This is a genomic window from Isoptericola sp. S6320L (genome assembly GCF_023015685.1).
Lineage (GTDB): Bacteria > Actinomycetota > Actinomycetes > Actinomycetales > Cellulomonadaceae > Isoptericola > Isoptericola halotolerans_A.
The window spans coordinates 1-115,343 of record NZ_JALKAT010000003.1; the positions used below are offsets into that span (position 1 = coordinate 1).

Annotated in this window: 97 protein-coding genes and 2 tRNA genes (1 of these 99 running past the window's edge); 57 read left to right on the forward strand and 42 right to left on the reverse strand. The window is 71.7% G+C overall.

The annotated features are described in order from the left end of the window. Positions 1-57: 57 nt before the first annotated feature. The 4 genes from MWU57_RS02750 to MWU57_RS02765 all read right to left on the reverse strand — a co-directional run bounded on the left by MWU57_RS02750 (position 58) and on the right by MWU57_RS02765 (position 5,343). The gene (locus tag MWU57_RS02750; RefSeq protein ID WP_246907135.1) at positions 58-1,398 is read right to left on the reverse strand and encodes an ABC transporter substrate-binding protein; all 1,341 of its coding nucleotides are present in this window, start codon (positions 1,396-1,398) and stop codon (positions 58-60) included. Positions 1,399-1,463: 65 nt separating this feature from the next. Further along, entirely contained in the window at positions 1,464-2,366 is a 903-nt protein-coding gene (locus MWU57_RS02755; RefSeq protein ID WP_243400747.1) for a carbohydrate ABC transporter permease, read from the reverse strand. After that, positions 2,363-3,298, reverse strand: a complete 936-nt coding sequence (locus tag MWU57_RS02760; protein WP_246907136.1) for a carbohydrate ABC transporter permease — start codon at positions 3,296-3,298, stop codon at positions 2,363-2,365. The genes MWU57_RS02755 and MWU57_RS02760 overlap by 4 nt, the downstream gene beginning before the upstream one ends. Next, positions 3,295-5,343, reverse strand: coding sequence for a beta-galactosidase (locus tag MWU57_RS02765; protein WP_246907137.1), 2,049 nt, complete (start codon positions 5,341-5,343; stop codon positions 3,295-3,297). Before MWU57_RS02765 ends, MWU57_RS02760 begins: the two co-directional genes overlap by 4 nt. 122 nt (positions 5,344-5,465) lie before the next feature. On the opposite strand from MWU57_RS02765, the gene MWU57_RS02770 reads away from it, so the two are divergent. The 11 genes from MWU57_RS02770 (at position 5,466) to MWU57_RS02820 (ending at position 20,633) form a co-directional block, all read left to right on the forward strand. After that, entirely contained in the window at positions 5,466-6,476 is a 1,011-nt protein-coding gene (locus tag MWU57_RS02770) for a LacI family DNA-binding transcriptional regulator (protein WP_106265984.1), read from the forward strand. A gap of 160 nt (positions 6,477-6,636) precedes the next feature. Then, positions 6,637-7,956 carry an ABC transporter substrate-binding protein gene (locus MWU57_RS02775; protein WP_106265890.1) on the forward strand — a complete coding sequence of 440 codons (1,320 nt, stop codon included), beginning with the start codon at positions 6,637-6,639 and terminating at the stop codon, positions 7,954-7,956. 64 nt (positions 7,957-8,020) lie between these two features. Next, positions 8,021-8,896, forward strand: coding sequence for a carbohydrate ABC transporter permease (locus MWU57_RS02780; protein ID WP_246907138.1), 876 nt, complete (start codon positions 8,021-8,023; stop codon positions 8,894-8,896). After that, the gene (locus tag MWU57_RS02785; RefSeq protein WP_246907139.1) at positions 8,893-9,780 is read left to right on the forward strand and encodes a carbohydrate ABC transporter permease; all 888 of its coding nucleotides are present in this window, start codon (positions 8,893-8,895) and stop codon (positions 9,778-9,780) included. Before MWU57_RS02780 ends, MWU57_RS02785 begins: the two co-directional genes overlap by 4 nt. Then, entirely contained in the window at positions 9,777-10,502 is a 726-nt protein-coding gene (locus MWU57_RS02790; RefSeq protein ID WP_106265884.1) for a GntR family transcriptional regulator, read from the forward strand. The genes MWU57_RS02785 and MWU57_RS02790 overlap by 4 nt, the downstream gene beginning before the upstream one ends. Next, positions 10,499-11,497, forward strand: coding sequence for an ROK family protein (locus MWU57_RS02795; RefSeq protein WP_246907140.1), 999 nt, complete (start codon positions 10,499-10,501; stop codon positions 11,495-11,497). The genes MWU57_RS02790 and MWU57_RS02795 overlap by 4 nt, the downstream gene beginning before the upstream one ends. Then, positions 11,485-12,981, forward strand: coding sequence for a DUF4127 family protein (locus MWU57_RS02800; protein WP_246907141.1), 1,497 nt, complete (start codon positions 11,485-11,487; stop codon positions 12,979-12,981). The genes MWU57_RS02795 and MWU57_RS02800 overlap by 13 nt, the downstream gene beginning before the upstream one ends. Beyond that, positions 12,978-14,732 (forward strand): FAD-dependent oxidoreductase, encoded by a 1,755-nt coding sequence (locus MWU57_RS02805; RefSeq protein ID WP_246907143.1) that lies wholly within the window; start codon positions 12,978-12,980, stop codon positions 14,730-14,732. Before MWU57_RS02800 ends, MWU57_RS02805 begins: the two co-directional genes overlap by 4 nt. Continuing rightward, on the forward strand, positions 14,729-15,466 hold the full coding sequence (locus tag MWU57_RS02810) for an N-acetylmannosamine-6-phosphate 2-epimerase (RefSeq protein WP_246907144.1): 738 nt from the start codon (positions 14,729-14,731) through the stop codon (positions 15,464-15,466). Before MWU57_RS02805 ends, MWU57_RS02810 begins: the two co-directional genes overlap by 4 nt. Continuing rightward, positions 15,463-18,102, forward strand: a complete 2,640-nt coding sequence (locus tag MWU57_RS02815; protein ID WP_246907145.1) for a glycosyl hydrolase-related protein — start codon at positions 15,463-15,465, stop codon at positions 18,100-18,102. Before MWU57_RS02810 ends, MWU57_RS02815 begins: the two co-directional genes overlap by 4 nt. A gap of 86 nt (positions 18,103-18,188) precedes the next feature. Further along, positions 18,189-20,633: a glycoside hydrolase family 10 protein gene (locus MWU57_RS02820; protein ID WP_246907146.1), complete on the forward strand. Its 2,445-nt coding sequence runs from the start codon at positions 18,189-18,191 to the stop codon at positions 20,631-20,633. A gap of 89 nt (positions 20,634-20,722) precedes the next feature. Here MWU57_RS02820 and MWU57_RS02825 read toward each other — a convergent pair whose 3' ends face one another. Next, positions 20,723-21,358 (reverse strand): NAD(P)-dependent oxidoreductase, encoded by a 636-nt coding sequence (locus tag MWU57_RS02825; RefSeq protein WP_246907147.1) that lies wholly within the window; start codon positions 21,356-21,358, stop codon positions 20,723-20,725. Further along, on the reverse strand, positions 21,355-22,212 hold the full coding sequence (locus MWU57_RS02830; RefSeq protein WP_246907148.1) for an NmrA family NAD(P)-binding protein: 858 nt from the start codon (positions 22,210-22,212) through the stop codon (positions 21,355-21,357). Before MWU57_RS02830 ends, MWU57_RS02825 begins: the two co-directional genes overlap by 4 nt. A 38-nt stretch (positions 22,213-22,250) precedes the next feature. On the opposite strand from MWU57_RS02830, the gene MWU57_RS02835 reads away from it, so the two are divergent. From MWU57_RS02835 to MWU57_RS02855, 5 genes are all read left to right on the forward strand, one after another. Then, positions 22,251-22,718 carry a MarR family winged helix-turn-helix transcriptional regulator gene (locus MWU57_RS02835; protein ID WP_246907149.1) on the forward strand — a complete coding sequence of 156 codons (468 nt, stop codon included), beginning with the start codon at positions 22,251-22,253 and terminating at the stop codon, positions 22,716-22,718. A gap of 57 nt (positions 22,719-22,775) precedes the next feature. After that, a complete protein-coding gene (locus MWU57_RS02840; RefSeq protein ID WP_246907150.1) occupies positions 22,776-23,288 on the forward strand; it encodes a toxin-antitoxin system HicB family antitoxin in 513 nt (170 codons plus the stop codon). A 71-nt stretch (positions 23,289-23,359) separates the two neighbouring features. Beyond that, on the forward strand, positions 23,360-24,202 hold the full coding sequence (locus MWU57_RS02845; RefSeq protein ID WP_246907152.1) for a DUF4097 family beta strand repeat-containing protein: 843 nt from the start codon (positions 23,360-23,362) through the stop codon (positions 24,200-24,202). Between the two features lie 27 nt (positions 24,203-24,229). Next, positions 24,230-25,012 carry an ABC transporter ATP-binding protein gene (locus tag MWU57_RS02850; protein ID WP_246907153.1) on the forward strand — a complete coding sequence of 261 codons (783 nt, stop codon included), beginning with the start codon at positions 24,230-24,232 and terminating at the stop codon, positions 25,010-25,012. Beyond that, positions 25,012-25,776 carry an ABC transporter permease gene (locus MWU57_RS02855; protein ID WP_246907154.1) on the forward strand — a complete coding sequence of 255 codons (765 nt, stop codon included), beginning with the start codon at positions 25,012-25,014 and terminating at the stop codon, positions 25,774-25,776. The genes MWU57_RS02850 and MWU57_RS02855 overlap by 1 nt, the downstream gene beginning before the upstream one ends. Before the next feature lie 77 nt (positions 25,777-25,853). Here MWU57_RS02855 and MWU57_RS02860 read toward each other — a convergent pair whose 3' ends face one another. Continuing rightward, the gene (locus MWU57_RS02860) at positions 25,854-26,534 is read right to left on the reverse strand and encodes a FadR/GntR family transcriptional regulator (RefSeq protein WP_246907157.1); all 681 of its coding nucleotides are present in this window, start codon (positions 26,532-26,534) and stop codon (positions 25,854-25,856) included. A 217-nt stretch (positions 26,535-26,751) separates the two neighbouring features. Here MWU57_RS02860 and MWU57_RS18310 point away from each other — a divergent pair, with 217 nt between their 5' ends. The 7 genes from MWU57_RS18310 to MWU57_RS18315 all read left to right on the forward strand — a co-directional run bounded on the left by MWU57_RS18310 (position 26,752) and on the right by MWU57_RS18315 (position 33,118). Further along, complete coding sequence (locus MWU57_RS18310) at positions 26,752-27,096, forward strand: hypothetical protein (RefSeq protein WP_246907158.1); 345 nt, start codon at positions 26,752-26,754, stop codon at positions 27,094-27,096. After that, positions 27,015-27,704, forward strand: coding sequence for an ABC transporter substrate-binding protein (locus MWU57_RS02870; RefSeq protein ID WP_246907159.1), 690 nt, complete (start codon positions 27,015-27,017; stop codon positions 27,702-27,704). Before MWU57_RS18310 ends, MWU57_RS02870 begins: the two co-directional genes overlap by 82 nt. Beyond that, entirely contained in the window at positions 27,704-28,642 is a 939-nt protein-coding gene (locus tag MWU57_RS02875) for an ABC transporter permease (RefSeq protein WP_246907160.1), read from the forward strand. Before MWU57_RS02870 ends, MWU57_RS02875 begins: the two co-directional genes overlap by 1 nt. Before the next feature lie 17 nt (positions 28,643-28,659). Then, complete coding sequence (locus tag MWU57_RS02880) at positions 28,660-29,478, forward strand: ABC transporter ATP-binding protein (protein WP_246907161.1); 819 nt, start codon at positions 28,660-28,662, stop codon at positions 29,476-29,478. After that, positions 29,475-30,611 carry an acetamidase/formamidase family protein gene (locus MWU57_RS02885; protein WP_246907162.1) on the forward strand — a complete coding sequence of 379 codons (1,137 nt, stop codon included), beginning with the start codon at positions 29,475-29,477 and terminating at the stop codon, positions 30,609-30,611. Before MWU57_RS02880 ends, MWU57_RS02885 begins: the two co-directional genes overlap by 4 nt. Then, complete coding sequence (locus tag MWU57_RS02890) at positions 30,608-31,621, forward strand: bile acid:sodium symporter family protein (protein WP_246907164.1); 1,014 nt, start codon at positions 30,608-30,610, stop codon at positions 31,619-31,621. Before MWU57_RS02885 ends, MWU57_RS02890 begins: the two co-directional genes overlap by 4 nt. Before the next feature lie 87 nt (positions 31,622-31,708). Beyond that, positions 31,709-33,118 (forward strand): polysaccharide deacetylase family protein, encoded by a 1,410-nt coding sequence (locus MWU57_RS18315; protein ID WP_246907166.1) that lies wholly within the window; start codon positions 31,709-31,711, stop codon positions 33,116-33,118. A gap of 10 nt (positions 33,119-33,128) precedes the next feature. On the opposite strand, the gene MWU57_RS02900 is transcribed toward MWU57_RS18315, so the two are convergent. Together MWU57_RS02900 and MWU57_RS02905 are read right to left on the reverse strand one after the other, a co-directional pair. After that, on the reverse strand, positions 33,129-33,974 hold the full coding sequence (locus MWU57_RS02900) for a cation-transporting ATPase (RefSeq protein ID WP_246907168.1): 846 nt from the start codon (positions 33,972-33,974) through the stop codon (positions 33,129-33,131). A gap of 162 nt (positions 33,975-34,136) precedes the next feature. Then, positions 34,137-35,312: an AI-2E family transporter gene (locus MWU57_RS02905; RefSeq protein ID WP_246907169.1), complete on the reverse strand. Its 1,176-nt coding sequence runs from the start codon at positions 35,310-35,312 to the stop codon at positions 34,137-34,139. 253 nt (positions 35,313-35,565) lie between these two features. Here MWU57_RS02905 and MWU57_RS02910 point away from each other — a divergent pair, with 253 nt between their 5' ends. The 3 genes from MWU57_RS02910 to MWU57_RS02920 are packed head-to-tail and all read left to right on the forward strand — an operon-like array spanning position 35,566 to position 37,847. Continuing rightward, entirely contained in the window at positions 35,566-36,867 is a 1,302-nt protein-coding gene (locus MWU57_RS02910; protein WP_246907170.1) for a sensor histidine kinase, read from the forward strand. Continuing rightward, positions 36,864-37,517: a response regulator transcription factor gene (locus MWU57_RS02915; protein ID WP_246907171.1), complete on the forward strand. Its 654-nt coding sequence runs from the start codon at positions 36,864-36,866 to the stop codon at positions 37,515-37,517. Before MWU57_RS02910 ends, MWU57_RS02915 begins: the two co-directional genes overlap by 4 nt. 9 nt (positions 37,518-37,526) lie before the next feature. Beyond that, positions 37,527-37,847, forward strand: a complete 321-nt coding sequence (locus MWU57_RS02920; RefSeq protein ID WP_246907172.1) for a cupin domain-containing protein — start codon at positions 37,527-37,529, stop codon at positions 37,845-37,847. A gap of 47 nt (positions 37,848-37,894) precedes the next feature. Here MWU57_RS02920 and MWU57_RS02925 read toward each other — a convergent pair whose 3' ends face one another. Together MWU57_RS02925 and MWU57_RS02930 are read right to left on the reverse strand one after the other, a co-directional pair. Then, entirely contained in the window at positions 37,895-38,641 is a 747-nt protein-coding gene (locus tag MWU57_RS02925) for a DUF4184 family protein (RefSeq protein WP_246907174.1), read from the reverse strand. Positions 38,642-38,667: 26 nt separating this feature from the next. Next, on the reverse strand, positions 38,668-39,810 hold the full coding sequence (locus MWU57_RS02930; protein WP_246907176.1) for an epoxide hydrolase family protein: 1,143 nt from the start codon (positions 39,808-39,810) through the stop codon (positions 38,668-38,670). Positions 39,811-39,873: 63 nt separating this feature from the next. Between MWU57_RS02930 and MWU57_RS02935 the strand changes: the two genes are divergently transcribed. After that, on the forward strand, positions 39,874-40,860 hold the full coding sequence (locus tag MWU57_RS02935; RefSeq protein WP_246907178.1) for a YafY family protein: 987 nt from the start codon (positions 39,874-39,876) through the stop codon (positions 40,858-40,860). Positions 40,861-40,874: 14 nt separating this feature from the next. Here the strand turns inward: MWU57_RS02935 and MWU57_RS02940 are convergent, their stop codons facing one another. Further along, positions 40,875-42,227, reverse strand: coding sequence for a cellulase-like family protein (locus MWU57_RS02940; RefSeq protein WP_246907179.1), 1,353 nt, complete (start codon positions 42,225-42,227; stop codon positions 40,875-40,877). Next, complete coding sequence (locus MWU57_RS02945) at positions 42,224-48,016, reverse strand: DUF5107 domain-containing protein (protein ID WP_246907180.1); 5,793 nt, start codon at positions 48,014-48,016, stop codon at positions 42,224-42,226. The genes MWU57_RS02940 and MWU57_RS02945 overlap by 4 nt, the downstream gene beginning before the upstream one ends. Positions 48,017-48,071: 55 nt before the next feature. Between MWU57_RS02945 and MWU57_RS02950 the strand changes: the two genes are divergently transcribed. Both MWU57_RS02950 and MWU57_RS02955 read left to right on the forward strand, forming a co-directional pair. Then, entirely contained in the window at positions 48,072-48,962 is an 891-nt protein-coding gene (locus MWU57_RS02950; RefSeq protein WP_246907181.1) for an AraC family transcriptional regulator, read from the forward strand. Positions 48,963-49,040: 78 nt separating this feature from the next. Next, positions 49,041-49,988 carry a GlxA family transcriptional regulator gene (locus tag MWU57_RS02955; protein WP_246907182.1) on the forward strand — a complete coding sequence of 316 codons (948 nt, stop codon included), beginning with the start codon at positions 49,041-49,043 and terminating at the stop codon, positions 49,986-49,988. 41 nt (positions 49,989-50,029) lie between these two features. Here MWU57_RS02955 and MWU57_RS02960 read toward each other — a convergent pair whose 3' ends face one another. Continuing rightward, positions 50,030-50,323 (reverse strand): DUF1330 domain-containing protein, encoded by a 294-nt coding sequence (locus MWU57_RS02960; RefSeq protein WP_106265838.1) that lies wholly within the window; start codon positions 50,321-50,323, stop codon positions 50,030-50,032. A 54-nt stretch (positions 50,324-50,377) separates the two neighbouring features. Beyond that, on the reverse strand, positions 50,378-51,385 hold the full coding sequence (locus tag MWU57_RS02965; RefSeq protein WP_246907183.1) for a zinc-dependent alcohol dehydrogenase family protein: 1,008 nt from the start codon (positions 51,383-51,385) through the stop codon (positions 50,378-50,380). 255 nt (positions 51,386-51,640) lie between these two features. Between MWU57_RS02965 and MWU57_RS02970 the strand changes: the two genes are divergently transcribed. Then, the gene (locus tag MWU57_RS02970) at positions 51,641-52,684 is read left to right on the forward strand and encodes a S66 peptidase family protein (RefSeq protein ID WP_246907184.1); all 1,044 of its coding nucleotides are present in this window, start codon (positions 51,641-51,643) and stop codon (positions 52,682-52,684) included. Between the two features lie 115 nt (positions 52,685-52,799). On the opposite strand, the gene MWU57_RS02975 is transcribed toward MWU57_RS02970, so the two are convergent. The 4 genes from MWU57_RS02975 to MWU57_RS02990 all read right to left on the reverse strand — a co-directional run bounded on the left by MWU57_RS02975 (position 52,800) and on the right by MWU57_RS02990 (position 56,767). Then, positions 52,800-53,447 carry an HAD-IA family hydrolase gene (locus tag MWU57_RS02975; RefSeq protein ID WP_246907185.1) on the reverse strand — a complete coding sequence of 216 codons (648 nt, stop codon included), beginning with the start codon at positions 53,445-53,447 and terminating at the stop codon, positions 52,800-52,802. A gap of 106 nt (positions 53,448-53,553) precedes the next feature. Further along, the gene (locus MWU57_RS02980; RefSeq protein WP_246907186.1) at positions 53,554-54,078 is read right to left on the reverse strand and encodes a hypothetical protein; all 525 of its coding nucleotides are present in this window, start codon (positions 54,076-54,078) and stop codon (positions 53,554-53,556) included. A gap of 208 nt (positions 54,079-54,286) precedes the next feature. Further along, on the reverse strand, positions 54,287-55,120 hold the full coding sequence (locus MWU57_RS02985; protein WP_246907187.1) for a hypothetical protein: 834 nt from the start codon (positions 55,118-55,120) through the stop codon (positions 54,287-54,289). A 249-nt stretch (positions 55,121-55,369) separates the two neighbouring features. Next, complete coding sequence (locus tag MWU57_RS02990; protein ID WP_246907188.1) at positions 55,370-56,767, reverse strand: HNH endonuclease; 1,398 nt, start codon at positions 56,765-56,767, stop codon at positions 55,370-55,372. Positions 56,768-56,993: 226 nt separating this feature from the next. Between MWU57_RS02990 and MWU57_RS02995 the strand changes: the two genes are divergently transcribed. Further along, positions 56,994-57,908, forward strand: coding sequence for a hypothetical protein (locus MWU57_RS02995; RefSeq protein WP_246907189.1), 915 nt, complete (start codon positions 56,994-56,996; stop codon positions 57,906-57,908). Positions 57,909-58,056: 148 nt separating this feature from the next. Here MWU57_RS02995 and MWU57_RS03000 read toward each other — a convergent pair whose 3' ends face one another. Next, positions 58,057-58,995, reverse strand: a complete 939-nt coding sequence (locus MWU57_RS03000) for a hypothetical protein (protein ID WP_246907190.1) — start codon at positions 58,993-58,995, stop codon at positions 58,057-58,059. An 85-nt stretch (positions 58,996-59,080) separates the two neighbouring features. Next, on the reverse strand, positions 59,081-60,172 hold the full coding sequence (locus tag MWU57_RS03005) for a DUF5677 domain-containing protein (RefSeq protein WP_246907191.1): 1,092 nt from the start codon (positions 60,170-60,172) through the stop codon (positions 59,081-59,083). A gap of 257 nt (positions 60,173-60,429) precedes the next feature. Between MWU57_RS03005 and MWU57_RS03010 the strand changes: the two genes are divergently transcribed. Beyond that, positions 60,430-61,242, forward strand: coding sequence for a GIY-YIG nuclease family protein (locus tag MWU57_RS03010; RefSeq protein WP_246907192.1), 813 nt, complete (start codon positions 60,430-60,432; stop codon positions 61,240-61,242). 122 nt (positions 61,243-61,364) lie between these two features. Here the strand turns inward: MWU57_RS03010 and MWU57_RS03015 are convergent, their stop codons facing one another. Next, entirely contained in the window at positions 61,365-63,149 is a 1,785-nt protein-coding gene (locus MWU57_RS03015; protein WP_246907193.1) for a hypothetical protein, read from the reverse strand. 371 nt (positions 63,150-63,520) lie between these two features. Between MWU57_RS03015 and MWU57_RS03020 the strand changes: the two genes are divergently transcribed. After that, positions 63,521-64,168, forward strand: coding sequence for a DUF6308 family protein (locus tag MWU57_RS03020; protein ID WP_246907194.1), 648 nt, complete (start codon positions 63,521-63,523; stop codon positions 64,166-64,168). Next, positions 64,168-64,782 carry an HNH endonuclease gene (locus tag MWU57_RS03025; protein ID WP_246907195.1) on the forward strand — a complete coding sequence of 205 codons (615 nt, stop codon included), beginning with the start codon at positions 64,168-64,170 and terminating at the stop codon, positions 64,780-64,782. The genes MWU57_RS03020 and MWU57_RS03025 overlap by 1 nt, the downstream gene beginning before the upstream one ends. A gap of 178 nt (positions 64,783-64,960) precedes the next feature. Here MWU57_RS03025 and MWU57_RS03030 read toward each other — a convergent pair whose 3' ends face one another. Together MWU57_RS03030 and dnaB are read right to left on the reverse strand one after the other, a co-directional pair. After that, the gene (locus MWU57_RS03030) at positions 64,961-65,491 is read right to left on the reverse strand and encodes a barstar family protein (RefSeq protein WP_246907196.1); all 531 of its coding nucleotides are present in this window, start codon (positions 65,489-65,491) and stop codon (positions 64,961-64,963) included. Positions 65,492-65,684: 193 nt separating this feature from the next. Next, positions 65,685-67,046, reverse strand: coding sequence for a replicative DNA helicase (gene dnaB, locus MWU57_RS03035; RefSeq protein ID WP_246907197.1), 1,362 nt, complete (start codon positions 67,044-67,046; stop codon positions 65,685-65,687). A 307-nt stretch (positions 67,047-67,353) separates the two neighbouring features. Here dnaB and MWU57_RS03040 point away from each other — a divergent pair, with 307 nt between their 5' ends. Next, complete coding sequence (locus tag MWU57_RS03040; protein WP_308221129.1) at positions 67,354-68,667, forward strand: MATE family efflux transporter; 1,314 nt, start codon at positions 67,354-67,356, stop codon at positions 68,665-68,667. 91 nt (positions 68,668-68,758) lie between these two features. Here the strand turns inward: MWU57_RS03040 and MWU57_RS03045 are convergent, their stop codons facing one another. The 6 genes from MWU57_RS03045 to MWU57_RS03070 form a co-directional block, all read right to left on the reverse strand. Further along, positions 68,759-69,706 (reverse strand): hypothetical protein, encoded by a 948-nt coding sequence (locus MWU57_RS03045; RefSeq protein ID WP_246907198.1) that lies wholly within the window; start codon positions 69,704-69,706, stop codon positions 68,759-68,761. Between the two features lie 202 nt (positions 69,707-69,908). Next, the gene (gene rplI, locus MWU57_RS03050) at positions 69,909-70,358 is read right to left on the reverse strand and encodes a 50S ribosomal protein L9 (protein WP_106265818.1); all 450 of its coding nucleotides are present in this window, start codon (positions 70,356-70,358) and stop codon (positions 69,909-69,911) included. An 18-nt stretch (positions 70,359-70,376) separates the two neighbouring features. After that, positions 70,377-70,613, reverse strand: a complete 237-nt coding sequence (gene rpsR / locus MWU57_RS03055; RefSeq protein WP_106265817.1) for a 30S ribosomal protein S18 — start codon at positions 70,611-70,613, stop codon at positions 70,377-70,379. Positions 70,614-70,691: 78 nt separating this feature from the next. Beyond that, on the reverse strand, positions 70,692-71,249 hold the full coding sequence (locus tag MWU57_RS03060; protein ID WP_106265815.1) for a single-stranded DNA-binding protein: 558 nt from the start codon (positions 71,247-71,249) through the stop codon (positions 70,692-70,694). A 116-nt stretch (positions 71,250-71,365) separates the two neighbouring features. Next, positions 71,366-71,656: a 30S ribosomal protein S6 gene (gene rpsF / locus MWU57_RS03065; RefSeq protein WP_106265813.1), complete on the reverse strand. Its 291-nt coding sequence runs from the start codon at positions 71,654-71,656 to the stop codon at positions 71,366-71,368. Positions 71,657-71,803: 147 nt separating this feature from the next. Continuing rightward, positions 71,804-74,338: a transglycosylase domain-containing protein gene (locus MWU57_RS03070; RefSeq protein ID WP_246907200.1), complete on the reverse strand. Its 2,535-nt coding sequence runs from the start codon at positions 74,336-74,338 to the stop codon at positions 71,804-71,806. A gap of 316 nt (positions 74,339-74,654) precedes the next feature. Between MWU57_RS03070 and MWU57_RS03075 the strand changes: the two genes are divergently transcribed. The 5 genes from MWU57_RS03075 to MWU57_RS03095 all read left to right on the forward strand — a co-directional run bounded on the left by MWU57_RS03075 (position 74,655) and on the right by MWU57_RS03095 (position 81,972). After that, a complete protein-coding gene (locus tag MWU57_RS03075) occupies positions 74,655-75,332 on the forward strand; it encodes a PadR family transcriptional regulator (RefSeq protein ID WP_106265970.1) in 678 nt (225 codons plus the stop codon). Continuing rightward, positions 75,329-76,420 carry an inositol-3-phosphate synthase gene (locus MWU57_RS03080; RefSeq protein WP_106265809.1) on the forward strand — a complete coding sequence of 364 codons (1,092 nt, stop codon included), beginning with the start codon at positions 75,329-75,331 and terminating at the stop codon, positions 76,418-76,420. Before MWU57_RS03075 ends, MWU57_RS03080 begins: the two co-directional genes overlap by 4 nt. Before the next feature lie 324 nt (positions 76,421-76,744). Next, entirely contained in the window at positions 76,745-78,079 is a 1,335-nt protein-coding gene (locus tag MWU57_RS03085) for an MFS transporter (protein WP_246907202.1), read from the forward strand. 119 nt (positions 78,080-78,198) lie between these two features. Beyond that, positions 78,199-80,322 carry a SpoIIE family protein phosphatase gene (locus MWU57_RS03090; protein ID WP_246907204.1) on the forward strand — a complete coding sequence of 708 codons (2,124 nt, stop codon included), beginning with the start codon at positions 78,199-78,201 and terminating at the stop codon, positions 80,320-80,322. A 177-nt stretch (positions 80,323-80,499) separates the two neighbouring features. Next, a complete protein-coding gene (locus MWU57_RS03095; RefSeq protein WP_246907206.1) occupies positions 80,500-81,972 on the forward strand; it encodes an MDR family MFS transporter in 1,473 nt (490 codons plus the stop codon). A 25-nt stretch (positions 81,973-81,997) separates the two neighbouring features. Here the strand turns inward: MWU57_RS03095 and MWU57_RS03100 are convergent, their stop codons facing one another. Together MWU57_RS03100 and MWU57_RS03105 are read right to left on the reverse strand one after the other, a co-directional pair. Continuing rightward, positions 81,998-83,194: an MFS transporter gene (locus MWU57_RS03100; RefSeq protein WP_246907207.1), complete on the reverse strand. Its 1,197-nt coding sequence runs from the start codon at positions 83,192-83,194 to the stop codon at positions 81,998-82,000. A gap of 67 nt (positions 83,195-83,261) precedes the next feature. Beyond that, on the reverse strand, positions 83,262-84,743 hold the full coding sequence (locus tag MWU57_RS03105; protein ID WP_308221130.1) for a CCA tRNA nucleotidyltransferase: 1,482 nt from the start codon (positions 84,741-84,743) through the stop codon (positions 83,262-83,264). Between the two features lie 156 nt (positions 84,744-84,899). Between MWU57_RS03105 and MWU57_RS03110 the strand changes: the two genes are divergently transcribed. The 6 genes from MWU57_RS03110 (at position 84,900) to trxA (ending at position 92,838) form a co-directional block, all read left to right on the forward strand. Then, positions 84,900-85,517 carry an NUDIX hydrolase gene (locus tag MWU57_RS03110; protein ID WP_106265801.1) on the forward strand — a complete coding sequence of 206 codons (618 nt, stop codon included), beginning with the start codon at positions 84,900-84,902 and terminating at the stop codon, positions 85,515-85,517. A 16-nt stretch (positions 85,518-85,533) separates the two neighbouring features. Beyond that, positions 85,534-87,657, forward strand: a complete 2,124-nt coding sequence (locus tag MWU57_RS03115; RefSeq protein WP_246907317.1) for a DUF6049 family protein — start codon at positions 85,534-85,536, stop codon at positions 87,655-87,657. Then, positions 87,654-89,387, forward strand: coding sequence for a murein biosynthesis integral membrane protein MurJ (gene murJ, locus MWU57_RS03120; RefSeq protein ID WP_246907208.1), 1,734 nt, complete (start codon positions 87,654-87,656; stop codon positions 89,385-89,387). Before MWU57_RS03115 ends, murJ begins: the two co-directional genes overlap by 4 nt. Before the next feature lie 106 nt (positions 89,388-89,493). After that, positions 89,494-91,383 carry a hypothetical protein gene (locus tag MWU57_RS03125; protein WP_246907209.1) on the forward strand — a complete coding sequence of 630 codons (1,890 nt, stop codon included), beginning with the start codon at positions 89,494-89,496 and terminating at the stop codon, positions 91,381-91,383. Positions 91,384-91,465: 82 nt separating this feature from the next. After that, the gene (gene trxB / locus MWU57_RS03130) at positions 91,466-92,485 is read left to right on the forward strand and encodes a thioredoxin-disulfide reductase (RefSeq protein WP_106265794.1); all 1,020 of its coding nucleotides are present in this window, start codon (positions 91,466-91,468) and stop codon (positions 92,483-92,485) included. A gap of 29 nt (positions 92,486-92,514) precedes the next feature. Further along, positions 92,515-92,838, forward strand: coding sequence for a thioredoxin (gene trxA, locus MWU57_RS03135; protein ID WP_106265792.1), 324 nt, complete (start codon positions 92,515-92,517; stop codon positions 92,836-92,838). A 286-nt stretch (positions 92,839-93,124) separates the two neighbouring features. Here the strand turns inward: trxA and MWU57_RS03140 are convergent, their stop codons facing one another. The 8 genes from MWU57_RS03140 to rpmH all read right to left on the reverse strand — a co-directional run bounded on the left by MWU57_RS03140 (position 93,125) and on the right by rpmH (position 98,948). After that, complete coding sequence (locus MWU57_RS03140) at positions 93,125-94,504, reverse strand: ParB/RepB/Spo0J family partition protein (protein ID WP_246907210.1); 1,380 nt, start codon at positions 94,502-94,504, stop codon at positions 93,125-93,127. Positions 94,505-94,613: 109 nt separating this feature from the next. Continuing rightward, positions 94,614-95,684 carry a ParA family protein gene (locus tag MWU57_RS03145; protein ID WP_246907212.1) on the reverse strand — a complete coding sequence of 357 codons (1,071 nt, stop codon included), beginning with the start codon at positions 95,682-95,684 and terminating at the stop codon, positions 94,614-94,616. Positions 95,685-95,901: 217 nt separating this feature from the next. Next, on the reverse strand, positions 95,902-96,540 hold the full coding sequence (gene rsmG, locus MWU57_RS03150; protein WP_246907214.1) for a 16S rRNA (guanine(527)-N(7))-methyltransferase RsmG: 639 nt from the start codon (positions 96,538-96,540) through the stop codon (positions 95,902-95,904). A gap of 87 nt (positions 96,541-96,627) precedes the next feature. Further along, entirely contained in the window at positions 96,628-97,161 is a 534-nt protein-coding gene (locus MWU57_RS03155) for a R3H domain-containing nucleic acid-binding protein (RefSeq protein ID WP_106265787.1), read from the reverse strand. Continuing rightward, a complete protein-coding gene (yidC, locus tag MWU57_RS03160) occupies positions 97,158-98,105 on the reverse strand; it encodes a membrane protein insertase YidC (RefSeq protein ID WP_106265785.1) in 948 nt (315 codons plus the stop codon). The genes MWU57_RS03155 and yidC overlap by 4 nt, the downstream gene beginning before the upstream one ends. Before the next feature lie 49 nt (positions 98,106-98,154). After that, positions 98,155-98,451 carry a membrane protein insertion efficiency factor YidD gene (gene yidD / locus MWU57_RS03165; RefSeq protein ID WP_106265783.1) on the reverse strand — a complete coding sequence of 99 codons (297 nt, stop codon included), beginning with the start codon at positions 98,449-98,451 and terminating at the stop codon, positions 98,155-98,157. Further along, a complete protein-coding gene (gene rnpA, locus MWU57_RS03170) occupies positions 98,451-98,807 on the reverse strand; it encodes a ribonuclease P protein component (RefSeq protein WP_246907216.1) in 357 nt (118 codons plus the stop codon). The genes yidD and rnpA overlap by 1 nt, the downstream gene beginning before the upstream one ends. A gap of 3 nt (positions 98,808-98,810) precedes the next feature. After that, positions 98,811-98,948, reverse strand: a complete 138-nt coding sequence (rpmH, locus tag MWU57_RS03175; RefSeq protein ID WP_106265963.1) for a 50S ribosomal protein L34 — start codon at positions 98,946-98,948, stop codon at positions 98,811-98,813. A gap of 315 nt (positions 98,949-99,263) precedes the next feature. Here rpmH and dnaA point away from each other — a divergent pair, with 315 nt between their 5' ends. The 11 genes from dnaA to MWU57_RS03230 all read left to right on the forward strand — a co-directional run bounded on the left by dnaA (position 99,264) and on the right by MWU57_RS03230 (position 111,656). Then, complete coding sequence (gene dnaA / locus MWU57_RS03180; RefSeq protein WP_106265780.1) at positions 99,264-100,700, forward strand: chromosomal replication initiator protein DnaA; 1,437 nt, start codon at positions 99,264-99,266, stop codon at positions 100,698-100,700. Between the two features lie 527 nt (positions 100,701-101,227). Further along, complete coding sequence (gene dnaN, locus MWU57_RS03185; protein WP_106265778.1) at positions 101,228-102,361, forward strand: DNA polymerase III subunit beta; 1,134 nt, start codon at positions 101,228-101,230, stop codon at positions 102,359-102,361. Positions 102,362-102,373: 12 nt separating this feature from the next. After that, complete coding sequence (gnd, locus tag MWU57_RS03190) at positions 102,374-103,273, forward strand: phosphogluconate dehydrogenase (NAD(+)-dependent, decarboxylating) (protein ID WP_106265776.1); 900 nt, start codon at positions 102,374-102,376, stop codon at positions 103,271-103,273. A gap of 19 nt (positions 103,274-103,292) precedes the next feature. Beyond that, a complete protein-coding gene (recF, locus tag MWU57_RS03195; protein WP_246907218.1) occupies positions 103,293-104,486 on the forward strand; it encodes a DNA replication/repair protein RecF in 1,194 nt (397 codons plus the stop codon). Between the two features lie 91 nt (positions 104,487-104,577). Beyond that, positions 104,578-105,075, forward strand: coding sequence for a DUF721 domain-containing protein (locus MWU57_RS03200; RefSeq protein ID WP_106265961.1), 498 nt, complete (start codon positions 104,578-104,580; stop codon positions 105,073-105,075). 317 nt (positions 105,076-105,392) lie between these two features. Next, complete coding sequence (gyrB, locus tag MWU57_RS03205) at positions 105,393-107,480, forward strand: DNA topoisomerase (ATP-hydrolyzing) subunit B (protein WP_246907219.1); 2,088 nt, start codon at positions 105,393-105,395, stop codon at positions 107,478-107,480. 149 nt (positions 107,481-107,629) lie between these two features. After that, positions 107,630-110,224 carry a DNA gyrase subunit A gene (gene gyrA / locus MWU57_RS03210; RefSeq protein WP_246907318.1) on the forward strand — a complete coding sequence of 865 codons (2,595 nt, stop codon included), beginning with the start codon at positions 107,630-107,632 and terminating at the stop codon, positions 110,222-110,224. After that, positions 110,224-111,240 carry a DUF3566 domain-containing protein gene (locus MWU57_RS03215; protein WP_246907220.1) on the forward strand — a complete coding sequence of 339 codons (1,017 nt, stop codon included), beginning with the start codon at positions 110,224-110,226 and terminating at the stop codon, positions 111,238-111,240. The genes gyrA and MWU57_RS03215 overlap by 1 nt, the downstream gene beginning before the upstream one ends. A 116-nt stretch (positions 111,241-111,356) precedes the next feature. Continuing rightward, positions 111,357-111,430: transfer RNA gene (locus MWU57_RS03220), tRNA-Ile, on the forward strand. Between the two features lie 26 nt (positions 111,431-111,456). Continuing rightward, positions 111,457-111,576: a DLW-39 family protein gene (locus tag MWU57_RS03225; RefSeq protein ID WP_219885641.1), complete on the forward strand. Its 120-nt coding sequence runs from the start codon at positions 111,457-111,459 to the stop codon at positions 111,574-111,576. A gap of 7 nt (positions 111,577-111,583) precedes the next feature. Beyond that, a tRNA-Ala gene (locus MWU57_RS03230) sits at positions 111,584-111,656 on the forward strand. Between the two features lie 58 nt (positions 111,657-111,714). Here the strand turns inward: MWU57_RS03230 and MWU57_RS03235 are convergent. Both MWU57_RS03235 and MWU57_RS03240 read right to left on the reverse strand, forming a co-directional pair. Continuing rightward, a complete protein-coding gene (locus MWU57_RS03235) occupies positions 111,715-114,330 on the reverse strand; it encodes a carbohydrate-binding protein (protein WP_246907221.1) in 2,616 nt (871 codons plus the stop codon). A 220-nt stretch (positions 114,331-114,550) separates the two neighbouring features. After that, positions 114,551-115,343, reverse strand: partial view of a hypothetical protein gene (locus tag MWU57_RS03240; protein WP_246907222.1) — the 3' portion only. It continues 89 nt past the right edge of the window; only the last 793 of its 882 coding nucleotides appear in the window; its start codon lies beyond the right edge, outside the window; its stop codon occupies positions 114,551-114,553.

Below are 115,343 nucleotides of genomic sequence, written 5' to 3' on the forward strand. Positions count from 1 at the left end.
CGTCGAGCACGAGGCTCGAGCCCGCGGCACGGAGGTGGTGGACGTCGCCCGACGACGTCACTCGGCCACCGGGATGGACTGCGACTCCAGGGTGCTGATCGTGGCCTCCTGACCGGCCTGCAGGGCGTCGAGCAGGGTGCCCGAACCGCTCAGCGCGGCACCGAAGCCGTCGGCCACGTCGTTGTACGTCTGGGCCATCGTCGGCCCCCAGGTGAAGCTCGGGTCGGTGGCGGCCGCGGCGTCGGCGAAGACGTCGAAGATGGCCTGGTCACCGTAGAACTCGAGACCCTCCTTGAGCGCCGGCAGCTCCAGGCCCGCGGTGGTCGCCGGGTAGAGGCCACCACCCTGGTTGAGCGCGGTGAGCGACTCCTCCGAGGTGTTCAGCCACAGCGCGAACTGCGCCGCCTCGTACGGGTGCTCGCTGCCCTGCAGCACCGCGACGCTCGACCCGCCCCAGTTGCCGGCCGCGTTCGCGCCCGGTTCCCACTGCGGCATCGGGGCCACGGCCCAGTCGCCCGCGGTGTCCGGGGCGCCCGAGGAGATCGAGTTGCTGCCCCACACGGCGCTGACCCAGGTCCACAGCTCACCGGTGTTGAGCTCGTTGTTCCACTCGTCGGAGAACCCGGCGGTGTCCTTCACCAGGCCGTCGTCGATGAGGCCCTGCCAGTAGTCGGCCACCTGGGTCGACTGCGGGCCGGTGAGGTCCACCGTCCACGCCTCGCCGTCGTTCTCGAACCAGCGGCCCTCGGCCTGCCAGACCAGCCCGGCGAACCAGTTGACGTCCGTGCGCGGGAAGTGCGTGATGTACGCGCCCTCGTCGCGGATGGCCGCCGCGGCCTCGGCGTACTCGTCCCAGGTGGTGGGCACGTCGATGCCCGCCTCCTCGAACAGGTCGGCGCGGTAGAACATCGCCATGGGGCCCGTGTCCTGCGGGATCGCGTAGACCGAGCCCTCCTCGCCGAACGTGACCTGCTGCCACGTCCAGTCCACGAACTGCTCGCCGGCCTCCATCACCCCGGCGCAGTCGGCGATGTTCACCAGCCCGTCCTGGACGCGGAAGTTCGGCAGGGTGTCGTACTCGATCTGGCCCAGGTCGGGTGCCTGGTCCGCCTCGAGCTGGTTGAAGAAGTCCTGGTAGGTGCCGGCGTTGCCCGCCGGTCCGGTGTTGTACGTGACCTGGATGTCCGGGTTGGCCTCGTTCCACAGCGCGATGGCGTCCTCCATCCCGGGGACCCAGCCGGTGTAGGTCAGCTCGACCGGACCCTCGGACGGCTCGCAGGCCGAGGCGTCGGCCGCGCCGTCGGACCCGCCGTCGTCGGTGCCGCCGGAGCAGGCGGCGAGCAGGAGCGTGCCGGCGACGGCGGCCGCGCCGGAGCGGGCCAGGGTGTGGCGATTCATGGTGTTCCTCCTTGAACGGGGCGGGGTCTTGCGGGTCGGAATCGTGCGGGTCGGGACGGCGGGCGTCATGCCTTGACGCCGCCGGCAGCCAGGCCGCCGCGCCAGAAGCGCTGCAGCCCGAGGAAGGCGAGGATGAGCGGGACGATGGCCACGAACGCGCCGACGATGACGGCGGTGCGCAGCTCCGGGACGGCGTTCGTCTGGGAGTTCCACGCGTACAGGCCGAGGGTGACGGGGTAGAGCTTCTCGTCCGAGAGCATCACCAGGGGCAGGAAGAAGTTGTTCCAGATGGTCACGAACTGGAACAGGAAGATGGTCACCAGCGCCGGCGCCATGAGCCGCACCGACACGGTGAAGAACGTGCGCACCTCGCCGGAGCCGTCGAGGCGGGCCGCCTCGAGCAGCTCGTCGGGCACGCTCGCCGCGGCGTAGATCCGCGCGAGGTAGACGCCGAACGGGCTCACCAGGCTCGGCAGGAACACCGACCAGTACGTGTTGGTCAGGTCCACCGCGCTGAAGATGAGGAACAGCGGCAGGGCGAGCGCCGTGACCGGCACCAGCACCCCGCCGAGGATCACGTTGAACAACAGGTTGCGGCCGCGGAACACGTACTTGCCGAGCGCGTACCCGCACATCGAGGCCAGCAGGGTGCCCAGCAGCGCACCCACCCCCGCGTAGATCACGGCGTTGCCGAGCCAGCGCAGGTACACGCCGCCGTCGTAGGTGAACAGGTACGTCAGGTTGTCCCACAGGTGGAAGTCCGCGAACCACAGCCCCGCCGTCGAGGCGAACTGGCCGCGCGACTTGGTGGACGCCACCGCCAGCCACCAGATCGGCACGAGGAAGTACAGGGTGAAGGCGCCCATGATCACGAACGCCACGAGGCGGGACATCGGGCGCTCGCGGACCCCGCGGGAGTCCGGGGCCGCCGTCGGGCCGTAGCCCTCGGTGCGGGTCAGGATGCTCACTGGAAGGCCTTCCTCTGCGTCAGGCGCAGGAACACGAACGACAGCACGAACGTCAGCAGCGCCAGCACCACCGAGAAGGCGGCGGCGAGGTTGAAGTTCGGCACCGTCGAGGTCGTGTACACCACGAGGTTCGGGGTGAAGGTCGAGCTGACCGAGGTGGTGAACGAGCGGAACACCTGCGGCTCGGTGAGCAGCTGCAGCGTGCCGATGATGGAGAACACGCCGGTCAGCACCAGGGCGGGCACCACCAGCGGGATCTTCACCGACCAGGCGATGCGCAGCTGGCCGGCACCGTCGATGCGTGCCGCCTCGTAGATCTCGCCCGGGATCGCCTGCAGCGCGGAGTAGATGATGAGCATGTTGTAGCCCGCGTAGACCCAGGTGACGACGTTCGCGATCGCCCACAGCACCAGCCCGCCGCCGAGCAGCGGGACGCTGCTCGTCACCGCGGTGAAGGGCGACAGGCTCGGCGAGTACAGGAAGCCCCACATGATCGCTGCGATCACGCCGGGCACGGCGTACGGGGCGAAGAACGCCAGGCGGTAGAACCGCTTGCCGCGCACGAGCGGCGAGTCGATGAGCAGCGCGAGGACCAGGGCGAGCCCGAGCATGACGGGCACCTGGACGACGCCGAACAGGAGCACGCGGCCCAGCGAGGCCCAGAACGCCTCGGACGCGAAGACCTGCTCGTACTGCGTCAGCCCGCCGAACACCTCGGTCGCCGGCCCGAACGTCCCCTCCCGCTCCACGGTGCGGAACGACCGGAACACCGCGTAGCCGATGGGCACCAGGTAGAACAGGGTGAACAGGACGAAGAACGGGACGACGAGCACCGTCAGGGCCCCGGCGTGCCGGGTGCGGCGACGGGACCTGCCCGGCGGCTCTCCCGTGGCCCCGGGGTCGCGCCCCGTGGCCGTGGTCTGCGTGCTCATGCTGCGGCCTCCTCACCGGATCGGCGCCGATCCGTCGTCGTCTCGCGGATCGCGGCCACGCCGCCCGCCGGTACCTCGTGCGCCGCGGCCGTCCGCCCGGTCACCAGGTCCGTGCCGGGGACGGGGGCGGTGAAAGCCGTGCCGCCGTGGTTGATCAGGAACAGGTAGGACGCCGCGTCGCCGTGCCGCCGGACGGCGTCGACCACCGCCGGGGCCCCCGGCAGGACCGGCTCGACCCCGGCGTCGCCGAGGGCCTGGGCCACCAGGGCCTCGCGGCCCGCCCCGTCCAGGCGGGTCGCGACGTACCACGCCACGCCCGCGCCGTGCCCGTGGCGCGTCACGGCGGGACCGCCGGCGACGGGTCCGTCGGCGAACCGGGCGACGACGGACGCCCCGCGGGCCTCGACCCGCTCGGTCCAGACGTCGGCGGTGCGGCCGTCGTCCAGCGTGACGAGCTGACCGGCGTCGAGCGGGAAGAACTCGTCCGAGCGGACACCGAGCACGTCGCGGAACGCTCCCGGGTAGCCGCCCGTGCGGACCTGGTCGTCGGCGTCGACGATCCCGGAGAAGTAGGTGACGAGCACGTGTCCCCCGGCCGCGACGTAGCGCTCGAGCGCCTGGGCGGCCTCGTCGGTGACGAGGTAGAGCGTCGGGACGACGACGAGGCGGTAGCCGGACAGGTCGGCCGCCGGCCCCACGACGTCGACGCCGGCCCCGGCGCGACGCAGCGCGGCGTGCATCGCGTGCACCTCGTCGAGGTAGCGCACGTCCCCGGTGGGCTGGCCGGGCACGTCGACGGCCCACCACGCCTGCCAGTCGAACAGCAGGGCGACGTCGCTGGTCACGGTGGTGCCGACCACCTCGTCGAGCGCGTCCAGCAGGGCGCCGAGCCGGACCGTGGCCCGCCACTGCGTGGAGTCGGTGCCGGCGTGCGGCAGCAGCGCCGAGTGGAACCGCTCGGCGCCGGCCCGCGAGGCGCGCCACTGGAAGAAGCAGACGGCGTCGGCGCCGCGCGCGACGTGGGTGAGGACCATGCGCTCGAGCTCGCCCGGCCGCTTGGCGAGGTTGCGCGGCTGCCAGTTCACGGCCCCGTGCGAGGCCTCCATGAGCATCCACGGCGCGCCGTCGGCCAGCCCGCGCGTGGCGTCGGCCGCGAACGCGAGCTCGGCCCACGGGTCGGCCAGCCGGTGGTCCAGGTAGTGGTCGTTCGCGACGACGTCCATGTGCGGCGCCCAGGACCGGTAGTCCTGGGTGTCGATGTGTGCGGTCACCATGAAGTTGGTGGTGACGGGCACGGTGGTGGTCTCGCGCAGGATCGCGGCCTCGGCGTGGTACCAGTCGAGCAGGGCGTCGGAGCTGAAGCGGTGGAAGTCGAGGACCTGGCCGGGGTTCTCGGGGGAGGCCGTGGCCCGCGGGGGCAGCACCTGGTCGAACGAGCCGTAGCGCTGGCTCCAGAAGCTCGTGCCCCAGGCCGCGTTGAGCGCGTCGACGGTGCCGTACCGGGCCTCGAGCCAGCGCCGGAAGTCCCGCGCCGACTCGTCGCAGTAGCACAGCGCGTTGTGGCAGCCGAGCTCGTTGGACACGTGCCACAGCGCGAGCGCCGGGTGGTCGCCGTACCGCTCGGCGACCGTCCGGACGAGGCGTTCGGCGTGGTCCCGCAGCACGGGTGAGCTGGGGCACCAGGCCTGCCGCCCGCCGGGGCTGACGGTGCCGCCGTCGCGGGTGACGGGCAGGACCTCGGGGTGGTCGGTGGTGAGCCAGGGCGGCGGGGTCGACGTGCCGGTGCCGAGGTTCACCGCGATGCCGTGCTCGTGCAGCAGGTCCATGACGTGGTCGAGGTCGTCGAAGCGGTAGACGCCGGGCTCGCGCTCGATCTCCGCCCAGCCGAAGACGTTGACGGCCACGAGGTCGACCCCGGCCTCGCGCATGAGACGCGCGTCCTCGGCCCACGTCTCGCGAGGCCACTGCTCGGGGTTGTAGTCGCCGCCGAACGCGATGCCGCGCTGCGGGAGCGGGAGCCGCCCTCGGCTCGTCCTGGGGTCCACGTCGACGCCTGTTCCTCATCCTCGAAGGTGTGTGTGCACGTGCACACATGGTGACAGTACCGCACCTCGGGCTCGGTGTGTACACGTGCACACAATCGTGTCCGGATGGATACGCTGTGCGCATGAGCTCACCAGGGCGCGTCCGAGCGACGGTGCACGACGTCGCGGCCCACGCCGGCGTGTCCCGCGGCACCGTCTCCCGCGCGCTCAACGGGACGGGCTACGTCTCCGCCGAGGCCCGCGCCCGCATCGAGGCCGCCATCGCCGAGGTCGGGTACGTGCGCAACAACGCCGCCCGCAACCTCGTGATGCGCAAGACGTGGGCCATCGGGTTCGTCGTCCACGAACCGCACCAGCTCTTCCTCGAGGACCCCAACATCGGCGGGATCCTCCTCGGCACCAACGCGGTCGTCGCCGAGGCCGACCACCAGCTCGTGGTGCTCGTGGTCGACTCCGACGACGACGCCGCCCGCGTCTCCAGCTACCTGCGCGGCGGGTTCGTCGACGGCGCCGTCCTCGTCTCGGCCCGGTCGCACGACCAGGTGGCCGACGCCGTCGAGCAGATCGGGCTGCCCGCCGCGTTCGTCGGGCACCCCGAGGGGCGCCCCTCGATCCCCTACGTGGGCATCGACAACCGCAGCGCCGCGCGCGCCCTGACGACCCGGCTCGTCGAGACCGGCCGACGGCGCATCGGCATGCTCGCCAGCGCGCTCGACCGCGACTCGGGCGCCGACCGGCTCGCCGGGTTCACCGAGGCGCTCGGCGACCGGTTCGACGAACGCCTCGTCGTGGCCGACCCGCTCTACTCCTACCGCGCCGGCGTCGACACCATGACCGAGCTCCTACGGCGGGAGCCGGCGCTCGACGGCGTGTTCGCGGCCTCCGACGCCGTCGCGGCCGGAGCGATCGAGGCGCTGCGCACCGCCGGCCGCACCGTGCCCGGCGACGTCGGGGTCGTGGGGTTCGACGACAGCGCCTGGGCGCTGCGCTGCAACCCGCCGCTGTCGACGGTGCACCAGCCCGCGGCGGAGATGGGCCGCGCCGCGGCCACGCTGGTGCTGGAGCAGCTCGCCGGCCGCACGCCGTCGAGCGTCACGCTGCCGACCGACGTCGTCTGGCGCGCCTCGGCCTGAGCCCTGCCTGCGAGGGGACGCCCGACCCTGCCCACCGTCGGCAGATTGGTACGGACCACATTTGCCTCACTCCTTGACGCATCCGTGGCGCGGCGCTACGTTTCTCGACATTGGTACGGACCACTTTCCTTTCCAGCGTCAACGTCGACCCAGGAGTGACATGACCCCCAGCCGTCGCCGCCGCGCGATGCTCCCCGCCCTCGCGATCCTCGGCCTGACCCTCTCGGCCTGCGGCCTCAGCGGTGCCGAGACCCCGGCGGCCGACACCGCCGAGAGCGACCAGCCGGCCGAGGTGACCGGCAAGATCACGTTCTCGACGCTCCAGCTCAAGCCGACCTTCACCGAGTACATCGAGGGCGTCATCGAGGACTTCGAGACCGAGCACCCCGGCACCGAGATCGAGTGGATCGACATCCCGTTCGAGGGCGCCCAGGAGAAGATCGCCACGGACGCGGCCGCCGGGACGCTCCCCGACGTCATCAACCTCAACCCGAACTTCGCGCAGCCGCTGGAGGCCGAGGGCCTGTTCCTCGACCTCGACCAGGAGGTCCCCGAGCTCCGCGACGCCTACGTGCCCGGCGCCTGGGACGCGTTCCAGGTCCCGGAGCAGGAGGGGTCGTTCGGCTTCCCCTGGTACCTGACCTCCGAGGTCACGATGTACAACCAGGCGATGTTCGAGGACGCCGGCCTCGACCCGGAGACCCCGCCCGCCACGTTCGACGAGCTCTACGCCGCCGCCGAGCAGATCACCGAGAAGTCGGACGGCAAGATCTGGGGCATGCACCCGGCGCTCGAGAACCGGTTCCTGCTCGACCTGGCGAAGGAAGGTGTGCCGCTGCTGTCCGAGGACGGCACCGAGTGGGTCTTCAACACGCCCGAGGCCGTCGCCCACGTCGAACGGCTCACCGCCGCGTACCAGGACGGCGTCTTCCCGCCCGACTCGCTCACCGAGGACCACTCCAAGGAGACCGAGGCCTACCAGGCCGGCCGCGTCGCCCTGTTCCCCTCCGGCCCCAACTTCCTGACCATCGTCGAGGAGAACGCGCCCGACATCGCCGAGGTGACCGGGGTGGGTGCCCAGATCACCGGCGCGTCCGACGCCGCCAACATGTCCGTCATGGGCCTGCTGGTCCCGCGGTCCACCGAGAACAAGGCGACCGCGCTGAAGTTCGCGGAGTTCATGACCAACGCCGAGAACCAGCTCGCGTTCTCCCAGATCGTCACCATCTTCCCCTCGGTCACCGAGGCGCTGGCCGACCCCTACTTCACGGACGACTCCGACGGCACCGTCGAGTCCCAGGCCCGCAAGCTCTCCGCCGAGCAGCTCGAGAACGGCCGCAACCTGCTCCCCGTGCAGTACGACGACCGGGTGAAGGCCGCGGTCATCGGCAAGGTCCAGCTCGCCATGAAGGGCGAGCTCAGCGCTCAGGAGGCGCTGGACCAGGCCGTCGCCGAGGCGAACTCCATCACCGGCATGTGACCGCCGCTGGGGCGGATCGAGCCCCGGGCTCCCGATCCGCCCCAGCCTCCCGGAGGAACACCTCGTGAACCGTCGGCTCCGCCTCGCTCCCTGGCTCTTTCTCGCACCCGCCCTGGTGGTGGCCGTCGTCTTCCACGTCTGGCCCTTCCTCAACACCGTCGTGCTGTCCTTCACGGACGCCAGCGCCCTCGGCGGCGGGAGCTTCGTGGGTGGCGAGAACTACGTCCGCCTGGCCCAGGACCCGCACTTCTGGCTCGCCACCCGCAACACCGTCCTGTACGTGGCCGTCGTGGTACCGCTGCTGGTGCTGCTGCCCCTGCTGCTCGCGGTCCTCGTGCAGCCCCAGATCCGCGGGATCGGGTTCTTCCGTTCCGTCTTCTACTCCCCCGTCGTCGCCTCCATGGTGGTCGTCGGGCTCATCTGGACGTGGATGCTCGCCAGCGACGGCATCGTCAACCAGGTGCTCGAGGCGGCGCGGATCATCGACGCCCCGCTGCCGTTCCTCACCGACTCCACGCTCCTGCTGGTGAGCTGCATGCTCGTCACCGTCTGGAAAGGACTGGGCTACTACATGGTCGTGTACCTGGCGGCGCTCGGGAACGTGTCGAGCGAGTACCACGAGGCGGCTCAGGTCGACGGCGCGAGTGCCGCCCGCCGGTTCTGGTCCGTGACGGTCCCCGGCGTCCGGCCGACGATGTTCCTCGTCGGCCTGCTGTCGGCGATCGCCGCGATGAAGGTGTTCGCCGAGGTCTACGTGATGAGCTACGGCACCGCCGGGCCGGGCGGCGAGGCGCGGACCCTGGTCTACACGATCCGCGAGGTCGGGCTCGGCCTCGGCGGTCAGATCGGCTACGCCTCGGCGATGAGCCTGGCGCTGTTCGTGCTCACCATCGGGTTCTCCGCCGGGTACTTGCGCGCGCAGCGGGCGGAGGCACGATGACCGCCGCCCTCGCGTCGCGCACCGCCGGCGTCACCCGCCCGCAGGTGCTGCGCCCCGACCGTCCGAAGCACACCCGCGCGGGTCTCGTGCTGCGCTACTCGCTGCTGGGGCTGATGTTCGTGCTCCTCGTCGGCCCGTTCCTGTGGCAGTTCTCGACCTCGCTCAAGGGCGCCGACGAGTCCATCTACACCGCCTCCCCGATCCCCACGAACCCGACGATCGACAACTACCGCACGGTGGCCGAGACCATCCCGGTGTTCCGGTACATCGGCAACTCGCTGGTCGTGGCCACCGCGTCCGCGGTCCTCAACGTGATCCTCGGGTCGATGGCCGGCTACGCCCTGGCGCGCCTGCCGTTCCGCGGACGCACCCTCGCCGACCTGACGTTCCTCGCGACGATCATCATCCCGTTCGAGGTCATCATGGTCTCGGTGTTCCTCACGATGCGCTCCATCGGGCTCGTCGACACGCTCGCCGGCGTCATCCTGCCCGCCGCGGCGTCGGGGCTGTCCATCATCCTCATGCGCACCGCGTTCCTGGGCCTGCCGCGCGAGCTCGAGGAGGCGGCGAAGCTCGACGGCGCCAACGCCTGGCAGCGGTACCGGCGCATCGCGATGCCGTCGGTGAAGGGCACCCTGTCCGTGGTGGCGATCTTCGCGTTCGTGTTCGCGTGGGACGACTTCCTGTGGCCGCTGGTGATCCTGAAGAACCCCGACAACTACACGCTCACCGTGGGGATCCAGTACCTGTCCGGGACGTTCAGCGCCAACCAGCGCGTCATCGCCGCAGGCACCATGATCGCGGTGATCCCGCTGCTGGCGCTGTTCTTCTCGATGCAGCGCTGGTTCTTCCGGGGAGTCGGCGAAGGAGGCATCAAGGGATGACCACTCAGATCCACGAACCGAAGTACGAGGCCCTGCGGGCACGCCTCGAGGCGGACATCCGCACCGGGCTGCGCCCGCACGACCCGCTGCCGTCGGAACGCAAGCTCATGGCCACCTACGAGGTCTCGCGCATGACGGTGCGTCAGGCGCTGCGCCTGCTCGCCGACGACGGGCTCGTCTACCGGGTACAGGGCTCGGGCACGTTCGTCGCCGACCCGACGATGATCACCAAGTCGCTGACCCTGACGTCGTTCACCGAGGACATCACGGCCCGCGGCATGCTGCCCGGCTCCCGTTCCCAGGAGGTGGAGCGGATCGAGGCGGAGGCCGAGGTCGCCCAGGACCTGGGCCTCTCCCCCGGCGCACCGGTCGTGCACGTCCAGCGGGTGCGGACCGCGGACGGCTCACCGATGTGCATCGAGGACGTCTGGGTGCCGGCCGACCTGCTCCCGCCCGACTTCGGCACGCAGAGCGTCGCGAGCCTCTACGCGACCTTCGAGTCGCTGGGCCAGGTCCCCGACGTGGCCGAGCAGACGATCCGCGCGACGGTGGTGGACAGCGCCCAGGCGGCGCTGCTGGACGTCGCCCCGCACTCGCCGGCGTTCGTCGTCTCGCGGGTCACCTACACCGCGGACGCCCGGCCGATCGAGCGCGGGCGCAGCGTCTACCGGGCGGACCGCTACGACTTCCGCGTGTCCGTCCAGCGGCGGCGGCACCCGTGAGCGGCGCGCGGACCACCGCCGTCGGGCTCGACATCGGCGGGACGAAGATGTGCGCGGTCTCGCTGGACGTGGACGGGAAGGTCCGCGCGTCGCTCGAGGTGCCGACACCCGCCGCGCAGGGCCCGGCCGCGATCCTCGACCTCGGGGCGTCGCTCGTCCGCAGCGTCGACGTCGGCGACGGCTCCGGGCCCTCCGCCGACGACGGCGCCCCGTCCGCCCGGCGCACACTCCGGCTCGGTGTGGGCACCGCCGGGGTGGTCGACCGCGAGACCGGCACCATCCTGTCGGCGACGTCGGCCCTCCCGGGATGGGCCGGCACGCCGGTGCGCGACGAGCTGGCGGCACGGCTCGGCGGCGCCCACGTCACGGTGGTCAACGACGTGCACGCCGTCGCCGCCGCGGAGTCCCGGTGGGGATCGGCGGCCTCGACGCGCGACCACCTCGTGCTCACCGTGGGTACGGGCATCGGCGGCGCGGTCGTCGTCGACGGCGAGGTGCTGGTCGGCAGCCGGCGGCTGGCCGGCCACGTGGGACACATGAGCGTCCCGGAGGCCGTCGGGGAGCCGTGCCCGTGCGGCCGGACCGGGCATCTCGAGGCCGTGGCGTCCGGTCCGGCCATGGTCGCCGCCTACCGTGCGCTCGGGGGCCGCGCGACCACCGGGAAGGACCTCGCGCGTGCGGTCGCCCACGGGGACGGGGACGCCCGGCGGGTCCTCCGCCGGGCGGGCAGCGCGCTCGGCACGGCGATCGCCTCGCTCGCCGCGGCCCTCGACCCGCAGGTCGTGGTCGTCGGCGGCGGTGCGCTCCGGGTCGGTGCCGATCTGCTCGACGCGGCGCACCGCTCGCTCGCCGCGTCGGCCCTGCCCGGGCTGGCCGACCTGCCGCTCGTCCGCGCCGCCGTGCGCGACGGCGGCGCGGTCGGCGCGGCCTCCCTCGCCCTGCCCGCCCGGGGCCGTCCGCCCCACGAGGACCTGAGGACGCCGTGCTCCGCCTGACCCTCCTTCCGCTCGACGACCGCCCCGTGTCCGTCCGCCTGCCCGCGCAGGTAGCCCGCGTGGCGGGCGCCACCGTCGAGGTCCCCCCACCTGCCCACCGGCCGCGGCTGCGGCACGCGCCGGACGTCGCGGCGCTGTCCGCCTGGTACGCCGGCTCCCGGGGCCGCACCGACGCGAGCGTCGTCAGCCTGGACGGCCTCGGCCTCGGTTCGCTCATCGCGTCGCGCACCGGGACCGAACGTCTCGACGAGGTGCTCGCCGCCTGGCGGCCCGTCACGCGCCCGGGGCCTCCGGTCCACGCGGCGATCGTCGTGCCCCGGACGCCCGACAGCGCCGACGCCACGGAGGAGCCCGACTACTGGGACCCGCACGGCCCCGCGCTGCACCGGCTCTCCGCCGAGCTCGGCGACACCACCGCGACCCTCGACGACGCCCGCTCCCGGGTGGCCGCCGACGTCCCGGCCGACGTCGTCGCCGACTGGACCGGCCGCCGTCTGCGGCAGCACGCGCTCGCGCTCGCGGCGCTGGACCTGCACCGCCGAGGCCTGCTGACGACACTCGTCGTCGGCGTGGACGACGCCGCGCAACGGTCGCTGTCGGCGCTCGCCCAGGAGGACCTCGCCCGATGGGCGGGGCTGCTCGGCACCGGTCACCGCGCCGTCGTGCACCCCGGCGCGGACGAGACCGGGGCCGTGCTCGTGGCCCGCGCCGTGCTGGCGGCGTCCGCCGTGGCCCCGCCGCGCGTCGCCGTCCGGTGCGCCGCCGACGACGGGCTCGACCGCGTCGCCCCGTACGAGACGGGACCGGTCGGGCACACCGCGGTCCGTCAGCTCGAGGCCGCCGGGGCCGTGGTCGTCGACCCGCGCTCGCCCGACGTCGACTGCCACGTCGTCGTCCATGCCCCGGCCACCGGGCCGTCCGCGGGCGACTGGGCCGTCGCACCTCCGGCCGGGTCCGACGGCGCGGCGGCGACGGCGACCGCCGGGACCGTCGCCGAGCTGCTCGCCGCGGGGCAGCGGGTGGCGGTGGCGGACGTCGCGCAGCCGAACGGGGCGGATCCTGCGCTCGTGACGGCGCTCGGCGAGGTCGGTGCCTGGCGACGGCTCGTCGGCTACGCCGCCTGGAACACGGCCGGCAACACCCTCGGCACGGTCGCCGCCCAGGTCGTCGCGACGTGCGCGGCGCAGGCCGCGGGCACGTTCGACGCCGCCGCGCACCGCGAGCTGCTGGCGCACCGCGTCGCGGAGGACGCCGGATGGATGAGCCACGCCCGTGCTCGCGCCCGGGCGGAGCTGGGCTCCGACCCGACGCGCCACGACGTCGTGCGGCTCACGGCGGACCGCCGCCACCGGTGGGAGAGCCTGGTCGGCGAGGTGCTGGCACGCACCCCCGGCCTCGACGACGCACGCGTCGTCCCCGGCAGCCTGACGCTCCCGTGGGACCGCACGTTCGAGATCGACCTGGACGTGGAGGTGGCACGATGACCGGCCTGCGTCTCGCCGTGATCGGTGGCGGGCTCGGCGGTGTCGCCGCCGCCCTCGCCGCCGCCGACGCCGGCGCCACCGTCACGCTCACCGCCGCGGAACCGATGGTCGGCGGCCAGATCACGGCGCAGGCGACCAGCCCGCTCGACGAGCACCCGCTCGTCGAGACCACCGGCGCGCCCGGCAGCTACCACGAGATGCGACGCCGGCTGCGTGCCGCCTACGGCGGCCTCGCCAACCCGGGCGACGGCTGGGTGTCCCGGTTGTGCTTCGAGCCCGACGTCGGGCGGCAGGTCCTGGAGGACATGCTCGCCGAGCACGTGGCCTCCGGTCGCCTGCGGGTCCTGCTGGACCGCGAGCCGGTCGCCGCCCGGACGACGACGGACGCCGCAGGACGCGCCGTCGTCGAGGCCGTGGAGCTCGCCGGCCCCGGCGGCGTGCGCGAGGTGGTCACGGCCGACACCTTCGTGGACGCCACCGAGCTCGGTGACCTGTTGCCGCTGGTCGGCGCCGACTGGGTGATCGGCTCGGAGGGCTCCGAGGCGTTCGGCGAGCCGCACGCCCTCCCGGGCGGGCCGGATCCGCTCGCCGAGCAGTCCTGCACCTGGGTCGCGGGGCTGACGCTCCGGGAGGACCCGGGTCCCGTCGGCGGCCCGCCGCGAGGCTACGCCCGTCACGTCACGGGGCAGCCGTTCGGCCTGGACATCCCCGGCTGGGACGGCACGCTCCACCGGTACGCGATGTTCGGCGAGGGGCCCACGGGCAACCCGCCGTTCTGGACCTACCGGAGGGTGCGCGCGGGTGCGCTCCTGGGCGGCCAGGACGCCGTCGTGCTCAACTGGGCCGGCAACGACTACGCCGCCACGGGGCTCGTCGCCGACCGCGAGCGCACGCTGCGCGGGGCCCGCGACCTCACGCTCGGGTTCGTCCACTGGCTGCGCACCGAGGCGCCCCGGGACGACGGCGGCCGGGGCTACCCGGAGCTGGCGCTCGACCCCGGCGTCACGGGGACCGCGGACGGCCTGGCGCACGCGCCGTACGTGCGCGAGTCCCGCCGGCTCGCCTCCGGCCGCCCTGTCACGGAGCTCGACCTCGCCGTCCGCGGATCGTCCGAGCGCGCCGTCGCGATGCCCGACTCGCTGGGCACCGCCTGGTACCACGCGGACCTCCACCCGCGCGTCGGGCACCCCCAGAGCGTGTACGCCCCGACCGCCCCGTTCCAGGTGCCGGCCCGTGCGCTGGTCCCGGAGGCCGGTCGCGGACCGGTCAACCTCGTCGCCGGGGCGAAGAACCTCGCGGCCACGCAGGTCGCGGCCGCCGCCTACCGCGTGCACCCGGGCGAGTGGTCCGTCGGCGAGGCCGCGGGCGTGCTCGCCGTCCAGGCGGACGCCGACGGTCGCACGCCGACCGAGACCGCCACCTCGACCGCCGGTGTGCGGCGCGCCCAGGAGCGGCTGCTCGCCCGCGGCACCCCCCTGGTCTGGACGCGCGACGTGCCCGCCGACCATCCCGCGTTCGCCGCCGTGAACCGCTGCGTGCTGCGCGGCGGTGTGGTCGGCGAGCGGGCGCGAACCCTCGATTTGCGGCCCGACCAGGGCCTCGACGAGGCCGAGCGTGCCGCGATCGCCCACGCGCTCGGCCTGGGTCGCCTCCCGGAGGGAAGCACCTGGGGCGACGCGGTCCTCTCGGCGCAGCCCGCCCACCCGGAGCAGGCCCGCCACCACCAGCCCGACCTTCAGGAGCCGGCATGACGCCCGACCGCCCGACCGCCACCCCCGACGACGTGGTCGGAGCCCTGCGGGGACGGCTCGTCGTCTCCTGCCAGGCTCGTGAGGGCGAACCCCTGCACGGACCGGCCCACATGACCGCGATGGCGCTCTCGGCGCTCGACGGCGGGGCCGCCGGCCTGCGCCTGGAGGGGCCGGCGGACGTCGCGGCGGTCCGCGCCGTCACCGGGGTGCCGATCATCGGGCTGTGGAAGGCGGGGGCCGCGCCCGTCTACATCACGCCCACCATGGACGCCGTGCACGCCGTCGCGGACGCCGGCGCCGACATCGTGGCGGTCGACGGGACCGGGCGGCCCCGCCCGGACGGCAGCACGTTCGCGGACGTGGTGCGGGCGGTGCACGGGGTCCCCGGCCGTCTCGTGATGGCGGACGTCGCCACCCTCGCGCAGGGTCGCGCGGCCGAGGCCGCCGGCGCGGACCTTGTCGGATCGACGCTGTCCGGGTACACCGGCCCCGGCCGGCCCCCGGCCGGGCCCGACCTGACGCTCGTCGGGGAGCTGGCCGCGGCACTGTCGGTTCCGGTGGTGGCCGAGGGGCGGATCGCCACGGCGGAGCAGGCCGCCGAGGCGCTGCTGCGCGGTGCGACCACCGTGGTCGTGGGCGGGGCGATCACCCGGCCGGCGTCGATCACCGCACGGTTCGCGGCTGCCCTGGACAGCGCCCGGACCGCCCTGGTGGCTCAGGAGGGCGCCCGATGAGCACCACCTGTCACGTCGTCTCCCACGTGCACTGGGACCGCGAGTGGTACCGCCCCTTCGAGGGCTACCGGTCGCGCCTGCTGGAGCTCGTCGAGCGGGTCTGCGACGACCTCGACGCCGGCCGGATCGCGTCCTTCCACCTCGACGGGCAGACCGTCACGCTCGACGACGTCGCGGCCCTGCGCCCCGACGTGGCCGACCGGGTGCGCCGGCATGCCGCCGCGGGCCGGATCACGATCGGTCCCTGGCACGTGCTCGCGGACAACCAGCTCGTCTCCGCCGAGAACCTGGTGCGCAACCTGCTCCTCGCCCGGCGCACCGCGGGCGACCTGCTCAGCGACATCGGCTACTCACCGGACGCGTTCGGGCACCCGGCAGACCTGCCCCGCGTCCTGGTCGGCTTCGGGATCGACACCGCCCTGGTGTGGCGCGGCGCGCCCCCGGAGCACGCCCGCTTCCGCTGGCGGTCGCCGGACGGCGCCGAGGTCTTCACCGTCAACCAGGCCTACCACCAGGCCGAGGTGCTGTGGCCGGACGATCCCGCCGACGCCGCCACGGCGCTCGAGGCGTTCGTCCGCCGTGAGGCGGACCGCGTCCCGGCCGGGCCGCAGCTCCTCCTCAACGGTGGCGACCACCTCGTGCCGCCGCGCCCCGCCGAGCGGGCCGAGGCGATCGAGGCGGTCCGTCTCACCACCGGTGTCGCCGCCCGCCCGTCGACCCTGCCGGAGTTCTTCGCCGCCGCCCGTACCGCGGCCGCGAGCGCCGCGGCCGACCTGCCCGTCGTCGAGGGCGAGCTACGACACCTCGGCGACCGGCTGACGTTCCTGCTGCCCGGCACGCTCTCGGCGCGGGCCTACGTCAAGTCGCTGAACGACCGCGCCCAGACCCTCCTGGAACGGTTCGTCGAGCCCGCAGCCGCCCTCGCCACCGTCACCGGGCGGGGCCCGGCGAACGCCCGCGAGGCCCTCGCGCACGCCTGGGACCTGCTGGTGAAGAACGCCCCCCACGACTCCATCTGCGGCTGCTCCGTCGACGAGGTGCACCGGGAGACGACGGTCCGCGCCGAGCGGGTCCTCGAGGTCGGCGACCAGCTCGTGCGCCGCGCGGCGCTGGCCGAGGACCTCGACGTCCGCGGTGACGGCAAGCCCGCCGCCGGCACGGTGGACGTGCTGGTGCGCTCCGGCAGCGGGGACGACGGCGACGGCCCGGTGGTGGTCGACGTCGTCACGGCGGCCGGGCGGTACGTCGTCGGCCTGCGCGACCCCGACGGTCACGAGGTGCCGGTGGAGGCGGAGCACCTGGGCGCCGCCCAGTGGTTCGAGGCGGACCTCGACCTGCTCCCCGACACGCTGCGCGGGGAGCGTCACCGGCTCGCGTTCGTCGCCCGCGACGTCCCCGCGTTCGGGTGGGCGGTGTACACCGCCGTCCTGGGTGACGCGCCGACCTGCTCGCCGGAGCGCGCCGCGGGGCGTGCCGCCGTCGTCGACGGCACGCGACTGGTCGTCGAGGACGACGCCTCGGTGACCTTGACGGGACCCGACGGCGTCACCCGGACCGGTCTGGGGCGTCTCGTCGACGGCGGCGACCGTGGCGACAGCTACACGTACGACCCGCCGGCGGACGACGAGCTCGTGACGCCGTCGGTCCGGGCCGTGGAGGTCGTCTCGTCGCCGGTGCGGACGCGCCTCGTGGTGTCGGCCGCCCTGGACCTGCCGACCTCGCTGGACGTGAGCCGCGACGCCCGCTCGGCGGACCGCCGCGAGCACCCCGTCACGCTCGTCGTCGAGCGCTGGGTGGGCGACCCCGTCCTGCGGTGGGACGTCCGCCTGGACAACGCCGCCGACGACCATCGCCTGCGGTTCCACGTGCCCGTCGCCGGGGCGCCCACGACGTGGCAGGCGGACACGCACTGGTCCGTGCAGGACCGGCCCTTCGGACCGGTCGTCGGTGCGCTCCCCGAGGCGGCCGGTCTGGAGGCTGCGATCGGCACCGCGCCCGCTCACACGTTCGCCGTGGCGGGGCAGGGCACCGCCAGGGTGGCCGTTCTGCTCGACGCGCTGCCCGAGGTCCAGGGCCTCGACGCCGCGGCCACCGGCGGTCCGCACGAGATCGCCGTGACGCTCCTGCGATCCGTGGGCTGGCTGTCCCGGTTCGACCTGCGCACCCGCACCACCGGTGCCGGCCCGGCGTTCGAGGTGCCCGAGGCCCAGTGCCACGGGGAGCGGCGCGTGCGGCTCGGCGTCGTCGTCGGCGCGGACGCCACGGACGACCTCGCGCTCGCCCGCACCGCGGCGGCGCACCACGTCCCGCTGCGGGCCGACCAGCTCCGCGCCCCCGCGGCCCGACGGCGGTCTCCCCGCGGCGCCGCGCCCCGCGTGCAGGGCGCGCTCGTCTCCGCGTTCAAGCCCGCCGAGTCGGGCGAGGGCGTGGTGCTCCGGGTCGCCAACCCGTCGGCCCGGCCCGCGAGCGCCGTCGTCCACCTCCCGGGCTGGGCTCGGCGGGTGGCCGAGACGCGGCTCGACGAGCGCACGCTCGACGGCGCGCCGTCGACGGGCGCCGGGGCCGACGGGCTGCTGCCCGCGCAGCTCGGCCCGTACGGCGTGCGGACCTGGCTGCTGCGGACCGACGACCGATGACCACGGCGTGACCGACGGCGCCCGCCTGCTCGCAGGGCGGGCGCACCGGCGTGGGAACGTCCCCGCCGGCGAGGAGAGGATCAACGATGATCAGAACACGACGGCGGACCTCCGCCGCCACCGCCCTGGCGTTGCTGCTGGCAGGCCTCGCGGGGACGACGTCCGCCACGGCCGTCGACGCTGCCGGGCTCCCCGAGGCCGGCGACGTGGTGGTCGCGGGTGACGGTGCGGAGCTGACGGTCACGGCGGTGAACCCGCCGAGCCGCACGGCCGGCACCGTCGCGGTGTACACCCCGGCCTTCGGGGAGTCCACGCGCACCAACGCGTTCGGTGGCGAGGCCGTGCTGACCCCCGGCCCCGAGCAGGGCACCTACGAGGTGGTCAGCGTGTGCACCGCGCTCGCCACCTGCGCCGATCCGGCCTGGACGCCCGGTGACAACGCCATCCCCACCGACGGTCTCGTGCTGTCGGTGTCCCCCGGCGGGTCGCCCGACGTGCGCCCGTTCCTGCGCGACCACGTCGCCGCCGGCGACACGATCACGTTCCGGGAGGTCGTCGAGCGCAGCGCCTCGACGACGCTCGACGCCGTGGACCCGACGCCCGAGAACAACCCGCCCGGCGTCGACCCCGGGAGCGGGCAGTGCTACCCGGGCTGCCGCGGCGCGGAGCAGCTCGTGCAGTACACCCCGGCCTCCGGTCGTGACTCCTCCGGCACCAACGACTTCGGCTACGAGGTCACCGTCGTCGGGGGGACGGTCGTCGGGGCGGGCGGCAACGACCGCGAGATCCCCGCGGACGGTTACGTGCTGTCCGGCCACGGCTCGCGCGGCACGTGGCTGCAGACCAACGCTCCGGTGGGCGCCACGGTCGAGGTCGACGGGACCGAGCTCGTCGCGACCGTCGACGAGCGCACCGCGATCTACGCCGCCGAGCAGGGGGTGATCGCGGCGCAGGAGTCCGTCACCGCCGCCGACGCCGCCTGCCTCGCCTTCCCGCGCGACGGTGCGGTGGAGGCGCTGGCGGACGCCGAGGCACTTCTCGACCGGGCGCGTACGGCGGCCGGGTCCGGCGACGCCGCCGCGGCCAGCGAGCTGGCCCAGGAGGCGAGCGCGTCCGCGTCGCTGGCGGGGTACCGCACCGCGGAGTCGCGGCCGGCCGAGGGTCGCGGGGTCTGGGTACGCCCCGAGGAGACGTCCCCCGAGGCGATCCGTGCCACGCTCGACCGTATCGAGGAGTCCGGCTTCAACGTCGTGTTCCTCGAGACCTTCTTCCAGGGCACGACGATCTACCCGTCGCAGGTCGCGGCCGACGCCGGGATCACCGCCCAGCGCCCGGAGATGGCCGGGTTCGACCCGCTCGCCGTCTGGATCTCCGAGGCCCACGACCGCGGGATCGAGCTGCACCCGTGGATCCACACGTTCTTCGTGGGGTCCGAGGGCGCCACGGGCGGCCCGGGGCCGATCCTGGACGTCTACCCGGAGTGGGCCGCCGTCGAGCGCGAGGACGTCGGCGCGGACCGGCCGATGCCGTCGTCGCAGGAGCCGGGCTACTACTTCGTCGACGCCTCCCACCCCGAGCCGCGGGCGTACGTCGCCTCCGTCCTCGAGGAGATCCTGACCGGGTACCCCGTCGACGGGCTCCACCTGGACTACATCCGCTACCCGGTCTCCGAGCCCTGGGAGACCGCGGGCTACTCCTACAGCGACTACTCGCGCGCCGCCTTCGCCGAGGAGGCCGGCGTCGACCCCTACACGCTGACCCCCGCGGACCCCGCGTGGGAGACGTGGACGGCCTGGCGCGAGGCCAACGTGACCTCGTTCGTCTCCGAGGTCCGCTCGATGCAGCAGGAGGTCGCCCCGGAGGTCCCGGTGTCGGCCGCCGTGTTCCCGGACCCGAGCGACGGCCTGGCCAAGAAGTTCCAGAACTGGGGCGACTGGGTCGACCAGGGGTACGTCGACGTCCTGACCGGCATGTCCTTCGGCACGTCCGCCACCTCGGTCGCCGCCGACACCGTCGCCATGCGGGAGCGGGTCGGCGAGGAGAACCTGCTGTACACCGCGACCTACGGCCCCTTCCGGGGCTCCACGCCGCAGACCATGCTGGACCAGGTAGCCGCCGTCGGCGACGCCGGCTCCGACGGAGCGGCGCTGTTCGCGTACAACCAGGTCACGGACGCCCAGGCGGGCGCGCTCGCCGAGGGCGCCTTCCGCGACCCGGCCGTCGTGCCGCACGCCGACCGGATCCGTGCCGTGCGGGTGGGTGTCGACGCGCTGCGCGACGCCCTCGGCTCGGCGCGGGGCGAGTGCGTGGGCGCGGGAGCGGTGGCGGCGGCGACCGCCCAGCTCGCGGCGGCCGAGCGGGCGCTCGACGGCGACCGGCCGACGGCCGCGATCGACGCGCTCGGGCGCGCGTCGGACGCCGTCGAGCGGGGAGCGCTCGACGGCGAGGGTCCGGCACTGTTCGGGTCGCGCGCCCAGCGTGACCTCGCGATGTACGACCGGTGGCTGACGCAGGTGGTCGCCGGGCGGTAGCACCGAGCGCCGGGCGCGGAGGGCACTCGTACCGTCCGCGCCCGGCGCCCTCGGCCTGATCGCGCGGCAGGTCTTCCCGTGCCGTCCGGTCAGCGGGCGGTCGCCACGAACGGCGCCTGCCGGGCGTACCGGTCACCCTCGGCGACGTCGACGAGGAAGGCCCCGAGGTCGGCTCGACGGATCGTCGTGGAGCGCGTCGACCGGTGGGCGTCGTGCTCCAGGCGGCCGGTGGCCTCGCCGTCGACGAGGCGCGGCGGGCGCACGAGCGTCCAGTCCAGCCCGGACACCGCCCAGACGGCGTGCTCGGCCGGCTTGTCCTTCACGACGTCGCCGCCGAGGGTGCGGATGAGCCAGCTGATGACCTTGTCCTTGCCGGCCTTGCGGTCGCCGGGCACGTCGATGCCCGCACCGCTGACGCCGACGAACCGCCGCGGCCCGTGCGCCGCCATGACGTCGACGAGCGCTCGCGCCGTCCGCGTGTGCAGGTCGGCCTCATTCGCGGTGGGTCCGAGCGCCGAGACGACGGCCTCCGCGCCCCGGACGAGCTCGCCGAGCGCAGCGGGGTCCGTGGCGTCGCCGACGACGACGCGGACCTGGCCGCGCACCTCGGCGGGCAGGCGGTCGGGTCGCCGGACGAGCACGCTGACGTCGTGGCCGTGCTCCAGGGCAGTGGTCAGGGCGTGCCGGCCGGTCCGTCCGGTGGCGCCGACGAGGGCGATCTTCATGGGGTGTCCTTGGTCGGAGGGATCCAGGCGGCCCGCTCGCGGTGTGCGAACGCGGCGAAGTCGAGGGGTTCCCGGCCGAGCAGGCTCTGCACGTCGGTGGTGAGGGCGTCGGCGAGACCGAGCCGGGCGGTGGTGTAGATGGCGGTGGTCACGGCGACCATCCCCCACGGCATGCCGAGCTCGCGGCGGGCGTGGCGGACGTAGCGGAGCACGCCGGGCCGCCGGTAGTGCACCTTTCGGCCGAGCTCGTCGGTGAGGATCTGCGCGATCTGCTGGTAGGTGAGCGCCCGCGGGCCGGTGACGGTCCAGGCCCGGTCCCGGTGGGCCGCGGGCTCCAGGAGCGCGCGGGCCGCGACCGCCCCGACGTCCTCGGCGTCGACGAACGCCGTCGCGCCGTCGCCGGCCGGGACGACGATCTCGTCCCGGTCGCGCACGTCGCTCGCATGGGTGGTGCTGAGGTTCTGGTGGAAGAACGACGCACGCACGAACGTCCACGCCAGGCCCGAACCGCGCAGCCAGGACTCCACCGTCGCGTGCGGCACGACCTTGTTGCGCTCAGCACCCTGCAGGGACAGGAAGACGACGTGCTCCACGCCCGCGTCGCGGGCGGCGGCGACGGCGGGCAGCAGGTCCCGCCGCACGTTGCCGATAGCGGGCGGGCGGACGAGGAACATCGCGTGCACGCCGTCGAACGCCGGACCCCACGTCGAGGCGTCGGTGAAGTCGAACGCCACCTCGTCGGTGGCTCCGTCGCGCGGCGAGCGGACGGCGCGACGCACGTCGGCGCCCGCCGCCCGCAGCTCCCGGGCGACGACCGCACCGACGTTGCCGCTCGCACCCGTCACCAGGAACATGCGCCTCCCCCTTCGGTCCGTACATGTACCGTACATGCATGGACGCACGGGAACCCGACCTGCGGATGCTCGACCGGGCGCTCGTCGGCCTGCGCCGCTTCCTGACGGCCCCGCCGGTGCTGGACGACCAGGGCCGCGCCGTCGAGCTCTCGACGTTGCTCGTGCTCGACGAACTGCCGACCGAGGGCCAGAGCGTCCAGCAGATCGCGACGCGCCTCGGTGTCGCCCACTCGACGGCCAGCCGCCTCGTCACCCGCGCCGAGGGCGCAGGAATGGTCACGCGGACAGAGTCCCCCGACGACGCCCGCCGGCGGCTCGTCGTGCCCACCGCTGCCGGGCGGGAGCTCAGAGACCGCGCGGCCGAGTTCCGCCTGGAGCGCCTCGCGGACATCGTGGACGGCTGGACCCCCGACGAGGTCCACACGCTGGCCAGGTCCCTGCACCGGTTCGCCCAGGACCAGGGCGCGGCCCGCGGTCACCGCGGGAGCGGCGCGACACCACTCTGACAAACTCGTGGCGTCACACCTCTTGCTATGACACCACCGTGGTGTCATAGTGGAGCCATGGACCTGACCCGCTACACCGACCAGCTGCAGCAGCAGCTCCGTACCGCCGCCGCGGCGGGCAGCGACGAGGCGCGCGAGATCGCCTCCCGCCTCACCGCACCCCTCGACTCCGCCGCCCGGCTCGTGCTGCTGGAGGCGCTCTCCGACGCGGCCGGCGAGATCTCCGCCGAGCTCGCTCCCGGATCGGTGGACGTCCGGCTCCGGGGCGGCTCGCCCGAGTTCGTCATCGACGTCCCGGCCGGCCCCGCCACCGCGAGCGCCCCGGAGCCCGCACCCCCGGTCGCGCCGCTCCCCGACGCCGACGGCGGCGCCACCACCCGCACCACCCTGCGGCTCCCCGACCACCTCAAGGCGCAGGTCGAGACGGCCGCGGCCCGCGAGGGCGTCTCCGTCAACACCTGGCTCGTGCGGGCCGTCGCCGGCGCCCTCGAGCAGTCCACCGGCCGCCCGGCAGCGCAGGCCAGGGCGACCCACCGCGGCACCAGCCGGGCCACCGGCTGGGTCCGCTGACCAGCGCACCACCAGAGCACCATCCCCTTCCCCCCCAGACACCACACTGACACCACTCCTGGAGCTCCGTCATGCCCACTTTCCCCGCCCCCCACCCCGTTCCCGTCGTCGTCGAGGTGCCCTTCGCGAACCTGCACGTCATCGCCTCCGAGCGCGACGACGTCGTCGTCACCGTGCTGCCCACGACGCCGGGCAAGTCGGGATCCGTGCGCGCCGCCGAGGAGGTGCGCGTCGAGCGCGACGGCGACGCCGTCTCGATCACCTACCCCGGATCCTGGAAGCAGTGGGTCCTGCCGTTCGCGGCCGGCACCGCGGACATCACGGTCGAGCTCCCCGCCGGCTCCGACCTCCGCGGCAAGACCGGCACCCTCTTCTCCGAGGGCTCCTTCGGCACCGTCGACATGACGGTCTCGGCCGGCGACGTCCGCATCGACGAGGTCGACCGGCTCGACGTCAAGGTCGCGGCCGGCTCGGTCGCCGTCGGGCGGGCCGCCGGTCCTCTGGCGGTCAAGGTGGCCGCCGGGTCCGTGCGGGTGGACGAGGCCCTGGGAGACGGCACGATCCGCGCGACCAACGGCACCACCCTGGTCGGGTCCGTCTCCGGCTCGCTCGGGATCCAGGGCGCGAACGGCGACATCGTCGTGCGCCACGTGCGCGGCAGCCTCACCGCCAAGGGCGCCCACGGCAACGTCCGCGTCGACCGCCTCGAGTCGGGCGACGTCACGCTCGCCACCTCGTACGGCACGATCGAGGTGGGTGTGCCCGAGGGCACCGCCGCCTACCTCGACGTCGGCTCCGAGCACGGTGCCGTGCGCAACCAGCTCACCCCCACCGAGGGCCCCGTCGACGACGAGGCGACGGCCGAGATCCACGCCAGCACCGGGTACGGCGACGTCGTCGTGCGCCGGCCCTGAGACCGCACCCGAGACGGAGACACAGCCATGACCCACGACGAGTCCCGCCAGCCCGCCATCCGCGTGCGGGGAATCCAGAAGTCCTTCCAGGACCTGCACGTGCTGCGCGGCGTCGACCTCGACGTCGAGCCGGGGAGCATCTTCGCCCTGCTCGGCTCGAACGGCGCCGGCAAGACCACGCTCGTGCGCATCCTCGCGACCCTTCTCCGGGCCGACGCCGGCACCGCGACCGTGCACGGCTTCGACGTCGCCGCGAAGCCGGGCGACGTGCGCGAGTCCATCAGCCTCACGGGCCAGTTCGCCGCCGTCGACGAGATCCTCACCGGACGGGAGAACCTCGTCCTCGTCGCCCGGCTGCGCCACCTGGACGACCCGCGGGCGATCGCCGACGACCTGCTCACCCGCTTCTCGCTCACCGACGCCGCCGACCGCCGGGCGGGCACGTACTCGGGAGGTATGCGACGCCGGCTCGACATCGCCATGAGCCTGATCGGCGACCCGCCGATCGTCTTCCTCGACGAGCCCACCACCGGCCTGGACCCGCAGGCCCGCATCGACGTCTGGAAGGGCGTCAAGAAGCTGGCCGAGGGCGGCACCACCGTCCTGCTGACCACCCAGTACCTCGACGAGGCCGAACAGCTCGCCGACCGCATCGCCATCCTGCACGAGGGCACGATCATCCAGCACGGGACCCTCGCCGAGCTCAAGCAGCTCCTGCCCCCCGCCAAGGTCGAGTACGTCGAGAAGCAGCCGTCCCTCGAGGACGTCTTCCTCACCCTCGTCGGTACCGACGCCGGAAAGGAATCCTGATGACCACCCACGTCCTGACCGACACCCGGGTCCTCACCGGACGGTCCCTGCGGCACATCAGCCGCAGCCCCGACACCATCATCACGACCGCGGTGACCCCGATCGCCCTGATGCTGCTGTTCGTGTACGTGTTCGGCGGCGCGATCGACACGGGGTCCGACGAGTCCTACGTCAACTACATGCTTCCCGGCATCCTGCTCATCACGATCGCGTCGGGCATCGCGTACACCGCGTACCGGCTGTTCCTCGACATGCAGGGCGGCATCTTCGAGCGCTTCCAGTCCATGCCGATCGCCCGGTCGAGCGTCCTGTGGGGGCACGTGCTCACGTCGCTGGTCGCCAACCTGGCCTCGATCGTGATCGTCATCGGCGTCGCGCTGCTCATGGGGTTCCGGACCGGTGCGTCCGTGGGCGCCTGGCTCGCCGTGGCCGGCATCCTCGCCCTGTTCACGCTGGCCCTCACCTGGCTCGCCGTGGTCGCCGGGCTCTCGGCGAAGACCGTCGACGGCGCGAGCGCGTTCAGCTACCCGCTCATCTTCCTGCCGTTCATCAGCTCGGCGTTCGTGCCCACCGACACGATGCCCGGGCCGGTCGCCTGGTTCGCCGAGAACCAGCCCGTGACGTCCATCGTCGACACCATCCGGGCCCTGTTCGCGGAGCAGCCTCCCGGCAACGACATCTGGATCGCCCTCGCCTGGCTCGTGGTCATCCTCGCGGTGGCCTACGCCGCCGCGATCGCGGCCTACCGCCGCAAGACGAGCTGAGCCGCCAGCCGCACGCGTCGTGCACGACGGCGTCCGCTCCCTCGCCGAGGGGGCGGACGCCGTCACCGTCGATGCCGTCAGGACGAGGCGCCGACGTCGGCGAGGTGTCGCCGCATCGCGTCGTACGCGGCATCGGCGTCGTGGGCCTCGACGGCCGCCAGGATCTCCCGGTGGCCCTGCAACGACAGCGCGCGCCCCTCCGGCGAGCCGTGCGAGAGCCGACGCTGCGCCAAGGTCCACTCGGTCATCAGCCCGTGCAGCGCTGTCACCAGCGGGTTCAGCGTGGCGTGAGCCAGGAGCAGGTGGAACTCGGTGTCCCGCTCCAGCGACTGCTGCGCAGTGAGGTCGGACGTCGTCCGGGCCAGCACGTCGGCGAGCTGGAGCTGGTTGGCACGGGTGGCACGGGCCGCCGCGAGCGCCGCCACCGACGGCTCGACCAGCGTGCGCAGCTCGGTCACGCTCTGGGTGGCACCGGGCTGGTGCAGCCCCAGGATCTGGCGCGCCTCCTCCGGCCGATCGACGACCCGCGTGCCACGGCCCTGGCGTCGCTCGACCAAGCCCTTCTCCTCGAGCTTGTTCATCGCCTCGCGCAGGGTGGTCCGGGAGACGTCGAGCTGGCGCGCCAGCTCCCGCTCGGCAGGCAGCCGCGCACCGGGTCCGAGCTCGCCCGTCGCGATCATCCGCTCGAGCCGCGCGGCGAGGGCCACGGCCAGGGGCTGCTTGCCCGGCACCACCGGGGGGATCTCGACGGAGGTCATGCGACTCCTCGACGCTCGGTGCCCCGCAGGGCAGCAACTCGGACCCGACGAGGCTATACCAATAAGACCAATTGCCTCGAGACACGCGTGTTCCGGCCGCGTAAATTGCTCGTTTCCATGTCGTTGATCGACTATCTTTCGCGGATCTTTGCCCCCTAGCGTGGCGGTCACTTGGTCGGACCAATCGGGTCTGCACTCGCACCGGAAGGATCGCTCCGTGAACCGCTCCCGCGCCCTGCTGCCGATCGCCCTCGTCGCCGCGACCGCCACCCTGGCCGCCTGCACCGGCGAAGCCTCCGCGTCCGGGGAGGACGGCGAGGTCATCCGCGTCGCCACCCAGCGCCAGCCCCACCTCTACGCGCCGTACGTCTACTCCGACCACGCGGAGGGCGTCACCATCGAGGTGGTCCCCATGGCGAACTCGACCGACGAGCTCAACGCCGTCCTCACCGGGGACGTCGACTTCGCACTCTCCTCGGAGTGCCCACCGTCATCGCCGGGGTCGCGCAGGGCAAGGACGTACAGCTCGTCGCGTCCGGGGCCGACGGCGGCTCCGGACTGATCGGGTCCACCTCCATCACCTCGGTCGAGGACCTCGCCGGCACCAGGATCGGGATCGTTCCCGGTTCGTCCCAGGAGATGGCGTTGCGCCTGACCCTCGAGGCGGCCGGCCTCGACCCGGACGCGGACGTCGAGCTCGTCAGCCTGGGGTACGCCGACATGGCCGACGCCCTGGAGCGCGGGGACATCGACGCCTTCGCCGGCGCCGAGGTCAACGTCTCGCTGGCACAGCTCGAGGGCGCGCACGAGATCGTGTCCATCTACGACACGGCGATCGGGCGGGTCAACATCGGTCTCGCGACCACCGGCGCCCGGGTCGAGGAGGATCCTGAGCTCGTCCAGCAGCTCGTCGACATCCACACCGAGGCCACCGCGGCGCTGGCCGCGGATCCCGCGGCCTGGATGACCGGCGTGGCCGACCAGTTCTCGTTCGAGCCCACGGTGCTCGACCTGGCGGCGGGGAACATCTGGCTGCGCTCCGACCTCGCCCCCGCGTACCTCGACCAGGTGGACGCGCTCGCCGGGGAGATGCAGAAGCTCGCCGTGATCGACCAGGCGCCCGACGTCGCCGACGTCGTGGCCGACGGCTTCGCCCCGGAGGAGGAGTGATGGGCCATGTCGCCACGGTGACCCCGGCAGCGCGCGGCGAGGTGCCGGGCCCCTCGCCGGAACCCACCACGAGCACCGTGCCGACGACGGGCGGCCGCCCGGGCGCGCCGCGCCGCCGGGAGCGTGCCGGACGGCGCGCGCGCACCGTCCTGTGGGCCCTCCCGGTGCCGGTGCTCGTCCTGCTGCTGTGGCACGCCGGCGTCACCGCGGGCTGGGACGTCCCCGGCGGGATCCGCATGGCCGAGCTCCCGACGCCCGCTGCGGTGCTGGTCCGCCTCGTGGACCTGACGGTGGGCGGGCTGATCGACGACTCCTTCAGCGCGCAGCTCTGGCGCCACGTGTGGGCGAGCCTCGTCCGCGCCGTCTCCGGGTTCCTGCTCGCGGCCGCCCTGGCCATCCCGCTGGGTGTCCTCATGGGCCGTTCCGCACGGCTGACCCGGATGCTCGAGCCGACCCTCAACCTGGTGCGCCCCGTCCCCGTGACCGCATGGGCGCCCCTCGCCCTCATCATGATCGGCATCGGCGACAACCAGGCCGTCTTCCTCGTGTTCCTCGCCGCGTTCTTCCCCGTGCTGGTCAACACGGTCACGGCCGTGCAGCAGGTCCCGCCGCGACTGCTCGAGGCCGCCGCCATGCTCGGCACCTCACGGTGGCGGCGCCTGTGGACGGTGGTCGTACCGGCCGCCGCGCCCGGCATCGTCTCCGGCCTGCGCGTCTCCCTCGGTCTGGCGTGGGCGCTGCTCGTGGTCGGCGAGATGACCGGGATCAATCTCGGCCTCGGCGCGATGATCACCGAGGCCAAGGTGATCGCGCAGACCGACCTGATCGTGGCCGGCATGGTCGTCATCGGCCTGCTCGGCTTCGCCACCGACCGGCTCCTGGTCCTGCTGGTCCGGGTCGCCACCGGAGGGCGCCCGCTGCTCCAGGAGGACAGATGACGACAGGGACGACATCCATGACCACCACTGCAGGAAGCACGGTCGCCGGGCCCTCGCCGGCCGGCCGGCTCACGATCGACGGTCTCGGCAAGCACTACAGCGGCGACGTCTTCGCCATGCGCGGCGCCACCCTCGACGTCGCACCCGGCGAGGCGGTCGCCGTCGTCGGGGCCAGCGGGTGCGGCAAGTCGACGTTGCTCCGGCTCGTGGCGGGGTTCGAGAGTCCGACGGAGGGTCGGGTCCTGCTGGACGGTCGGCCCGTGACCGGGCCGGGCCCCGACCGTGGCGTCGTGTTCCAGGACTACGGGCTGTTCCCCTGGCTCACCGTGCGCGAGAACATCGCCTACGGCATCCGACGCCGGGGCGTCGGGCGGCGGGAGGCCCTCGGGCAGGCCGCCGAGCACGCCGAGACCGTCGGGCTCGGGCGTTTCGTCGACGCCTACCCGCACGCCCTGTCCGGAGGGATGCAGCAGCGGGTGGGCATCGCACGGGTCCTCGCCCTGCACCCGTCGGTGCTGCTCATGGACGAACCGCTCGGGGCGCTCGACGCCCTGACCCGCCGGCAGATGCAGGACGAGCTCGTCGCGATCCGGCAGCGCGTGAGCACCACCGTCGTGCTGGTCACGCACTCGATCGACGAGGCGGTCTACCTGGCCGACCGGGTGGTGGTCATGTCCGGCGGTGCCGCGCACGGCGTGCCGGGCCACGTCCGTGACGTCGTCCCGGTGGACCTCGGCGACCAGCGCGACACGGCTTCTCCCGAGTTCCGTGCCATCGCGCAACACATCGGGCATCACGTCCACACCCCGGTGCGCGACGGCGAGATCGCGGCATGACGAGCGCGAACGACGTCCTCGGCTCCGCGTTCGGCACCGGCTCCGCCGTCCCCGTGCTCCAGCCGGGCACCGGGCCGATCCTGGGCGACACGTACCTCGCGTCCTCTCCCGGCACCGTGCTGTGGGGCCGGCTGCCTGCCGCGACCGACTCCCCCGTCCTGTCCGTCGCGCCCGGCTCCACGGTCACCATCGACACCGTCAGCCACGAGGGTCTGCTGCCTGACCAGGGCGGCGACCCCGTCGGCTACTTCGGGGAGCACGGCGTCGGCCCGGACCAGGTCCTCACCGACGCCGCCGCGATCGCCGCCACGGTCGCGCGCGGCGTCGACGACGGTCCGCACGTCGTCACCGGACCGATCGAGGTCGTCGGGGCACAGCCCGGGGACGTCCTGGCCGTCCACCTCCTGGAGCACCTGCGCCGGGTCCCGTACGGCGTGATCTCCAACCGTCACGGCCGCGGCGCCCTGCCCGCCGAGCTGCCCCGGGACGGACACAACGTCAGCGTCTTCACCCCGGTGGAGGGCCACGACGACCGGGCGCACGGCGTCCTCCCCCTGACGCCCGACGCGGCCGACCCCCGTCGCGTCCGGTTCCCGCTCGCCGAGTTCCTCGGCGTGCTGGGCGTCGCGACCCCGGGACCCCGGCGGCCGCACTCGGTGCCGCCGGGTCGGCACGGAGGGAACATCGACATCACGATGACGACGGCGGGATCGACCGTCTACCTCCCGGTCGCGGTCCCGGGGGCGCTCTTCTACGCCGGTGACCCGCACTTCGCCCAGGGCAACGGGGAGGTCGCGCTGACGGCGCTGGAGGCCTCGCTCAGGTCGACGGTGCAGCTCGACCTGATCCCCCGCGACCGGGCGCTCGCCGAGCTGGGCGAGCTCTCGGGGCCCGTCGTGCGCACGGCCGAGCACCTGGTCCCCACCGGGATGGACGCCGACCTCGACGTCGCCGTCCAGAAGTGCGTCCGCGCCGCGCTCGACCTGCTGCAGGCCCGGTGGGGCATGGCCGAGCACCTCGCCTACGCCTACCTGTCCGCCGCGACGGACTTCGACATCTCCCAGGTCGTCGACCAGGTCAAGGGAGTGCACGCGCGCATCCGGCTCGCCGACTTCGAGGAGCTCGCGCCATGACCCGCCGACCCGGCCGCCGCCCACCGCTGCTGCGCCACCTGCGCGGATGGGTCGACCCGTTCGTGCTCGCCATCCTGGCCGCCCTGCTCGTCGGGGTGGCCGTCCCCGTGCCGGACACCGTCCACGCCGTGCTCGACTCGACCTCCGCCGTCGCCGTCAGCCTGCTGTTCCTCCTCTACGGAGCACGGTTGCCCACCCGGGAGATCGGGCGTTCGCTGCGCGACTGGCGGCTCCAGGGCGGTCTCCTGGTCGCGACCTTCGTCCTCTACCCCGTGGCGGGCGTCGCGGTGGCGTTCGTCGCCACGCCCTTCGTCGGGACGGGCGTCGCCACCGGGCTGCTGTGCGTCTCGCTGCTGCCGTCGACGGTCAGCTCCGCGATCGCGTTCACCTCGGTGGCGCGCGGTGACGTCGCCGGGGCGATCTGCGGGGCGACCGTCTCGAACGTCGCCGGGCTGCTGCTCACACCGCTGCTCGTGCTGGTGCTGGTGTCCCCCTCGGCGCCGCTCGGCGCCGGGCTCGACGGTGCGGACGCGGGCGGGCTGCAGACCGTGCTCGTCCAGCTGCTGCTGCCGTTCGCCGTCGGCCAGGTGCTCCAGCCCTGGGTCGGCGAGCGCCTGCGCCGAGCGCCGTGGCTCACCCGGCTCGTCGACCGCGGCACGATCCTGCTGATCGTGCTCACCGCGGTGAGCGGCGCCACCGCGCAGGGCGTGTGGAGCGGCCTGACCGCAGGGGCCGTCGTCGCGCTGGTCGCCGCGTCGGCGGTGCTGCTGGTCACGATGCTCGCCGCGACCTGGTGGGGCGGTCGTGCCGCGGGGCTGGACGACGAGCGCCGCACCACGTTGATGCTGTGCGGTTCCATGAAGTCGCTGGCGACCGGGCTGCCGATCGTCGCTGCGCTGCTCCCCGCAGCCACCGTCGGTCTGGTGGCCGTCCCGATCGTCGTCTTCCACCAGCTGCAGCTCGTGGTCTGCTCGGTGCTCGCTCGCCGTGCGGCGGTCCGCCAGGGGTGACGCCCCACCCGGCCCGGTCGACGCCTCGGAGCCGCAGGCCGCCGCCGACGGGTGGTCAAGGCGGCGGGTTCGCCGGAGGATCGAGACGTGAGCACTCCGCCAGGGCCGGACGCCGCCTCGGGACCGGGGCCACGCCGTCGTGCACGCCGGTGGTGGATCGCGGCGATCGTCGTCGTCCTCGTCGCGGCGGGCGCCGTCGTCGCCGGGGTGCTCGAGCACCGCGCCTGGGTCGGGACCGTGGCCACGTACGAGGCGGAGGTCGCCCGCGTCACCGAGGACGCGGCGACCTCCCGCGCCCGTGCCGAGGAGGCGTACGCCGCGAGCCGCGACGCCCTCGACGACGCGGTCGACGGCGGCAGGCCCGTCCTGGCCGGCAGCGAGGGCCAGGTGGGCGACCCCGCCGTGCGCGCACCTCTCGCCGCGGCGCTCGACCAGGCCGAGCGGCTGCGCGACGCCGAGGTGACCTACCCGGTCTCGACGCGCACCGTGGAGGAGGTCACCCGGCCGAACCCGTTCCGTCCGCAGACGCTGCCGCGGGTGGAGGCCGAGGTCGTGGACGGCTCGGACCCGGCGCCCGCCGAGCTGGACGCCGCCGCGGCCGCCGTGACCGCGGCGACCGCCGTCGTCGTCGAGGCACGGCAGGGGTGGGCCCTCGAGGAGCTGCAGGCCGCGGCGACCGAGGGCCGCGACGCCCTGACGGATCTCCGGCCGCAGGTCGGTGCCGCCACCCTGGGCGAGCTCGACGCGGCCGTCACCGACGCCGAGGCGATGATCGACGCCGGGGCGGACGCCCTCGACGCGGACGACGCCGTCGCGCTGCGGGACACGCTGCTCGACACCACGGAGTCCCTGTGGACGGACCGGCTGGACCAGATCGTCGCCGACCGCCGCCGGGCGGCCCGGGCCGACGGCGTCGACTGCCGCGAGGACCGGTGCGTCGCGCTGACCTTCGACGACGGCCCCGTCGCCGAGACGCAGCGGCTGCTGCGCATCCTCGAGCGCAAGGACGCTCCCGCCACCTTCTTCATGGTGGGCGACAACGTCGCCGCCCGGCCCGAGATCGCGCGTGCCGTCGTCGACGGCGGGCACCTGGTGGGCAACCACACCTGGAACCACCCGCAGCTCACCACGCTGGACGACGCCGAGGTGCGCGACGAGGTCCGGCGCACCCAGGACGCGGTCACGGAGGCGACGGGCTTCACGCCGTACCTGCTGCGCCCCCCGTACGGGGACGTCGACGACCGCGTCCGGTCGCTCGCGACCCGGACCGGGCTCGACGTCGTGCTGTGGAGCCTCGACACCCGCGACTGGGAGTCCCGCGACGCCCGCGAGATCCGCCGTCGGGTGCGCGCCGAGGTGGAGCCGGGCAGCAACATCCTGCTGCACGACATCCACGCGACCAGCGTGGACGCCGTGCCGAAGATCATCGCCGACCTGCGCCAGGAGGACTACGTGCTGGTCACGGCCGACCTGCTCGTCGGTCCCGACGAGCCCTGAGCGCGCGCGGTCAGAACAGGTCGCGCACGTCGAACCCGCCCGCGAGGTCGGACAGCGACTGCCCGGCCTCCGAGACCTGGTCGCCGAACCCGGAGACCGCCTCCGTGCCGGCGTCGCCCACCTGCGAGACGGCGCCCTCGACGTCGAGCGCACCGGCGTCGAACGCGCCGACATCGAGCGCACCGAGATCGATCCCTGAGGCGAGTGCGTCGAAGTCGACGCCGAGGTTGCCCGCCTCGGCCAGCAGGGGCCCGGCGACGCTGCTCACCGCGGCGCCGGCCGCGACCACGCCCAGCAGACCCACGGCGCCGACGGCGGCACCCGCCACCGCCCCGCCCGTCCCGACCTTGGCGAGGATCGAGCGCATGGAGCCCGGCCGGCGCGCCTCGGACCGCCCCGCGGCGCGCGACAGGTCGGCCACGCTCGCCGAGCGGGGGTGCTCGTTGGCCGGGAGGTCAGCCTGTATGCGGCGCAGCACCGCCTCGCGCTGCTGCGGGGTGAGGCGCTCGAACGCCTCGGCGTGGACCTGCTCGACCTCGTGCGGCTCGGCCGTGCGCATCAGGTAGTCGTAGCGGGCGATCGCCTGCCGGTCGGCGTCGGGGACGCCGGGGCGAGGACGCCCGGCGGACGCCGGCGCACGGCCTGCGGACGACGGCGGGGCGGGCGCCGGGCGGGCGCCGCCGGCCGGCGGGTATGCGCCTCCGGGCTGCGGGCGGGAGCCGCCGACGGCGCTCTCGAGCATGGAGCGCCAGTCCGGCTGCCCGGACCGACCGCCGGAACCAGAGCTTCGCGACGACGACTGGTGCGCGTCGTACGCCTTCTTGGCCAGGGAGAACGCCTTCGAGAGCTTGGACATGGTGCTCCTCTTGTCGGACTGACGAGGCAGTCTGACAGGTGTTTCTGAGGGGAAGATGAGAGTCGCCCGGTGCTCTCAGAATGGAACGTTATATAACCCCCGGCCACTGCGTCCCCACGTTATATAACTACGGACCACCCGAGCCGCCGGGCCGGCGGCCGGTCAGACGGTCTCGGCGCGCTTCTGCCGGGCGAACCGTGCCGGCAGGTCCGGCCCGTCCCACACCTGGGTCGCACGCCAGATGGAGGCGGCGATGGGCACGGCGAGCACCGCGCCGGTGATGCCGACGAGCACCGTGCCGGCCGTCAGCGCGAACAGGATGACCAGCGGGTGCAGGCGCAGGGTGCGGCCCATCACCACCGGCTGGAGGAACGTGCCCTCCAGCTGGTTGACGGCGACGACGATCCCGACGACGACGAGCGCCTCGACCGGTCCGACGGCGACCAGCGCGACCAGGGCCGCGAGGATGCCGGCCAGGGTGGCGCCGACCAGCGGGATGAAGGCCAGCAGAAAGACCAGCACCGACAGCGGGACCACGAGGGGCACGCCCATGATCGCGAGGCCGATCCCGATGCCCACGGCGTCGACGACCGCGATGATCGCCGTCCCCCGCACGTACCCGCCGAGCGTGCCGACGGTGGCGTCGCCGACGCGCAGGCCGCGCTCGTAGGCGCGCCCCTCGAACGGCCGCAGCAGGAACTCCCACATCGCCGGCCCGTCCTTGAGGAAGAAGAACAGCACGACGATCATGATGAAGAAGCCGGTGACGAAGTCGGCGGTCTGCGAGACGCCGGCGAGCGCTCCGGACCCCACCGCGCTGGACTGCAGCAGGCCCGTGGCGGAGTCGCGCACCGAGGCGATCTGCTCCTCGGAGATGTCGAACGGCAGGTCCTGGATATAGGTCTGCAGAGAGTCGAACCCGTCGAGTGCCTGGCTCTGCAGCTCGTCCCACTGGTCGACGACGGCCCGCACCACGAGCCACACGACGCCCGCCAGCAGGGCGACCAGCGTCAGGAGCGCGATCCACGTGGCCAGCAACGACGGCACGCCGCGACGGCGCAGGAGCGACACCAGCGGGGAGATGGCCGCCGCCAGCACGAGCGCGATGAGGACGGGGATGACGACGAGCGTCAGGCGGGTTCCCACGAACCCGAGGACCGCGATCACCGCGATCACCGCGAGGACCTGCAGCGACCGCGTCCCCACGCGGCCGAACCCGTCCGACCAGAGCCTGGACGCCCCTCGCACCTCGTGCTGGGCGGGTGCGCGACCCGCGAGCTCCTGCGCCGGTGCCGGCCGGCGGCCGGAGCGCGGTGCACGGCGGCTGAAGAGACCCATCGCCTGTCCTTCCTCGTCGGTCCGGCGGGCGCCGGACGTGCCGACGCTAGTGCGGACGGGTCCGGTCCGAGCGGCGACACGTCGACGGAGCCTGGACCCAGGGTCGAGAGCGAGCGGACCGTCCAGGGAGACCTGTCGCCCTGCGGCGCGAGCCACCAGGCCAGGTCAGGCGCCGCATCGCCGCCCGCGGGTCCACGTCGACTCCCTCTCACGGGGGTGGTCGCCCATGGCGACGGACCGGGATGATCACCGCATGACACGCCGTGACGCCGCTCCGCCACCGTGGTCCGACCGCCAGTGGGTCGCGCCCGCCGCGCTGGCCGTGCTGCTCACGATCCTCCTGCTGACGTCGCCCCTACGTCTGCCTCTCGACAGCTACGCGGACCACCAGGTGGACGGCGTCGAGGTCGTGCCCAGCTACCCGTTGCTCCTCGCGACAGGTTGGTGGGAGACGGGGCTGCTTCTCCCCCTCATCGCGTGGACGGCAGGGTTGAGCTGCGTGCTCGCCGTCCTGGTCGCGCGGCAGCACCCGTCGACCGCGACCCTGCTCGCGGCCTGGCCTTTCGTCACGGTCCCGCTGATCGGGACCTTCGTGTGGGGTTGGTGGCTCGCCCTGCTGATGATCACCTGCCTCGTGCTGCAGGACTCGTGGCGGCGCGCCGCCGTCCCCGGGGTGGCGACGCTGGCCGCAGCCTGGCTGTACGCGCTCAGCGGTGTTCCCGCCGCCCTGCCCATCGGCCCGGTGAACGCCGGTGACGTCGACGGCGGCCGGGCGGTCTCGGCGGGCGTCATCTACACGGTGGCGTTCGCCCTCGTCGTCGGGGGTGCCGCCGTCGTCCGCCTCGTCTCGGCCTCGGCACGACGCGACGCCCGAGCCGCCGCCACCGAGCGGCGCGCCCTCGAGGTGGAGTCGGTCGCCGTCGAGCGGGCGCGCCTGGCACGCGACCTGCACGACGTCGTCGCGCACCACGTCTCCCTGGTGGCGGTCCGGGCCGAGTCGGCCCCGTACACGTACCCCGACCTGGGCGAGGACGCACGGCGTGTCCTCGGGGAGATCGCCGACGACGCACGCTCGGCGCTCGGCGAGCTGCGGCAGGTGCTCACCGTCCTGCAACGCACCGAGGGCGCGGAGAGGGCACCGCAACCCGCGGCCTGCGACATCGTCGAACTCGTCGACCAGGCGCGCGACGCCGGGCAGGACGTCACGCTGTCGGGGGACTGCGAGGACGTGCCCGACGCCCAGGGCTACGTCCTCTACCGAGCAGCGCAGGAGGCGCTGACGAACGCACGACGACATGCCCCCGGATCGCCGACGCAGATCGCTGTCTCGCACGTCGCCGATGTGGCGGGGCTCCGGGTCACCAACCCCGTCCAGGGGCAGGTCGGCCAGTCGGCAGGACGCGGGTTGACGGGCATGCGCGAGCGGGTCGAGGCGCTCGGCGGCGCGATGACGGCGACCGTGGAGGACTCGTCCTTCGTCCTGGTGATCACCTTGCCGACCTCCTCGGGCGAACGCCGTGGGCCGGCCGTCCGAGACGTTGCGGGTGCGGTGTGACGCGCGTCGTGGTCGCTGACGACCAGGCCGTCGTCCTGCACGGGTTCGCGTCGATCCTGGGTTCCGCAGCCGACCTGGACATCGTGGGCACCGCCTCCGACGGCGGCGAGCTGCTCGACGTCGTCGCTCGCGCGCAGCCCGACGTCGCGGTCGTCGACATCCGCATGCCCGTGCTCGACGGCATCGCTGCCACTGCTCGGATCGCCGCCGAGCACCCGGCCACGAGAGTGCTCGTGCTGACCACCTTCGATCTCGACGAGTACGTCTACGACGCGCTCCGGGCGGGAGCGAGCGGGTTCCTGCTCAAGGACGTCACCGGCGAACGACTCATCGAGGGGGTCCGGCTCGTCGCCGACGGCTCCATGCTGCTCGGTCCACGGGTCACACGCCGCCTGGTGGACGACTTCGCCGCACGGCGACCCACGGCGACCGCCGTGCCGGCGCTCGACGCGCTCACGCCACGCGAGACCGAGGTGCTCCGCGCCGTCGCCCGCGGACTGTCCAACGCGGAGATCGGGGAGGCCCTGTTCATCGGCGAGCAGACCGTGAAGTCCCACGTCTCCGAGGTGCTGCGCAAGCTCGCCTGCCGTGACCGCGTCCAGCTCGTCATCGTCGCGTACGAGTCCGGGCTCGTCCTCCGGAACCCGTAGGTTCGTGCCATGCACATCCGGCACCTGGGCCTGGCCCGGCTCGACGGCGCTCCCGGCGTGACGACGGGCCTGCTCGCGCCGGGCACCGACCCCGAGGAGGTCCGCGTCGACGTCGCCGTGCTCGACGCGGGGTCCTCGCTGCCGCGGCACCCCGCCGGACGTGACCAGTCGTTCTACGTCGTGGCGGGCACCGGGCAGGTGGCCGGAGACGACGACGTCCCCACCGACGTCGGGCCGGGCGACCTGGTGACCTGGGACGCCGGGGAGCAGCACACCACCTGGGCGACGACGCCGCTCACCGCCGTGATCGTGCAGCGCCGGCGGGCGTGACCGCCAGAGCTCCGGCCGTTCGGTGCGCCAGGTGCTCGTGGGCCTGCTCACCGACCGGGGAGCGTGTGCGCCGCGAGTGCCGGCGCTCGTGACGCCCGGACGTGCCATGCGATCGACACCGCGATCACCGTGAGGACCAGGCTCTGGATCCCTGCCACGGCAGCGGCGACAGCTCCCCCGTGGAAGCTCCCCGCGGTGGCGAACGCACCGATACCGGCGACGAGGGCCACGGCGGGCGCCGTGAGGCACCACACCAGCGGGCGGCGCACCCGAGGATCGCGACGGCTCACCGGCTGCCGGCCCAGCCACCAGACGGTGTAGCCGGCGACGACCGCGATCCCGAGAACGCCGGACACGTACTGCGCCCACTGCACGCCGAGCAGGCCCCCGTGCACGGTCTGGAGCCACTCGACGCGCACGGCGATCCACCGGCCCGGATGGGTCGCCGCGTCCCACACCACGTGGGTGAGCGCACCGACCGCCGCCGCGAGCGGGGCGAGCACCAGCTGGTCGCGCGTCAAGGACGCCGTCGGCGCGACCCGATGACGAACCCACGGCACGACGTCGGCGTACGGCTCCCGGACCAGCCCGAACCAGATCCACACGACCGCCAGCGCCGCGAGGACGTCCACCGTCACGATTCCCCACCCGCTGTGGGTGAGCTCGTAGCCCGCGCGCCCGGGCAGGAACATCGGGAGGTCGGGCGCGAGGGATCCCGCGACCAACGCACTCATCGGCAGCGGGGAGCGCCCGAGCGGCAGGACGGCGGCCGCATGCGCGGGCGTGAACGGCATGGCCGCAACGTAGCCGATCCGTCCGGTCAGGCGATGCTGCGCACGAAGGTGCGGAGGTCGTCCGCGAGCAGCTTCGGCTCCTCCATCGCGGGGAAGTGGCCGCCCTCGGTGAAGTCGCTCCAGTGGCTGGCCGCGTTCCACGGGTCCATCACGCGGCGCAGGAGCGGGTGGGTGTCGAACGCGGCCCAGCCGGCGGGGACGTCGGCGGCCATGGCCCACCCGAGCCCCGAGTGCTCGGACTCGTAGTAGAACTGTGCGCTCGACGCCCCGCTGCGGGTGAACCAGTAGAGGCTGATGTTCGTCAGGAGCTGGTCGCGGTCCACGGACTCGTCGGGCGTCCCGGCGGCGCCGTGGGTCCAGCCCTGGAACTTCTCGGCGATCCACGCGAGCTGGCCGACCGGGGAGTCGGTGAGCGCGGGTCCGATCGTGTCGGGTCGGTGGTTCTGCATCTCGAAGTACCCCCGTTCGGCCGCGTCCACGGCACGCATCGCCTCGAGCTCGGCGAGCTCGTCGTCGGACAGCCCGTCGGGGAGGGGCAGCTTGTCACCGACCATGCCGAGCAGCCGGCGCTCGATCCCCGTGTGCGTGCCGATGACGCGCTCCGGATGGAGCGCCGCGAGGCGGCCGGCGATGCCGGACCCGATGTCCGTGCCGTGGGTCGCGAAACGCTCGTACCCGAGTCGCGTCATGATCTCGGCGTAGGCCTCCGTCGTCCGAGCCAGCTCCCATCCGGTCCCCGACAGCGGGGTGGAGAAGCCGAAGCCGGGCAACGCCGGGACGACGACGTGGAAGTCGTCGGCCAGCAACGGGATCAGGCGCTGGTACTCGACGAACGAGCCCGGCCAGCCGTGGTGGAGCAGGAGCGGGGTGGCGTCCGGGTTCGTCGAGCGCACGTGCACCACGTGGAACTTCTGGCCGTCGACGACGGTGGTGAGCTGGTCGAGCTCGTTGAGCGCCGCCTCCTGGGCGCGCCAGTCGAACCCGTCGCGCCAGTACGCGGCGAGCTCCTGCAGGTACGCCTGCGGGATGCCTCGGCTGAAGTCGGTGGGGTCGTCACGGCCGGGGACGGGGTGCGGCCAGCGGGTCTGCGCGAGCCGGTGACGCAGGTCGTCGACGTCGGCCTGCGGGATGTCGATACGGAAGGGCGTGAGCGCCGTGTTCTCTGTCATGACCACCACGTTCCTCGCTATCGCGGCAGGCTTTCTTCCGCAATGGCTGGAAAGATCGAGAACGTGTTGGAGACCTCGGCCCGCCTGCTCGAGCTGCTGTCGCTGCTCCAGGTCAAGCGCGACTGGACCAGCGCCGAGCTCGGGGACCGGCTCGGCGTGAGCACGAGGACGGTACGCTCCGACGTCGGCAAGCTACGGTCGCTCGGCTACCCCGTCGACGCCCGCCCCGGCGTCGCGGGCGGGTACCGGCTGGCCGCCGGGACGGCGATGCCCCCGCTGCTGCTCGACGACGACGAGGCCGTCGCCGTCGCCGTCGGGCTGGGAGCCGTCGCCACCCGGGGGCTCGGCGTCGAGGAGACCTCGCTGACCGCGCTCGCCAAGCTGGAGCAGGTGCTGCCCTCGCGCCTGCGCCGACGCGTCGAGGCGGTCCGTGAGGCGACGAGCGTCGTCCCCGGCATCGAACCGTCGCTCGATCTCGCGGTCCTGGGAGCGGTCGCCGCCGCGATCCGCGGCCACGAACGGCTCCGGTTCGGGTACACGAAGCCCGGCGGCAGCGAAGCGGCGCGCCGCACCGAACCGCAACGGCTGGTGAGCTGGGGAGCGCTCTGGTACCTGCTCGCGTGGGACCTGGACCGGGACGACTGGCGGGTCTTCCGCGTCGACCGCATGACTCCCCACCCGCCGACGGGAGCGCGGTTCCGGCCGCGCGTGATCTCGGAGGACACGGTCGTCGAGTACGTCGTCCGACGCATCGTCCGGGGCGCCTGGACGTACCGGGCACGCGTGCTCGTGCACGCTCCCGCGGCCGACGTCGCGGCGAAGATCCAGGTTCCCGTCGACATCGAGGCGGTCGACGAGTCCACCTGCCGCGTCGAGCTGGGGTCCGACGACCCGGACGGGCTGGCCCTGTGGCTCACCCGGCTCGGCGTCGACGTCGAGGTGATCGAGGGCGACGAGCTGGCTGAGGCGTTCGACCGCCTCGCGGCGAGGTTCCGCCGCGCGGCGGGGACGGCCGCCCGCCGGGAGTCAGGCGGGTCTCACCCGTCGTGACAGGACCGGCGGTCTCACCCGTCGGCACCTTCCGGAGGACGGCGCAGGATCGCGGTGCACTCGAGCTGGAGGTCGCCGTCCTGCCACATGGCGTGGTGCGGCGCGGCGTTGGAGCAGACGACGGATCCCCAGGCGCCGACGTCGGTGGCGTGCCGGACGGCGTCGCGGCAGATCTGCGCGCCCACAGGCCCCTCCTCGAACCGGGTGTCGCGCGGGGTGTACCCGACCCAGCCCTCCCCGAGGACGAGCGGGATCCCGAGCCGGGCGGCGTGGTCCGCCGCCACGCCGATCCACTCGCGCAACCGCTCGGCCATGGCGACGCGGTGCGCGCCGTACCGGTCGTACAGCCACCGGTCCACGGCCTGCGGGTCGCACCAGTCGTGCACGTAGATCTCGGCGTGGCCGACGATCGACGCGTGCCGCTTCCACTCCTCGTCGGACGGCGGGGCCCACTCCGCGAGCCGCGGGGCGCCGGGGCGCAGGAGCTCGGCGTCGGCCCGCGCCTGCGGGAAGTCGGCGGGATCGCCGCGCAGCGCGAACTCGCTCACCAGGTCGTCCAGGACGCCGTACACGTAGGGGTGGACGCCGAGCATCTGGGCGTTGCGCGGCAGCCCGCGCATCGCGGTGACGGGGACGGCGGCGTAGTTCGGGCCGCACAGCACGTCGGGATGGCGTGCGGAGAAGGCGGCGATGGCCCGCTCGAGGCGGTCGCGCAACTCGACCACCGGGTCCTGCGTGCGGGGCAGCCCGGCGGTGAGGTGCCCGGCCTGGACCTCGTTGTGCGGCTCGACGCAGGCGAGCACGTGGTCGAGCCCCTCGTCCTTCAGCAGGTCGACGAGGTCGGCCATCGCCTCGCCGAGCACGGTCAGCCGTTCCTCGGGGTCGACGGCGTGCAGCGCGTCGTACCAGCCCCGGTCGACGGCGAAGGCCGGGCTCTGCTGGTACTCCCACGACGACGCGATCACGGTCATGTCGTGCCGGTCGGCGCCGCGGAACAGCTCCAGCAGGTGGGCGCGGGCGTCGATCGTCGTCGGCTCGCGCACGTCGTACCAGCGCACGCGGGACGCGTAGCCGCCCCCGATGGGCCCCAACCGGAGCGCCGTCGTGTCGAGGCCCGAACGGAACAACAGGAACGGCATCACGCAGACCCGCACCGCGTTGTAGCCGAGCTCGGCGGCGCGGGCGAACGCCGCGTCGAGATCCTCGAACGGCTCCCCCGGCCCGGTGCGCACGTACCAGGAGAAGTCCCAGAGCGTGATCGCCAGCCGGCGCGGCAGGTGCTCGAGCAGGCTCGAGGGCACCGCCTCGCTCCCCGCGTCCGCCGTCGTCCCTGTCCCCGTCACCATGCGGGCCCTCGTGCCGGTCATGCGTCCTCCTTCAGGGTCAGCACCGTGCGCGCCACGCGCACGACGTCCACCGCCTCGACCGTGATCCCGTCGGGCACGTCCCGCACGGTCGGGTCGACCCAGACGCCGGTCTCGGCGCGCCACGGCAGCAGCTCGAGCGCCACGCCGTCGCGGGCGACGTCGTCGCGCCACGGCGTGAGGTCGACGTCCCACGCGCGACCGTGCCAGAAGTGGTCGCTCACCACCTCGTCGCCTACCAGCGCGCGGCCGACGTCGCCGGTCCAGGAGACCCGCAGCAGCACGCGGTCGACGCCGGCGAGCGCGTCGGCGGGCACGTCCAGGTGCAGGCGGGCCGCACCGGTGAAGTCGGCCGGTGCGCTGAGCCGGTCCATCGGACCGCCACGCTGGGGCACCGGCGGGGCCGGCGCGTCCGGCCGCAGGTCCGCCGCGACCCGGCGGCTCCCCGCGCCGGGGACGGCCAGCGTCCAGGTCGACCAGAGCGGCCCCTGGTCGCCCGACGGGGTGACGGTGGCGCCGTCCGACGCCGACGGAGGGAGCGACGCCGCGAGCGACGCCGGCGCGGGGAGCACCGACACCGTCGTGGTCGGTTCGTCCGTGTGCACCACCAGGTTCCCGTCGAGGGCGTGGACCGGGGCGCCGCAGAGGACCAGGCGCTCGCGGCCGCCGACGTCCAAGCGGTACAGCCGGTTCGCCGTCGCCTCGTCGAGCACCAGCACCCGCGCGACGGACGCACCGGACGCACCGGACGCGCCGCGCAGCCGGACCACGGTCTCCGGCCCGGGGTCGTCGGTCAGGTCGAGGACGGTCGCCCCGCCCTCGCGTCGGGCGGCCACCGGGCCCGTCGCCTCGACGTCGCCGTCGAGCACGAGCTCCACCGGTACGCCGTCGGTCGCCACCAGCACGACGAGCTCCCCGGACCGGCCGTCGGCAGGGTGGGTGCCGGCGTCGTCCGCCAGGCGGGTGAGCAGCTGCGCCGTCGCGCTGCGCAGCACCAGCCCCTCGGCGAGCGGGCAGCGCAGCGGCCACGCGACCGAGACGCCGGCGGGCAGGTCGACCGGCCGTGTCGGCACGGTGATGGTCGTGTCCTCCAGCTCCACCTGCACCTGCGTGCTGGGCTGCGCTGCCAGCGGTCGGCGTGCGGGCTGGTAGGTGGTGAGGAAGACGTACCCGCGGCGCCCGTCCGAGCGCACCGACCAGCGCAGCGCGGACGGGTCGTCGTCGCCCCCGCCCACCGTCGTCGTCATGGCCGCGAGCGCGTCGCCGTCGGCCCGGAGCCACAGGTGCTGGCGCCGGAGCAGGTGGTGGTGGCGGCGCACCTGGCCGTGCTCGCCGACGGGCGCACCGAAGTCGTAGGTGCGCGTGGGGACGTCGTTCGGGTACCCCGTGGCCTGCGACTCCTGCTCGGTCCCCCGGGGCCCGACGCGCTGGGTGCCGCCCGCGTACATGTAGTACCCCTGCCAGACCGAGCCGCTGCCGATCTTCGCCAGCGCGAGCGCCGCCACGTCGTCGGGCGTGACGAGCGGACGCCGGTGGTAGGCCACGTGCATCCCGCCGCCGAGCTCGCACGTGGCGTACGGGAGGGGGTCGTCGTCGGGGTCCTGGGGCTCGGACGCGACGTGGACCGCGAGCCCGTCCAGGGCCTCGCGCAGGTCCGCACCCACCGACAGGTCGTCGCGCACGGTGCTGTAGCGGAAGTGCACGGGCGCGAACGCCGGCCACTCGGTGTCGGCGTCCTCCCAGAACCCGTCCGCGTACGCGCTGTACACCGGCAGCAGCGTGTCCGGCACCTGCGCCCCGCCCCAGCCGGTGGCCGTCCAGAGCGGCACCTGCAGGCCGAGCTCCTCGGCGATCGTGCGCAGCATGGCCAGGTGCTCCGGCTGGTCGTAGAGCTCGTTGTCCATCTGGGCGCCGATCACCGGCCCGCCCTGGGCGTGCAGGAGCCCGTCGAGCTGAGCGATCGTCTGCGCGTAGAACGCCCGGACCAGGTCGAGGTAGGCCGGGTCGTTCGTGCGGGTCGCCACCGAGCGCTCGACGAGCCAGTCCGGGAACCCGCCGTAGCGTGCCTCGCCGTGCGCCCACGGCCCCATCCGCACGATCACGGCGAGGCCGTGCCGCGCCGCGAGCTCGACGAACGCCCGCAGGTCGAGGTTGCCGTCCCAGCGGAAGTCACCGGGCCTCGGCTCGTGCGCCTGCCAGAAGACGTACGTCGCCACCGAGTCCAGCCCGCCGGCCCGTGCGTGCCCCAGCACCTCCGACCAGCGCTCGCGCGGGATGCGGGAGTAGTGCACCTCCCCGGTCACCGGGAACCAGGGCCGGCCCGCCCGCTCGAGGTACCGGCCGGTCACCGCCACGGCGTCCGGCGTGCCGGGCGGCGAGCCCAGCGCGAGATGGTCGCAGCGCGGCGGGGCCGGCCGGGCGACGCGCACGCGGTGCGTGGCGGACCCGTCGAGGGCCGCGAGCTGGTTCCTCAGCGCGCGGACGCGCTCGTCGTGCTCCTCCTGGACGTCGTGGGTGAACAGGAGCATCGTCGGCAGCGAGGTCGCGAAGTAGTCGACGGTCGCGCGACGCCCGGCCTCCTGCTCCACGTACCGGGCGAGCCCGTCGCGCAGCAGCCGCGCCTCGTCGTCGCGGCCCAGCCGACGCAGGGCGAGGACGGAGGCCGCCGTGCGCTCCGAGAAGTCCTGCACCGCCATTCCCTCGAAGTCGCCCTGCTGGTCGGCGGCCGTCCGCCAGACCTCGCGCGCCTCGTCGGACCGGCCGGCGGCGGCGAGCGCGTCGCCGAGCAGCAGGTGCAGGTCGGCGGTGTTGGCGAGCGGGTGGCGGGCCTCCCCGAGCGACGCCGGCGGGTCCAGCGCAGCGGTGGCATGGGCGAGCGCGGCCGCGGCGTCGCCGTCGTCCAGGGCTCGTCTGGCGAGGGCGAGGTGTGCGTCGTCCCAGGCCGCGAGCACGCGCCCCTCGCCGCCCTCCCACGGCTGGAAGGGGCGGCCCGTCAGGATCTCGAGCGCGTCGTCGGCCCGGCCGACGGCGGTCAGCAGCTCGGCGACCTGGACGGACAGGTCGTCGCGCGCACCGACGAGGTCGGGCCGGTCGAGCAGCACCGCCAGGCGGCGCTCCGGGGCGGTGCCGCGGCGGGCCTCGAGCTGGTCGGCCTCGTAGAGCAGGCGTGCGTCGTCGGGCGCCATCACCCGTGCCTGCGCGTACCAGGCGGCCGCCGCCTCCGCGTCGCCCTGCACGTTGTGGGCCGCGACGCCGAGGTTCCGCAGCACCACGGGGTCGGTCCCGTCGCCCGACGCCGCGACCTCCCACGCCGCGATCGCCTCGTCCCGGCGCCCCGCCGCGTAGAGCCGGTGCCCCGCCAGGCCGGCGACGAGCGGGTCCTGCGGCCAGGCGCGACGCAGGCGGGCCAGCGCGTCGTCGTCGGTCGCAGCCGGGAACGCCCAGTCCCGCGGCGCTCGGCGGGCCCGCTCGAGCGCGTCGGCCGCGGCACCGTGGTCGCCGCGGGCCAGCTCCAGGTCCGCGAGGTGCAGCAGGGCGAGCGCCCGGACGTCCCGCTGGCCGCGCGGGGACGGGCGCGTCGCGACGTCCTCGAGCAGCTCGACCGCAGCAGCCGTCTGACCGGCCGACGCCTGCTCGAGCGCGACGTCGAGCGCGACGGTCGGGTCCGTCGTCGGGCCCGCCGTGGTCGGGGCGCCGAGCCGCGCCGCGAGGTCGCGCGCCCAGGCGTCGAGCGGGTCGACGGCGAGCGTGCCGCGCACCAGGTCGCGGGCGCGCCCGGTGTCGCCGGTGCGGTCTGCGGCGATGGCCGCGAGGTTGCGCCCCTGGACGTGCTCCGGGCTGCGGCGCAGCAGCGCCTCGAGCTGCTCCGCGGCGTCGGCGTCTCGGCCTTCCGCGAGGTCGAGGCGTGCCGTCGCCACGGCTGCCGCGTCCCGCCAGGCCTGGTCCCACGACGCCGTCCCGAGCGCCTCGCGGGCCTCGGCCGTCCGGCCCTGGCGAGCGAGGACGACGCCCAGCCGGTAGTGCGCCTCGCCGTCGCGCGGGTTGGGGTTGCGCAACGTCAGGCGCCCCGTCGCGGTGCGCAGCAGCTGCTCGGCGTCGGCCAGGCGGCCCGCGCGCGCCCGCCGGGCCGCGAGCGCCGTGGCGCAGCGCGCGTCACCCGGGTCCCGCCGCAGCGCCTCGGTCCAGTAGGGCTCCGGCGACCGGGTCGCGTGCCGGTGCTGCTCCAGGTGGAGCCCGGTGACGTACAGCTCGTCGAGAGAGTCGAGGTCCGCCGGGGCGGGCGGCTCGGTCGCGGGCTCGGGCATCGCGGGCTCGGGCATCGCCGTCCCGGGGTCGGCGTCGGGCCCGGTGTCGGGCCCGGTGTCGGGCCTGGTGTCGGGCCCGGCCTCGGCGCGAGGGCGCCAGGTCAGGAGCGTGGCGCCGTCGTGCTCGACGACGAGCTCGTACCCGGTGGCGCCGACGCCGGGCGGGCCGGTCAGCTCGCGCACCAGCGGGCTGCCGGGCGCGACGTCGGCCCGCTCGTCCAGCAGCACCTCCTCGCCGACGCGCAGCACGACCCGCGCACCCGGACGCAGGGACGTCACGGCGACGCCGACGCGCACCGTGCCCTGTGTGCCCTCCGTGCCGACGTCGAGCCGCACCGCCGCGTCCCGCGTCGCCTGGTGCACCGGGCCGACGTCCTGGATCGGGTACCAGTACTGCGAGAAGCTCGTCGTCTCCCCCGGGCGCAGGAACGCGAAGTCGGGCTGGTTGTCGGTGAAGACGCCCGCCATCAGCTCGATGTACGGGCCGTTGGTGTCGGTCAGGTGCCGGTCCCACGCCCGGCCGAACGGCGCGTCGCCCCAGGTCCACATCTTCTTGCCGGGCGAGATCCGGTGGTCCGCCCAGTGCACGAACCCCGCGCCGGCGGCGTGGTCGTACCCGCCGAAGAAGTCGTCCTGCGAGCCGAGGCACATGTACGACGTCGGCACGGGAATGTTGCGGTACCAGTCCAGGCGGTCGCCGTCGGGGTGCTCCGCGGTGCGGCGGGCCGGGTAGTCGACGCCGTAGTAGCGGCCCGACGCCGCAGGGAAGGTCGTGACGGCGCGCTTGGCGTGGTCGGCGACGACGGTGACGTCGGTCGGGAAGTACGCCTGGTAGTCGTCGTGCACGGCTGCGGCGACGTTGGCCCACCACAGGAACGTCTGCACGTCGTCGGTGCGGTTGACGAGGCGCACTCGCAGCTCGACGAGCGCGCTGTCGGGGCGCAGCCGGACGCCGTGCATGCCTTGCATGCGGGCGAACGGGTCGTGGTCGGAGCACCAGACGGTGACCGCGCCGTCGGGCTCGGACTCGATCCATGTCTCGACCGGCAGGAACGTGGCCGGCCGGTGGTGCTGCGGCCAGTTGAGCTCCACGCCGCCCGAGACCCAGGGCCCGAGCAGCCCGACGAGCGCCGGCTTGATGACGTCGTTGCGGTAGAAGAAGTCGTAGCCGCGGGTGCGGTCGAGGCCCACGTGGATGCGCCCGCCCAGCTCGGGCAGGACCATCAGCCGCACGCAGGAGTTCTCGAGGTGGATCGCGTCCCACTCCCGGGGCGACTTGGTGTGCTCCACCCTGTCGACGAACGGCATCGGGTACACCGCCCCCGAGGAGCCCTGATAGACGCGCTGGTCCAGGTACGCCGGGTAGCGGTCCGGCTCGCCGATGCCGTACGTGTCGATGGACACCGGCTCGCGCCAGCCGCGCACCGGGTGGGCGGAGAGGCTGGCCGGGGCGGGCGGCAGGACGATCCGCGACTCCTCAGGGGGCATGGGACGAACCTAGGCCGCTTGACGGCGTGGTGCGATGGGCGATTCCCTCGGACCTATGGACGAATCGACGGTGGACGCGCTCGGTGGCCTGCCGGAGGGCTTCGCCGGTCAGCGCATGGTCGTCGTGCCGCGACCCACCGTGCGCGCCGCCCGGGCACGACCGGTGACGAACCGCCTGGTGGTGACGGACGCGGGATTCTTCCCCCACGCCGCCCGCCACGGCCGGTCGCGGCCCGACGGTGCCCGCGAGCACGTCCTGCTGGTCTGCACCGCGGGAGCCGGCTGGTGCCGCACGCCGGATGGACGGTTCGACGTCCGGCCCGGAGACGTCGTGCTCGTGCCCGCCCGCACGCCGCACGAGTACGCCGCCGACCGAGCCGATCCCTGGACCCTCTGGTGGCTGCACGCCACCGGCCCGGACGCCGACGAGCTCGCCACCGCCGTCGGCGACGCCGCCGGTGGCCCCGTGTCGCACCTGCGCGACCCGGCCACGGTCGCCAGCCTCGTCTCCCAGGCGATCGACGCCCTCGACGACGGCACCGCGGGAGGGCTCGTCCGGGCCGCGGGCGCCGCCTGGCACGCCCTCGCGCACGTCGTGGCGACCGGGCGCCGCTCCCCCGGGCCCGCACCCGACCCCGTGGAACGCGCCGTCGAGCACCTGCGGGCCACGGCCCCGCGGCGGACGTCGGTCGGCGCGCTCGCGGCGATGGTGGGGCTCAGCACCTCGCAGCTCGGCGCGCTGTTCCGCGCCCAGGTGGGCACGTCCCCGCTGCAGTACCAGACCGGGCTGCGCCTGGCCCGGGCCCGCGAGCTGCTCGACGCCACCGACCTGCCCGTCGCGGCCGTCGCGCAGGCGTGCGGCTACGACGACCCGCTGTACTTCTCCCGCCGGTTCACCCGGACGCACGGCATGTCGCCGTCGGCGTACCGCGGCCGGGACGTCTGACGCCACGGGGGCGGTCATGCGCTGCTGTGCAACGATGTCGACACGGCTGACACGCGTCGGCCAGATCGGAGCCGGGCGATGCAGCGACCGCACCGGGTCGTGGTCCTCGTACTCGAGGGGGCGCGCCCGCTGGACGTCGGGATCCCGACGGAGGTGTTCCACCCGGAGACGGGGTTCCCCTACGAGGTCTCCACCTGCGGCGCCACCACCGACACGGTGCTGTCCTCCGGAGGCTTCGGCTTCGCGGTGCAGCGCGGCCTGGACGCACTGGCCGACACGGACACGATCATCGTCCCGGGGTACGCCCCGCCGGGCCGGCCGATACCCGTGGAGGTGCGCGAGGCGCTCCGCAGCGCCGCAGCCCGTGGGACACGCATCGCATCGATCTGCTACGGCGCGTTCGCGCTCGCGGACTCGGGCCTGCTCGACGGCCTGCGGGCGACGACCCACTGGGACGCTGCGGAGAAGCTCGCCACGCGGCACCCGCAGATCACGGTGGAGCCGAACGTGCTCTTCGTCGACGAGGGACCCATCCTGACCTCGGCGGGAGCCGCCGCCGGTCTCGACCTCTGCCTGCACATCGTCCGGCGCGACCTCGGCGTGAGCGCGGCGAACGAGATCGCCCGAGGACTCGTCACCGCGCCCTACCGCACCGGGGGGCAGGCCCAGTACCTGCCGAAGACCAGCTCGGCGGCCCAGGGCGAGACCCTCGCAGCGACACGCGAGTGGGCCCTGACGCGACTCGACCAGCAGGTCACGATCGCCGACCTCGCCGCCCACGCGGACATGTCGCGACGCACGTTCCTGCGTCGCTTCACCGAAGAGACCGGCAGCACCCCGCTGCAGTGGATCCTCCGGGCGAGGGTCGACGCCGCCCGCGAGCTCCTGGAGAGCACGCGGCTGCCGATCGACCGCATCGCCGAAGAGGTCGGCCTGGGGACCGGGGCGAACCTCCGGCTGCACTTCCGCCGGCTCCTGGACGTGTCCCCCTCGGCGTACCGCGCCACGTTCGCCGGGCGGAGCTGACCACCGCGGCGATCCGCCGTCGCCCGCGGAGGACGTGACTGCTACGCGTCCACGCCGTCGACCAGCACGGCCCGGTAGGTCGCGCCCTGGAAGCGGTCCTGCACCACCTCCTGGTACTGCTCGCCGCGGTACCAGCCCCTCGCCGCCGCCGCGTCGGGGAACCGGAGGACGACGACGCCTTCGATCGGAGGCCCTTCGAGCACCTCGTACGTGCCGTAGTCGACCAGGGCCTGCACGTCGTGGCCGTCGAACGTGCCGTCGGCGCGCTGCGCGTAGCGGTCGAGGGCTTGCTGGTCGTGGGTGCTCTCTCGCTGGAACACGATGTATGCGCTCATGTTTCCGTCCTCCGTGGTTGTCGATGTTCTGGGGCGCTGCTCGTCGCTGCTCCGCTACGCGATGCGCGGCGGGAGCGCGACGGTGTCGCCCACGACATCGATGGCGACCTTGCCCCGGAGCACATACGACTGCCTGTTCTCCAGGAGCTCGTGAGCCTCACCCGTCCGGGCGAGCGGGAGGGTCGCGCCGATGACCGGCTTGACGAGTCCGCGCTCGACCAAGGTCGTGAGCGCGTCCAGCTTGCCTCGGTTCTGCCGCGTGAAGACGAAATGGTAGGCCGCGTTGACGCCCCACGCCTCGATGAGGTTCTGCGGCTGCGCGTGGTCGACGATGCTGACGACCCGTGCAGAGTCGGCGAGCGTCAGCGGGCTCCGCGTGAGCGTGTCGCCACCGATCGTGTCGAAGACGACATCGACCCCCTTGCCTCCCGTCATCTCGGCCACAGCCTCGACGTAGTCCGTCGAGGTGTAGTCGATGGCCGCGTCCGCTCCGAGGGAGCGCACGAACTCGTGGTCGCCGGCCTTCGCGGTGGTGATCACGCGTGCGCCCATCGCCTTCGCGACCTGGATCGCGATCGTGCCGACACCGCCCGTGCCGCCATGGATCAGGATCGTCTCCCCCACGGTGAGCCGCGCTCGCGTCACCAGCGCCTCCCACACCGTTCCACCGACGAGAGTCAGGCTGGCCGCCTCCAGGTGACTGACGTTCGCCGGCTTGCGACCGACGAGGTCGACGTCGACGACGTGCTGCTCGGCGTAGGAGCCGGGGCCGCCGAAGATCTGGGGCGTGTAGTAGACCTCGTCGCCGACGGCGAACTCCGTCACGTGGGAACCGACCTCCTCGATCACGCCGGAGACGTCATGCCCGATGATCGCCGGGAGCGGCACGTGTTCCGCGTAGTCCCCACGCCGGATCTGAAAGTCCAGCGGGTTGACGGCGGTCGCGTGGACGCGCACCCGCACCTGGCGCGGTTCGACGTCCGGCACGGAGGTGTCGCGCAGCTCGAAAGCATCCACCCCTCCGAAACGGGTCAGGACGACAGCCTTCATCTGAGCGGTCATAGCGGATTTCTCCTCGCCGTGGTTCTTGGTGTGCGACCCGCCGGATCGGCGGTTCGCATCAAGTTACGCGCGGGAGATGCGGCAATCTAGGGGCGACAATGCCAGTATCCGCAAGGATAGTGTCACGCGTGGCGCACGAGGCTCGGACATGCTCGTTGCGAGGCATTTCAGAATGTACATTCTGGCCGGCACTGCGACACAGGTCCGGCGAAAAGTCGTCTTCCATCCGTCCACAGGTGTGGCACCTTGTCGGTCATGGAGCTCGCATCGCCGCGCAAGGCCGCCCCGGGGGACAAGGTCGCCGTCGTCTCGCCATCGTTCGCCGCGCCCGGGTTCGCGCCCGCCGTGCACGAACAGGCTATGGCGCGTCTGCAGGAGATCACCGGCCTGGTCCCCGTCGAATATCCGACCACGCGCCAGCTCGGCGCGACGCCGCAGGCCCGTGCCGCCGACCTCGATGCAGCTTTCGGCGACCCCGCCATCCGGGCGGTCCTGGCCACCATCGGCGGCGAGGACCAGATCACCGTGATCCCCCACCTCGACGTTGACCTGGTGCGGGCCGACCCGAAGCCGTTCCTCGGCTACAGCGACAACACCAACCTCCTCAACTGGCTGTGGACCCACGGCATCGCCGGCTACTACGGCGGCTCCACGCAGGTCCACCTCGGGCCTGGTCCCTCCGTGGACCCGATCCACGCCGCCTCGCTGCGCGCCGCCCTGCTCACCGGCGAGCGCCTGGAGATCACCGAACCGGGCGAGTCCGAGGACTTCGGCATCGACTGGCAGGACCCCGCAGCGCTCACCGAGTTCGGCGACCGCGAACCCACCGAGCCGTGGACCTGGGCCGGACCCGAACGAACCGTCACCGGCCGCACGTGGGGAGGTTGCATCGAGGTGCTGCAGTGGATCCTCACCGCCGGCCGCTTCCCCACCGACCCGGGCGTGCTGCAGGGCGGCGTCCTGCTGCTGGAGGCCTCGGAGGAGCTCATCCCAGCGCGCGAGTTCGGGTGGATCCTGCGCTCGCTCGGCGAGCGCGGTCTCCTCGACGCCGTCGACGCCGTCATCGTCGCCCGGCCGCCGACCTCGTCCTTCGAGGTGCACCGGACCTCTGCGGAGCGCGCCGCCAAGCGTGCCGAGCAGCGCGACGCCGCCATCGAGACGGTGCAGCGCTACAACTCCGACGCCGTCATCGTCGTCGGCGTGCCCTTCGGCCACACGCGTCCACAGTGGATCCTTCCCTACGGGGGATCGATGACCGTGGACGGTGTCGAGCAGCGGATCTGGGCCGACTTCGCGTAGGCGGTGCGCCTTGCGGCGCGGTATCGCAACTCGTCCGTGGATTCGTTGAGGATGATCAGACCACCGCACGAAGATCTGCCCGGCCCGGCGGCCATCGAGGATGCCGGCGACTTTCTCAGGTCAGGAGCGAAGACCTGAGGACTGGGGCGAGCGCCTCCTCCAGGCCGGCAGCGTCGCGATACAGCACCGTCGTCATGCCAAGCTCGGCTGCTGCTGTGGTGTTCTCCTCGCGATCATCCACGAAGAGACAACGATCGGTGGGGACACCGGCCCGTTCGGCAGCGATCTCGTAGATGCGACGGTCCGGCTTGGCGACGCCCACGAGCGAGCTGTTGACTACGTCGTCCGCAAGGTCGCGTAGCCCGAGGAGCTCGAGGTCTTCGTCCAACCACACCGTCGCATTGCTCACGAGCACGACCGGACAGCCGGACCGGACCCGGCGAAGAAGGCGTACGACGGCGTCATCGATCCTGGACTCTGCTTCGGTGAACGCCTTGGCCAGCATCTGCGCCTCAGCTCGTGCAACAGCGGGAACCAGGCCCTGGACGATCGAGTGCGCCCACTGCTCTCTGGTGATCTGTCCCAGCAGCAGCGGCAGATCGTTCTCCGGTGCGAACCCGATAGCTGCCGTGGTGCCCGCCAGCAGACCGACCCGCTTCTCCAGCTGGCAGACCACGTCGGTGTCGTAGAAGCGGATCACTCCGTCGATGTCACACAGGACGGCGTCGAAGGGCCGGTCGCAGGCGTCTGCTGAGGACTTCACGCGCTATGAATATCACTGGAATGGTCACGCTCCGGCGGAGCCCGCCTTCGGCACCTGCCCTGCGTCCGAACGAGCCCAGAGATCCGTCACCAGAACAGCAGGGTCGTCAGTCGCGCGTGGTATTCGGACTCGTCACCAGGATCGTGAGGTTCTGCGCCATCGGCGGCTCCTCCTCGCTGTACGTCAGCTCCACGTACCAGTTGTCCCCATACGCCTCGCGCCGGTACTCCCGACTGCCGCCCAGACCGGTATCGGTGAACGTGTACGACCACTGCGGATCAGCGTCCAATACCTTGCCAATCTGCTCGGCAGCCTGCTTCGGCGACAGCTCTGCCTCCGGGGTGAAAGTCACCGCAGCACTCCAGACCCGCCAGCGCGGGTCGTGCTCATCAGTCCGAGCCCCCGAGATGGTGTCATACCGATTCGTGTTCGAGACCAAGTCATCCTGGGTTCGTTCGACCCCGTCGATCTGCGCCAGCAAGCTCTGCCCGAGCTCCTCGGCCTCCACCGTCAGGTCGGCCTCCGACGGCATGTCCTGGTGCCCCCCGCTGCAACCCGCCACCATCAACACCACCAACCACAACGCCGCACGAGCACGGACCACCGGTCGATGGATTCCAGCCTCTGCCACGCCGAGACCCTACCGGTCACCCGCACGGACCCTCCGCACCGAGTGCAGCGCGCCCATGCTCAAGGCAAGAGCAAGCTCCACCCGCGAACTGAGTCACCCCGGTGAGTCGCCCCGGCGTGTCCGGGGCGGCTCACACGCGCGGATCGACCGACCATCGGGCCGATGAACGGTTGGATGGGTAGATCAGCGAAGGCACCCGCTCTTCGCCTCACAGCCCCGACGGTGCACCCAGACCGCGCCCCTCCCTGAAGGACCTCCACCGCTCCCGCCTACGCTCAACGTCGGGCGGATGCCAAGCGAGCTGCTGTGCGGAACCAAAGTGGGAGGCGGTCCACTCACGCTCGTCCTCGGCCACGGACGCGACGGCACGCGGATAGTCCTCGTGAATCAAGTGGTGCAGCGCCTCCTCGTATGCGAAGAGGTCAAACACCTGCTCATCGAAGATGAGCAGGCCAGGCCACGGCGCAAACACACGTAACGCAACCATCGGCGGCGCCGTTCTTCCGTCGTGGAGCTGCTCTGGCCCCGTGGACAGGTACCCCCGCTTGGCAATGAAGAAGTCGGAGACCGACGCAGCGCCGCGCTCGACGATCGCATCGATGCGCTCGTCGAAGTGCTCGATCGGATCGCGGATCGTCGAGATCTTGAGTAGCGGTGACGCCTCGTCGACGGCCAGCAACCGGCGCAACTCAGCACCGCGATCGGCGGATCGCTGCTGCGACTTCGTCTTGGACAGGCCCGGTCTTGCTCGCACGCCCGTCGGTCGCAGCATCCGGCTCAGAATGATCCCCGCGGTCATCGCCGCCTGGAGTTCAGCCCACACCGAAGCGTCGTCCTTCTGGCCGGACCGCCGCTCGGTCATCTCCCAGGTTCGATCGATGTGCAGGGCCGCGATCCGTGCCTGTCGCTCACATTCCACCAACTGGAGCCATCGTGGAGTCCGATGACGCCGCCTCTCTCTGTCCACTCGCACCACCGAAACCATCGGCGCCTCGACGTTGGCTGAGGGGATGAACCGCGCTTCTGGTACCTCGTACCCCATGAACACTCCTTCGCGGATCCTTCGCCCCGACGCCGACTTCCAGCCGGCGCCCCTCCTCCCATGCAAAAGTATAGAAATGTTAAAGTTTAGACCATGTTACACGGGTGCGTGTTTGTGAAATCTAGGCTGCACGTCGAAAACAAATATTGTCGACGTGCAGCGCAGATTGCGCGAACACGCCTGCCTACCTTGCGCGATCTCGGGCGTGTCGGGGCCAGTGCGCAAAGTAGGTTGCATCGGCTGGAGTTCTCATCGACTCGTGGTAGCTCGGTCGCCCTTGGCGAGGTTGCATCGCCAGTGCGCTAGCTGGGTGTTCCCGGGTGTGTGCTCGCCACCACGCGCGATCGGGCGACGGTGATCGAGGGTGGCGCATCCTTCTGCCGGCCACTGGACGGTGCGGTCAACCGACCCACCACAGACTCCACAGCGCCAGCCGTCTCGTTCGTAGATCGTCCATGGGTCGAAGATCACGACGCCGCTGGCCTCAAAGCCGAATTCGGCGGCACGCCGTCGGTAGCTCGCCGACGCGCGGATCGCCCGGGCACGCGATCTCACAAGCTCCGCGTACCTGGCACCTTTGCGCTGCCCCCCTGGGGAGGTGCCGAAGGAGTGAGCGCTCCAGGTCCACCCGCCACCGTCGGCGTCGACCTCGTGGACGTGCTCAACCCCGAAGAACCAGGTGGTGCCGCCCGCTTCGAACGTTGCTATGACGTCTTTCCCGATGCCCCATCCGCGGCGTAGCCAGCGCACGTTATCAGCCTGGTGTAAGTGCGCGTCGACCGCGCCACTTGCACCGGTGAGATCGACGGTGATCGCGGCCCATGCGCCTGTGCGTCGGTGCCGCGCGACGTAGACCTCCCATCCGGTCTCCAGCGCCGAGGTGATGCCAACGCGGCTGGTCGTTGCATCCCAGTCGACCTCCGACAGTGGGAGGTACTCCGTCAGCTCACCGTCGCGTTCGATAACCTCGCCGAGCATAGGATGCGATAGCTCAGCCGGCGGAAGCACGTCTGGCCCTCCTGGTGCGGTCATGGCGACCAGGTCGCTGGCGTCGAATTCCTCAAAACGGCGCACGTTTGTAAACGCGGGTGCCGGTACCTGCTTCGATGCGATGTAGGGCGGGGCCAGGGAATCTCCGTATCGAGATGCTCGAGCGGGCGCGAGCAGGCGTGACCCACGCGCGGACGCGAAGGTAGCGATTGCGGCATGTACCGCTTCTGGTTCGGCGAGGGAGACCATAATGTCGTTGAACCAGCCGTCGGGACTGCGCAGCCATGCCCGGATTCCGAGTTGGCCGGCCTCGAGCTCGGCGAACGCGGCGACAAGGTGGCCATGAGGCCACCAGACCCAGCCGAGCCTCTGACCCTTGGGACCAGCAACCACCAGGTGCTCTTCGCCGTCAAGCACGCTGACCGGGAGAACGACGGCGTCGAGCTCATTCGGGGCGAATGCGTCTGCGTCATACACGTCGACCATCGCGGCGTAACGAAAGGCGCCGACCTTGCGGCGGCGTCCAGCCAACAACGTGCTGAACAGCGCCTGGCCCATCTCGACGTCGAGGCGCAGCTCTCGCGGTCTGCGGGGGTTCGACGGCAACAACCACAACCCGGTGGGCTCATCCCACACCAGTCCGTTCCTCGGCACCATCCAATCAGTATGAGCACTTTCGTCGGCCCGTGCCCTCGCCTCCCGGGCACGGCACTCCCGCGTGGATGGTGCGCTTCGGGCCCCTGAGCGCGAATCGTCGGAGGATCACCGCCCGCTACACCACTCCCAGGGGCTTGACCGTCCCACGTCAGTGCTGGCATTACCGTCCGTCTCGTCCTCACCGGCACACCGCGCGCGAGCGGAGCGATGCTACCTACCCTGAGGAATGAGCCTTCGACACCGCTGCGCTGCGACTACGGTCGCCGTCTTCCTCATAGGCAGTCTTGGTGCCTGTACTGAGAGCGAATCCGAGCCGAACGAGGAATCACCATCGTTGCCCGTCGAGTCCAGCATCGCCAGCACGAGTCCCAGCGCTGACTCTGAACCGGCGGTCGAGTCGCCCCAGTTGGGTGTGCCGTGGACCGCTGGTGGCCTGGAGTTCACCGTCAGCGAGCCTGAGGGCGTGCCGAGCGCCGAGCGCTGGGAGGGCACGATCGACACCGAGCTCTACCCAGACGAGGTGATCTTTCCGATCTTGGTCACCAACACGACCGACGAAGCCATCGAAGTCGCCGGGTCGATCGGGTTCGACACGTTCTCCGGCACCCACCCCGGCGAGTACCTGTCGTGCGAGAGCGACGTGCTCCCGCCATCGAGACTCCAGCCAGGACGCTCCGCCGAGTGGCCGGAGTGCTTCGCCGTGGAGAACGCCGATGACATCGTCTTCACGATCTACCCGCCGGACGACGGTCCCGCGATCGACTACTTCATCGGCAGTCCGCGCGTGGACGGGCCCTCAGAAGCCCCAAGCAACTACGGCGACGATCCGCAGCAGGCCTACGTCCTGATGGTCCAGGACGCGGGCGAGCCCTTGGTCCACGAGTACCCCGACTTCGCGCCCGTGCTCGACGACAACGAAGGCATCGTGACAGCTGGCGAGGAAATGTGCACCCAGATCGACGAGGGAATGTCGCTAGATGCGATCTACCTCGAGACCTACGACTACCTCGAAATACCAGCCGGCGCCGACGACAACATGCTCTTGGCCAACTTCATTTGGGACATGATCCTCGCCGCACCCGAGACCCTGTGCCCAGAGCACCAGGACGTCGTCGACGAGTGGGAAGCATCGGCACACTGAAACGCGGCGCCCGTGGACAGTCCGGCTGTTCGCCGGTTCGGTGGGGATCAGGGTGTGAGTCCGCCGCCGGCGAGGAGCATGCGTAGGCGGTAGTTGTGTCGGTTGCGGTAGCCGCGGGCGAGCCGGCGGTGGAGTTCGAGGATGCCGTTCATGGATCCGCGGTGATCCACTCGTGCAGAGTTCTTCCTGCCGGGCGCAGCACGGCATCCCAGGGATCTCGCGGCCATCCGTAGTAGTCACACAGCCGTTGGGCGGTGACGTGCACCCCGATGAATACGCCGGTGAAGAGGGTGGAGAAGTGCTTCAGGCTGAGGCCGATCTGGACGTCCGCGGCGCCTGGACGGTCGGGGGCAGTCTTGGCTTCCATCACGAACGTCATGAGCCCGTGGTTCTGGGCGTGCGCGGTCGCTGAGGTGAGGCGATGCAGTGCGGGTCCTACGGTCCCTCCAGTATCGGTGAAGGCCTCGAGCATGGCGCTGATGAGCTTCTGATCGGAAGGAATCGGCGCATCGAGGTACCTCAGCGGCTGGAGCCCAGGCACCCGGGTCGGACGCTTGTGCACGCTGAAGTCGAACTTGCGGGCGGAGTTGATGATCGCAAGGAGCGAGGCCGTGATGCCGTCAAGTGCTTCTTGAGTCCGAGGTCGAGTCTCGTCATCGACGATCCCGTAGAGCAGCGCGTACTGCTCTCGCAAGGATTGCAGCCGCACGTTGTAGCGGCGACGGACCCTTTCTCGACGGTCTTGTCCGCGCTCGTACAGCCAACTGGTGACGGCTAGCGCTTCGAGGACGGTCCGGGACAGCGACGAGACCGCGAGCACGGTCTGGGGTGCCGTGATGACGGCCGACATGGCGTGCAGGTGGTCGTAGACATAGTTCGCGTGCGACGAGAACTCGTGAACGACCTCGAAGGTGGCCTTGCCCCAGGCAGCGTCGTAGCTGCCATCGGCGAGGTCAGCGGCCGCGATCGAGCCCGGCCTCGCCAGAGGCGTCGTCGAACCCGCCTGCTCATGGAAGAGCTGCGCAATCCGGCGAAGATGCCGCGCTCCTAGCTTCATCTCGTCAGGCAACGGGGGCGGCTTGCTCACGGCGGCATCCTCCTGCCCAGCGCGGCTAGACGGTCGCAGGCGCGCCCACCCGTCGCGTGTGCGTGACGGAACAGGATTGCGTTTATCAAGATTGCGCCGGCCGCAGCGTTCCGGCGCTTCGGTCGTCTGCAGCCTTCAGCAAGTCTTCGAGCGGGCTCAGGGTGTCCCAGAGCGTCCGCACGACGATCGTTCCCTGGATCGTTTGCTCGCCTGTGTCGATCAGAAGTGACGCCAGCCCTCGAACGATCGACCTCGCAACCACGAGGCATGGGTCCGCGAGACCAGTCATCTCACGCCCGATCCCGAACCGGTGCATTCCGTCGTCCTCAACCGTCGTGTTGAGTGCCAGGCTGCGTGAAGTGGCGTGTACCTCGTGGTTCGCCCAGCGGTAGTGGGAGCGAACCGCGTCGAGTTCTGCCTTCGACTCGAGATCGGGAAACTGCAGCCGTCGCTTGCCGGGGAAGAGTGGGGCAGCCCAGCCATATTGGTCGTTCATTGCCTTGCCGTATTTCGCAACAACACGCGCCCGCTGGTCTTGCAAACGAGCGCACAGCTCATTGGGCAACGGTTCGACGGCGCGCTCCTGGTACGCGGCCGCGTCCTTGGCTCGTTGCACGACCGAGTGCTCGTCGAACCTGTCGACGAGCTCCGCATGCGGGCCTTCGGGTGACCCGTACTCGGCCAGTAGGACCACGTACACGGTGATCTCGTGAGCCGTTCGAGCCCGGGCCAGTGCTCCACGCGGGAACCCCGCCGTCAGGAGCTCGTGTACCTCATGGCCGATCCTGGTGAGCCGGGCGAGCAACCCTGTGACAGGGATGACCCGGGGGTCGAGCGGCGTGCCCGCAGACACAGCATCGCCCTGACGGCTGGTCAAGTTCTCCGCGACGCACTGCTCGGCGAGAGCCACCATGGCAAGGAATAGGTCGAGGGGACGTCCCCAGACTTCACGAACCTCACGCCGGAATTGTAGGCGCCCGGCGTCCTCGTCTGCGGCCAGCCATGAGGTGCTGTCGATGATCCCGTCACGCAGGCGCTCCGCAGTGGTCCTGATGCCAGCGTTGAAAAGGCGATCAGCGGATTCCTCGTCGCCACCCTCGGACAGGTGCTTCAGCAGCTCGCGATGTAGCGCCTCGGCAGGAGTGAAGAAGTCGATCCGGTCTGGCCGCTCATGCATACTGCGATCCTGGCACAGACAACGCTCGTTCAACTCGCCGGCAATCTCGCGTTGGAACCGCCGCTGAGACGTGGCAGCGGCCCTCGTTCCCACGTGAACAGGTGGAGTCAGGCAACGAGGGCGACAACCGCGAGCCCTGTCGCTCCCCGGGTCAGCGGAGCCTCGCATCTGACGGGCTCAACCGGGGACACAGACAGCACCGTTGAGAAGATGTGTCGACGTGTACCGACCGCCAAGCGTGTGGAAACGAGGCCTCGATGACGCTGACGCTCGAACCCATCCTGCGCAGCGCCGGCATCAGCCCGGCCGACGCCCAGGTGATACGCCACGCCTACGTCAAGGAGCACGAGGACACCGGGACCAGTGGCATCCACGCGGACTCGACGGACGACGAGATCCTTGCCTACACGGCCAGCCAGTCCTCGAACCCGCGCCAGTTCCCGGCCAACCCGCCCCAGTTCTGGATCGTCTTCGTCCCCGAAGGCGGCAACCGAGCTCGCCTGTGGTCGGTAGTCGAACACCGCGGCGAGACATCGAACGACGGCCAACGAAGGACCTTCGACCTGGCCAAGTCCAACCACATGCAGGACCTCAAGGAACGCCTCGTCATCGGCTGGCGATCCCCGCGAACCTGGCGGCTCAACGGGCCAACAGCTGCCGGCTACCCCGTCGTGGAGATCGCCGACTCCCAGCCCGTCCCGTTCCCCGGCTTCGACCGGCTCGTCCTCGAACACGCGCAACTTCAGGCTGTCATGCGCGAGCACCGCTATGCCGCGTGGCGCACCGCGCTGTCATCCGTGGTGGGGATCTACCTGATCACCGACACACGCGACGGCCGTCAGTACGTCGGCAAGGCCGACGGCGCCGAGAGCATCCGTCAACGCTGGGGCGCCTACGCCTCCAACGGCCACGGCGGCAACGTCGAGCTGCGCGGCCTCGACCCGACGACCTTCCGGTTCTCGATTCTGCGGGTGTTCGACCCAGCGACACCGACACCCGTGATCGACCAGACAGAAAGTCACTTCAAGCACGTCCTGGACACGCGGGAGCACGGCCTGAACCGGAACTGATCGCTGGAGCGACAGCGAATCGGATCTGGGGCCGCCCGGTGGAACTGCAGCACGGACCGGTGGCCCGGACCTGTGGCACCTGTCCGTTGGCGCGGAGCGCCCGAGGCAGGCTCCGCGACGTGCTAGTTCAGGCTAGAGGTCGCGCGGTTCGTCAGATGTGGCCCGATGTAGCCAACGATCACGACGAAACGGCCGTCGGGGTCGACGGTCTCGAGGAAGTGGACCCGCGGGTCCTTCTTCGGAATCTTCGTCAGCCGCAGGTGCGCGTTCATCGTTGCGATGCCCGCTGAATTCACCCATGTGGGGACCGGCCGCTCGCGCTCGTGGCCGTAGTGCTGCTTGGTCCACCCTGTTTCCGTCGGGGCGAAGCGCCCGGGTGGGTACATGGCGTATCCCGCAGGCTGCGCTTCCAGGTATCGACCGAAGTCCTGTTCGTGATCACCAGAACGCCGTGCCCGCACATACCCCGCCAGCGCGGAGAGTGCGTCGTGGACCGCGTGCAGTGCGCGACCGTCGTCGTCGATAGCGTCCATCTCACGCACACAGCGGTCGTCAGCCGTGACGAGAACTCCGAACTCGGACCACTCGCCAACCCGTTCAGCCAGGTCGCTCCACGATCCTGGCGGTCCGGGAGCATCGGGCGCGAGCTGCTCAGCCTCCGTCGCCATGGACCACGGGTCAAGCTCACGTTCCCGAAGAAGACGCTGCAGTCTCCGCAGGGCGAGGCTGGCCTCAGACGCGCGTTCATCTGCTTCGACTGCCTCCTGGCGCGCCTGCCACTCGGCCTTCCGAGATGTGTCCAGCTCGTCTTCGAGAGACTCCTTCTCCGATTGCAGGTCTTGGAGCTTGTTGTCGATCTCATCGACGGCCGCCTGGTCGACTACGGGCGCGGTGGCCGCCTCCACCAGGTCCGTAAGCGTCGTGTCCGCAAGGTCCGGGACGCCGAGCGCCACACGTACCCGTTCAAGCTCGGCCGTTTCCTGCGTGACGGCCTGCCCCGACGGGCGTGGACGTGCCACGACGATCCGGCTGGTCATCTCTCGATTCAGGAGCCGATCAAAGGTCCGGTCCCAACGCGCCAAGTTCGACGGCAGAGTTTGAACGCTGAGGGGCGTACGGACGAATGAGGTGAGCAGCTTGCGCACCCGCCAGTCCTCGCTATCGGCAACGGTGCGCGGTGACAGCATGCGGTGGGTGCGAGAGAGGGGCTGCTCGGCCAGGTCAACACCCCGCCGGAAGGTGCGGATGGTGCCCTCCGGCACCCTGTATGAGCCGGCGAGTCGGGCGAACTCGGTGGTCGCATCGGGAGTCAGCACGAAGGTCGCCGCGAGACCAATGGTGTTGCGGGTCCACGCCGCGAGTTTCGGTGTGATCAATGCCGGGGTGATCGTCTCGCCGGAGCCGATCGCGAGCACCACTCCACGTCGCTTCGGGTCGGTCAGCCGTCCGACGAAGTCATCGAGAGCTCCTGGGTGCACCAACTGCGGCGAGGCCGCCAGTGGGTGCCCGCCATCATGCATCTCGATGCGTTCGAGTAGTCGCCCAGCGAGGCGCGGCGCTGGGACCAGTCCAGGGCGGTCCCGAGCCACGCGGACCATCAGCCACGGATCCTCGGGGTCGTCGATGGCAAGGACCGTCGTTACGAACGTGCCGCCATCGTTCGTCTCGGTCATCGAGAGCAGGAAGGCATCGATGCCGCTGTTGCGGTGATGCATCGCCCGAATCAAACGCCCGTCGACCGTGGCGCGTGCATCGCGCGTCAGGTCCAGGTCGACGCCCTTCTCACGCAGCCACGACGCGGCCTCATCGGCAACAGCAGTCCGCCACCCAGCCGAGACCGGGCGTAGCGCGAGCCTGTACCCACCGCGGTCGACGACCTCGTCACTTGCCGCCACTCGCTCCGGCATGGACACCATTGTCATCAGGATCGCCCCCCTCCGTCACCGTACCGCCGAGAGTCGGGGGTCAAGGCCCGCTCGCGTCGTATTTGCACGCGCTCCCGCAGATTTCACCCACTCGGTCCCAACTCGCCAGTCCCAACGGCTGCTGCGCGGATCGGTAATGCCTTCGGGAGATGCCCGCAGGTACTGTTGCCCGCTCCCGTTCTGGGTCGGATGCCAGCGCGGGAAACGAGTCCGTTGCAGCGCGATGCGACATCCAGTTCCGCACCGCCCAGGAGGCCGTAGGACGTTTGGGCTCGCCTCAGCGATGGCGAAGCCTGCGCATTCCGTGTCGAGCGATGCGGACGGCGCACCTGTCGTTCTGGCACTCTGGTGGCATGCCGTCGCAGATGACAGTCGCCGGGACCACAGTCTCTGACCCCTTTACGGAGTTGTCGGAGTACGGGATTCGCTACGGCGGCACCCTCGCGAAGTACGACCTGGGCGGTTCAGGCCAGGCCGACGTCCTGACTACCGACGAGGTGACGCGGACGCGCATCATCGCGAGCCGCATCTCGAAAGTCGAGTGCGCCTGGTTCGTCGAGCGGGCCAGCAGTGCCCCGTGGAGCGCGGTACCAGCCGACGCAAGCATGGTGGACGCAGACCCTGCCGAGAGTGATGGGCTGTACGCGGCGGGTATCGCCCTCTACCAACACTTCCGGACCGCCGCGCCCAGGGGCGTGGCGATCGCCAAGATCCACAAGGTCCTGCACCTCAAGAGGCCCGCACTGATCCCGATCCTCGACAGCAGGCTGCTCGCCGCCTATGCGACCGCGGCAGCCGAGGCTGCTCGACGTCACCCGCACCTCGGCGCTCGACGCTTGAACTGGGCGGCCATCCGCGAGGACATCATCGACGAAAGCAACGCACGGGCACTCGCCGATGTGCGCGCCCGGCTGGCTTCCGATGAGGACGCCACGGTCCAGGTGATGGCGCAGCTGACGGACCTGCGCCTTCTCGATGCCGTGGCTTGGAGGGCAGGCTGATGGACGAAGAACCCACGAACGAACGGCGCCCGCCTCGCCCTCGTCAGCTCGACGACCCCTACCCCGAGGCGCTCGAAAGAGCTCTGCACCACGTGGCCGATCGCGACATCGAGGGCGCGCGGTCGGTACTGCAAGAGATCCAGCTCGAGCCCGTGCCCCAGCGCACAGAACGATGGCCCTCAACGTCGGTGATCGCGCGGATCTATGCACGCGACTGCTACCAGTGCCGCTACTGCGGAGAGAAGACCATCCTCACCCCGGTCATGCGGCTGCTGTCGAGGCTCTTCCCGGACGAGTTCCCCATGCACCCGAACTGGAAGTCCGGCCAGACACACCCCGCCTTCGTCTCCCGTTCCGCAACCCTCGATCACGTCCAGTCCATCGCCGGCGGCGGTGATCCCGTGGCCGAGGACAACCTCGTCACCGCCTGCTGGGGCTGCAACCGCCGCAAGGGAGACCTGCGGCTCGACGAGCTCGGTTGGCAGCTCCGCGACCCTGCAGACTCGCACTGGCGCGGACTGACCGAGCTCTACGAACCGGCATGGATCGCCGCCGGGCGACCAAAGCTGAGCGAGACCGAGATGACCTGGATGCGCGCAACCAAGGCGCCCTGAAACCCTAGATCGCCCTGGATGAATCGCCCTGGGCCCACCAGAGCCTTCAACAAACCCAAGGCGAACTACCATGCGGGCCCCGACTGGGCGCCCTGGCGCAACCACTGCCCTAGGTATAGGCGGTCCCGATCAGCGTATGCGCCGGCGCTTAGGAGCAGGTCGGTCCCAGACGCTCAGCTCAGAGTCCTCGCTGAGAGTCCAGCCACTCGGCCGGGTTCCAGGAGACGGCCTGAGCCCCAACCGGCGCGAGCGCGAAGCGCGGATCGTCACTCTGAAGCAGACAAACCAACCGGCGGCCGAACAACAGGGCGGTCCGCGACTGGTCCGCGAAGCACCCAGTCAGGGTCTGCGCTGCGACGGGATCCGCCGCGGCGAACGAGGCGTAGCCGGTCAGCACGAGCGCGAGATCCGTGGCATCGGCAGGCACGCCATAGTCCCCAGCTGCCACGTCGGACAGGCAGTCGTTCAGAGCGTCGAAGTTCCTGCCGAAGTAGTCGGGGAAGTCCAGCGCCACGGCAAAGGCGTCGAACATGGACGCCGCGTCGCACCATGCGTCAGCCTCGATGCGGACGACGCGGCAGCCGAGCGCCGACAGCCTGGTGCGCGCATCATCAAGTATCGCGAGATCCCAGTAGAGATTCGCGGACCCGTTCTGCATCAGGACGAAGTCGAACGGCGGAGTCGACTCCGCCGGGTCAAAGGCAGGCACGGTCCAGTGTCACCCCCCTTTGAGTTCTCGCTCCGGTCGCCCCGCTTCACGCTGCCGTTCCGCCATGAGCCACCGAGCGCCCACCGCTCGCACACCACGCCGACAGCTGCCCGCCCAGCGTCACGCACCGAGGTACCTTGTAACAAAGATGGAGGAACTTGCAATCTAGGCTACACGTCGACACAAAATGTCCTCACACCTGCATATCGACAAATCGCGAGTAATGCCCCTGGAATGCCACAGTAATAGTGTCCGTCGGACCATTACGATGCTTAGCCACTATCAAGTCCGCCTCACCAGCTCGCGGTGACTCTTTCTCGTAGGCATCTTCACGGTGAAGAAGAATGACCATGTCAGCATCTTGCTCAATCGAGCCTGACTCACGAAGGTCCGACATCGCCGGCTTCTTGTCCTGCCGCTGCTCCGGACCACGGTTCAGCTGCGACAGCGCAATCACAGGAACTTCGATCTCCTTCGCGAGCAGCTTCAGCGCTCGCGAGAACTCGGAGACCTCCTGCTGCCGCGACTCGACCTTCTTGCCGGACGTCATGAGCTGCAGGTAGTCGATGACGACCAGCTCGAGGTCGTGCTTCTGCTTGAGCCGCCGGCACTTGGCGCGAATCTCGGTCAGTGACATGTTGGGCGAGTCGTCGATGAACAGCGGCGCCTCGGAAACCTTGCCCATGACCTTGGCGAGCTTCTGCCAGTCGTCGTCGCCGAGCGAGCCGTTGCGGAGCTTCTGCAGGTGCACGCGCGCCTCGGCGGAGAGCAGGCGCATCGTGATCTCGTTGCGGCTCATCTCCAGGGAAAAGACGACGGACGTCTTCTGGTGCTTGATCGACGCCGATCGCGCAATGTCGATAGCGAGCGTCGACTTACCCATGGCCGGTCGCGCCGCGACCACGATCATCTGCCCAGGGTGCAGCCCGTTCGTCAGCCGGTCGAGGTCGGCGAACCCCGTCGGCACTCCGACCATGCCCTCGCCACGGTTTCCCGCAGCCTCGATCTCGTCCATCGCGCCGCCGATGATGTCGGCGAGCGGCGCGTAGTCCTCGGACGTCTTGCGCTCGGTGACCGCGTAGATCTCGGCCTGGGCGTTGTTGACGACCGCGTCGACGTCGCCGCCGTCGGTCGCGTACCCCAGCTGGACGATCTTGGTCCCTGCCTCGACGAGCCGTCGGAGGACGGCCCGCTCCTGCACGATGCGCGCGTAGTAGCCGGCGTTGGCCGCCGTCGGCACGCCGGCCATGAGGTCGTGGATGTAGGAGGCGCCGCCGATCCGCCCGATCTCGCCCCGCTTCGTCAGCTCGGCGACCACGGTGATCGCGTCGGCGGGCTCGCCGCGTCCGTACAGGTCGATGATCGCGTCGTAGATCGCCTCGTGCACCGGGCGGTAGAAGTCGACGCCGCGGATCTGCTCGACCACGTCGGCGATCGCGTCCTTCGACAGGAGCATGCCGCCGAGCACGCTCATCTCGGCCTCGACGTCCTGCGGAGGGGTGCGGTCGAAGCTCCCGCGCGACGAGTAGTTCGCCTCCAGCTCGTCGATCGACATGTCTCCCACCTCCCCCGGCTCCCACCGGCACCACGACCCGAACCCGGGCGAATCGACCGGTCCTCAGCACCTTGTTCTACAGTCCACCTCTGACACTCGGGACGACGCTAGGCGCGCCCGGTACGGTGCGCAAAAGACTCTGTGGACACATCTGTGGACAGGGTTGTGGAAGACTGCCCAGTCCTGTGCACCGGTGGTGGACAACCCTGTGCACAACTGGGGACATCTCCTGTGTACAACTCAGGATCTGGCTGTGACCTGCGGCAACGCTGTTCCCAGCCTGTGGAGAAAAGAAAGGTGGGGTGAGTTGCGCCGCATCGACCGCGAGATCCTCGCGCTCGCCTGGCCGGCCCTCGGGGCGCTCGTCGCGGAGCCGCTGTTCGTGCTCGTCGACAGCGCCGTCGTCGGCCACCTCGGCACCGCCCAGCTCGCCGGGCTCTCCCTCGCCTCGACGCTCCTCATCACCCTCGTCGGGCTCTGCGTCTTCCTCGCCTACGCGACCACCGCCGCCGTGGCGCGCCGCCTCGGCGCCGGGGCGGACCGCGAGGCTCTCCAGTCCGGCGTCGACGGCATGTGGCTCGCCCTGCTCCTCGGCGCGGTCCTCGCCGCCGCCCTCCTCCTCGCCGCCCCGTGGGCGGTCAGCGCCATGGGCGCGTCCGACGACGTCGCCGCGCACGCCGTCACCTACCTGCGGTGGTCCGCCCCCGGCCTGCCGGGGATGCTGCTCGTGCTCGCCACCACGGGCGTGCTCCGCGGTCTGCAGGACACCCGCACACCCCTGTGGGTGGCCTCCGGCGGAGCGGTCTTCAACGCCGTCGGGTCGGTGACGCTCGTGTACGGCCTGGGGATGGGCATCGCGGGCTCGGCCCTGGCGACGACGACGGCGCAGCTGCTGATGGCGGCCGTGCTCGCCGCCGTCGTCGTCGCCGGAGCCCGGCGGCGCGGTGCGTCCCTGCGTCCGCACCACGCGGGGATCTGGGCCAACGCCGTGGCCGGCGCGCCGCTGTTCGTCCGCACCGTCTCGCTGCGGCTCGCGATCCTGCTGACGGTGTGGACGGCGACCTCGCTCGGCGCGGTGGCCCTCGCCGGGCACCAGGTCATCAACAGCCTGTGGGGGCTGGCGGCGTTCGCCCTCGACGCCCTGGCGATCGCCGCCCAGGCGCTGGTCGGGCACGGCCTCGGGTCGGGCGACGTCGAGCGGGTCCGGGCCGTGCTGCGGCGCTGCCTGCAGTGGGGCGTCGGCGCCGGGATCGTGATCGGACTGGTCTTCGCGGCGTCGGGCTGGTGGATCGCGCCCCTGTTCTCCCCCGACCCCGACATCCGCCTCGCGGTCGCGGCGGGACTGGCCGTGTGCGGCGTCCTCATGCCGATGGCCGGCTGGGTGTTCGTCCTCGACGGCGTGCTCATCGGCGCGGGCGACGGCCGCTACCTCGCGTGGGCCGGGATGCTCACCCTCGTGCTGTACGTCCCGTGCGCGCTGGCGGTCCGGGCGTGGGCCCCCGACGGCGCCGTCGGGCTCGCGTGGCTGTGGGCGGCCTTCGCCGGTGTCTTCATGCTTGCGCGGGCGCTGACCACGGGGCTGCGGGCGCGCGGCGACCGGTGGATGGTCACGGGCGTCTGAGCGCCCCTCTCGTTCGGCACCTCCTGCTTCGTTCGGCAGTTGGAACTGCCGAACGAAGCAGGAGGTGCCGAACGAGCCACCGACCCCGGCGTCATCGCGGCCGGGGCAACAAGGGATTCTTGCGCGCAGCGCGCCGCACGTCGCCAGGAAAGCGCGCCAGCAGCCGATCGGCCACCGCCTGCGGGTCCGGAGCATCCTTCGACGTCACGTGGAGCGGCTGGATGCCGGTGGCCTCCGCGATGGCATCGGACCGGCGCTTCTCGTCGATCCGTGCCCGGTCCGGGTCGTGGTCCGTGCCGAGCGCGCCGGTCCGGTACTTCACGAGGCCGTCGAACTCGACGAGCACCCGGTGATCCTCCCAGCCCAGATCCACCCGGAAGCGGCCGAGCGCCGTGATCACCGGCACCTGCGTCCGTGGACGCGGCAGTCCCGCCCAGTGGGCCACGTAGCGCAACCACGACTCCCAGGGGCTCTCGGCTCCGGGGTCCGCCAGCTCGAGGACGAGGAGCGCACGCCGGACGCCTCGCGCACGCGACCCGGCGAGCTCCGCCGTCCGGTCGCAGTCGAGACCCCGCGCCACGGCAGCGTCGGCGACCACCAGGGCGTCGAGCGGTGGCAGCGTCGTCGCGCAGTCGGCCACCGTCCGTTCCAGGGTGGTGACCGGCAGGCCGAGCACCTCGCAGCCATCGGCCGGGCGCCCCTCGACGAAGTGCCGGCGTACGTCCCGGGCCGCCCGCGACGACGCTCGATAGGTCTGCAGCACGTGCGTCTCCGAGGGCAGGCGCCACAGGGGCAGGCCGTGCAGCATCGCTGCCGTCTGGTGGCTGAACCAGTGCGCCGACCGGAGCTGGCGTCCCAGGGCACGCGCTCGGTCGACCTGGAGCCAGCGTGCGGCGGACCAGCTGTCCGGTCCGCCGCTGCCGTCGTCGGGCACCACGCGGTACGCGCCGCGGCGGATCCGTTCGATCTCGCCCGCACGGCGCGCGGTGCGCAGCGCGGTGGGCAGGTGCTCACGGGCGACGAGGATCTCGGACGGCATGCTCCCAGCCTGGCCCCGGGGCACGGCCCCCGTGCCGGCTGTCCACAGGCTCGTCCCCTCGTTCGGCAGTTCCTGCTTTGTTCGGCAGTTGGAACTGCCGAACAAAGCAGGAACTGCCGAACGCGGCCCCGCGGCATGCAGAAGGCCCCGGTCCTGCTCGCTGGGCGAGCGGGACCGGGGCCTCCGGCGGTCTAGACCGGCGTCAGCCGGCGACGACCTCGAGCTCGATCTTGGCCGACACCTCGGGGTGGAGGCGGATCGACGCGGTGTGCACACCGGTCGACTTGATCGGCTGGCCGATCTCGATCTTTCGCTTGTCGACCGACGGGCCACCGGCGGACTTCACCGCAGCGGCGATGTCGGCCGTGGTGACCGCACCGAAGAGACGGCCGGACTCGCCGGAGTGCGCCTCGATCGTGTAGGTCTTCGACTGGATCGAGGCCGCAGCGGCCTCGGCGTCCTCACGCGTGGAGATCTCGCGGGCCTTGCGGGCCTTGCGGATCGCCGAGACCTGGGACTCGGCGCCCTTGGTCCACGGCGTGGCGAGCGAGCGCGGGATGAGGAAGTTACGGGCGTACCCGTCCTTCACCTCGACGACGTCCCCGGGCTCACCGAGACCGGTGACCTCGTGGGTCAGGATCAGCTTTGCCATGATCTGGATCCTTTCCGGTCAGCGGGCCGACGACGAGTACGGCAGGAGTGCCATCTCGCGGGCGTTCTTGACGGCCTTGGCGATCTGGCGCTGCTCCTGGACGGAGACGCCGGTGACCCGACGCGCGCGGATCTTGCCACGGTCGGAGATGAACTTGCGCAGCAGGGCGGTGTCCTTGTAGTCCACCGTCTCGACCTTCGCCGCCTTCAGCGGGTTGGCCTTCTTCTTGGGCTTGCGCACCACAGGCTTGGCCATGGTGAGTGCTCCTTACTCAGGATCGCCCCGGCCGGTACGTACCGCCGGGACAGGGATGATCTGGGGGTTGAGCGACGATCAGAACGGGGGCTCGTCCGAGAACCCGCCGCCGGACGACGCCGGGCCGGCCGTGGCCCAGGGGTCGTTCTGCTGCTGACCGCCGCCGGAGGAACCGAAACCGCCGCCCTGGCCGCCGCCGGGCTGGCCACCGGGGCCACCGGCGTTGCCGCCGTAGCCCCCGCCGCCGCCGAAGCCGCCACCGCCACCGGAGCGCTGGGCACGAGTGACCTTGGCCGAGGCGAACCTCAGGGCCGGGCCGATCTCGTCCACCTGCAGCTCGACGACGGTGCGCTTCTCGCCCTCGCGGGTCTCGTACGACCGCTGCGTCAGACGGCCCTGCGCGATGACGCGCATGCCCTTCGTCAGCGACTCGGCGACGTTCTCCGCGGCCTCACGCCAGATGGAGCAGCGCAGGAACAGCGCCTCCCCGTCCTTCCACTCGTTCGACTGCCGGTCGAACGTGCGGGGCGTGGACGCGATCGTGAAGTTGGCAACGGCAGCACCCGACGGGGTGAAGCGCAGCTCCGGGTCCGCAGTCAGGTTTCCGACGACCGTGATGACGGTCTCACCAGCCATGCCAAGCTCCTTCGTTCGTCCGCGAGATTCGGCTGTACTCGACTTCCAGGGAAGATCCCATCACGAGCCTCCCACAGGGGGCCGGGACGGGCGCAGAATGTTTCGGTTCAGCGGATTCAGCGAGCGCTGGGGCGCAGGATCTTGGTGCGCAGCACGGCCTCGTTCAGGCCGAGCTGGCGGTCCAGCTCCTTCGCGGTGTCCGGCGTGGACGTGAAGTCGACGACGGCGTAGATGCCCTCGGCCCGCTTGTTGATCTCGTAGGCCATACGGCGACGGCCCCAGATGTCCACGTTGTCGACGGTGCCGCCCTCGGTCTTGACGACCGTCAGCAGCTTCTCGAGCGACGGGGCTACGGTGCGCTCCTCGACCTCCGGGTCCAGGATCACCATCAGTTCGTACTGACGCATGTGTTCAACCCACCTCCTCTGGTCTCAACGGCCACGGTCTGTCCGTGGCAGGAGGGTTATTGCGTGCGTCGGCCGCGCCACCGGGTGGCACGGCCAGTCCACCAGGGTACCCGGTGCGGGCACCCCGGTGGAATTCAGGGGGTGGTGCTATCCATCACTGGCGTTGCCGAGAAGGCCACCGTCGTTGCCACCTCCACCGCCGCCGCCACCGTTGCCGCCACCGCCGCCTTCCTCGTCGGTCGGCTCGGGCTCGGGCTCGGGCTCCTCGGTCTGCTCGGGGCCACGTGAGACGACGATCGTCACGGTCGAGTCGGGCGCCACCTCGGCCCCCGCGCCGGGGTCGGTGCGGATGACGTTGCCGACCGGCACGTCGTTGCTGAACTCCTCCGCGGTGGCCGCGGACAGCCCGACCCGCCGGAGCTGCTGCTCGGCAGCCGTGCGCGGCTGGCCGGCCACGTTCGGGACGGCGACCTGCTGCGGTTCGGCCGGCTGTCCGGTCGAAACCACCAGCGTGATGGTCGATCCGGCAGGGATCTTGCCACCGCCGGAGTTGACGCTGATGACCGTGCCCTTGGCGGCCTGGTCGTTCGCCGCCTGCGTCGCCACCTTCAGACCCATCTCCTGGAGCAGCGTCGTCGCCTGCGAGATGTCCATCCCGACGAGGTTGCCGGGCAGCTCCACCCACTCCGGCGTCGACTCGCTCGGCGTCGGGCTCGGCGAGAAGCTGGGCCGCGGCGGGGTGTACGCCGGGAACTCCTGGATCTCCTTGCCGTCGAGCGCCACCTGCATGTAGTCGGTCCAGGCGGAGGCGGGCCACGTGCTACCGGTGATCTCGTCGTAACCGCCGAAGGCGTCGATCGACTCTCTGTCGGCGAGGATCCCCTCCTCGACATCGACCTTCTTGTACTGGCGGACGTTCACCACGGTGGCGAGCTGCGGGGTGAAGCCGGCGAACCAGGCCGTCACGTTGTCGTTCGAGGTGCCGGTCTTGCCGGCTACCGGACGACGGGTCCCGTCCGGACCGGTCAGCTCGAGAGCGGCGCGGCCAGAGCCCTGCTCGACCACCTGGGTCATGGCGTACGTCGCCTGGGTGATGACGTCCCGTTCGAACCGCTGGTCGGGAGTCGTCTCGGGCTCCCACCGCAGCGACCCGTCGCGGTGCTCGACCCGCTCGACGACGTGCGGCTTGATGTAGTTGCCGCCGGCGGCGATCGTCGCGTACGCGGACGCGAGGTCCACCGGGTAGACGTCCGCCGTCCCGAGCACGTTCGACGGGTACGGGTCGATCTCGGTCTCCTCGCGGATCCCGAGGCGGTGCGCCACGTCGGCGGTCTTCTCGGGACCCACCTCGATGTTCAGCGCGACATAAGCGGTGTTGACCGAGTTCGCGGTCGCCTTGACCAGGTCGATCTGGCCGTAGCTCTGGAGGCCGAAGTTCGTCGGCCATTCCCTCGAGGGATCCTCTGGGTCCAGGTGGCCCGGCGAGTTGCCGTCGAACGTCTCGTTGAGCTCGTGGCCCTCCTCGAGCGCCCCGATGAGCGTGAACGGCTTGAACGTCGAGCCGCCCTGGATCCTGTCCTGGCTGGCGGTGTTGAGCGCTTGCTTGATGTAGTCCTTGCCGCCGTACAGCGTCACGACCGCGCCGTTCGACGGGTCGATCGAGACGATCGAGGCGCGGACCTTCTTGCTCGCGTCGTCGGGCATGTTCTTGACGATCTTGGCGGCCTCGCGCTGCAGCTTCGGCTTGATGGTGGTGTAGATCTGCAGACCCTTGGTCTCGATCTCCTCCTCGGTCAGGCCGTTCTTCAGCAGCTCAGCCTTGACCGCGGCCATGATGTAGCCCTTCTGGCCGCCGAGGCTGTTGCCGCCCTCTTCCTTCTCCTTGAACTCGGGGAACTCGGCGGACTGCCGCTCCTCCTCGGTGATGTAGCCCTGGTCGGCCATCCGGTTGATGCTGCGCTCCCAGCGCTTCTGCGTGACCTCGAGCTGCACCGACGGGTCGTAGTTCACCGGGGAGGGGATGATGCCGGCAAGCATCGCGGACTCCGAGTACGTCAGGTCGGCGGCGTCCTTGCCGAAGTACGCCTGCGCGGCCGCCTGGACGCCGTACGCGCCGCGGCCGAAGTAGATGGTGTTGAGGTACCGGTCCAGCACGAGCTCCTTGGACTGCTCGCGGGTGATCTTCAACGCGATGATCGCCTCCTGGGCCTTGCCCAGGACGTCCGTGGTGCTGCCCAGGTAGTAGCGCTCCACGTACTGCTGCGTGAGCGTGGAACCGCCCTGCGTGCCCCCGTCGCTCGTCAGGTTGGTCCACAGCGCGCGGGCCATGCCCTTCATGTCGACGCCGGGGTCGGTCCAGAACGACGCGTTCTCCGAGGCGACGACGGCGTCACCCACGTAGGAGGGCAACGTCTCGTAGTCGACGATCTCGCGCGTGATCGTCGAGTAGGAGCCGACCTCCTTGCCGTTGCCGTAGTAGACGGTGGTGGCCTGGTGGTTGACGTCGTCGAGGTTCTCCGGGATCTCGGTGGACGTCCACGCGGCGAAGAACACGCCGGCGCCCAGGGCGAGGCAGCCCAGCATGCAGCCGACGACCACGCGCCACGAGGGCAGCCACCGCTGCACCGGGTTCTTGCCCCGGCGCGGGTAGTTCCAGAAGCGACGTCTGCGCTTGCTCGCCACGTCCCAGCCTTTCGATTGCGGAGGTCCTCGGAGGAGTCCCGCCCCCTGCGGGCACGAGGAACCACAGGGAACACTAGGGGATCGACCCGCGTGACTGTCCAGGCTCGCCCGGCCCTGACGCGGTTCCACGCCGACCGTCCCCAGACCCTCACAGGCCGCTCCACCGGGCCTTCACAACTCGTGGCCCGACGGCGGACAGGCGCGTCCCGTTGCTCGCACCGGTCGGCAGGTCCTATCCTGACGATGTATCGACTCGATACAACGAGTCATCAGACATGACCGGCACGTGCAGCGTGGAGCAGAGGAGGGCAGCCGGGTGCGCAGTCGCTCGAACGTCCTCGAGACGGCCATCCTCGGCCTGCTCAGCTCCGCACCGCTGCACGGCTACGAGCTGCGCAAGCGACTCAACCTGCTCCTGGGGTCCTTCCGGGCGTTCTCGTACGGCACCCTCTACCCGGCGCTGAAGTCGCTGGTGGCGCGGGGCCTCATCGAGACCGTCGACCCGGACCCCGAGGCCCTCCCCCGGGCCGCCGCACGGGCCGGCGCGTCGAGCGCCACCGGGCGGACGCCGTCGGGCACGAAGCCGTTGACGGGGCGCCGCGGGCGTATCGTGTACCGGCTCACTGCCGACGGCAAGGAGCACCTCCAGACCACTCTCTCCTCCGCGGGCCCCGCGGCCTGGGAGGACGAGAGCTTCGACGTCCGGTTCGCGCTGTTCGCGCAGACGGACGCCGAGACCCGCCTCCGCATCCTCGAGGGCCGGCGCACCCGGCTGACCGAGCGCTTGGAGGCGGTCCGGGAGTCCGCAGCCCGGACCCGTGAACGGCTCGACGAGTACACGCTCGAGCTGCAACGGCACGGGCTGGAGCAGGTCGAGCGCGAGGTGCGCTGGCTCGACGGGCTCATCACCACCGAGCGCGACCGCGCGAGCAGCCGCGACAAGACCGCCGGGACGCACGACGTCCCGGCCACGAGAAACAAGGAGCGAGGATGACCTCCGTCCGCGTTGCCATCGTCGGCGTCGGAAACTGTGCATCGTCCCTGGTCCAGGGTGTGCACTACTACCGCGACGCCGACCCGTCCGACACCGTCCCGGGTCTCATGCACGTGCAGTTCGGTGAATACCACGTGCGCGACCTCGAGTTCGTGGCGGCGTTCGACGTCGACGCGAAGAAGGTCGGCTTCGACCTGGCCGAGGCGATCCACGCCTCGGAGAACAACACCATCAAGATCGCGGACGTGGCGCCCACGGGCGTCATGGTCCAGCGCGGTCCGACGCTCGACGGCCTCGGCGACTACTACGCCGCGACGATCGACGAGTCCGACCGTGAGGCCGTCGACGTCGTGCAGGCGCTCAAGGACGCCCGCGTGGACGTCCTCGTCTCCTACCTCCCGGTGGGCTCCGAGGAGGCCGACAAGTTCTACGCCCAGTGCGCCATCGACGCGGGCGTCGCGTTCGTCAACGCCCTGCCCGTGTTCATCGCCTCCGACCCCGTCTGGGCGAAGAAGTTCGAGGACGCCGGCGTGCCGATCGTCGGTGACGACATCAAGTCCCAGGTCGGCGCCACGATCACGCACCGCGTGCTCGCGAAGCTCTTCGAGGACCGCGGCGTCGTGCTGGACCGTACGTACCAGCTCAACGTCGGCGGCAACATGGACTTCAAGAACATGCTGCAGCGCGACCGGCTCGAGTCGAAGAAGGTCTCGAAGACCCAGGCCGTGACCTCCAACCTCACCGGCGCGCTCGGTGGCAAGACGGAGGACCGCAACGTCCACATCGGGCCGTCGGACTACGTGGCCTGGCTCGACGACCGCAAGTGGGCGTACGTCCGCCTCGAGGGTCGCGCGTTCGGCGAGGCCCCGATCAGCCTCGAGTACAAGCTCGAGGTGTGGGACTCCCCCAACTCGGCCGGCATCATCATCGACGCCATCCGCGCCGCGAAGATCGCGAAGGACCGCGGCACCGGCGGGCCGATCCTGTCGGCGTCGACGTACTTCATGAAGTCCCCGCCCGTGCAGATGGAGGACACCGAGGGCCGCCGGCACCTGGAGGCCTTCATCCGCGGTGACGTGGAGCGATAGTCCGTAGCGAGCTTGCGAGCGCAGGACGATCGCGACCATCCAGGTGGAGCGCTGACCTGGAGCGAGCTTGCGAGCGCAAGGCCAGCGCGACCATCCAGGTCGAGCGATAGTCCGTAGCGACCCCGGCGCGAGGTAGTAGCTCGCACGCCGAGGTAGTGGATGACGCGCCGAGGTAGTACTACCTCGGCGCGTCCCGCACTACCTCGGCGCGTCCCGCACTACCTCGGCACCGCCCGCGCTACCTCGCGCCTCGTCCCTGGGCGACGGGACCGACGTCGCCGAGCGCTCCACCCTCCGCAGGACCGACGTGAAAGGCTGGCCTGCGTGGGCGCCCTCAGCGAGACCTGGCAGGACCTGCGCGCTCTGCTGCGCCTGTCGGGGTTCCGGCGGCTCTTCGCCGTGCGCCTGGTCTCCCAGGCCGGTGACGGCATGTTCCAGGTGGGTCTGGCGTCGCTGCTGTTCTTCTCCCCGGAGCGGGCCGGGACGGCGGCGGGCGTCGCGGGCGCGTTCGCGATCATGCTGGCCCCGTTCACGCTGGTCGGCCCGTTCGCCGGCGTGCTGCTCGACCGGTGGCGCCGCCGGCAGGTGCTCGCCGTCGGCAACCTGGTGCGGTTGGTCCTCACGGGCGCGATGGCCGCCGTGATGCTGACCGGAGGCCTGTCGGGCGCGGGCGAGGCCGTCGTGATCGTCCTGGGGCTGACCGCCCTGAGCGTCAACCGGTTCCTGCTCGCTGCGCTGAGCGCGGGACTCCCCCGCGTCGTCGACGGACCCCTGCTCCTCACCGCGAACTCGCTGACGCCCACGCTGGGCGCCGGCGCGGTGTTCCTCGGCGGGGGCGTCGGCTTCCTCCTGGGGCTCGGCCTCGCGCCCGGCCGGATGCACGACGCGGCGGCGCTCGTCTGCGCGTCCGTCGTCTTCGGCGTGGCCGGCCTGCTGGCGCTGCGCCTGGGCCGCGACCAGCTCGGGCCCGAGCACCCGGTCCGCGGGCGCCTCGGGGCGGAGATCGCCGCGGTCGCCCGCGGCCTGGTCGACGGCGCCCGGTACCTCGTCGCCCGACGGACCCCCGGCCAGGGCCTGCTCGTCATGGCGGCGCACCGGTTCCTCTACGGCGTCGTGTTCATCGCGGCGATCCTCATCTCGCGCAACCTGCTGGCCGAGCCGGGCGACACGTCGGCCGGCCTGGCGAACTTCGCCCTCGTCATCGCGATGACGGGCGTCGGCGGCGCCTGCGCGGTCCTGATCACCCCGGTGCTGTCCCGCCGCACGGGTCCGCAGGGCTGGATCGTGTGCATGCTGCTGCTCGCGGCGGCCTCGCAGCTCCTCCTGGCCACGACGCCGTCGCGCACCGTGGTCCTCGTCGGTGCGGGCCTGCTGGGCCTCGCCGCGCAGAGCGCCAAGATCGCCGTCGACACCATCGTCCAGCGCGACACCCACGACGACTACCGGGGCCGCGCGTTCGCGTTCTACGACGTGCTCTACAACGCGGCGTTCGTCGGCGCCGCCGTCCTCGCCGCGTTCGCGGTGCCCGACGACGGCTGGTCGCGCGGGCTGTTCGTCCTCCTGGCGCTGGCCTACCTCGCCGTCGCGGCGCTGATGTGGTTCCGCGGCGCGCGCCACCCCGCCGAGATCGACCTCCCCCGCTCCCCGGCGGCGCGGTGAGGTCCACGCCGCGAGGCGTGACGTCGCGCACGTGGACAGGCGGACGCGCGCGACGCAAGATATAGCCGTCCGGACGGTCGAGCAGACGGCCGCCGGTGCTTCAGGACGAGAGGTACCCGATGACGCAGCACGCGACGTCGTCGCCGGCCGGCACGACACCCAGCACGACGGTGCTGCCCGATCTCGTCGACCCCGTGCAGGCCGCCACCGGTGGCGCGGTGCTGCTCCTGGACACGGCGAGCCAGATGGTGGTGGACGCCAACCGGGTCGCTTCGCGCCTGGCCGGCGGCATGGGCATCCCGTCGTCGTTCGGCTCGTGGTGCACGGCCGCGGGCATCATCCCTGCGTTCGAGACGCCGCAGAGCACCCCGGAGGCGATCTTCGCCGCGCTGCGTGAGGGTCGCGGGATCGCCGTCCGCTCGACCCGCCGTGGCCAGGACGGCGTCTCGTGGGCGGTGGGGCTGCCCCTCGTCGGCGCACCGGACCACCTCGCCGACCGCGCGCTCCTCGTGCTGCTGCCGATCGCCGGGCTCGACGAGCCCTCGGACCGCGACAACTCGTTGGACGGGCTCCAGATGCGGGCCGCCGTCGCGAGCCACCTGAGCTTCACCATCTCGGACCCGACCCTGCCGGACGACCCGCTGATCTGGGTGAACCCCGCGTTCTGCGAGGTGACGGGCTACACGGCGGAGGAGGTCCTCGGCCGCAACTGCCGGTTCCTGCAGGGTCCCGGCACCGACCCCGGTGCCGTGGCGCGCATCCGCGCAGCGATCGAGGCGGGCGAGGCCGTCGGCGAGACCCTGCTCAACCACCGCAAGGACGGCACACCGTTCTGGAACCAGGTGGTGGTCTCCCCCGTCCACGACGAGCAGGGGCGGATCACCCATCACGTCGGCATCCAGGCCGACGTGACCGAACGCGTCCACGCCGAGCGCCGGCACGTCCTCGAGCTCGACGAGGTCAACCGCGAGAACCAGCGGCTCAGCCTGCTCGCCACGATCACGCAGGCGCTCGTCGACCTCTTCGACGAGGACTCCGGCGCCGCTCTCCTGCCCGAGCTGGTCGCCCCGCACTTCGGGACCTGGTGCGCCGTCGTGGTCGTGGACGACGCGGGCGAGCCACGGCTCGTGCACGGCGCGGCGCGCGACCCGGAGCGCGCGGCGGACATCGCGGTGCTCGAGCGCTCGCACCGCTGGGTCCGCGAGTCGCCCTCCGTCCTGCACGTGCTGTCGGCGCACCACAGCCAGGTGCCGGCACCGTTCCCCGTCCAGGTCGACACGTTGGCGAGCCGCACGACGCCGGAGGAGCTGGCCGCGCTGGAACGGCTGGGCCTCGGCAGCGCCCTCGTCGTCCCGCTGCGCGGCCGGGACCGCCACACCGGCGTCCTGGTCGTGGTCAGCGAGGACGAGGACGCCTTCTCCGGCGACGACCTCCACGACATCGTGGCGCTGGGTGCCCGCGCCGGGCTCGCGCTCGACAACGCCCGCCTGTACCACCGGGAGCACGAGGCGGCGCTGACGCTGCAGCGGAGCCTGCTGCCCGAGATCGTCGACGCACCGGGGCTGGACTGCGCCACGCTGTACGACCCGGCGTCCGACGGCGCGGACGTCGGCGGCGACTGGTACGACGTCGTGCCGCTGCCCACGGGGCGCGTCGCCGTCACGGTCGGCGACGTCGTCGGCCACGACGTCCGGGCGGCCGCGTCCATGGGCCAGCTGCGCTCGGTGATCCGCAGCGAGGCGTGGTCCGGCCGGTCGCCCGCCGAGGTGGTCTCCGGGATGGACGAGCTGGTCCGGGGCCTGGGGATGGCGGACATCGCGACGTGCGTGTTCGCGCTGGTCGACCTGCCCGACGAGCACGGCTCGCGGCGGATCACCTACACGCGCTCGGGACACCCGGCTCCGCTGCTGCTGCGGGTTGACGGGACCGTCGAGCACCTGGACGGCGCGCTCACGACGCCCATCGGCGTCTCGACCATCCACGAGGAGGTGCCGCAGGCCGAGGCCGTCCTGCACCCCGGCGACGTCCTCGTGCTGTTCACGGACGGGCTTGTCGAGCGGCGGGACCGCCCGCTGCGCGCCCAGCTGGAGAACCTGGCCACCTGCGCCGGGGAGATCGAGCAGGGGATGGACGCGGCCGGCATCCGTGACGCGATCGTCGAGGTGTGCGCGGACGGCACGCGCGAGGACGACACCTGCCTGCTGGTGGTGCGCAACACGCCCGGCTCCGACGGCGCCTCCTGACGGCGGCTGACGGCGCCTCCTGACGGGACCCGTCGACCCCTCCGATGAGTCCGGCGACGAAATCAGGTCGACCCCCCGCGGGGGAATACCGCACCCTGGTGACGACTTGAGTTGACGGGTCAGTCCGTGCGCAGCGTCGCCCGCGGTCGGAAGGCATCGACGAACCGGAGGGGACACATGTCTGTACGCACCACCGAGGCTCCGCCCGGTCCCACCACGACGGACGGCGACCGCCTGCCGCGCGAGCACGTGCGCGTCATCGCCCTGCTCCTGGTCTCCGCGTTCGTCGTGATCCTCAACGAGACCACCATGGGCGTCGCCCTGCCGGCGGTCATGGAGGAGTTCGACATCCCGGAGTCGTCCGGGCAGTGGCTGACCACCGGGTTCCTGCTGACCATGGCCGTGGTCATCCCGTCCACCGGGTGGCTCCTGCAGCGGCTCGGCACGCGCGGCGCCTTCATCCTCGCGATGTCCCTCTTCACGACGGGCACGTTCCTCGCGGCGATCGCGCCGGTCTTCGGCCTGCTCGTCGCCGCCCGGGTGGTCCAGGCGTCCGGCACGGCGATCATGATGCCGCTGCTCATGACCACCGTCATGAGCACCGTGCCCCCGCACCGCCGCGGGCGCGTCATGGGCAACGTGTCGCTGGTGATCGCGGTCGCCCCGGCGCTCGGCCCGACCGTCTCGGGCGGCGTCGTCACCGCTCTGGGCTGGCGTGAGGTCTTCTGGGTCGTGCTGCCGATCGCGGCGGTGTCGCTGCTGCTCGGGTCCCTGCTCGTCCGGGACGTCGCCGACCGCGCGCCCACCCGCCTCGACCCGCTGTCCCTGCTCCTCGCGGCGGTGGCGTTCGGCGGCCTGGTGTACGGACTCTCGACCCTCGGCGAGGCCGCGCAGCACGACCTCCCGGTCTCCCCGGCCGTCCCGCTCGTGGCCGGCGCGGTGTTTCTGGGCCTGTTCGTGTGGCGCCAGCTGGTGCTGCAGCGCACCGACTCCGCGCTGCTCGACCTGCGGGTGTTCCGCGCCCCGGGCTTCTCCGTCGGCCTGTCGGTCATGGCGGTGAGCATGATCGCGATGTTCGGCATGATCATCGGGCTCCCGCTCGTGCTCCAGCGCGGGATGGGTCTGGACGCGCTGACCGCCGGCCTGCTCATGCTGCCCGGGGGGCTCCTGATGGGTCTGCTCGGCCCGGTGGTCGGCCGCCTCTACGACCGCGTCGGCCCGCGGCCCCTGGCTATCCCCGGGGTGGCCGCCGTCGGCGTCGCGATGCTCCTCTTCGCGTCGTTGTCGCCGACGTCGCCGCTGTGGCTGGTGGTCGTGGGGCACCTCGTGCTGAGCCTGGGTCTGGCGTTCATCTTCACGCCGACCTTCACCTCGGCGCTCGGCGGCCTCCGGCCCGGTCTCTACTCGCACGGTTCCGCCGCGATCACGACGGTCCAGCAGCTCGCGGGCGCCGCGGGCACCGCGATGTTCGTCGCGCTGCTGACGCTGCGCAAGGTGACGCTGGTCGACGCCGGTGCCACGCAGGCGGAGGCCACGGCGGGTGGTGCGCAGCTCGCCTTCACGGTGGCGGCCGTCGTCATCGTCGGGGCGCTCGTCCTGGCCACGCGCCTGCGCAAGTCGGAGGCCCCGCAGCCCGCGCCCGCGCACTGAGGTCGCTCGCCGGACGTCGCCCTCCCTACCGCGCGACGTCCGGCGCCACGGCACCGGCGAGCGGCTTGCCCCGCCGGGCGCGGGCCGCCACCCGGAAGGCGGGGGCGAGCGCGACGACACCGAGCGCGAGCAGCGCCGGCACCGCGAACGCCCAGCGCAGGCTCGTGAGCTCCGCGATCCCGCCGACGAGTCCGGCGCCGAGCACGAACCCGACGTAGTTGAAGAGGTTCACGCGCGCGACGGCCACACCGGTCTCGTCGAGCGCGCCCGCGACCGAGAACGACAGCGGCACCACGACGCTGAGCCCCAGACCGGTCGCGGCGAAGCCGAGGATCGCGACCCAGGGGTCCGGTGCGAGCGCCACCAGCCCGAGGCCCGTCGCGCCGACGAGTCCGCCCACCGCGACGGGCCGCACCGGGCCGAACCGGTTGACCTGTGCGTCCGCCGCGAGCCGGCCCACGAGCTGGCAGCCCAGGTAGGCGGCCAGCCCCAGCGGGGCCACCTCCCCCGCGCCGCCCAGCACGTCGGCGATGTACTTGGTGGACCAGCTCGAGGCCGCGGAGTCCGCCAGATAGACGATGGCGACGGCGGTGCCGACCAGCAGGATCGGCCGCCACGGCACCCGCACCGCCGGGTCCTCGCCGGTGGCCGACGACGCGACGTCCGCCCCGTGGTCCACCAGCAGCGGGGCCGCGGCGAGATCCACCACGACCGCCACCGCCGCGACCAGTCCGAGCCCGGCGACGAGCCCCCAGTCCAGGGAGTGGGCGAGGACGGCCGCCAGCGCGCCGAGGATGCCGCCGATGCTCCACGCGCCGTGGAACGAGTTGAGCAGGCTGCGCCCGTACCGTCGCTCGACCGCGACTCCCTGCATGTTCATCGTCGCGTCCACCACGCCGAGCAGCAGCCCGACGAGCGCGACCACCGGGTAGAGGACCGCCGCCGACGGCGCCAGAGCCGTCCCGAGGACGGCCAGGGCGACGAGCGGGCCAGCCAGCCGCAGGAGCACCGCGCTGCCCGTCCGCGGGGCCAGGTGGCCGGCCAGCACGCTGCCGACGCCCGCCACCACGGGCACCACGAGCAGGACCAGGGTCAGCTCGGCGTCCGAGATCCCGAGGCCGTCCTGGAGCGTCGGCACCTGGGCGAGCAGCCCGGCGAAGCAGAGCCCCTGGACGAAGTAGTACGCGGTCGCCCCCGCGCGTGCCCTGCGATCGGTCCCCATGCCCGGCCTCCGCTCGGCGGGTCCCGCAGACGCGGCGACCTCGCGAGCCCACCCTAGGGCCGGGCCGTCACGCCTGGCGAGCCTCCCACCAGGCCGTCAGCTCCGCCGTCGCGCGCTCCGTGCCGAGCGGGCCGTGCTCCATGCGCAGCGCGAGGAGGTGCTTGTACGCCGCGCCGACGTCCGGTCCGGCGCCGATGCCGAGGATCTCCATGATCTGCGTCCCGTCCAGGTCGGGCCGGATCGAGTCGATCTCCTCCTGCTCGCGCAGCGCCGCGATGCGCTGCTCGAGGTCCGTGTAGGCGTCCGCGAGGCGCTTCGCCTTGCGCCGGTTGCGGGTGGTGCAGTCCGCGCGGGTGAGCCGGTGCAGCCGCTCGAGCAGGGGGCCGGCGTCGGTGACGTACCGACGCACCGCCGAGTCGGTCCAGGCGCCGTCGCCGTAGCCGTGGAACCGCAGGTGCAGCTCGACGAGCCGCGCGACGTCCTTGACCACCTGCTTCTCGAACTTCAGGGCCCGCAGGCGCTTGGCCACCATCTTGGCCCCGACCACCTCGTGGTGGTGGAAGCTGACGCCGCCGCCCGGCTCGAACCGGCGCGTCGGGGGCTTGCCGATGTCGTGCAGGAGGGCCGCGAGCCGCAGCACGAGGTCCGGCGCGGGCACCGCCCCGTCCGGTCCCGTCTCCTGGGCGATGGCCTGGTCGAGCACGATGAGGGAGTGCTCGTAGACGTCCTTGTGCCGGTGGTGCTCGTCGATCTCGAGGCGCAGCGCGGGCAGCTCGGGCAGCACCTGGTCGGCGAGGCCGGTCTCCACGAGGACCTGCAGACCGGCGCGGGGCGAGGGCGCGCACAGCAGCTTGGTCAGCTCGGCCTGCACCCGTTCCGCGGAGACGATGTCGAGCCGCGGCGCCATGTCCACGATCGCGGCGCGGGTCGCCGGCTCGACGTCGAACCCGAGCTGGGCGGCGAACCGCGCCACCCGGAGCATCCGCAACGGGTCGTCGTCGAACGAGCGCTCCGGGGCGATCGGGGTGCGCAGCACCTTCGCCGCCAGGTCCGTGAGGCCGCTGAACGGGTCGACGAAGGTCAGGTCCGGCAGGCGCACCGCCATGGCGTTGACGGTGAGGTCGCGCCGGGAGAGGTCGCCGTCGAGCGAGTCGCCGAACGCCACGACGGGCTTGCGGGAGGCGGGGTCGTACTCGTCGGTGCGGTAGGTGGTCACCTCGACGACGACGTCCGCCGCGTCGTCGCCCGCGCCGCGCGCGAAGCGCCGGGCCCCGATGGTGCCGAACTCCTTGCCGATGTCCCAGTGGGCGTCACCCCAGCGGGCGAGGAGCTGCTGGGTCTCGTCGGGCGAGGCGGACGTCGCGAAGTCCAGGTCGGCGCTGCCGCGGCCGAGGAACGCGTCGCGGACCGGGCCTCCCACGAGGGCCAGCTCGTGCCCGGCGGCGGCGAAGACCTCACCGAGCTCGACGGCGGCGGGAGCCATCTGGGTCAGCACGCTCAGGGCTCGGTGGAGGAGCTGGGCGGGGGCGGGGTTCGCAGGGGTCGACACGACGTCCCATCCTCCCAGATCGCGGCGCCGTCCGCGTCGGTGACGACCACCCGGTCCGGTTGTTCTGTTTGTCCTGGTTCGTCACTGTCAGGCCGACCGGGGTTCGGCACGGTCCGGGTCGTCGGGATGCCTCGACGAACTCGGTAGGGTGTGCGCATGTCTTCTGCGGCACCGGCGCCAGGCGCTTCCGACGGGCGCCCGCCCGTGCCGGTGCCCGTCCCGCCCGGCGGACACCCCCTGCGGGTCGACCCTGCCCGCCGGCAGGGCAGCCCGTCCGCCCCCGCGACACCCCCGGTGGGCAGCCTTCCCTCGGGTCACCTGCCCGTGGTGGACGAGACCTCCGCAGGCGGTCTCGTCGTCGAGCGCCACGTCTCGGGCCACCGGGCCGCGGTCATCCTGCGGCGCAACCGCGCCGGACGGCTCGAGATGTGCCTGCCGAAAGGCCACCTCGAGGGGCGCGAGACGCCCGAGGAGGCTGCCGTCCGCGAGATCCACGAGGAGACGGGCATCGTCGGGACGGTGCGCAGCACGCTGGGCGTGATCGACTACTGGTTCAGCGGCGAGGACCGCCGGGTCCACAAGGTGGTGCACCACTTCCTGCTGCGGTCGGAGGGCGGGGTCATCACCGCCGCCGGCGACCCGGACGGCGAGGCCGAGGACGCCTGCTGGGTCCCGCTCCACGAGCTGCCCGACCGCCTCGCGTACCCCAACGAGCAGCGCCTCGCCGCCACGGCGTTGCAGACGCTGTCCGACAGCCCGGAGCTCGTCGAGTGAGGCCCCCCGCGTGATCATGTCCCGTGCCGCGGTGGTGCTCTCCCGCGCCGTCGCCGTCGTCGTGGCCGCCCTGATGCTGGCCGGTGCGCTCGTCGCCCTCCCGCTCGCCGCCGCCGTGCCGTCCTCCGCGGCCGTGCGCGACGGCGTCACGGTCGACATCGTGGACATGTCCCCCACGGTGGTGGGCCCGGACCAGACGCAGGACGTCACGGTCCGCGTCACGAACGACTCGGAGGCCGCGCTGACCGGGCTGCAGGCCGACCTGGGCGTGGGCTGGCGCGAGGTCTCGGCGCGGTCCACCGTGGCGGCCTGGGCGGACGACGACTCGACGCGCACGGCGGCGCGCCAGCTCAGCCTGCCGATGGACGACCTGCCGGCGGGCGAGTCGGCCGAGGTGACCTTCGAGCTGGGCGTCTCCACCCTCCAGCTCGGCGTCGACGCCCCCTGGGGCCCCCGGCAGCTCTCCGTCGAGGTGCGTGACGACGGCGGCACCATCGACGTGCTGCACTCCTTCATGCTCTACGACCCGGACGGCGGGACCGGTGACGCCGGGTCGACGGCACCGGCACCGGTGGACCTGGCGGTGGTCGCCCCGCTGACCGGACCGCCCCTGGACCCGGCCGCGCCGGACGAGTACAACTCGACCATCGCCGAACGTACATCCGAGGACGGCGCCTACGAGGCGCTCCTGTCCGCTGCCGGCGCAGCCGACGTGCCGCTCTCCCTCGCGGTCGACCCGGCCGTCGTCGCCACGGCCGCCACCTCCTCCGACGAGCAGCTCAGCTCCTGGGCCAGCAGGTTGCAGCGCCCCGGTGCGGCCGACGTCGTCACCCTCCCGCCGTACGACACCGACCTCGCCGCCCTGGCGCACGCGGACGTCCAGCCGAGCGGCCTGCGCACCGTCACCACGCAGACCGGCCTGGTGCCGAGCGAATGGACGGCGCCCGACACCTGGAGCACCCGGATCGGTTGGCCCGCGGGCACCGCCGACCTCGACACCCTCGCCGCCGCCCGGTCCGCCGGGACCCAGCACGTCCTCGTCACCGACGGCCTCGAGCCGCGGATCGGTGTCACCGCCTCGGCCACCACCACCGTGCCCACCGCAGCGGGCGACGTGGCGGCCGTCGTCGCGGACCACGCTCTCGGCGGGGCCCTCGCCGCGAGCACCGCAGGCTCCGGGAGCGCGACGCCGGCCGCCACCCAGCGCCTGCTCGCCGACACCGCGGTGCTCGCCATGGCTGCCGCCGAGTCCGGGCGCCCCGTCTCCGTCGTCGCCGCGATGCCGCGGGACTGGTCGCCGGACGTCGAGACCTACACCGCCGTCACGTCCGCTCTCGCGGGCCAGTCCTGGGTCGACGCCGTCGCCCTGACGGACGTCCTCGCCGAGGAGCCCACCGACGCCCCGCGCACCCCCCTCGAGCAGCGCGTCGTCGACGACGCCGAGCTGCGGCCCGGAGCCGTGCAGACGCTCGTCGACGAGCTGGACGGTCTCGCGTCCTTCGCCACCGTCGCCGCGGACCCCGCCGCGCTGACCGCCGACGTCGACCGCGACCTCGTCGCCCCGCTCGCCGTCGCCTACCGCCAGGACCGGGACGCCCGGGACGCCGCCATCCTGCTCGCCGGGGAACGCGCCGACCAGCTCCAGTCCGGGATCCGGGTCATCGGGCGGGCCGACGTCCTCCTGATCAGCGACACCGGGAACCTGCCCGTCCGGGTGCGCAACGACCTGCCGGTCGACGCCACCGTGACGGTGACCCTCAAACCGGACGACCCCCGGCTCATCGTCGAGACCTCCCCCACCGTCGTGGTCCCCGCCGGCGAGTCCCGCGACGCCGAGGTCCGCGTCCGGGCCATCGGCTCGGGCGACGCGAACCTCGAGGTGAACGTGCTCGCGCCGAGCGGTGCCGCGGTCACGGCCCCGACCGAGTTCGCCGTCCAGGTCCGCGCCGGCTGGGAGACCGTCGGCACCTCGGTGATGGCCGTCGGGGTGGGACTGCTCTTCCTCGCAGGAATCTGGCGTACCGTGCGACGCGGCCGGTCCGACCGTCGTACCACCGCCGAGGTCGCCGAGACGGTGGCGCCGCAGGAGCCCCCGACGCACCGACCGCCGACACACTCACCGGAGGACCCGCAGGCATGACCGCCGAGAACCCCGACCCGGCCGCGCCGGGCCCCCTCCCCGACGACGCCCGACCCGCGCCGGCCGGGCCGTCGTCGTCGGGCTCCGGGGTTCGCCGGCCCAGCCTCGGCCGGGGTTCTGTCGCCATGTCCCTGGGCACGGCGGCGTCCCGGGCCTCGGGACTGGTGCGGTCCATGCTGCTGGTCGCGTGCGTCGGCGCGGTCGGCACCGTCGCCGACGCCTTCGACATCGGCAACAAGCTGCCCAACGTGCTCTTCGCGCTGATCTCCGCGGGCGTGCTGCAGGCCGTGCTCATCCCGCAGATCCTGCGCGCGATGAACGCCGAGAACGCGCGGGAGCGGCTGGACAAGCTGCTGAGCCTCTCCGGGCTCGGGCTCCTGCTGCTCACGGCGGTCCTCGTCGTCGCCGCGCCCCTGATCGTGTGGGCGTACACCACCAGCGACGCCTGGTCGGACGACGCGCGCCACCTCGCGACCGTCTTCGCCTACTGGTGCATCCCCCAGGTCTTCTTCTACGGGCTGTACATGCTGCTCGGCCAGGTGCTCAACGCCCGCGGGCGGTTCGGTGCCTACGGCGTCGCCCCCGTGGCGAACAACGTCGTCTCGGTGCTGGGGTTCGGCGCCTTCCTGCTGGTGTGGGGCACCGCCCCCGACCGCGGCATCACCGACCTGTCGACCTGGACGACGCCGATGACGGTGCTGCTCGCCGGCACCGCCACGCTCGGGATCGCCGCCCAGGCGCTGGTCCTGGTCGTCGCGCTGCGCCGGTCCGGGTTCGCCTGGCGGTTCCGGCTCGGGGTCCGGGGCATCGGTCTGCGCGCGGCGGGCAACGTCGTCGGCTGGACGCTCGGTGCCGTCGTCCTCGAACAGCTCGGCGTCCTGTTCCTCACCAACGTGCTCGGCCGCGGGGCGCGGGCCGTCGAGGCGACCGGGGAGGTCGCCGCCGGCAACATGGCCTACACGCAGGCCATGACCATCTACCTGCTGCCCCACTCCCTGGTCATCGTCTCGATCGTGACCGTCCTCTTCCCGCGCATGACGGCAGCCGTCCAGGCAGGGAACCTCCCGGCGGTGCGCGCGGACATGTCGCTCGGACTGCGGTCGGCGGGCATCTTCTCCGTCATCTCGGCAGCGGTCCTGTTCGTCCTGGCGAGGCCGCTCACCGGGGCGCTGCTGCCGTCGCTCAGCGCCGCCGAGGTCGACGCGATCGCCCCCATCCTGCGGGCGATGTCCCTCGGGCTCGTCGCGCTCGGGGCCACCGTGCTGGTCCGCCGCATGTACTTCGCCTTCGAGGACGGCCGCGGCCTGTTCCTCATCCAGATCGCCGCCACGGTCACGCTGGTCGCCGCGCTGGCCGTCGCCGTCGCCGTCCTGCCCGAGCAGTGGTGGGCGGTCGCCGGCGGCGGCGCGTTCGCCCTCTCCACCTGGGTCTCGCTGCTGCTGCGCCTGCGCGGCATGAACCGCAAGCTGCACGGCATGGACGGCGGGCGCGTGCTGCGCCTCTACGTCCGCGCCGCCCTCGCCGCCGTCGTCGCCGGGGTCCTCGGCTGGGGCGTCGTCCTCCTGATGGACGGCGGGGCGGCGTCCTGGCCGCACGCCGTGCTCATGACGGCGGCCGGCGGCCTCGTGATGGTCGCCGCCTACCTGGGCATGCTCAAGCTGCTCCGCGTCCGCGAGCTCGACGACGCCCTGGCCCCGATCCTGCGACGCCTGCGCCGAGGCGCACGATGACAGGACCTCTGACCAGCACTTCGCTCTACCATGGTCCGATGGCACGGACCACCGGCGCATCCCGCCGGAGCCCACTCTCCCACCACACCCCCACGGAGGCGTCCAGGTGAGCACCGTCCAGCCCGGGACCGTCATGGTCGATCGTTACCGGCTGACCCAGCCCGCGAGCACGGACCTGGCGACGGCGGAGGCGTGGGAGGCCCACGACCAGATCCTCGACCGGCCCGTGCGTGTCACGTTCGTCGACGGCCCGCAGGCCGCCTCCGCGCTCGACGCCGCACGCCGCGCAGCACTGGTCGCCGACAACCGCCTCTGCCGGGTGCTCGACGTCGGCACCACCGAGCTCGGCGCGGGCGACCGTTCCTACGTCATCACCGAGCCCTTCGCCGGTGAGTCCCTGACGCAGATCGTCTCCCGCGGGCTGGTGGACGCCCAGCAGGCCCGCGCCCTCATGGGCGAGGCCGCGACCGCCCTGGAGGCCGCTCGCCAGCGCGGGGTGCACCACTGCGCGCTGCGCCCCGAGGCGGTGCGCGTCGACGGGCACCGCGTGGTCGTCACCGGACTCGGTATCGACGCCGGCCTCGCCGGGATCGAGCCCACGGACACCCAGGCCGCAGCGGCGGACGCCCGGGGCCTCGTGGCCCTCGGCTACTACGCGCTCACCGCACGCTGGGCCGCCGACAGCCTCGAGGTCCCCTGGATCGCCCCGGACGCCGTCCGTCCGCTGCCCGCCCAGACCGGACCCGACGGCGTCGTCCCGGTCTCGGAGCTCGTGCCGCACGTCGACGAGGAGATCGACGTGCTGGTCCGCCGCACCTTCACCGGGGACGACGCCGGCGCCCCGGCCACCCCCGCCGACGTCGTCGCCGCGCTCGAGCCCTGGGGCCAGGTCTCCGTCGTGGCCGCCCTCCCCCGGTTCGTGCAACCGCCCGAGCGGCCGGTCCGCTCGTCCGTCCTGGGTGCCGGCAGCCCCGCCGGGAACGGCCCGCGCCCGGGGACGCCGCCGCCGGCACCGCCGGTGCGCCGGCCGTCCTCCGGCGGCCGGATCGCCCGGGCCGGGACGGTCGGTGCCGGTGCGGGCGCCGTGGCCGGCGCCGCTTACGGACAGCCGCCCGCGCAAGGTGCGGTGCCCCCGCCCCCCGGCCAGCCGGGTTACGGGCAGCCTGCCCCCTACGGGCAGCCCCCGGTCCCGCCGCCGGGCCAGGGTCCGAACGGGTACGCGCAACCCGCCGCACCGGGCCAGCCGCCGACGGGTGCCTACGGACAGCCGGCGACCGGGGCGCAGGGCGTCCCGCCGTCGGAGGGCAACCCGCCGACGGGCGGCTTCGCCTCGACCGCCGCACCCAAGAAGCGTGGCGTCAACCCGACGCCGATCGTGCTCGGCGTCCTGCTCGTCGGCGTCGTGCTCGCCGCCGTCTGGGCGATGGCCCAGGCCTTCACGCCCTTCAGCTCCGAGCCTCCGCCCGAGGTCCAGGCCTCGCAGGAGGCCACTGCCGGGACCGAGCCGACGGAGACGTCGGACGGCAGCACGGAGCCGGAGCCGACGGAGTCCGAGACGCCCGAGGTACGGCCCATCATCGAGACCGGTGAGCAGCTCGACCCCGCCAGCGACGGAGAGCACCCGGAGGCCGTCGAGCTGGCGTACGACGCCGACCCGTCCACGTTCTGGTTCACGCGGACCTATTTCAACAATCCTGTCTGGGGCGGCTTCAAGGAGGGCGCCGGCTACGGCGTCGAGCTGCGCGAGCCGGCACCCGTCTCCCAGGTCGACCTGAGCACGAACGGCAGCGGCGGTGCCTGGCAGCTGCGCTCGACCAGCCTGGACGACCCGACCGGGGGCGACCTGCTCGCCGAGGGCTCGTTCTCCGAGGACACCACGATCGAGCTCGACGAGCCGGTCATCGTCGACTCGCTGGTCCTGTGGATCACGGAGCTCCCGGACACGGACAAGGCCGACGAATACCGCCTCGAGCTGAACGAGATCACGCTGTCCTGAGCCCTGGAACATCACCGATGCCCCGGGTGTTGACCCCTGGTGCCGGCCCGCGCCGGCACCGAACCGAACCGCAGGAGTTGATGTGACCGACCAGCCGACCCCCCCGGCCAGCACGGACGCCGCGCTGCACGACATCGTCATCGTCGGTTCCGGCCCCGCCGGGTACACCGCCGCCATCTATGCCGCACGGGCCGGCCTGGCGCCGATCGTCGTCGCCGGGTCTGTCACGGCGGGTGGTGCCCTCATGAACACCACCGAGGTCGAGAACTTTCCCGGCTTCCCGCCCGGGATCCAGGGACCGGACCTCATGGAGGCGATGCGCGAGCAGGCCGAGAAGTTCGGTGCGAAGGTCCTCTGGGACGACGCCGAGACGCTCGACCTCGCCGGGGACGTCAAGACCGTCGTCACGGGCGGCGGCGAGACGTTCCGCTCCCGGACCGTCATCCTCGCGACCGGGTCCGCGTACCGCGAGCTCGGCCTGCCCGAGGAGAAGAAGCTCTCGGGCCGCGGCATCTCCTGGTGCGCCACCTGTGACGGGTTCTTCTTCCGCGACCAGCACGTCGCCGTCGTCGGCGGCGGCGACTCTGCGATGGAGGAAGCGACCTTCTTGACCCGCTTTGCGTCGAAGGTCACCATCGTCCATCGGCGCGATGCGCTGCGCGCGTCCAAGATCATGGCCGACCGCGCCCTCGCCGACCCCAAGATCGACTTCGCGTGGAACAGCGAGGTCGTGGGCATCGACGGTGAGGACAAGCTCTCCGGCGTCCGCCTGCGGGACACGGTCACCGGTGCCGAGCGAGACCTCGACGTCACCGGGCTGTTCGTCGCCATCGGGCACGACCCGCGCAGCGAGCTGCTCGCCGGCCAGGTCGACCTGGACGACGAGGGCTACGTGCTCGCGGAGGGCCGATCCACCCGGACGAACCTGCCCGGCGTCTTCGCCTGCGGCGACCTCGTCGACCACACCTACCGCCAGGCGATCACCGCCGCGGGTTCTGGCTGCTCCGCCGCCCTCGATGCGCAGGCCTACCTCTCTGAGCTGGCAGACCTCGCGACCGCGCCCGACCCGGAGCAGCTCCCGGCCGCGCTCGACGCCGTCTGACCACCACCACGCATACCGAAGGAGTCTCCATGCCTACTGTCGCCGTCACCGACGACACCTTCCAGTCCGAGGTCCTCGAGTCCGACGTTCCCGTCCTGGTGGACTTCTGGGCCACCTGGTGCGGCCCCTGCCGCATGGTCGCACCGATCCTCGAGGAGCTTTCCGAGGAGTACGAGGGCAAGGTGAAGATCGTCAAGCTCGACACCGACGCCAACCAGGCCACCACCATGGCCTACGGCATCACGTCGATCCCGACGCTCAACGTCTATTCGGGTGGTGAGGTGGTCAAGTCGATCATCGGCGCCCGGCCCAAGCGTGCGCTGGCCGAGGAGATCGACGGCGTCCTCGCCTGACACTCCCCCGCTGCAGACGGCCGCCCTGGTTCTCCGGAACCAGGGCGGCCGTTCTGTTTCTCCGGCACTTCGGAATCCCGGTGAGGCGACGACGGTGGCGGACTGACTCAGGTTTGTCGGCAACCGCCGTTTCACGTGAAACATCGCCTCGCCCGGGCTGTTTCACGTGAAACAACCGGTCCTTCGCGCCCGCGACCCCGTCCCGTACCCGCTCCTCTCACATGCGAAAGGCCCGGTCTGTGTTTCACGTGAAACACAGACCGGGCCCATCGCCCATGGAGGCGCGCTACGAGGGCGCGAAGCCGGGATCCTCCGGAGCCATCACGGCCAGGATGCGATTGAGGTCCTCGACGGAGGCGAACTCCACCGTGACCTTGCCCTTGGTCTTCCCCAGGTTGACCTTGACCCGCGTCTCGAACCGGTCGGAGAGCCGCGTGGCGAGCTCATCCATCGCCTCGCTGCGCTGCCCGGCGCGTGGGGCGCGCGCGGCCGGCTGCTCGTCGGACCCCTCGGCCAGCAGCGTCACGACCTCTTCGGTGGCCCGCACCGACAGCCCCTCCGAGACGATGCGCTGCGCCAGCCGCTCGATCTCGGCACCATCGCTCAGGCCCAGCAAGGCACGGGCGTGACCGGCGGAGAGGACTCCCGCAGCGACACGTCGCTGCACGAGGGGAGGCAGCTTGAGCAGCCGAAGCGTGTTGGAGATCTGCGGACGCGACCGCGCGATCCTCGTCGCCAGCTCCTCGTGGGTGCAGCCGAAGTCGTCCAACAGCTGCCGGTAGGCCGCAGCCTCCTCCAGCGGGTTCAGAGCGGCCCGGTGCAAGTTCTCCAGCAGCGCATCGCGCAGCATGTCGGAGTCATCGGTGGAACGGATGATCGCCGGGATCGTCTCGAGCCCGGCCTCCTGCGCGGCACGCCAGCGCCGTTCACCCATGATGAGCTCGTACCCGGCAGAGGCGTCCGGGTCGGGTCGCACGACGATGGGCTGCAGCACGCCGATCTCGTTGATCGACTCGACCAGCTCGTCCAGCTCACCCTCGTCGAACACGCTGCGGGGCTGCCGCGAGTTCGGCCGAATCTGTTCCACCGGCACCTCGGCGAAACGCGCACCCGGGACGGGCACGAGGCCGTCCTCGTCGTGCGGGTGCTCCTCCCCTACATCCCGCGCGAAGGTTTCGGCGGCCCCGCCGCTCCGTGCCGCCCCATCGGATCCGGGTGCGTCCTCGGTCGCCTCCGTAGCGGACGCCGGATCGTCCGGAGCGTCGTGCTCCCTGATCTCGATGGTGCCCAGCGACTCATACCCCGCGCCCGCGTCCCGGCCCGCCTCCGACTCCAGCCTGCCGGCGAGTCCCGCCAGGGCGGACACAGGGTCCGAGGCGTCCTCTGCTCGAGATCCCCCGTTGATGCTCAGCCGACCGCCGGCGATGGCCGAGTCCCACGATGCCGAACGCCGACCGCCCCGGTCCGCGCTGGCTGACGACGCCTCCGAGGCCCGCTCCGACCTCTCGCCCCCCCGGTCGTCGTCGGGTGCCGTCATCACAGCACCGGGCGCTTCCTGCTCCTCGTCCCGCTGCGGGAAGAACACGTCCACCGGCTTCTCCTGCGGTGGTCCCTGGGGGATCAGCGCCCCGAGTCCACGGCCGAGCCCTCGCTTCTTCTGGCTCATGATCCACCAGCCTCCTGGTTCCGTCCGGGTGTCGGCCCGTGTTCGTGGTGTCGCGGCATCGCGTCCCTGACCGGTCGCGACTCGCCGTCCTGCCTCGATGCTACGCGCATCATTGCAGGTCAGCGCGCTGGGCGGAGTGCTCGGACATCTCCCGTGCCGCCTCGAGGTACGCCAGTGCGCCGGTCGAACCGGGGTCGTAGGTCATCACCGTCTGCCCGTAGGAGGGCGCCTCGGAGATGCGCACGGACCGCGGGACCGTCGTGCGCAACGTCTGATCCGGGAAGTGCTGCCGCACCTCAGCGGCCACCTGCTGCGCCAGGTTGGTGCGACCGTCGTACATCGTCAGGAGGATCGTGGAGACCACGAGCTCCGGGTTCAGGTGTGCCTTGATCAGCTCGATCGTCTTCAAGAGCTGGCTGAGTCCCTCCAGCGCGTAGTACTCGCACTGGATCGGAATGAGCACCTCGCGGCCGGTGACGAAGGCGTTGACGGTGAGCAGACCGAGGCTGGGAGGGCAGTCCACGAACACGTAGTCGATCGGATCCTCCCCTCGCGCGGTCCGCTCGTCCAGGTACCTGTCGAGCGCCTTGCGAAGCCTGGTCTCTCGAGAGACCAGGGAGACCAGCTCGATCTCCGCGCCCGAAAGATCGATGGTGGCCGGGACACCCCACAGGCCGTCCACGTCCGGGCATGCCTGCACTGCCGACGCGATCGGCTCGTCCTCGACGAGCACCTCATAGATCGACGGAGTGCCCGCGCGGTGCTCGATACCCAGCGCCGTCGAGGCGTTTCCCTGCGGGTCGTTGTCGATGACGAGCACCTTCAGGCCGGCTCGCGCCAGGCCCGCGGCCAGGTTGACCGTCGTCGTCGTCTTGCCGACGCCGCCCTTCTGATTCGCCACCGTGATGATCCGCGTCCGCTCTGGCCGGGGGAACCTCCGACCATCGAGGTCGATCCGCCGGCGCGCGTCCAGCGCAAGCTGTGCCGCCAGGGGTGTGTCCTCATCCACCTGGGGAACCGATGAGATGAGAGCCTCGCGATGAAGATCGCCACCCCGATCGGTCGAATCGCCGCCGTGCCAGGACGACGATGTTGTTTCACGTGAAACATCGGCGTCGTAGGCCTCGGGGGTGCTCCAGGTACCGTCCTCGGACGAGGCGTCCTGGCGGTCGGCGCTCATGCTCACGGGTCGTTCCTCCAGGTCGCGTCGCACGTCGATGCAGTTCCGCGCTCACTCTACGGCCTTGCACCGACGTGTGCGGCGGTGACACCCGCCCTCATGGCACGTCACTCGGAGACCACGTCAGACGTCAGCGGCCCGGCATGTTTCACGTGAAACATGCCGGGCCGCTGGGTCGTCCACGGCGACCAGGTCGGGCCGCTCGCCGGGTGTCGGCCTACTTCCGCCGCACCCTGAGCACCGTGGTCGACTCCACGCCGTCGATGGTCCGTCCCTCCAGGATCTCCGGTTCGCCGACCGTGAGCTTGCGGAGGATCTTGCGCGCCGGCTCGATCTCCTGCTCCACGTTCCGCCCCTTGAGGATCACCAGCTCGCCCCCGGACCTCACGAGCGGGAGGCTGATCCGCGCCAGCTTCGACAGTGCAGCCACCGCGCGCGACGTCACCGCATCGACCTCCAGCGCGCCGTCGTACTCCTCTGCGCGGCCCCGCTTCACCACCACGTTCGCCAGTCCTAGATCTGCGACGACCTCCTCGAGCCAGGTCGTGCGGCGCTCCATGGGCTCGATGAGATGCACCTGGGCGTCGGGTCGCAGGATCGCGATGACGATCCCCGGCAGCCCAGCTCCGGATCCGATGTCAGCGACCGATCCAGCCGAGGCGAGGAACGGGACGACCGCTGCCGAGTTGAGGATGTGCCGCTCCCAGAGCCGGTCCACCTCACGCGGACCGATCAGTCCCCGGACCTCCCCCTCGTCCCGCAGTCGAGCATGGAAGCGGGAGACCGCGTCGTAGTGCTCGCCGAAGTAGTCGCGTACCGCCGCGCTCGTCCCCATGACCTCGTCCGTGTCCACCATGCGCACCATCCTGTCACTTGACCTGAGTCGTCCAGACGCGACGGGGCCCGCTGTTTCACGTGAAACAGCGGGCCCCGTCGTTCGTCGTCATGCCGTGGCGGGCTCCGCCGGGTGGATCACCACGTACCGCTGCGGTTCGGTGCCGGCCGAGTCGCTCACGAGTCCCGCACCCGCCACCTCGTCGTGCACGACCTTGCGCTCGAACGCGTTCATCGGGTCCAGCGACACCGTCGCGCCGGACTCCTGCACACGTGCGATCGCGTCCGCGGCCAGCGCCTCGAGCTCAGCGCGCCGTGCCGCACGGAACCCGCCGACGTCCAGCATCAGCCTGCTCCGCTCCCCCGTCCGCGCCTGGACGGCGAGGCGGGTGAGGTCTTGGAGCGCCTCGAGCACCTCGCCGTTCCGCCCGACCAGGGAGTCGAGCGAGCGCGGGGATTCCTCGGAGACGATCTCGACCGCCGCACGCTCGTGGCGGATGTCGAGGTCGATGTCGCCGTCCAGGTCGGCGATGTCGAGGAGCTCCTCGAGGTAGTCGGCAGCGACCTCGCCCTCCTCCTCGAGACGTGCCACCAGCGTCTTGCCGTTCTCCGGCGTCGCATCGCTCGTCATGGCTGACCTCATCTCTTCTTCTTCTTGCGGTTCTTGCGCATGGGCTGCTCACGCTGCCCCACCGGCTTCGGCGGCTCGATCTCCGTCGGCTCCTCGGCCACGATGCCCTTCTTGGCAGCCTTCGCGGCCTGCTTCTCCTTGAGCTGACGCTCTGCCTCGGAGCCCGGCGCCGGCATCCGCTTGATCGTGTAGAACTGCTGCCCCATGGACCACAGGTTCGTCGTGGTCCAGTAGATCAGCACACCCACCGGGAAGTTCACGCCCGAGATCAGGAAGATGACCGGCAGCGCGTACAGCATCATCTTCTGCGTGTTCGCCATCGGGCCCTCGAGGGCGGCCTTCGGCATGTTCTTCATCGTCAGCTGGCGCTGGGTGAAGAACGTCGTGGCGCTCATCGCGAGGATGAGGACGAGGATCGTGATCCGAGCGCCCCAGTCGTCCGTCTGCAGGAAGATGTCCGACAGCTGAGCACCGAAGAGCGACGACTCCTCGATGTCCGCGGCCACCGACGCGTCGATGGGGCCGATCGGGTCGAGCGTGCCCGCCGCGATCGGAGGCAGGTTGTAGAGCACACGGAACAGTGCGAAGAAGATCGGCGACTGCAGCAGGATCGGCATGCACGACGCCATCGGGTTGGTGCCGTGCTTGCGATACAGCTCCATGGTCTCGCGGCCCATGGCTTCGCGGGACGACGGGTCCTTCTTGTTCTTGTACTTCTTCTGGATCGCCTGGAGCTCCGGCTGCATCATCTGCATCCCGCGCGACGCCTTGATCTGCTTGAAGAACAGCGGGATCAGGAGGATGCGGATGACGATCACGAGGGCGACGATCGACAGCACCCAGGCGAACCCCGGGCCGTCCTGGAAGCCGAGGGTGGTGAATACCTGGTGGGACCCGTACATGATCCAGGCCACGACCCACTGGATCGGGAACAGGATGGTATCGAAGAAGCCCATTTGTCTCCTCTGTCGGAAAGCTGAGCCCGGGTGGCGCGATCCCGGGAGGTCAGTGCGTGTCGGCGCCGCGGTGCTCGTGCTGTCGAGCCGGCGGCACGTCGTCGACGCCGCCGAGGCTCCACGGGTTGCACCGCAGGATCCGCCAGAGGGCGAGTCCGGTCCCCCGCAGCGGCCCGTGCGTGCGGACTGCGACGAGCGCGTACTGCGAGCAGGACGGGTAGTACTTGCAGGTCGGCCCGGTCATCGGTGACACGACGGCCTGGTACACACGGATCGCGCCGACCAGCACGGCCGTGGGGACGGCGCGCGCGAGCTCCCGGCTGCGCCCGAGCACGGAACCGGTCATCAGCCCGGCCCCGCGACCCGGGCGAGCGCCTTGTGCATCCCGCGGGAGACGTCCCGGTCCAGGCGCGCGTAGCCCGCCTCGGCGGACGCCGGCAGCGCCCGCAGCACCATGAGCGCGTCGTCCGGCAGGTCGTCCAGGTGCGCGGCCGCGACGCCGCGGAGGCGTCGCTTGACGAGGTTGCGGTGCACGGCGTTGCCGACCGCCTTGGAGACCACCAGGCCCACCAAAGGGCCGTCCACCTGACCCGGCTTGCGGGTCAGGTGGACGACGACGGTCGAGCGCCCTGCGCGCGCGCCACCGCGCACCGCTCGTTCGAAGTCGAAGGAGCGGCGCATGCGTCGCGCCGCAGGGAGCACGGCTCAGGCAGCGAGTTCGGTGCGGCCCTTGCGACGGCGGTTCGCCAGGATGGCGCGGCCGGCGCGGGTGCGCATGCGCAGCCGGAAACCGTGGGTCTTCGCACGACGGCGGTTGTTCGGCTGGAAGGTCCGCTTGCTCACGAGGTACTCCAAGAAACGTCGGGGAGGCACACCGTCAGGTCCTCGACGATGTCGGTCAGGTTGCTGGTCGGCGTCCGCACGGGCAGTGTGTCGACCGGGCCGACCCGAGGCCGCACGCCCGAAGGAGGGCGCGCGAAAGTACCTGGAACGGCTGTCCGACGTTACGCCGTCGCGGGCCCTCAGGTCAACTGCGCCCGGCGTGACGCCGACGACACGACCGGTCTCGCGCCGCCGTCGTCCACACCGATGTCCACAGGTTCCACAGGGTGTGGAAAACTATGTGGACACTGTTACCGACCGCCCGGAGGAACCCCCGTGCCCCAGCCCGACGCCGACATCACCGAGGTCTGGTCACAGACCCTGGCGACCCTCGAGGCGCGGTCGGACATGACCCAGCGGCAGCTCGCCTTCATCAAGCTGGCGAAGCCGATGGCGATCCTGGAGGACACGGTCTTCATCGCCGTGCCGCACGAGCAGACGCGCAACTATCTCGAGACGAGCGTGCGCGACCAGCTGGTCTCGGCGATGTCCTCGGCGCTCGGGCGGGACATCCGGTTCGGGATCACGGTCGACCCGGAGCTCAGCCACGAGGCACTCGCCGGCCCGACCCAGGACTACAGCCCTCCCTCGGAAGAACCGGAGCCCGAGATCTCCGCCCCGGAACGGACGGCGGTCCACCGCTCCGCGCCGCCGGCTCGCAAGGAGGCCGCGGAACCCACCCGGCTGAACCCCAAGTACATCTTCGAGACGTTCGTCATCGGTTCGTCCAACCGGTTCGCGCACGCGGCGGCCGTCGCGGTCGCCGAGGCGCCGGCCAAGGCGTACAACCCCCTCTTCATCTACGGCGACTCCGGGCTGGGCAAGACGCACCTGCTGCACGCCATCGGCCACTACGCGCACAACCTGTACCCGCACGTGCGTGTGCGGTACGTGAACTCGGAGGAGTTCACCAACGACTTCATCAACAGCATCGGCGAGGGGCGCACCGGCGCGTTCCAGCGCCGCTACCGCGACGTCGACGTTCTGCTCATCGACGACATCCAGTTCCTGCAGGGCAAGGAACAGACGATGGAGGAGTTCTTCCACACCTTCAACGCCCTGCACAACGCGGACAAGCAGGTCGTCATCACCTCCGACGTGCCGCCCAAGCAGCTCGACGGGTTCGAGGACCGGCTGCGCTCCCGGTTCGAGTGGGGCCTGATCACCGACGTCCAGCCGCCCGACCTCGAGACCCGCATCGCGATCCTGCGCAAGAAGGCGGCGAGCGAGCGTCTCGACGTGCCGGCCGAGGTGCTGAGCTACATCGGTTCCCGCATCTCGACGAACATCCGCGAGCTCGAGGGCGCGCTGATCCGGGTCACGGCGTTCGCGAACCTGAACAAGCAGCAGGTGGACCTGGCCCTCACCGAGATCGTCCTCAAGGACCTCATCACCGACGACGACCAGGCCACGGAGATCACCCCGGCGATGGTCATCGCCCAGACGGCCGCCTACTTCGGTCTCACGATCGACGACCTCTGCGGGACGTCCCGGTCGCGCGTCCTGGTGACAGCACGCCAGATCGCGATGTACCTGTGCCGCGAGCTGACGGACCTCTCCCTGCCCAAGATCGGCCAGCAGTTCGGTGGCCGCGACCACACCACCGTCATGCACGCGAACAAGAAGATCGCCGGTCAGATGGCCGAGCGCCGGTCGACGTACAACCAGGTCACGGAGCTCACGAGCCGGATCAAGCAGCAGCACCGCGGCTGATCCACAATTCCACAACCCTGTGGACAACCGCGTGTTCACAGGGTTTCCCACAGCAGCCCGCCCGAGATCGTGCCATTTCGGGCGGGCTGTCCCCATCCTGTGGACCCGCACGGTGGACAACTCCGCCGATTCCGGTCAGGCACCCGTTCACACCTGTGGACAAATCTGTGGACGCCTGTGGAACACGCGCGAGAACCGGTGGACGAAGGCACCCCCATCGGTGGACGCCTGTGGGTACAGAAACCGTCGCCCACAGGGGCACCGAGTTGCCCACAGGCTCGCGCACAGCCGCCTCCACAGGGTTCCGTGCCTCCTCACCTGCGAAGACACCGGTTTTCCCCATGATCCACAACCCCTACGACGACGATGAACGTGTTTTTCCCAGGAGAGATCCACACGCCTTCGAAGCCCCGGACGGCGGTCGCAGGGCGCCCTTCCTCGAGGGCTCCGGCACGGTAGGGTTTGCACGGACGACGGCGCTGCTGACAGGCACGTCGTCGCACCGCACGAGCACACTGAGGAGTGGGATGAAGTTCCGGGTTGAACGTGACGTCCTGGCCGAGGCCGTGACATGGACGGCTCGTACGCTCCCCACACGACCGCCGGCTCCTGTCCTGGCCGGTGTCCGGCTCGAGGCCAGCACCGCGGGGTCGATCGGCCTGGCGAGCTTCGACTACGAGGTCTCGGCGCGCTCCGAGATCCCCGCCGAGGTGTCGGAGTCCGGCACGGTGCTCGTCTCCGGCCGCCTCCTCGCCGAGATCTCCCGCGCCCTGCCGAGCAAGCCGGTGGACGTCACGGTCGAGGGCAACAAGGTCGCGCTGACCTGCGGTGCCTCCCGCTTCACCCTGCTCACCATGCCGGTCGAGGACTACCCGGCCCTGCCGGCGATGCCCGAGCTCACCGGAACCGTCCCCGGTGACGCCCTCACCCACGCCGTCGCCCAGGTCAGCGTGGCCGCGAGCCGGGACGACACGCTCCCGCTGCTGACCGGTGTGCGGATGGAGATCGAGGGCGAGCGGATCACGCTCCTCGCCACCGACCGCTACCGCCTGGCGCTGCGCGAGCTGACGTGGACCCCCGCGACTCCCGGGTACTCCGCCGTCGCGCTGGTCCGCGCCCGGACGCTCAACGACGTCGCGAAGTCGCTCGGGGCCGGCGGCGGCCCGGTGAACATCGGGCTGTCCACCGGCGAGGGCATCGACCTGATCGGTTTCGAGGCCGGCGGTCGGCACACCACCTCCCAGCTGGTCGACGGCGACTACCCGGCCGTGCGCCGGCTGTTCCCGGACGCGACGCCCATCCACGCCGTCGTGCCCACCCAGGCCCTCATCGACGCCGCCAAGCGGGTCTCGCTCGTGGCCGAGCGCAACACACCGATACGCCTGGCCTTCTCCGAGGGCCAGGTCGTGCTCGACGCCGGCCAGGGGGACGACGCCCAGGCGTCGGAAGCCCTGGAGGCGGTGCTCGTCGGCGAGGACATCCAGGTGGCCTTCAACCCGCAGTTCCTGCTGGACGGTCTGGGCGCGCTGGGCACGGACTTCGTGCGGATGTCGTTCACGCACCCCAACAAGCCGGTGGAGTTCACCGGCCAGGAGTCCCTGGACGGCGAGGACTCGTCCGCCTACCGCTACCTGCTGGTCCCCATCCGTTTCTCGTCCTGAGAGGTTCTCCACATGGTCACCCACATGGGTCTGGTCGGTCTGGGCAAGATGGGCAACAACATGCGCGAGCGCCTGCGCCGCGCGGGCATCGAGGTCACCGGGTACGACCCGCGACCCGAGGTGTCCGACGTCGAGTCGCTCGCCGCGCTGGTCGACGCCCTCCCCGGACCTCGGCGCGTGGTGTGGGTGATGGTCCCGGCCGGCGACCCGACCCGGGGCGTCGTCCAGGAGCTCGGGACCCTGCTGGGCGACGGCGACATCGTCGTCGAGGGCGGCAACTCCCACTACCCGGAGGACCAGGCACGCGCGGCCGAGCTCGCCGAGCGCGGTGTCGGGTACGTCGACGTCGGTGTCTCCGGCGGCATCTGGGGGCTGGAGAACGGCTACGGCCTGATGTGCGGTGGTGACGACGACCAGGTCGCGCACCTCATGCCGGTCTTCGACGCGCTGCGGCCGGAGGGGCCCCGCGAGGAGGGCTTCGTCCACGCAGGCAACGTCGGTGCCGGGCACTTCGCCAAGATGGTGCACAACGGCATCGAGTACGGCCTGATGCAGGCGTACGCCGAGGGCTACGAGCTGCTGTCCGCGAAGAAGGACGTGGTCACGGACGTGCACGGCACGATGCGTGCGTGGAAGCGTGGCACGGTGGTGCGCTCCTGGCTGCTGGACCTCATGGTCAAGGCCCTCGAGGAGGACCCGCAGCTCGCCGCGATCGACGACTGGGTCGCCGACTCCGGCGAGGGCCGGTGGACCGTGGACGAGGCGATCGACAACGCGGTGCCGCTGCCGGTCATCTCCGCGGCGCTGTTCTCCCGGTTCGCCTCGCGGCAGGACGACTCGCCCGCCATGAAGGCCGTGGCGGCGCTGCGTCAGCAGTTCGGCGGCCACGCCACGAAGCCGTCGGCCGAGTAGGCCGCGCGACACTGGGGTCATGTACGTCTCGCACCTGTCGCTGCTCGACTTCCGCTCCTACGAGTCCGCCGACGTCGAGCTCGAGCCGGGCCCCAACGCCTTCGTCGGCCGCAACGGGCGCGGCAAGACGAACCTCGTCGAGGCGCTGGGGTACGTCGCGACGCTCGGCAGCCACCGGGTCGCGAACGACACCCCGCTGATCCGCGCCGGGGCCCAGCGAGCCGTGGTCCGGACCCGGGTCGTGCGCGGCGAGCGCGCGTCGACCGTCGAGCTGGAGATCACCGCGGGCAAGGCGAACCGGGCCCGCGTCAACCGCGGGCAGCTCGGCCGGGCCCGCGACGTCCTCGGCATCCTGCGTACCGTCCTGTTCGCCCCGGAGGACCTGGGGCTCGTCAAGGGCGAGCCGGACGGCCGACGCCGCTTCCTGGACCAGCTCGTCGTGCAGCTCCTCCCCCGCGCCGCCGGCGTGCTGTCGGACTATGAGCGGGTCGTGCGCCAACGCTCGGCGCTGCTGAAGTCGCTGCGGGGCCACCGGGCGGCTGGGCGCGACCCGGACCTGTCGGCGCTGGAGGTGTGGGACGCCCGGGCGGCCCAGCTCGGTGGACAGGTCCTGGCCTGGCGCACGGCGCTGGTCCGTGCCCTGCAGCCGCTCGTGGCCACCGCGTACGAGCAGGTGAGCGACGCGGACAGCGAGGCGCAGGTGCGGTACCGCTCGGCGGTGCTGCCGGATCCCGGCCCGGACGGTCCGCTCCCGCACGAGGCGCCGGAGGCGCTCGAGAAGCTCCTGGCCGCCGCCATCGAGGAGCAGCGTCCCCAGGAGATCGATCGCGGGCAGAGTCTCGTCGGGCCCCACCGGGACGACCTGGTGCTCTCCCTGGGCGACCTCCCCGCGAAGGGGTATGCGAGCCACGGGGAGTCGTGGTCGTTCGCCCTGGCGCTGCGTCTCGCGGCCTTCCGCCTGCTGGGCGGCGGCTCGGAGCCGATCGAGACCGACGGCGTCTTCTGGGACCCGGACCACGGCTCGGACGCGGATCCCGTGCTCATCCTCGACGACGTGTTCGCCGAGCTCGACGTCCGCCGTCGTGAGCGGCTCGCCGAGCTCGTGGTGCAGTCCCGTCAGGTGCTGGTGACGGCCGCGGTGCCGCAGGACGTCCCGGAGGCGCTCCTGGGCGCCCGCTTCGAGGTCACGTCCGGGCAGGTGCGGCGTGTCTGAACAGGGGGCCGACGCCGGCTCCCCGGACGCGCTCGACCCGCCGGAGAGGCGTACGGAGCGCGACCCGCGTCCCGTCGTCGAACGCACGGAGCTGACGCCACGCTCCGAGGTGGCCCGTGAGGCGCTGAACCGTGCGAAGGCGGCGGCTCGCGCCAAGGGTCTGCGGCCGGGGTCGCCGTCGCGGCGTTCGGCGCTGGCCGAGCCGCGCAAGGAACCGGGCAAGGGCCCGAACGCCCGCGACCCGCGCCTCGTGTCGGACGTGGTGGCGCGCCTCCTGCGGGACAAGGGATGGCACGAGGAGGTGTCGGTCGGCGGGGTGATCGGCCGGTGGCGCGAGGTGGTCGGTGACCAGGTCGCGGACCACTGCACGCCGGAGACCTTCGAGGACAAGGTGCTGGTGGTGCGGGCGGACTCGACGGCGTGGGCCACGCAGGTCCGGCTGCTCGTGCCCACGCTGATGCGACGCCTCGACGAGGAGGTCGGCGAGGGCGTCGTGGAGAAGGTCACGGTGCTCGGTCCGGCAGGCCCGAGCTTCCGCCGTGGACGCCGGTCGGTGCGGGGCCCGGGACCGGGTGACACCTTCGGCTGAGCGACGCTGCGGCCGATGTGGAGAAACCTGTGGACAACGTGTGGCAGCGCACACGCTCAAGAGCCCGATCGCCGCGATTTCCTGCGGATCTCCGGTAGACTTGGCGGGTGTCCCCGGGTGTCGATCCGGGTCCGTGGAGAAGCGTGCGACCGGCCCCGCTGGGCCGGTCGACGACTGCTCGGGCCTCGATGGTCCCCCGGCGGCGCACGGCACCGACCCGCAGCCGGCACACCCGTGCCTGTCCCTGTGCTGCGGCCCGGACCCCTCGGTCCGGGACACCCCGTCGCGTGCCTGGACGACGAGGAGTGCTACAGCCTGTGGCTCAGCGATCCGACAGCAGCTACGACGCCGGGAACATCACCGTCCTCGAGGGCCTCGAGGCAGTCCGTAAGCGACCCGGCATGTACATCGGGTCCACCGGCGCGCGAGGTCTCCATCACCTCGTGTACGAGGTTGTGGACAACTCGGTCGACGAGGCTCTCGCCGGCCATGCCGACACCATCGACGTCACGCTGCTGGCGGACGGCGGGGTGCGCGTCGTGGACAACGGCCGCGGCATCCCGGTGGCGATGCACCCCACGGAGGGCCGGCCGACGGTCGAGGTCGTCATGACGATCCTGCACGCGGGCGGCAAGTTCGGGGGCGGCGGGTACGCCGTCTCCGGCGGTCTGCACGGCGTGGGCATCTCGGTCGTCAACGCCCTCTCGTCGCGGGTCGTCACCGAGGTGCGCCGTGACGGTCACGCCTGGCGCCAGGAGTTCGCCGACGGCGGCGCCCCGGTCGGCGAGCTGGAGCAGCTCGAGGCGACGGACGAGACGGGCACGACGCAGACGTTCTGGGCCGACGGCACCATCTTCGAGACGACGGACTACGACTTCGAGACGCTCCGGTCCCGCTTCCAGCAGTACGCGTTCCTCAACAAGGGCCTGCGCATCACGCTCACGGACGAGCGCACCGAGCACGTCTCCGGCCCCGACGAGATCACCGGCGTGCCGGCCGACGGCGAGGCCGCCGGGATCGAGGGTGCGGACGCCCCCGCCGTGGACACGGTCGAGTCCCCGGACGACGAGGTGCACGACGCCGAGTCGGACGGCGGCGCGGTCCGGACGGTCACGTACAAGTACGACCACGGCCTCATCGACTACGTGAAGCACATCAACGCCGCGAAGCGCTCCGAGATCATCCACCCGGAGATCATCGACATCGAGTCGGAGGACACCTCGGCGCAGATCTCGCTCGAGATCGCCCTGCAGTGGACCAGCGCGTACAGCGAGTCGGTCCACACGTTCGCCAACACGATCTCGACGACGGAGGGCGGCACCCACGAGGAGGGCTTCCGCGCAGCGCTGACGGGTCTGGTGAACTCCTACGCGCGGGACAAGGCGATCCTCAAGGAGAAGGACGAGAACCTCACGGGTGACGACATCCGCGAGGGGCTCACCGCGGTGCTGAGCGTCAAGCTGGGCGAGCCGCAGTTCGAGGGCCAGACGAAGACCAAGCTGGGCAACACCGAGGCCAAGACGTTCGTGCAGCGTGTCGTGCGCGAGAAGCTGGTCGACTGGTTCGACGCCCACCCGAACGAGGCGCGGGACATCATCCGCAAGGCGATCTCGGCGTCGCAGGCGCGGATCGCGGCCCGCAAGGCGCGCGAGGCGACACGGCGCAAGGGGATCCTCAGCTCGGGCGGGATGCCCGGCAAGCTGAAGGACTGCCAGTCGAACCGCCCCGAGGAGTGCGAGATCTACATCGTCGAGGGCGACTCCGCGGGTGGTTCCGCGGTGCGCGGCCGCGACCCGCACCACCAGGCGATCCTGCCGCTGCGCGGCAAGATCCTCAACGTGGAGCGCGCCCGGCTCGACAAGGCGCTGTCCAACGCCGAGGTCCAGGCGCTGATCACCGCGTTCGGCACCGGCATCGGCGAGGATTTCGACATCGTCAAGCTGCGGTACCACAAGATCGTGCTCATGGCCGACGCCGACGTCGACGGCCAGCACATCTGCACGCTCCTGCTGACGCTGCTGTTCCGCTACATGCGCCCGCTCATCGAGCAGGGGCACGTGTACCTCGCGCAGCCGCCGCTGTACAGGCTCAAGTGGACGAACGCCCCGCACGACTACGTGTACTCCGACCGGGAGCGTGACGCGTTCCTCCAGCAGGGCATCGCCGCGGGCAAGCGGATCCCCAAGGAGAACGGCATCCAGCGCTACAAGGGTCTCGGCGAGATGGACTACACCGAGCTCTGGGACACCACGATGGACCCCGAGCACCGCACGTTGATGCAGGTCACGATCGATGACGCTGCCGCGGCGGACGAGATCTTCTCGGTGCTGATGGGTGAGGACGTCGAGTCCCGCCGCAGCTTCATCCAGCGCAACGCCAAGGACGTCCGGTTCCTCGACATCTGACCGGCGCTGGGCGTACACGATGTGAACGTCCAGTTGTACAGAACCTTCAGGACTGATCGAGGCAGGACCCGCGCCCGGGCGGCGCAGGAAGAAACGGAGACACGGTGACGGACGAGACACCCGGCCCCGAGAACGACGGACCCGCGCAGATGCCGGCAGGCGACGACGTCGCGCTGGCCGCGATCCAGCACGGCCGCGTCGAGCAGGTGGACCTGCAGCTCGAGATGCAGCGGTCGTACCTGGACTACGCGATGAGCGTCATCGTCGGCCGGGCGCTGCCCGACGTGCGCGACGGCCTCAAGCCGGTGCACCGCCGCGTGCTCTACGCGATGTACGACGGCGGCTACCGGCCCGACCGCGCGTTCTCCAAGTGCTCCCGCGTCGTCGGCGACGTCATGGGCAAGTTCCACCCCCACGGCGACACGGCGATCTACGACACGCTGGTCCGCCTCGTCCAGGACTGGGTGCTGCGGTACCCGCTGGTCGCGGGTCAGGGGAACTTCGGCTCGCCCGGCAACGACCCGGCGGCCGCCCCGCGGTACACCGAGTGCCGGATGGCGCCCCTGGCGCTCGAGATGGTCCGGGACATCGACAAGGACACCGTCGACTTCCAGGACAACTACGACGGCCGGACGCAGGAGCCCGTCGTCCTGCCGTCCCGCATCCCGAACCTCCTGGTCAACGGCTCGGCGGGCATCGCCGTCGGCATGGCCACGAACATCCCGCCGCACAACCTGCGGGAGGTCGCCGAGGGTGTCCGGTGGCACCTGGCCAACCCGGACGCCTCCAAGGAGGAGCTGCTCGCCGCGCTCATGCAGCGCATCAAGGGGCCGGACTTCCCCTCGGGCGCGCAGATCCTGGGCACCAAGGGCATCGAGGAGGCCTACCGGACGGGCCGCGGGTCGATCACGATGCGCGCCGTGGTCAACGTCGAGGAGATCCAGAACCGGATCTGCCTGGTGATCACCGAGCTGCCCTACATGGTCAACCCGGACAACCTGGCCACCAAGATCGCCGACCTGGTCAACGACGGGAAGATCGCCGGCATCGCCGACATCCGGGACGAGACCTCCGGCCGCACCGGTCAGCGCCTGGTCATCGTCCTCAAGCGCGACGCCGTCGCCAAGGTCGTGCTGAACAACCTGTACAAGCACACCCAGCTGCAGGACAACTTCAGCGCGAACATGCTCGCGCTCGTCGACGAGGTGCCCCGCACGCTCAGCCTCGACGCGTTCGTGCGCCACTGGACGCAGCACCAGATCGAGGTCGTGCGCCGCCGCACCGCCTACCTGCTGCGCGAGGCGCAGGACAAGATTCACATCTACGAGGGCTACCTGCGCGCCCTCGACGCGCTCGACGCCGTCATCGCCCTCATCCGCCGCTCCCCCGACGCCGACCAGGCACGGTCCGGCCTCACGGAGCTGCTCGGGATCGACGAGACGCAGGCCAACGCGATCCTCGCGCTGCAGCTCCGCCGTCTGGCGGCGCTGGAGCGGCAGCAGATCCTCGACGAGCACGCCAAGCTCAAGGCGGAGATCCTCGAGTACGAGGACATCCTCGCCAAGCCGGCCCGTCAGCGGGAGATCGTCGCGACCGAGCTGGACGAGGTGACCGAGCGGTGGGGCGACGAGCGCCGCACCACGATCCTCCCCTACGACGGCGACATGTCGATCGAGGACCTCATCCCCGAGGAGGACGTGGTCGTCACGATCACGCACGGCGGGTACGCCAAGCGCACGCGCACCGACTCCTACCGTGCCCAGCGCCGTGGCGGGAAGGGTGTCCGGGGCGCCACGCTGCGCCAGGACGACATCGTCGACCACTTCTTCGTGACCACGACCCACCACTGGCTGCTGTTCTTCACCGACGCCGGCCGGGTCTACCGCGTCAAGGGCTACGAGCTGCCCGAGCAGGCGCGGGACGCGAAGGGCCAGCACGTCGCGAACCTGCTGGCGATGCAGCCCGACGAGAAGATCGCCCAGGTGCTGGCCGTCCGGGACTACGACGCGGCGGAGTACCTCGTGCTCGCTACGCGTCGCGGGCTGGTCAAGAAGACGCGCCTGAGCGACTACGACTCCCCGCGCAGCGGTGGCCTCATCGCCATCAACCTGCGCCAGGACGACGACGGCACCCCGGACGAGCTCGTGGCCGCACGCCTGGTGAACGCCGACGACGAGCTCATCCTCGTCTCGCGCAAGGGGCAGTCGATCCGGTTCCCGGCCGACGACGACACGCTCCGCCCTATGGGTCGCGCGACGTCCGGCGTGACCGGCATGAAGTTCCGCGAGGACGACGAGCTGCTCAACGCCGACGTCGTCACGCCGGGCACCGACCTGTTCGTGGTCACGGAGGGCGGGTTCGCGAAGCGCACCCGGATCGACGACTACCGCCTCCAGGGTCGCAACGGCTACGGCATCAAGGTGGCGAACCTCGTCGAGGCGCGGGGCGACCTCGTGGGCGCTCTCGTCACGGACGCGGACACCGAGGTCCTGGTCATCATGGAGCGTGGCAAGATCGTCCGGTCGCGGGTGGACGAGGTGAACCTGACGGGTCGGACGACCCAGGGCGTCACCTTCGCCAAGCCGGACAAGAAGGACCGGATCATCGCGGTCGCCCGGAACGTCGAGCGTCGCGAGGACGAGGTGTCGGTTAGCGTGGAGGAGCAGGCCGCTGACGGCGGCCCGGTCGGGGCCGCCGAGGCGACCGCGCCCGAGCAGGACGAGACCGGGGACGGGAACATCTGATGGCCAGCGACAAGAACGCGGGGCAGGCAGGGACGACGACGGCGGAGGCTGTGGACTCGACGCAGCAGATGTCGCCCGTGCCGGCAGCCCCGACCACGTCGGGCGAGGACCGCGTCCCGGCGCCGAGCAACGGCAGCACGTCCGCCGCGGCGAAGGTCGACGCGAAGCCCACCGGCGAGCCCGTGGGTGAGGTGAGCGTGGCCGAGCCGGCCTCCTCGACGTCGGGCACCACGACGGGCACGACGTCGAAGCCCGCGCCGGCGGACACCACGCGGGCGGAAGGAACCTCGGCGGAGCCGGCGCCCACGAACGGTTCCGCCGTGAAGGACGGTGCCGTCAAGGCAGCGGCGGCGGCCCTCGCGGCGGCGCGCAACGCGGCCAAGAAGGTGCAGTCGGCGGCGTCCTCGAGCACCGGTGCTGAACCGCCGGACGCGGCGTCCTCGGGCTCGCAGAGCGCTCCCCCGCCGCCGCCCTCGACGGGGACGACGCAGAGCGCCTCACGGCCGGAGATGCACTACTCCGCCGGGGGCGTGCACGGTGCGGCGCAGCCTGAGGCGTCGCCGGCGGGTGCGCAGTACGGGGGCGCGCAGTACGGCGCCGCCACCGGTGCGCAGCCCACCCTGCAGTCGGCGGCCAGCCCGAGCGAGGGTCTGGGCAGCCCGCGTCGGGTCCGCCTGTCCGTGTCGCGGATCGACCCCTGGTCGATCATGAAGCTCGCGTTCCTGCTGTCGGTCGCGATCGGGATCATGATCGTCGTCGCGACCGGTGTCGTCTGGTACTCCCTGAACTCCCTCGGGACGTTCGCGACGATCCAGGAGTTCCTCATCGAGACGATGGGGCCGCAGACGATCAACATCACGCAGTTCGTCGAGTTCGAGCGCATGATCTCGCTCTCGACGCTCATCGCGCTGGTCAACATGGTGCTGTTCACGGCGATCGCCACCATCATGGCGATCCTCTACAACATCACCGCGGCGCTGGTCGGCGGCGTGCACCTGACCCTCACCGACGACTGAGGCGGGACGCACCCGGCGCGACGGACGTCACACCGCGGCGACCGCCCGCGGTTTGGGACCGGAGCGCCGGGTACGGTAGTGTTCCGTGCTGCACGCGTTCATCGGACACGTGCGGAGGGGCTATAGCTCAGACGGTTAGAGCGCTTCCCTGATAAGGAAGAGGTCGGAGGTTCAAGTCCTCCTAGCCCCACTCCCTGGCAGACGCGGAGGTCCAGCATGAAGAAGCTGTTCGTGATCCTGCTCGCCGCCCTGGCCGGGTACGTCGTCTGGCGGCGCCTGTCGGCAGACGCCGCCGACCGCGACCTCTGGACCGAGGTCACCGACTCCCTCGACTGACCCCCCCGGGGCCATGGCGCAATTGGTAGCGCACCTGCTTTGCAAGCAGGGGGTTAGGGGTTCGAGTCCCCTTGGCTCCACCCGAGAAAGGCCGCTGACCGACGGGTCAGCGGCCTTTCGTCGTCGGAGGGCCCCCTGCTACGGGGTGTGGATGTCAGGCCAGGGGTAGCTGCTCACCTCGCTGCCGATGTGGAAGCTGGGGTGCGGCGGCTGGTTGTAGCCCGTGTTCTGCCAGGCGATCGCCACGCGGTACTGCGGATCGTGCATGAGAGTGGGGATCCGCAGGTCCGTCTCGTACGGCGTGGAGTAAATCCGGAGCGCTGACGAGTCGTCGGTCCGCCAGACGACCTCTTCGCGCCAGTCGCCGAAGAGGTCACCGGAGAGCGCCGGGTTCGACTTCGTGCCGTTGTTCGTGCTGACGCCGGAGGCGGTCAGCAGGCGTCCGTCGTCGTAGTCGTCGACGTGGGTGCCGTCGAGCAGCTCGCGCTCCCCGTCGTCGTCCCACCACGCCAGGAAGTTCGCCGAGCTCGGCTTGGCCCCGACGGTGTCCCCTGAGGCGTTGCGCAGGCCGGACACGTTGGACGACCAGTACTCGGCGCCCGGGTTGGCGGTGGTGACGTTCGCGGCCACGCCACGGCCGTTGTCGCCGTCCGGGCTGGTCTGGAACAGCACCGTGCCGTCCGAGCCGAGGAGGCTGGAGGACGGGGCGCTGCTGCTCTCGTGCGGCATGTACACCTCCTGCCCGGGGCGGCCGGGCACGAGGTCGGAGACGTGGAGCGCGTCGCCGTGGCCCATGCGGGAGTTCCACAGCGGGTTGCCGTCGGACCCGATCGCCATCGCGCCGTAGACGACGTCCTGGCGACCGTCGCCGTCGAGGTCCGCGATCGAGAGGCTGTGGGCGCCCTGGCCGCGGTACTGCGAGCCCCTTTCGTCCGAGTCGAAGACCCACCGGGTGGTCAGGTCCTGCCCGTCGAAGTCGACCGCCCAGATGACCGAGCGGGTGTAGTAGCCGCGCGCGAAGACCATGGACGGGCTGGTGCCGTCCAGGTACGCGGTCCCGGCCAGGAACCGGTCGACCCGGTTGCCGTAGCTGTCGCCCCAGCTCGAGACGTCGCCGCGCGGCGGCTGGTAGTCGACGGTGTCGACCGCGGTGCCGGTACGGCCGTCGAAGATGGTCAGGAACTCGGGCCCCGACAGGACGTAGCCGCCCGCGTTGCGGTGGTCGGCGCCGGCGTTCCCGATGACCCTCCCCTGGCCGTCGCGCGTCCCGTCGGCCGTCTTCATGGCGATCTCGGCGTCGCCGTCGCCGTCGTAGTCGTAGACCTGGAACTGGGTGTAGTGGGCGCCCGAGCGGATGTTGCGGCCCAGGTCGATCCGCCAGAGGCGGCTGCCCTCCAACGTGTACGCGTCGATGATCGTGTTGTCGGTGTACCCGGACTGGGAGTTGTCCTTGGCGTTGTCCGGATACCACTTGACGACGTACTCGTAGTCGCCGTCACCGTCCAGGTCGCCGACGCTGGCGTCGTTGGCCGTGTAGCTGCTCCCCGGCCGGTCGATCGGGACGTCGAGGAACCCGCCCGAGCCGAACCGCGCCTCCACGCCTGACCGGGCACCCTCGGTGCCGCCGGTCACCGCGGCGACCGAGTAGTCGGAGCCCGACGACCCCCCGGTGTCCCGATAGTTCGTGGCGCCGGTGAGCGGAGAGGAGTTGAGCCGCTGGCCGTCGCGGTAGACGTTGAAGGCCACGTCCGGGTCGTCGGTGCCGAGCAGGCGCCAGCTCACGAGGTTGCCGCCGCTCGCCGGCCGGACGCTGACACCCCGGGTCAGGGCCTCGACCTCGTAGGCGCCGTCGCCACCGCCGTCCGGGGAGCCGCCGGGGGTGACGTCCAGGTAGTCGATGTTCGCCAGGCCGTCCGGGCCGGTCGCCTGCAGGCGGACGGTGTTGACGCCCGCGTCCAGCTCGACGGTGACGCGCTCGGTCGCCCAGGTCGTCCACGCGCCGGTGGCGGAGAACTGCGCGGTCCGCACGGACGTCCCGTTGACGACGACCTCACCGGGCCGGCTGCTCGAACCGGCGTGGGCGTAGCCGACGTCGAGAGTCGTCGTCCCCGCCGCGGCGGCGTCGACCGAGAACTCGACCCCGGCGCCGACGGCGTTGTCGGTGTTGCAGAAGCCGGTGCCCGAGTGCCCGGCGTGGTTGGCCTCGACGAGGCCTTCGCAGAGTGCCGGGGCGTCCTCCGCCTCGTGTCGAGACGGTGTGGGGGCGGCGGTGACCTCGGCCTCGACGTAGTCGATGTTGGCGAGCCCGCCGGCGCTGGTCGCGGCCAGGCGGATCGTGGTCGCGCCGCCGGTGACGGGAACGGTGACGGTGCTGGTGGTCCAGGCGTCCCATGCTCCGGTCGGGCCCAGCGCGACGGTGCCGACCGTCTCGCCGTCGACGACGACGTCGGCCGGCCGGTCGGTCGTGCCCCCGTTGGCGTACCGGATGCCGAGGGTGGCGGTGCCGCCGGATCCGGCGTCGATCGTGACGACGAGCGTGGCACCGACGGCGTTGTCGGAGTTGCAGAAGCCGGTGCCGGAGTGCCCGGCGTGGTTGGCGTCGACCGTCCCGGCACACACGGCCGGGGCGGCCTCGGCCTCGTAGCGGACCGGGTCCGCGTGGGCGGTGGTCAGCGTGCCGACGCTCGTCGCGGCGAACGCGACGCCGGAGAGCGCGGCGACGAGGACGGCTCTGGTTGTTCTTCGCCTGGACATTGCTTCACTCCTTCGTGAAAGGGCGCGGCCGCGGCGTTGCGACCGGAGGGCTGGCGACCGATTGAATCGATCCAGCCGACGCCTCACGATGCTAGGGCAGGCGCTTTCCGATCGGTAGCGGTGGGTAGCCTCCTAAACGGTTCGGACCTCGCTCGCCCCGGCAGCACGAGAGCCCCCGTCCTGGTCAGGATGGGGGCTCTCGTCGTTCCGGACGGGCGGTCTACTTCGTGCCGTCGTTCTTCGGGTCGGTGGCCTCGTCGGCTGCCTCCACAGCCTCGTCGGCCTTCTGCTGGGCGGCGTCCGTCGCCTTCTTCGCGCCGTCCGCGGCGTCGTCCACCGCGTCCTTGGTCGCGTCGGCCGCGGACTTGCGAGCCCTGGAGGTCCGGGCAGCCGTCTTCTCCTTGGCGTCCTCCGTGGCCTGGGCGGCCCGGCTCGAGAGCTTCTCCGTGGCCTCCTTGCCCTTGGCCACGGCCGCACCGGCGGCCTCGCCCACGGCCTCGGCCGCGTCGCCGACCACGTGCCGCGCGTCGCGCGCCACGCCGTCGAAGTCGGGTGCGGTGGACTGCTCCCAGGGCTCGGCCCACGGGTCGTTCTGCGGCTGCGCCCGGCGGTAGAACGCGTAGCCGGCGGCGGCGGCACCGCCGGCGACCAGCGTCCAGACGAACGTCTTGCGCCGCCGGGACCTGCGCTGGGCCTTGCGTGCCGACTTCTCGGCGGCCTTGGCGGCCTTCTTGGCGGCCTTCGCCGCCTCCTCGGTCGTCAGCGCCGCCTTCTTGGCGGCATCGTTGAACACTTCGACGAGCTTGGGCAGGTACTCGTCCACGATCTTGTCGTGGGCGCTGTCGACGAGCGGGCCGGTCCTGCCGGCGGCCTGCTCGACACGCGGCGCGGCGGCCTGAACACTTTCGCTCCACGCCTGCTCGACGCGTGGCCGGAGCCACTCGACGAACGAGTCCACACGCGGGGAGGCCCAGTCCCGGGCCTGCCCTGCGGCGTCCTTGGCGCTGTCCGCG

Excerpts from the sequence above, each read along its gene's own strand:
- MWU57_RS02790 (WP_106265884.1), top strand. The coding sequence starts at position 9,777 with ATGACCACTCAGATCCACGAACCGAAGTACGAGGCCCTGCGGGCACGC.
- MWU57_RS02860 (WP_246907157.1), bottom strand. The coding sequence starts at position 26,534 with ATGACCTCCGTCGAGATCCCCCCGGTGGTGCCGGGCAAGCAGCCCCTG.
- MWU57_RS03235 (WP_246907221.1), bottom strand. The coding sequence starts at position 114,330 with ATGTCCAGGCGAAGAACAACCAGAGCCGTCCTCGTCGCCGCGCTCTCC.
- gnd (WP_106265776.1), top strand. The coding sequence starts at position 102,374 with ATGGTCACCCACATGGGTCTGGTCGGTCTGGGCAAGATGGGCAACAAC.
- MWU57_RS02770 (WP_106265984.1), top strand. The coding sequence starts at position 5,466 with ATGAGCTCACCAGGGCGCGTCCGAGCGACGGTGCACGACGTCGCGGCC.
- MWU57_RS02940 (WP_246907179.1), bottom strand. The coding sequence starts at position 42,227 with ATGACCGGCACGAGGGCCCGCATGGTGACGGGGACAGGGACGACGGCG.
- MWU57_RS03015 (WP_246907193.1), bottom strand. The coding sequence starts at position 63,149 with ATGCCGGAGCGAGTGGCGGCAAGTGACGAGGTCGTCGACCGCGGTGGG.
- MWU57_RS03020 (WP_246907194.1), top strand. The coding sequence starts at position 63,521 with ATGCCGTCGCAGATGACAGTCGCCGGGACCACAGTCTCTGACCCCTTT.
- MWU57_RS03095 (WP_246907206.1), top strand. The coding sequence starts at position 80,500 with ATGTCTGTACGCACCACCGAGGCTCCGCCCGGTCCCACCACGACGGAC.
- MWU57_RS02945 (WP_246907180.1), bottom strand. The coding sequence starts at position 48,016 with ATGCCCCCTGAGGAGTCGCGGATCGTCCTGCCGCCCGCCCCGGCCAGC.
- recF (WP_246907218.1), top strand. The coding sequence starts at position 103,293 with ATGTACGTCTCGCACCTGTCGCTGCTCGACTTCCGCTCCTACGAGTCC.
- MWU57_RS03080 (WP_106265809.1), top strand. The coding sequence starts at position 75,329 with ATGACCTCCGTCCGCGTTGCCATCGTCGGCGTCGGAAACTGTGCATCG.
- MWU57_RS02990 (WP_246907188.1), bottom strand. The coding sequence starts at position 56,767 with ATGGTGCCGAGGAACGGACTGGTGTGGGATGAGCCCACCGGGTTGTGG.
- MWU57_RS02805 (WP_246907143.1), top strand. The coding sequence starts at position 12,978 with ATGACCGGCCTGCGTCTCGCCGTGATCGGTGGCGGGCTCGGCGGTGTC.
- MWU57_RS02845 (WP_246907152.1), top strand. The coding sequence starts at position 23,360 with ATGCCCACTTTCCCCGCCCCCCACCCCGTTCCCGTCGTCGTCGAGGTG.
- MWU57_RS03110 (WP_106265801.1), top strand. The coding sequence starts at position 84,900 with ATGTCTTCTGCGGCACCGGCGCCAGGCGCTTCCGACGGGCGCCCGCCC.
- MWU57_RS03100 (WP_246907207.1), bottom strand. The coding sequence starts at position 83,194 with ATGGGGACCGATCGCAGGGCACGCGCGGGGGCGACCGCGTACTACTTC.
- MWU57_RS02875 (WP_246907160.1), top strand. The coding sequence starts at position 27,704 with ATGGGCCATGTCGCCACGGTGACCCCGGCAGCGCGCGGCGAGGTGCCG.
- MWU57_RS02920 (WP_246907172.1), top strand. The coding sequence starts at position 37,527 with ATGCACATCCGGCACCTGGGCCTGGCCCGGCTCGACGGCGCTCCCGGC.
- dnaN (WP_106265778.1), top strand. The coding sequence starts at position 101,228 with ATGAAGTTCCGGGTTGAACGTGACGTCCTGGCCGAGGCCGTGACATGG.
- rplI (WP_106265818.1), bottom strand. The coding sequence starts at position 70,358 with ATGGCAAAGCTGATCCTGACCCACGAGGTCACCGGTCTCGGTGAGCCC.
- MWU57_RS03060 (WP_106265815.1), bottom strand. The coding sequence starts at position 71,249 with ATGGCTGGTGAGACCGTCATCACGGTCGTCGGAAACCTGACTGCGGAC.
- MWU57_RS03090 (WP_246907204.1), top strand. The coding sequence starts at position 78,199 with ATGACGCAGCACGCGACGTCGTCGCCGGCCGGCACGACACCCAGCACG.
- MWU57_RS02970 (WP_246907184.1), top strand. The coding sequence starts at position 51,641 with ATGGAGCTCGCATCGCCGCGCAAGGCCGCCCCGGGGGACAAGGTCGCC.
- MWU57_RS02750 (WP_246907135.1), bottom strand. The coding sequence starts at position 1,398 with ATGAATCGCCACACCCTGGCCCGCTCCGGCGCGGCCGCCGTCGCCGGC.
- MWU57_RS03140 (WP_246907210.1), bottom strand. The coding sequence starts at position 94,504 with ATGAGCCAGAAGAAGCGAGGGCTCGGCCGTGGACTCGGGGCGCTGATC.
- rpsR (WP_106265817.1), bottom strand. The coding sequence starts at position 70,613 with ATGGCCAAGCCTGTGGTGCGCAAGCCCAAGAAGAAGGCCAACCCGCTG.
- MWU57_RS02955 (WP_246907182.1), top strand. The coding sequence starts at position 49,041 with ATGCAGCGACCGCACCGGGTCGTGGTCCTCGTACTCGAGGGGGCGCGC.
- MWU57_RS02820 (WP_246907146.1), top strand. The coding sequence starts at position 18,189 with ATGATCAGAACACGACGGCGGACCTCCGCCGCCACCGCCCTGGCGTTG.
- MWU57_RS03010 (WP_246907192.1), top strand. The coding sequence starts at position 60,430 with ATGACGCTGACGCTCGAACCCATCCTGCGCAGCGCCGGCATCAGCCCG.
- MWU57_RS02830 (WP_246907148.1), bottom strand. The coding sequence starts at position 22,212 with ATGTTCCTGGTGACGGGTGCGAGCGGCAACGTCGGTGCGGTCGTCGCC.
- MWU57_RS02995 (WP_246907189.1), top strand. The coding sequence starts at position 56,994 with ATGAGCCTTCGACACCGCTGCGCTGCGACTACGGTCGCCGTCTTCCTC.
- rpsF (WP_106265813.1), bottom strand. The coding sequence starts at position 71,656 with ATGCGTCAGTACGAACTGATGGTGATCCTGGACCCGGAGGTCGAGGAG.
- MWU57_RS03025 (WP_246907195.1), top strand. The coding sequence starts at position 64,168 with ATGGACGAAGAACCCACGAACGAACGGCGCCCGCCTCGCCCTCGTCAG.
- MWU57_RS02930 (WP_246907176.1), bottom strand. The coding sequence starts at position 39,810 with ATGACAGAGAACACGGCGCTCACGCCCTTCCGTATCGACATCCCGCAG.
- MWU57_RS02965 (WP_246907183.1), bottom strand. The coding sequence starts at position 51,385 with ATGACCGCTCAGATGAAGGCTGTCGTCCTGACCCGTTTCGGAGGGGTG.
- rsmG (WP_246907214.1), bottom strand. The coding sequence starts at position 96,540 with ATGGTGGACACGGACGAGGTCATGGGGACGAGCGCGGCGGTACGCGAC.
- MWU57_RS03045 (WP_246907198.1), bottom strand. The coding sequence starts at position 69,706 with ATGCCGTCCGAGATCCTCGTCGCCCGTGAGCACCTGCCCACCGCGCTG.
- MWU57_RS03115 (WP_246907317.1), top strand. The coding sequence starts at position 85,534 with ATGTCCCGTGCCGCGGTGGTGCTCTCCCGCGCCGTCGCCGTCGTCGTG.
- MWU57_RS02880 (WP_246907161.1), top strand. The coding sequence starts at position 28,660 with ATGACCACCACTGCAGGAAGCACGGTCGCCGGGCCCTCGCCGGCCGGC.
- MWU57_RS03145 (WP_246907212.1), bottom strand. The coding sequence starts at position 95,684 with ATGAGCGCCGACCGCCAGGACGCCTCGTCCGAGGACGGTACCTGGAGC.
- MWU57_RS02825 (WP_246907147.1), bottom strand. The coding sequence starts at position 21,358 with ATGAAGATCGCCCTCGTCGGCGCCACCGGACGGACCGGCCGGCACGCC.
- MWU57_RS02910 (WP_246907170.1), top strand. The coding sequence starts at position 35,566 with ATGACACGCCGTGACGCCGCTCCGCCACCGTGGTCCGACCGCCAGTGG.
- MWU57_RS02815 (WP_246907145.1), top strand. The coding sequence starts at position 15,463 with ATGAGCACCACCTGTCACGTCGTCTCCCACGTGCACTGGGACCGCGAG.
- yidC (WP_106265785.1), bottom strand. The coding sequence starts at position 98,105 with ATGGGCTTCTTCGATACCATCCTGTTCCCGATCCAGTGGGTCGTGGCC.
- MWU57_RS02885 (WP_246907162.1), top strand. The coding sequence starts at position 29,475 with ATGACGAGCGCGAACGACGTCCTCGGCTCCGCGTTCGGCACCGGCTCC.
- gyrA (WP_246907318.1), top strand. The coding sequence starts at position 107,630 with ATGCCGGCAGGCGACGACGTCGCGCTGGCCGCGATCCAGCACGGCCGC.
- MWU57_RS02855 (WP_246907154.1), top strand. The coding sequence starts at position 25,012 with ATGACCACCCACGTCCTGACCGACACCCGGGTCCTCACCGGACGGTCC.
- MWU57_RS02900 (WP_246907168.1), bottom strand. The coding sequence starts at position 33,974 with ATGTCCAAGCTCTCGAAGGCGTTCTCCCTGGCCAAGAAGGCGTACGAC.
- MWU57_RS02810 (WP_246907144.1), top strand. The coding sequence starts at position 14,729 with ATGACGCCCGACCGCCCGACCGCCACCCCCGACGACGTGGTCGGAGCC.
- MWU57_RS03155 (WP_106265787.1), bottom strand. The coding sequence starts at position 97,161 with ATGAGGTCAGCCATGACGAGCGATGCGACGCCGGAGAACGGCAAGACG.
- MWU57_RS03225 (WP_219885641.1), top strand. The coding sequence starts at position 111,457 with ATGAAGAAGCTGTTCGTGATCCTGCTCGCCGCCCTGGCCGGGTACGTC.
- MWU57_RS02905 (WP_246907169.1), bottom strand. The coding sequence starts at position 35,312 with ATGGGTCTCTTCAGCCGCCGTGCACCGCGCTCCGGCCGCCGGCCGGCA.
- MWU57_RS02760 (WP_246907136.1), bottom strand. The coding sequence starts at position 3,298 with ATGAGCACGCAGACCACGGCCACGGGGCGCGACCCCGGGGCCACGGGA.
- MWU57_RS02775 (WP_106265890.1), top strand. The coding sequence starts at position 6,637 with ATGACCCCCAGCCGTCGCCGCCGCGCGATGCTCCCCGCCCTCGCGATC.
- yidD (WP_106265783.1), bottom strand. The coding sequence starts at position 98,451 with ATGACCGGTTCCGTGCTCGGGCGCAGCCGGGAGCTCGCGCGCGCCGTC.
- MWU57_RS03215 (WP_246907220.1), top strand. The coding sequence starts at position 110,224 with ATGGCCAGCGACAAGAACGCGGGGCAGGCAGGGACGACGACGGCGGAG.
- MWU57_RS02835 (WP_246907149.1), top strand. The coding sequence starts at position 22,251 with ATGGACGCACGGGAACCCGACCTGCGGATGCTCGACCGGGCGCTCGTC.
- MWU57_RS02785 (WP_246907139.1), top strand. The coding sequence starts at position 8,893 with ATGACCGCCGCCCTCGCGTCGCGCACCGCCGGCGTCACCCGCCCGCAG.
- MWU57_RS02960 (WP_106265838.1), bottom strand. The coding sequence starts at position 50,323 with ATGAGCGCATACATCGTGTTCCAGCGAGAGAGCACCCACGACCAGCAA.
- dnaB (WP_246907197.1), bottom strand. The coding sequence starts at position 67,046 with ATGTCGATCGACGAGCTGGAGGCGAACTACTCGTCGCGCGGGAGCTTC.
- MWU57_RS02850 (WP_246907153.1), top strand. The coding sequence starts at position 24,230 with ATGACCCACGACGAGTCCCGCCAGCCCGCCATCCGCGTGCGGGGAATC.
- MWU57_RS02890 (WP_246907164.1), top strand. The coding sequence starts at position 30,608 with ATGACCCGCCGACCCGGCCGCCGCCCACCGCTGCTGCGCCACCTGCGC.
- MWU57_RS02985 (WP_246907187.1), bottom strand. The coding sequence starts at position 55,120 with ATGGGGTACGAGGTACCAGAAGCGCGGTTCATCCCCTCAGCCAACGTC.
- MWU57_RS02925 (WP_246907174.1), bottom strand. The coding sequence starts at position 38,641 with ATGCCGTTCACGCCCGCGCATGCGGCCGCCGTCCTGCCGCTCGGGCGC.
- MWU57_RS02950 (WP_246907181.1), top strand. The coding sequence starts at position 48,072 with ATGGACGAATCGACGGTGGACGCGCTCGGTGGCCTGCCGGAGGGCTTC.
- MWU57_RS03005 (WP_246907191.1), bottom strand. The coding sequence starts at position 60,172 with ATGCATGAGCGGCCAGACCGGATCGACTTCTTCACTCCTGCCGAGGCG.
- trxA (WP_106265792.1), top strand. The coding sequence starts at position 92,515 with ATGCCTACTGTCGCCGTCACCGACGACACCTTCCAGTCCGAGGTCCTC.
- MWU57_RS02840 (WP_246907150.1), top strand. The coding sequence starts at position 22,776 with ATGGACCTGACCCGCTACACCGACCAGCTGCAGCAGCAGCTCCGTACC.
- murJ (WP_246907208.1), top strand. The coding sequence starts at position 87,654 with ATGACCGCCGAGAACCCCGACCCGGCCGCGCCGGGCCCCCTCCCCGAC.